Origin of the sequence: Photobacterium sp. CCB-ST2H9, assembly GCF_023151555.2 — a bacterium.
Lineage (GTDB): Bacteria > Pseudomonadota > Gammaproteobacteria > Enterobacterales > Vibrionaceae > Photobacterium.
Window position 1 is genome coordinate 1,440,766 of sequence record NZ_CP100425.1, and the last position, 113,834, is coordinate 1,554,599.

Below are 113,834 nucleotides of genomic sequence, written 5' to 3' on the forward strand. Positions count from 1 at the left end.
CTGGCAGGGATTGTCCCTGCTGGTGTCACCCCGGGTCAGGCTGAAGCGACTTTTGTCGATAATCTGCGCTTTGCCGCAGCGGAATTGAAAAAAGCGGGCATCAATCTGGTCATTGAAGCAATCAACACCCGTGATATTCCGGGCTTTTTCCTGAACACCACCCGTCAGGGGCTGGACATCATTGAGAAAGTCGGCAGTGATAACCTGGATTTGCAATACGACATTTACCACATGCAAATCATGGAAGGGGATCTGGCAACAACGCTGAGCCGTGAGCTGGGACAAATCCGCCACGTCCAGCTGGCCGATAACCCTGGCCGCCATGAACCGGGCACAGGTGAAATTAACTATACCTTCATGTTTAAGCACCTGGACGAAATTGGCTACGAAGGCTGGGTTGGCTGCGAGTACAAACCGCAGACTACCACGGAAGAAGGCCTGGGCTGGCTGAAAGCATTCAATCAAATCTAAGGAGAGGATCATGACGACTATCGCATTCATCGGCACAGGTATCATGGGTAAACCGATGGCCGAAAACCTGCAAAAAGCAGGGCATCAACTGGTGTTTTCTGATCATTACAACGAAGCACCGGCAGATCTGGTCGCGAATGGCGCTCAGGTGGTGCATTCACCCAAAGCAGCGACAGAATTAGCGGATTACATCATCCTGATGGTGCCGAATACGCCGCAGGTCGAAGAAGTGCTGTTCGCAGAAAACGGTGTTGCTGCAGCCCTGGACGCCAGCAAAACTGTGATTGATATGAGTTCAATCTCGCCAATTGAAACAAAAACCTTCGCTGCCAAAGTCAAAGAAACCGGTGCGGAATATCTGGATGCACCTGTCTCGGGTGGTGAAGTGGGCGCAATCAACGCAACGCTGACTATCATGGTAGGCGGAAGTGAAGAAGCCTTTGCTCAGGCAAAACCGCTGTTCGATGTGATGGGTCAGAACATCAATCTGGTGGGGGATAACGGTGCAGGTCAGGTCTGTAAAGTGGCGAACCAGATCATTGTTGCGCTGAACATTGAAGCGGTTGCTGAAGCACTGGTCTTTGCCTCGAAAGCCGGTGCTGATCCGGCCCGTGTCCGTGAAGCGCTGTTGGGTGGTTTTGCAAACTCAAAAGTGCTGGAAGTTCACGGTGAACGTATGGTGAAAGGAACTTTTGAACCAGGTTTCCGTATTCAGCTGCATCAGAAAGACCTGAAACTGGCACTGACTGGTGCTGAAGCACTGGGTGTGTCACTGCCGAATACCCGTTCTGCACAGAACCTGTTTGACGCCTGTGTCCAGCTGGGCGGTGAAGGCTGGGATCACTCGGCAATGATCCGTGCCATTGAAGAACTGGCGAATCACAGTATCCGTCAGTAATTTGCTGAATGACGGCACTTGGGTGACCGTCCCGGGGCGCAGCGACGGCTGTGGCTGCGTTCCGAACTTTTTGTCACATAACAGTTTTTGAGTCTCCTTTGGTTATGTGGTCCCGAAACCGCGGGTTGGATAAAAAGGAGTCGGCTGCTTGTCAGAGGTGGCTCGGCCGGCTCCGACCAGTTCCGAAAAAATGTGGGTGACAGTGACGGTTTCGGGTTTTTTCCCCTGGTGATCATACCGGGAGCAACTATGACGTGGAGCAAAACATGCACATGGAAACGCATGCATTTCTGACTGCACTGTTTAATCGTGCAGTAAAACAGGCCCTCCCCGGTGAGACCTTAAAGCAATTTCTGCCAGAAGATAAAACAGGCAAGGCCGTGGTGATTGGTGCCGGGAAGGCAGCAGCCTCAATGGCCAGAGCACTGGAAAGTGTCTGGGAAGGTGAGCTGGAAGGTTTGGTCGTGACCCGTTACGGGCATACAACTGAATGTCAGCAAATTGAAGTCATCGAAGCGGCGCATCCGGTGCCGGACGATGCCGGGCGTGAAGTTGCAGAGCGGATCTTAAGTCTCGTTGAAGGACTGGATGAGAACGATCTGGTGATTTGTCTGCTGTCTGGTGGTGGCTCAGCCTTATTAAGCTTGCCTGCTCCCGGCATCACGTTCTCGCAGAAGCAGCAGATTAATAAAGCGCTGCTGAAATCAGGGGCTGCCATTGATGAGATGAATTGTGTTCGTAAACACCTGTCGGCTATTAAAGGCGGACGTCTGGCAAAAGCGGTCGCACCCGCCAGGTTGATCACGCTGGCTATCTCAGATGTGCCGGGTGACGAAGCGACTGTGATTGCATCAGGTCCGACGGTAGCTGACCCAACCACAAGTAAAGATGCGCTCGAAATTCTGAGCCGTTATCAGGTCAGTGTGCCCGATAGTGTGACCGACTGGCTGCACAGCCCGGAATCTGAAACGGTTAAACCGGGAGACGTCTGCCTGGCCCGTGCTTCTTTTGCGCTGATTGCCAGCCCGCAGCTGTCGCTGGAAGCGGCAGCCGATGAGGCGGGTCACTGGGGAATACCGGCACATATTCTGAGTGACTGCATTGAGGGTGAATCTCGTGACGTGGCGAAAGTACACGCGGCACTGGCAAAGCAAATTGCCGAGCGTGAACAGCCGTTCAGCGCGCCCTGTGTGCTGCTGTCGGGCGGGGAAACCACGGTGACTGTTCGCGGGGAAGGCCGGGGAGGGCGAAACAGTGAGTTCCTGCTCAGCCTGTATCATGAGTTGCAGGGGCATCCGCAAATTTATGCGCTGGCGGCTGATACCGACGGAATTGATGGTGTGGAAGACAATGCCGGTGCGGTGTTAAATCCTCAAAGTTACCATCAGGGACAAGCATTAGAGCTCAATAGTCAGGATTATCTGGATAACAATGATGGATACACTTTCTTTAAACAATTGGATTCATTGTTAACTACAGGTCCCACATTAACGAATGTGAATGATTTTCGCGCCATCCTGATTCTTCCGAAGGAAGAATAAAGTAAGAAATTGACTCCTTGAGTTCAGTTGTAAGAGGCAACGGTAGGCACAGTTTTCTTTGTCCTTGGAGACTGTGTGCCCTTTGGGAATAGTGTCAGCGGCACTATTCCTTTTTTTATGTCTGAAATTGGCTGTCTACCTTCTGGACTCCTCTGCACTTCAGATCGCAATATCAGTCAGTACGAACTTTTGATATTGGCATGAAAAAACTTAACGATTGCTAAAATCATATTGGGATATGTATACAATATTGGATGTTTTCTCTGTGTGGTTTTATAGCGGACAAACCGTCCGAAGAAAGTCTGATTGCAGGAAAAGAGTATCCAGAACAGGGACAAGCAGGTAGGTGGGAGCGTGCAGCAGCGACTTTATACAATACCGAACTGAACGAGAAGGCTGCATGCCCCACTGAAGAAAGTATAAGGCATGCATTTATTGTATACAATATTGTTTTGTAAATTAATTTGTATTGTTCTCAATTTATCGTCGTTTCAATACGACATCAGAAAACACGGCGTGTAAGTCACTGCTGATCGCTTCATCATCCAGAGCCAGTTTCGCGTTGATATGACCCAGGTGGTTACGCATCAGTGCGACAGCCTTTTCTTTTTCACCAGCCTCAATGGCATCCAGCAGCTGATTATGTTCATCAAATGAACACTGACCACGGTTTCCGACTTCATAAAGCGCGATGATTAATGATGTCTGTGAAACGATGCTGCGCTGGAAAGAAAGCAGAGGCGGGTTGTTCGCCATCGTGGCAAGCTGGATATGGAATTCACCGGACAAACGAATACCACGGCCGACATCACCCTGATCAAAAGCAGCATGCTCTTCTTCGACCAGTTTACGCAGGGTTGCGACTTGTTCACTGGTGGCGTGTTCAACTGCAAGTTCAGTGATGGCCAGTTCCAGCACTTCACGTGCTTTCAGAACTTGTCTGGCTTCTTCTACATTCGGTGCTGCGACCACCGCACCACGGTTCGGGCGAATTTTGACAATTTGCTCGACTGAAAGGCGCAGCAATGCACGGCGAATAATGGTCCGGCTGACACCAAAGATCTCACCCAGAGCTTCTTCATTGAGTTTTGTGTTCGGTGGCAGACGCTGTTCCAGAATGGCGTCAAAAATGTGGCCATAAACAATATCGTCCTGAGTTTGTGCCATATTCTCAGGAAGGGACTTCTTTAGCGTCGACTTCTTTTTCACTGGCGTGGTCACTACTTCTCTCCTAAAGCTTCTCCAGCTGCTTCGTTATTGTATGCAATTGGAGGTAAAAAGCGAAATAACTTTTCAGAGTAAAATAAATATGAAAAGTAAGTATGAGTGCCAGCGGAATGTCAATCAGGGAGTGCCATAAACCAGAGGTATAGCACTCCACGGTTCACTGCTGTGGTGGGCTATCGGGCCGTCAGATTGTCAGTTGCGAAAATGTCGGCAAAATGAGGATAAACCTTTGAGGCGGTTTCCTGAATAAATTCAACGGGCATATCATCAAAACAACCGTGATATTTTACATACTCCATGTGTTTGCTGCCATCATTTGTCGCGGATTGCAAAATGGCATCATGATGGCCGTCAAATGCCAGCGGCTCAACATTGAACTTGTTACATAATTCTTTGTTAAACACGGGTGTTGCTTTCACCCATTTTTCATTCAGCAAGACTTCCGCATAGCCATGCAAGGCAAAATAATCGGTACCGAGCCATTCGACGAGCGCTGGCGTTGATAGGTGGTTGATCACATCAGCCAGTCCCAGGCGGGCCGGGATACCGTGCAAGCGGCAAAGCGCGACCATCAGTGCAGCTTTGGGGATACAATAGGCCTGGTTGTTTTGCAAACAGTAGCTGGCTTTCAAACTGGGTAAGCCATCCTTGAGTGTGTAGGGATTGTAAACAATCTCATCCCGGACCAGATTATAAATGCTGATCGCTTTTTCGACGGGTGTCGAACCTGTGACCTGACGACTGAACGCCTGAATGTCCGGGTGGAAGAAATCAAAGTATTCCGTTGCTGCTAAATGTGCTGCCGTGCTCATTGATCTTGATGTCCTTTCTGTTATTAGACTTTTAGATTAGAGCCTTAACTCTATTGTGGCGAATCCACGCATAGTTTTTTATCTCAATGCTTGAACTGATTCACACTCACCACTGCTTGATCTTCGTGGTACCAGATCTGATGATTAAGGTAATCGCGAGGTAAATACCATGGCATTGAAACAGCGGATGAACCGCACCCTCCAATTATGGCTCAATGATTTGTCGGACCGTGTCTCGACAAATGCAGTGCAATGGCAAGCCGGGCTCGGTGATTTCCTTGAATCCGGGTTGCCGCCTGCCCCAAGCGATTTGGTGATCGCGACCCTGAATGGTCTGATGGGGGACGGGCTGGCAGAGCGGCGAAGCCGTCTGGCTCAAACGATGGCATTCAGCAGTCAGATGATGCGCCTGAACCTGGATCCTGTGGCGCTTGCCGGGCAGTTGAAGGCACCTCAGCCGCGACTGGTGATTTGTGTTCATGGCTGGTGTATGAACGACAGCCAGTGGCAGCGGAAGTCACATGACCACGGAAGAGCGCTGGCTAAGTTTGGTTACACACCTGTTTATCTTCGCTATAACACCGGCAGGCATGTTTCAATAAACGGGGAAGAGTTTGCGCTGATGCTGGAGCAGCTGGTCGATATCTGGCCCTGTGAAGTGAAAGAGATTGTGTTGATTGCTCACAGCATGGGCGGGCTTGTCAGTCGCAGTGCCTGTTTTTATGCAAACCGGCATCAGGTGAAATGGATTCAGAAACTGGCCACTTTGATCACATTGGGCACACCGCACAACGGAGCTCCGCTGGCGCAGATGGCCCATTGGGTTGAAGAGCGTACTGCCGCGGTCCCTTATCTTCAGCCGTTTGCAACACTGGCCAGAATGCGAAGTGCCGGGAGTAAAGATCTTTGTCATGGGGCGATTCATCATGCGGCCTGGGAACGTCGTGTTCCGGATACAGGACAGCTTCGTCCACCGTTGCCAGATGGTGTCGCCTGCTTTGCGATCGCTGGCTGTCTTCGCAAGAATGTGCAGGATGCACGAAGCCGCCGGTTAGGTGACGGGCTGGTGCCGGTTGCCAGCGCACTGGGTGAAGCAACCGAACACCATCTGTCTTTAGAGTTTCCAGTGCAAAATCAATGGGTGTGTGGTGGTATGAATCATATGGGCTTGCTGACCGATCCCGGTGTTGCCCGTCGGGTGCAAGGCTGGGTGCTTGCTAATAGTCATTAATACGCATATCGATGAAATCATTTTGTAGTCATGATTGAATCTGTTTATCCATGAAAAAAAATTGCCGTCATCAGTCATGGAATGATTTGAGTGCCGCAGAGCGAGTGTCTATAAAGCCCTCATCTTAGGTATACAGACGGACACGCCATGGATTTTGAAGCCATGATTGACACACTGCACACGCAAGGCTGGTGTGTATGGGATGACTTTCTTTCGGTCACTGAAGTGGATGCGTTGTATCAGTGCCTGCCATCTGAGTGGTCTCAGGCGGGGATCGGACGTCAGGATGATCATGCACTGCTACATACTGTGCGCAGTGACAAGATCCATTGGTTGTCGGAAGATATGGGTCAGCCGGTCCGGGATTATCTGGAAAAGATGGAAATGATTCGCCAGGCTGCGAACCGATATCTTTATCTGGGGCTGTTCGAATATGAAGCACATTTTGCTAAATATGAGCCGGGCGATTTTTATCTGAAGCACCGGGACAGTTTTCGTGGCCGGGCGAACCGTAAACTGACCACTGTTTTCTACCTCAATCCGGAGGACTGGCAAGAGTCCGATGGGGGGGAACTGGTGATGTATCAGGATGACGACAGTTATTTAACACGACTGACACCCAAAGGGGGGCGGCTGGTGGTGTTCTTATCAGAAGATTTCCCGCACGAAGTATTACCCGCGAATCGTCAGCGATTCAGTATTGCTGGCTGGTTCAGGCTCAATGGCGTCAGTCACGGTACGCTGGATATTGCGCTGTAAACATCAATCAAGCCTGAGTGCAGAGATCGCAGCATAGAGATCGGCGTCAGGCTCCTGTAGTATGCTTTCTTGATTCTGATTCAACGAAGGATATATCCATGCAAGACGACGACATCATGACAGGCGAAATGCTGGTGGAAGCTGTCGAAAACCAGTTGGCCGACGGTAACCCGATCAAGGTGAAAGAGACTTTGATGCGTCTGGTGATGACCGGGACTCCAAGAGAAGAAGCGATTGAGATGATTGCTTGCGCCCTGTCTGTCGAAGTATTCGATGTTGCCAAAAACGATGGCGAGTTCAATCTCAAGCGATACTCAGAGCATCTGGATGCTTTACCTGAGATGCCCTGGGAAGACGACGTTTAAATTTCTGTAAAGCCTCGTCATCGTACGCCACCTTCGGGTGGCGTTGTTGTTTTTTATCCCGCTTTTCTGCCTTCCTTAGTCAAATATTTCAGTTTTAGCTGGCGCACACCCCAAAATATTGGAATTTTATTCCGCCTTTTTCTGAACGGCAGCACGACTGCATTTATTTAGGATGTTAATATTATCAGTAAAGTTAAAAATTCTGATTTTGTGGAGTTATTTGGACTTTAAGGCCAGTTTTTAGTCTTGAATCCAGTGATAGGGCCTGTAATGGGTGCTATTTTTGACCTTTTGTTGTGTGATGTAAGTCATAAACAGGATGAAATGCTGTATTGATAGATTTGATTGGTTTCATTTGTTGGTTTTTGGTTAAAAAACGGTGACACATTTCAATTGGATTCCATTATTGTCTTCACAACCTCTGACAAGCAGCAAGGAAACGAACATGATTATTGGTGTACCTAAGGAAATTAAAGTTCATGAATACCGCGTGGGTATGGTGCCGGCTTCCGTGAGTGAAGCGGTTGCACACGGTCACACGGTCTACGTTGAAACTCAGGCGGGTGTCGGTATCGGTTTCAGCGATCAGGACTACATTGATGCTGGTGCGAAGATTCTGCCAACAGCTGCTGATGTTTTTGCTGAAGCAGAAATGATTGTGAAGGTAAAAGAGCCTCAGGCTGTTGAGCGTGCAATGCTGCGTGAAGGTCAGATTCTGTTTACTTACCTGCACCTGGCACCAGACCCAGAGCAGACACATGATCTGGTGAACAGCAAAGCGGTCTGTATCGCTTACGAAACTGTGACAGATGAAGCTGGCCGTCTGCCACTGCTGGCACCGATGTCTGAAGTTGCTGGTCGTATGTCAATCCAGGCAGGTGCTTTTGCTCTGGAAAAATCTCGTGGCGGTTGCGGCATGCTGCTGGCCGGTGTCCCGGGTGTTGAGCCTGCGAAAGTTGTTGTGATCGGCGGTGGTGTTGTTGGTGCAAACGCAGCACAAATGGCTGTTGGTCTGCGTGCAAATGTTGTTGTGCTGGATCGCAGTATCGATGTTCTGCGTAAACTGGATGCTCAGTTTGAAGGCAAAGTACAGTGTGTTTACTCGACGAAAGACGCGATTGAGAAACACGTACTGGAAGCGGATCTGGTCATCGGTGGTGTTCTGGTTGCAGGTGCTGCTGCTCCGAAACTGGTTACCGCTGAAATGGTGAAAAAGATGAAGCCAGGTTCTGCGATTGTCGACGTTGCGATTGACCAGGGTGGCTGTGTTGAGACTTCTCACGCGACAACTCACAGTGATCCAACCTTTATCGTTGACGATGTGGTTCACTACTGTGTTGCGAACATGCCAGGTGCCGTTGCGCGTACTTCAACTTTCGCACTGAACAACGTGACTCTGCCATATATCCTGAAACTGGCAAACAAAGGTTATAAAGCAGCGCTGAAAGAAGACAAACATCTGCTGAACGGCCTGAATGTTTACCGTGGTCAAATCACTTGCCACGAAGTGTCTACTGCTCTGGATCTGCCATATGTAGATGCCGCAGAAGTACTGGCATAAGCTTGCTTTTGAGCGAATGAAACGAATCCCTGCTTCGGCAGGGATTTTTTTTGCTTTGTGTTGGTGATGAACGCAGCTGAAATTGACCGGGCAGCGAATCTCACAGAATCTCTTCATTTCAACCTCATGTCTCTGCGTTGTTTTATTTGCCTTAAATAAGCTCACTATATTCATCATTGCTGGCTATGCAGAGACGCCTTCATGTGAATCACTTTGGTTATGTCTGTCTTCGTGATGATGTGAATGGTGGATTGAGATTCTGTCGGAATAAATCTGACATCTGATACCGGATAGAAAGTACAGGCAAAGATGGGATAGTGTCGACCTGTCGAAATAATCAGACAAATAAATCCGGCTTTCTATTCAGAATGAATGGCGCTGAAGTGAAAAATGGGATCAATCTATCAGGAATGATCATGAAAGCAGGAATTGATATTTCTCTGACAATGAAAATGGCCTTTATGAGAATATAAAGGCCAAGATAAAAGTTGGTCAGATTGTTTAAATCATGCGCGAGCGTAGATAACGCTGCCACCTTTAATTGTATCGATGATTTCTTTGGATAGATTTTTCGGCAGAGCAGGGCAACCCCAACTGCGTCCTAAATAACCATGACGACGAATGAAGTCTTCCGTTGCATAGGGGGCGCCGTGAACCACAATATAACGGCGGCGTGCATTATCGTTCTTGCCTTTCGTCAGACCATCCAGGCGCAGTGAGTAACCGTTCCCGCCAAAATAAGTGGTATCTGTGAGAAAGGTGCCCAGTGACGTCTGACGTGAATTCACAATGTTTGAGAAGTGTTTGGCAACAACACCACCACTGTTCACACCGTGGGTGACATACGTGTGGAACAGGAGTCGGTTGTTTTTTAAATCAATGACAAAAAAACGTTTTTCTGTAGAAGGTTTGCTGTAGTCAATAATGGTCAGCAGCTGTTTTTTACGTCCTTTTGTATTGTAATATTCGTTATATCCATTTTGAAAGACATCGTAATCCAGCTTTCCTTTCAAACCTGCTTCTTCGTACACATGCTGAATTAAAATGTCAGGATTTTTGTTCTGCTGTATTTGTTGTTTTACGGGTCCCTGAATTGTGCTGGCTGATGCATATTGCGGGAGATAACAAAAAATTAAAATGAATAGGTAGATGGCTTGTTTCATTTCCTTGATTACACTCTTCTAATTCGTTTATGCCAAAGACAAAGCGACTCTACCATAGGATTTGAATTTTTTTAGCCCTCTTATCACTAGTTTTACGTCAAAACTTTTCAAGCTGTTTTGCGGTTAAATTCTCAAAATTGATACATTTATTAATACAAAACAGTAAATTAAAATATGAACAGTGTTTAATGAAAAATTAAATCCATCCCTGGTAGTAATATTTCATTTTTAACAAATTACTACCTCTTCCAGGAATAATGTCCTGTTTTGGAAAGAGAAAAGAAGTCGTGACTAGGAAAAAGCAGAAAAATTATGTGAATGCACTGTTTGTTTGAATTTTGAGCTTAATATCGCATTTTTTTGTTGGCCCAGAACGATTCGGGTTAAAAAATAAACAAATCTTCAGGCGTAAAAAAGCGGGCATGTGTGCCCGCTTTATTGAGCAGAATCTTTCTTCGGTTACTGGACACTACAAACAGTGTCCCAGCTGCCGTCACTGCCCGGTACTGAGTTGGTCCACCATTTTGCCTGATAGACAACACCGTTGTAGATAATCTTGTCTCCGCTTGCCGCATGGCTTGGGTTTCCTTCCCAGTCCGTTTGTGGCCAGTTCGGGTAAGTGTTGATGCCTGTGGTGACACAGTCACCAGGATTTCCGTCACCACCTCCGGTATCACCACCGCCATTGTTCAGATCAGCCAATGGCAGCTCCGGATGTTCAAAGGCCAGCGCATAATCTGTGTTATTCACACGGACGGTGTAATTCGCAGGACCTGAGATTGGCAGGAAGTAGTTGAGCGTCAGATCAAAGCTCTCGTTGTTACCGAGCTGCTTCCAGCTTGGCAGGCTGAAAGAGACACGGTGGAAGCTGCCATCCAGGCCACCCACATTGTCACCACGGCTATGGCCGGAAGCGATGACTGTGAGATTTGCACCGGATTGATCCGACATATTGTCCGGGGTGGAAGTCGGAATATCGAACTGGAATTCCGTGCCACCCGGCAATGCCACACCGGTCTTGTTCGTCACAGTCATGGTTGGGTTCAGCGGATAGTTCTGATCACCGACTTTGAAACCGGAAACGCCAACTTCAACATTCACAGCGGATGTTGGAATCGCGCCTTCAGCGACGGTATTACCGTAAGGTGTCGCACTGGCAAACTTGTCGTAAATGGCTTTGGTCATGGTGTGACCCATGTGGTATTCACCATTGCCTGTCTTACAAGCGTTTTCGCTTTCATCAACTGTGGTGCGGTTACCGTTGGCATCCAGGTTGTAGCAGTTGTAGTCACCTGCCAGTTCCCAGAACATGATCCCACCAATGCCCTGATCGACAACATAGTTTGCTTTGGTGTTAATTGACTCTTTATCTTCGGTTGACAGGAAAACTTTCTTCTCGGCGTTCCACAACCAAGGTGCGACAGACACGCTGTCGTAATGACGGCTATAGGTACCACGCAGAACATCATCCGGATCGTTGACCGGATCAAGGCCATAAGCCGCCGTATAGCTACCATAAATGCCGTTCGCAAGGTTCATGGCATGCCACATTGGGTTGGAGCCTGCACCCATTTCTTTGCCGTTGGCGTCTTTGTCATGCCACATGTTGTCAATGCCGGTTGCACCAAAGCCACACTTGCTGGTACCGGCGCCGGTTCCTGCAGGGCAGTCACTCTGGTTTGGCAGTTCAGCCCGGCCCCACAGGCCATTGGTACCGCCTGTGACCCCTTGCCAGCCACGGGTATAGTAAGGTACACCAATGTTAATCCGGCCAGCAGGCATAGAGCCACGGAAGTAATGGTATGCCCAGTCGGTATTCAGATAACCGGTCTTCTTGTACTGTGCCGTACCATAGACATTCCCCGCCTGGAGTTCAGCATCCAGACCACTGTCGTACAGTGAAGCATTGTGACCGACAAATTCGTTCCACGCACCGTGCAGGTCGTAGCTCATGATGTTGACATAGTCGAGGTATTTGGTAACCGCCATGGTCTCCATGCCGCGCAGCAGATAGCCGGATGAAGGCGCTGCGATCGTCAGCATGTAGTGATGGCCATCCTGAGCACTGGCCTGGTCAAGTTTCTCACGCAGTACTTTCATCAGCTCATGATAGGACTTCATCAGGTGAGGGCGCATTGCATCAGAATAAGCGAAGTCATCCGGGTTACCGGCACCTTGCATGCTGGTAGGATATTCATAGTCAATATCCAGACCATCAAACTTGTACTGACGCATCATCGCAACAGCTGAGTCAGCGAAGGTCTGGATACCCTGATGATTGATGCTGCCGTCAGCGTTTGTGGTCATGGTATAGAAACCACCGTCTGCAACCCGGTTCCCGTTATCATCAAAGTGACCGCCCGTTTCAGCCCATCCGCCGATGGAAATCAGCGTTTTGACACCATGTTTAATTTTGGCTGTTGCCAAGGCACCGAAGTGGCCTTTAAAACCCAGCGCCGGGTCAATTTCGACCTCTGGCCATTCTTTACCGACTGCCGGGTTATTGGGATCGTTGACATTACCGACATTCACTTTGCCGTCAGAACCAATACTGACAAAGGCATAGTTAATGTGCGTCAGGTTTTCCCATGGGATATCGCTGACGAGGTAGCTGTTTTGCGGATCACCGCTGCTGCGCCAGCTGGTGAAGTAACCAATAACGCGTCGCGCATGGTCGGCGCCCATCTTTTCGCGGCCGTCCTGATCATACACAGTACAGTAGGGGACTGTGACACCCGGCGTCTGGTATAAACCATCCGGACGACAATTTGTTGCAGCCTGCGTCTGGAAACTCAGCATACAGGCTGCACTGAGAGCAGCCAGCGCAAAGCCATGCTTCGCATGCTTGCGCTTTTGTTTCATCGTTAACATCTATGGTTCCTTAACAAAAAATTAAAAAATAAAATAAGTGACAGACTTATGTTTAGTCGTGAAATAACTATAGGTTTTTTCTTGTTATTCCGAGTTTAATTGTTCGGATATTGGTCAATGATCACACAAATTTGGCCAGATTCTGTAACATATTCACCATTACTTTGCGTGGGCAAACAAATTGTCTGGTTGGTTTTTAGGCAGAAATAAGCTGTTTGATCAGGGAATTAGGAATGCTTCATGTATACAAAATGTTATGGTGTCGGTTATAACTGCTGACTTCTTCGGGCTGATTAGGAATGAATATGGATATCACATTGTTCCACGCGTCACTGTTACTCTTCACAGGGTTTCTTGCCGGTATCATCAATACCCTGGCTGGTGGCGGGTCGAACCTGACGCTGCCTGCATTGATGGTGATGGGGATGCCTGCTGAAGTGGCAAATGCGACCAACCGGTTAGGTGTCGTTTTACAGGCAATCACGGCCGTTTTCGGATTCCGCCGGCATGGAAAACTGGAGTTCAGCGATGCAGGGCCAATCATACTTCCCACGGTCATTGGCGGGTTGATTGGAGCCGGTGCTGCTGCATATGCTCCTTCTGAGTGGATCAAGCCTTTGCTGTTGGGCACGATGCTGCTGATGGCGCTGATCATTTTGGTGAAGCCGAGTGTGGTTGCACCTGAGCCCGGGACCATTGCCAGGAAAGTGGCAGAAACGCCAAGCTCCTGGTGGGGATTGGGGATTGCGGGTTTTTACGGCGGGTTTGTCCAGGCGGGAGTCGGTTTTGTGCTTCTAGCTGCGCTTGCCGGAACGCTGCGCTACGATCTGGTCAGAGCGAACGCACTGAAGATGCTGTGTACATTGATGTTCACGATTGTCGCTCTGGCTTTGTTTATTTATGAAGGACTGGTTTTGTGGCTTCCCGGGCTTGTACTTGCGGCAGGAACAATTCTCGGAACTCACCTTGCTGTGAAGTTTGCGATTCATGCCAGTGCGAAAACATTGAAGTGGTTTTTATTTTTAATGACGCTCAGCGGCTGTATTGCAGCAATGCTAAATTAAAATTTCTGGTTAATTTATTTAATTTTATTTGTTAATAAAATTAACAATAATATATTGAAATTTACTCTTCTCATTGCAAATGCATTGAACTGAATATTATTCAACGCATTACACATTTACTCTGTTTTTCTGATTTAAAAACCGTGATTAGCCATACTTTAAATATGGTTAATTGCGATTTTTTTGTCTGAATGGTCACACTTTAAGCAAGATTTCAAATGCTAGATCTAATGTTTCATTTTTAGTGAGTGTTAACTCAGAAGTGAAAGTGGCAAAATATTTCAAATGTAACAATCTGTGAGGAGGTGTGTCCGACGCTGGGTGTGGCGTACGAATAAGCCTGATCGTTTGGTTAACCAGTGAGCGTTTATAAAGCGTACCACTGATTAGTCAGGGGGTTACCTTATTAGACTCCGGACGCAGCAACTGCGTATTGATTCAGATCAAAATAATAACTCATGTAGTCGTTCGATCTGTGCTTGTGACTTTTTGAATGACGACTTTTGCCCAAAAAGCTGAGAGAGAACATGAAAACCTCAAGATATAAGAATATCTTGTCGGGTGGCTTTGTATTTTTTATGAGCCTATTCCTGTCAGGATGTCAATTTGCGCTGCTTGATCCAAAAGGTCGGATCGGTGTTGCAGAAAAAGATTTGATAATCACATCTTTGTTACTGATGCTGATTGTCGTTATTCCGGTTATTTTGATGACGTTCTACTTTGCGTTTAAGTATCGTGAATCAAACACCGGCGAAACATATACGCCAGAGTGGTCTCACTCAACCAAGATTGAGCTGGTTGTGTGGACTGTGCCAATTATTATTATTGCCATTTTAGGCACGATTACCTGGCGTTCTACTCACGCACTTGATCCAAGACAGCCGATTGAAAGTACAGTGGAGCCGATGAAAATCGAAGTCGTTTCTCTGGACTGGAAATGGCTGTTTATCTATCCGGATCAAAACATTGCGACCATCAACGAAGTGGCATTCCCGAAAGGTGTCCCAGTTGAGTTCCATGTCACCTCAAACAGCGTCATGAACTCGTTCTTCATTCCACAGCTTGGCAGTCAGATTTACGCCATGACCGGTATGCTGAACAAATTGCATCTGATTGCTGATGAAGCTGGTGTTTTCGATGGTATTTCAGCGGGCTATAGCGGTCACGGCTTCTCTGGCATGAAGTTTAAAGCGCTGGCATTGGAAGATCAGGCAACCTTCGACGAGTGGGTGCAAAAAGTTCAGGCATCTGACAATCAGATGAAGACCCTGAGTGACTTCCAGACCATCGCGAAGCCAAGTGAGAACGTGCCAGTGAGTTATTACTCACATGTGCCTTCTGACATGTTGCTTACCATCCTGAATCAGTTTGAAGGTTCGCTGACGTGTACGATCACGCCGGAATTTTCTGCTGAGCAAACATTCTAGGACATATTATGTTTGGACGATTAACACTGGACGCCATTCCTTTCCATGAGCCAATCCTCATGGTGACGCTGGCGATCGTATTGCTGGGCGGTGCCGCCCTGGTAGGCGGCATTACCTATCTGGGTAAATGGCGCTACCTCTGGACAGAGTGGTTCACTACTGTCGATCACAAAAAAATTGGTGTGATGTACATCATCGTCGCGTTTGTGATGATGCTGCGTGGTTTTGCGGATGCCATCATGATGCGGAGCCAGCAAGTGCTGTCTGCCGCGGGTGAGACCGGCTACCTGCCGCCACATCACTATGATCAGGTCTTCTCTGCACACGGCGTGATCATGATTTTCTTCATGGCGATGCCGTTTATCATCGGCCTGATGAACATCGTGATTCCACTACAGATTGGTGCACGTGACGTTGCTTTCCCATTCCTGAACTCCCTGAGCTTCTGGCTGTTCGTTGTGGGTGTGGTACTGATCAACATGTCTCTGTTTGTGGGTGAGTTTGCTCAAACGGGCTGGCTGGCGTATCCGCCGCTGTCGGGTAAAGAGTACAGTCCTGGGGTCGGGGTCGATTACTGGATCTGGGCATTGCAGATATCCGGGATCGGTACGACTCTGTCAGGTGTGAACTTCTTCACCACCATCATGCGTCTGCGTACACCGTCGATGCCAATGATGAAGATGCCTGTATTCACCTGGGCATCCCTGTGTGCAAACATTCTGATCATTATTTCGTTCCCAATCCTGACCGTGACCATTGCGCTGCTGACGCTGGATCGTTACCTGGGCACGCACTTCTTCACCGTAGATATGGGTGGCGACATGATGATGTACGTCAATCTGATCTGGGCGTGGGGTCACCCGGAAGTATACATTCTGGTGCTGCCGGTCTTCGGTGTGTTCTCTGAAGTGGTTGCGACCTTCTCGCGGAAGAAGCTGTTCGGTTATACCTCTCTGGTGTGGGCAACTGGTGTCATCACCTTCCTGGCCTTCATCGTATGGCTGCACCACTTCTTCACGATGGGTGCAAGTGCGAACGTGAATGCCTTCTTCGGGATTGCCACCATGGTGATTTCGATCCCGACAGGGGTGAAGATCTTTAACTGGCTGTTCACCATGTACCGTGGCCGGATTAAGTTCACGACGCCTATGCTGTGGACCATCGGTTTCATGTTCACCTTTACCATTGGTGGGATGACCGGCGTTCTGCTGGCAGTGCCTGCAGCGAACTTTGTGCTGCACAACAGTCTGTTCCTGATTGCGCACTTCCATAACGTGATTATCGGCGGTGTGGTCTTCGGCTGCTTTGCAGGCTTTGCATACTGGTTCCCGAAAGCGACTGGCTACAAGCTGGACGAGAAATGGGGTGTTCGTGCCTTCTGGTTCTGGATCATCGGTTTCTTCGTTGCATTCATGCCGCTGTACGTCCTGGGCTTCATGGGCATGACCCGTCGTCTGAGCCAGCATATTGAACCACAGTATTTCCCGATGCTGGCCGTTGCTGCCTGCGGTGCGGTGCTGATTCTGTGCGGTATTCTGTGTCAGATCATGCAGCTGTACGTCACTTTCCGTGACCGTGAAGCTCTGCGTGATGTCACCGGTGACCCGTGGGATGCCCGTACGCTGGAGTGGGCGACCTCGTCTCCGCCACCGTTCTACAACTTTGCTAAACTGCCTGAAGGTAACGAACTGGATGCATTCTGGTATCAGAAAGAACGTGGTGAAACGAATCAGCCTGTGAAATATGAACCTATTCATATGCCGAAAAACACAGGGACAGGTGTCATCATCTCTGCATACGCACTGCTGTTTGGTTTTGGTCTGATCTGGTACATCTGGTGGCTGGTTGCAGTCGGTCTGGTGGGTATGATCGGCGCATGGATCAAGCACAGCTTCAACGACGATGTGGACTACTACGTCACAGTTGAAGAAGTGAAAGCGATTGAGGAAGCCCATAAAGCACGTGTTGCTGGTGCGACCACGACACCAACATCGAAAGACGACGAAGACGAGATGGAGGTCGACTATGCACACTAATGCGGTTGATCATCACGAGCACGACGAACACCATCACGACATCGGTGAAACCAAGCAGCTAGGCTTCTGGATTTACCTGATGAGCGACTGCATTCTGTTCGCAACGCTCTTTGCTACCTATGCCGTGTTGTGTGGCAATACGGCTGGTGGTCCGAGTGGCAAGCATATTTTTGAGCTGCCGTTTGTATTTACTGAAACCATGATGCTGCTGTTCAGCAGTATCACTTTCGGCTTCGGTATGATCGCGATGAAACGCAAAGACATTGCGGGTCTGAAGCGCTGGATGTACGTGACCTTCCTGCTGGGCTTTGGTTTCCTGGCCATGGAAGTGTATGAGTTCCATCACCTGATTGAAGAAGGCTTCGGCCCGGATCGCAGCGCGTTCCTGTCTGCATTCTTCACACTGGTCGGAACCCACGGTCTGCACGTGACTGCCGGTATGATCTGGATGGTTGTGTGTCTGATTCAACTGAATACCAAAGGCCTGAACGACGTGATGGAAACCCGTTTCCATTGTCTGAGTATGTTCTGGCACTTCCTGGATATCGTTTGGATCTGCGTATTCACCATCGTGTACCTGCTGGGAGTATTGTAATGGCGAAGCAAGAGCATCAAACCGGTTACGGTGATTACATTAAAGGGTTTATTGCGTCACTGATTCTGACCATTATTCCTTTTTACTTCGCAGCAACCAAAAGCCTGCCAACCACAACAACCGTTGCGATTCTGCTGGTGTGTGCTGTGGTTCAGCTGGTGGTGCATCTGGTGTACTTCCTGCACATGGATCGCTCTGAACAGGGACTGTGGAACTCCATGTCCTTTATCTTCACAGCGATTATCGTGCTGATTCTGATTGCCGGTTCCATCTGGATCATGGTCAATCTGCACGTGAACATGCTGCTGTAAGCCGGATGACGATATGATCAAAGGATATATTTCCATTACCAAACCTGGGATCATCATCGGTAACCTCATCTCTGTGTTGGCCGGATATTTTCTGGCTGCGAAAACGGAGGGGCTCGACGGGCCCCTCCTGATTTACACATTGCTGGGCGTTGCGTTTGTGATTGCTTCCGGTTGCGTGATCAACAATATTTTTGACCGGGATATCGATCAGAAGATGTCTCGCACCCAGAGCCGTTTACTGGCGAAAGGGGAAATCAATGCAGATGCTGCGTTTATATACGCCATCGTGCTGCTTCTGTCTGGTACTGCAGTGCTGTATCAGCAGGCGAATCCGTTGTCTGCCGTAGTGGTTCTACTGGGATTCGTGTTTTACGTGTTCTTTTACACCATGTGGTATAAGCGGAACTCAGTGTACGGTACGTTAGTGGGCAGTGTGTCCGGTGCGGTACCGCCATTAGTGGGTTATCTGGCTGTCACAAATTACATCAGCCTGGAAGCTATTTTGCTGTTTTCGATGTTTTGCCTGTGGCAAATGCCGCACTCGTACGCGATTGCGATGTTCCGCATGCAGGACTATAAAAATGCCGGCATTCCGGTTCTGCCGGTTGTGGAAGGCATTCATAAAGCCCGTCGTCATATGATGGCTTATGTCGTGGCTTTTACAGTTGTTGCTCTGGCCATGTTCGGACTGGGTTACAGCGGTTATGAATATTTACTGGTGACGTCGGGTGTCTGCCTGTGGTGGTGCGTCGTCACATTCCGTTCTCTGAATGAGAACAACTTTGTACAGTGGTCAAAATCAGTATTCAAGACATCACTGTTTGTAGTGACCGGCATCAGCTGTGTGCTGGGACTGGAGTTAATTCCGTTCGTTTGACAGCAAACGAATCACTGCATGTACCGATTCAACACTCTCTTGGCTAACAACTTTAATTAGCTACTTTTATTACGGTTTTGGTTTTTCCTGACTCGATACTATCTCCATCGAGTCAGTGAAAAACCATTTTTTTTGCCTGTAATTTACATTTCTATCAACTGTTATTTCACGTAACAGGCGAAGCCTTTCAGATAGAAACCTTCCGGATAGGCTGAATCCAGCGGGTGATCCGCAGCCTGACTGAATCGTTCAATGAATTGTACTTCACGTTTTGCATCCAGCGCCGCATCCGCAATGATTTTCTGGAACAGATTGCTGTCCATCAGACCAGAGCACGAGTAGGTCAGCAGTGTGCCACCCGGTTTCAGAATCTGCATCGCCAGCATGTTGATGTCTTTATAGCCCCGGCAGGCGCCAACCAGTTGTGCTTTCGACTCCGCAAACTTTGGCGGATCCATGATCACCACGTCAAATTGCTCGCCTCGCTCCCGGTATTCGCGCAGCAGTTTGAATACGTCTGCATTCACGAACTCGGCGTTTTCAACCGGCAGGCCGTTGATTTCTGCGTTTTGACGGGCTGTATCCAGCGCCGGTTGTGAGACATCCACGTTGATGACCTGATCAGCACCCCCTTTCAGGGCGTACAGGCCAAATCCGCCGGTGTAGCAGAAACAGTTCAGGACACGTTTGCCTTTCACGTACTTGATCGCTGCCTGACGGCTGTCACGCTGATCCAGGTAGAAACCTGTCTTGTGGCCGCCAACGATATCAACATTGATTTTGATGCCGTTTTCTTCAATGGTTACAACTGCAGGTGGCTCTTCGCCGTGCAGGACACCGGTACGCTGTTTCAGACCTTCCTTTTTCCGTACGGACACATCAGAGCGCTCATAAATACTGCATTCCGGATAGCAGGTTTTCAGCGCTTCAACCAGATTGTCTTTTTGTGCTTCAGCACCGGCACTCAGGAGCTGACAGACCAGAAAATCCTGATAGCGATCGATGGTGATGCCCGGCAGACCGTCAGATTCTGCTGCAATCAGACGATAGCCGGTTAAGCCGTCACGCTCTGCAAGAATGTCACGCAGGCCCTGAGCCGCCTGAAGGCGTTTCATGAAAAATTGGGTATCAATGGTATCGTTTTGATCAAAAGTCCAGACACGGACACGGATCTGCGACTGGGGAGAATAGGCGCCACGGGCAAGCCATTCGCCCTTGTGATCATAGACGTCAACGGTTTCGCCTAAACCCGGAGTGCCTTCAACACGCTGAATACCACGAGAAAAAACCCAGGGATGGCGACGGCGCAGTGATTTTTCACGCCCTTTCACCAGATAGATAGAAGCTGTCATGTTCGGACCAGAAGCTGTAAAAGAATGGGGGCGTATTATCTTGTTCGCAGGAAGGAAAATCAACCGGAAGCCAGTCTGGCAGGCAGGAATTCCGCCCTCTTTCTGAAGCAGGAGAGGGCGGCACTGTATCTGGTCAGGCTTTCACGCCGTTCATCAGAATTTCAAGTTGCTGGGCTTGCTGGTTCAGACGTTCAATATCACTGGCTGTCTGGGCAATGACATTTTTCACCTGGCGGGATTGTTCACGGACTTGTTCAACACTGCTGGCGATGCCATCGGCAACCGTGCCTTGCTGTTCAGCTGCCGCTGCGATTTCTGTACTGCGGTCTGAAATATGCTGATTCCGGTCGGCAATCTGCGTGATCTGCTGATCAACAGAATCCATCTGCGTTTCGCTTTCGCCCGCATTCGAGACTGTACTCTGCATGACGGTCATCAGCGTCCGGCTGTTTTTCTGCAAGGATTCGATCATCTGCTGAATTTCTACCGTTGCTGTCTGGGTACGGCCAGCCAGTGTACGGACTTCATCTGCAACAACGGCAAAGCCGCGCCCTTGTTCCCCGGCGCGGGCTGCTTCAATCGCAGCGTTCAGGGCCAGCAGGTTGGTTTGCTCGGAAATTGCATTGATGGTTGTGACAACAGCATCAATTTTCGCAGCATTACTGTCCAGCTCATTCACCGCTTCTGCAGCCTGGTGAATTTCACGGGTGAGCTGATTTATCGCCTGTTTGGTATCACTGACCTGAGCACGACCTTGTTCAGTCACCTCCTGCGCTTCCTGGGTCTGTTCTGAGGTGTGGTGCGCGTGTGCGGCCACTTCGCGAATTGAAGAAGCCATCTCTTCTGTCGCGCTGGCCAGAGAGTCTAAATGTTCCTGTTGTTCCACAGAAAGATGCTCGGTTTGAATACTGCGCTGGCGGAGTTCACTGCTGATTTGCTGCATCAGCGCAGTTGCCTCCTGAGTCGCCAGCACCAGCTTCTGCTCGCGGTCGGCAACTTTATCAATTGTGAGCGCAATGGTACTGAACTCGTCCCGGACTTTGAAAAAGTTCAGGCGTTGCGTGAGGTCACCTTCTGCCAGTGTATTCAGCGCTTTGTGCGTGGTGAACATTGCACCGCCAATAAAGGTCATGACGTAGTAGACCACAGCAAGTGTCAGCAGGATCACTGCAATGCCCATCGTCATCTGAAAGCCGGACAGGTAATCAAACAGGCTGGATTGATCCGTGGATATCAGGCTGTAGCTCATTCCCGGGACTGAGACGGCTTGCTCGCCACGGCCTAAGGTAATATGGGTGCCATTCAACAAAGTTGGTGCATCAATTTGAGAGACTTTCATTTCAGCGAGCAGGTTTGCTGTCGAATGAAGTTTCTGTGAAATCAATGCTTCATGCTGCTTTTCTCCGGCATCAGCTAAAATTGCACTGACAGTGATGATTCCAAACAAAGGGAGCAGGAAGAGGAGATAGAACTTTTCCTGGAGTTTGAGGTGGATGAGGTATTTATCTATCCATCTAAATGCAACTTCTTTCATGTTTTCTTCCTGAATAAATGAAGTGTTGTGGCGTCAGTGAATATTAATATTTTTATCTAATAAAACAGACTAATCTTGAGGTGATTTATGTCACAGATTTGTGTCATGGTCAGAGTGACCGGCCAAGTTCAGGGAGTGGGATTTCGTTTTCATACGGCGCATGAGGGTTTGAAAAAGGGAGTGAGCGGTTACGCAAAAAATTTACCTGACGGCAGTGTGGAAGTGCTGGCGTGCGGTAAAGCAGAGCATGTCGAAGGACTGGTCGAATGGCTGAAAATCGGTCCGAGAGCATCCCGAGTCGACAGTCTGAGCAGCGATGAGGTGGAATGGCGGGCGGTTGACGGTTTTGAAATTATTTAGCCGAAGCCCGTGGGACTCCGGCTGATATGCCAGTCCTGCTCACAGGCACTTGGCTGGTTTGGGCAATCCGGCTAACTTTGTGGCTTGCTTGGCAGGGCCTTTCGGGAAGAGTTTGAACAGATATTTTGAATTCCCTTTTTCTTCACCATATTGTTTGGCCATGGCTTTGACCAGCATTCGAATGGCTGGTGATGTATTGAATTCAAGATAGAATTCACGCACAAAATGAACAACTTCCAAATGAGCATCCGTTAATGCGACGCCTTCTTCCTGCGCCAGGACAGGCACTAATGCCGGTGTCCAGTCGCTGACATTTTTCAAATAACCCTGAGCATCGGTATCGATGACTTTACCGTCAAATTCAAGCATGGTACTTCCCGAGATTGTTTACCCGGCAAGGATAGTGATTCGACCCGGCGGGTGCAAGCATTCCGTGTGAGCCATAAAAGAAAAGCGCCCCGAAAGGCGCTTGTTCAATTCATCACTGACCGACCAGATTAGTCGTCATTCATCACGCCCAGAATTTGCAGCAGGCTGACGAACAGGTTGTAAATTGATACATACAGCGTCACAGTCGCTGAGATGTAGTTGGTCTCACCACCACGAACGATTGACTGAGTTGTCAGCAGAATCGCCGCAGAAGAGAACAGAACAAACATTGCACTGATTGCCAGCGACAGCATTGGCAGTTTCAGGAAGATGTTTGCAATCATTGCCACAACAATCGCAATGAAACCAGCCAGCAGCATGCCGCCCAGGAAAGACAGGTCACGCTTCGTCGTCAGCGCATATGCAGAACAGGCCATGAAGGTGACTGCGGTACCGCCGAGCGCCAGAACAATCATGTCACCCAGACCGGCACTGACATACATGTTCAGAATCGGACCCAGGGTATAACCCATGAAGCCGGTCAGCGCGAAGGTAAATACCAGACCCAGACCATTGTTACGGTTTTTCTCAGTCAGGAACAGCAGGCCATAAAAGCCAACCAGTGTAATGATAAAGCCAGGGTGCGGCAGGTTCATTACCATGGCAGCACCAGCAACGACAGCTGACCACAGTAAAGTCAGTGACAGCAGGAAGTACGTGTTACGCAAAACCTTGTTGGTTGACAGTACGCCTTCGTAGCCATTGCTACGGACAATACGATCGTTCATATAATCTTCCCCTCAGGGTTAGTGTTGAAATCTACTCTGCCTTATATGGCGACAATTTCATGGAATTTCAATAGTAACCGATTGAAATTTTAAAGCGAAATTGAAAAAAACATTTTCAGACAATTGGGTTAATCATACTGGAGGTCTTGTGAATCCCTAAGTTAAAGATGTAACAGTATGTTACAAGTTTGACCGTCGTCAGGGCTGACCTGTTTTCATTCAGGTGTCAACGGATTGGCGGGGCGTAATGCAGGCCGCCCTGTGTCCAGAGGTTATTCTGTGCCCGCTGTATATGGAGCGGAGAATGTACGCCAACGGTACGCTCAAAGCACTCGCCATAGTTGCCGACCTGTTTGATAATCTGATATGCCCAGTCAGAATTGAGACCCAGACTTTTTCCCTGCGTGCCATTTAAGCCTAAGAAACGGCGGACTGCCGGGACATCACTGTTTTTCATTTCATCAATATTCTGAGAATTAATCCCCATTTCCTCAGCGTTGAGCATGGCGTTCAGCGTCCACTTCACGATATTGAACCACTGATCATCGCCCTGACGGACAACCGGACCAAGGGGCTCCTTAGAGATGATGTCAGGCAGGATCTCGGCATTTTCAGATTTTTTAAGATTCAGTCTTAAGCCGTACAGCCCGGACTGATCCGCAGTCAGTACGTCACAGCGGCCTGTTTCAAATCCATCAATTGTTTCTTTGGCCGTATCGAACGGCACCAGCGTATATGTCAGATGATTAAGCTTGAAGTAATCTTCAAGATTCAGCTCAGTCGTCGTCCCGGATTGGACACAGATGGTGGCGCCGGATAAATCTTTTGCGGTATTGGCGTTTAATGACTTCCTCACCATGAACCCCTGACCGTCAAAATAAAGAATACCGGCGAAATTCAGGGCGAGTGCAGTGTCGCGCTGGAGTGTCCAGGTTGTATTGCGGGAGAGAATATCAATGTCACCGTTCTGCAGCGCTTTAAAACGCTCGCGTGCGTTGAGCGGAATGAACTTCACTTTGTTTTTATCGCCTAATGTGGCTGCTGCGAGGGCCTGACAAAATTCAACATCTAATCCATGCCATTCGCCTTTTTGATTTGGCATGGAAAACCCTGGTAAACCGGTGCTCACGCCACATTCCAGATATCCCTTTTCCTGAATATTTTTCAGCGTGGGAGAAAAGCTGATTTGTTTGCTGAGCCTTTCTCTGAGCGTATTCACTTCCTTTTCAAGTTCGTCTGCCCGTTCTGCATCCAGACTCATATTTGATCCTGCGGGTTGCGCATCCAATTGTTGTTCGAGCATGTCGATTTTATTTTGGAGTGCTTTGATTAACGCTTTATCCTGAGCGCTCTCCCGGTCACATCCCGTGAAAAGCAGCAGGCACAAGGTCCCCACCAGACAAGTCTGAATCATCTTTGCCATAACGTGTCCTTCTGATAATGCTGTCTGAATCGGCACGCCTGACATTGCAAACAGCGCATTAACAAGTATATCAATCTTCAGTATAGGAACCGTTCACAGATGTGCGAATTGACTCAATAAAGCTCAGAATGCTTTGAATTCTGCCATTTGCAGAAAATTAAGTGATGATAGTTTACAAAGGGATCAGCGGCTGAACCGGCGCCATATTAATGACTTCACGCTTTGCGAACAGATCGGTGAGGATACGGGTTTCCAGATCGGTCGGAGGGCGTCGGGCATCGAGCAATAAAAATGAAGTATTGTCTGCGGCCGGGCGGGTGAGCGCATCCAGATCCACCACCGACAGCAGAGCGTGGAATTTGTGGACATAATCCCGGGTTTCCTGCGGCAGTGTGAGTTGTGTGAACTGGTGACTGCCGGCTCGCTTGATGGCGCGGCCGACGCGGCCTTCACCGGCATTATAAGCTGCCAGAGTGAGAGCCAGATTCTGATCAAATTTCTGATACAGAAAAGCCAGATAAGAGGTGGCAGCCTGTGTGCTTTTTGTGACGTCAAATCGTTCATCGTTGCCGGATTCGACCTGCAGGCCAAATCGCTTTGCTGTCGCTGGAATAAGTTGCCACAGGCCTGCAGCATTGGCGTGGGATATTGCATCGACCCGGAAGGTCGATTCAATCATCGGGAGTAGCGCAAGACTCTTTGGCAGCGCTTTCTGCCTGAGTACCTTTTCGATATCAATCAGGGTGTCACGGTGACGCAGGAGGTGGCTTTCAATGATTCTGCGATGGGGCAGTAAACGGTCGACCTGAACCTGAAGGGCATCAGCGCTGAGAGAAAAAGGGGTATCCGCCGGGCTGGCGAGAGCTTTGCCCGGAATGATAATCAGGGTGAACCATAAACATAAACCGGCCAGAAATCTTTGGCCGGTTTTCGATGTCTTGTACATCTTAATTTTGCATGAGTGCTGTCCCGTAATCCGGTTCACCTTTGAGCTGTCTGAGGACTTCGCCGTACGAAGCCGACAGATTGCCATTCACCTGATTTGTTTTCTGACAGGACTGGATTTGGGTTTCCAGTTGTTGCCAGCTCTGGCGGACCTTCATATTCAGCGGAGATGGCAGCCGTTTCAGCAAAATTGCCATACCGCGTTTGTCGCCCGGCAGGCCGAGCGACAGCAGCATGTCTGAGCGCTGTTTTGCGCTCTGCTGCAACTGGGACAGTAATGGCTCCTGCCGGCTGACCAGTTCAGTCAGGGCTGCGCCATTAAATTGCAGATAACTGGCTTGCTGTCGGATCATCAGTTGTCCGAGCTGCTGATAAGCATGCAAATCTCGGCGGATGCCCTGAATCAGCGATTTCACTACCTGCTGTTTACTCATATCGACCTCATTTGTGTCCGGTATGGAACTCAAGAATCGCGCTGGATAAAGTTTCGATGTCCAGTTTCAGATCGCCTTTCGCCAGTGCTGCTTTCACTGCACTAACTTTTTCCATATCGATCTCTGGCAGTTCAGCCAGCTCTTTCTGTGCCTGGGCAATCACCTGATTACTGGTGCTGATGACCGGCTCAAGACCTTTCGCTTTACCTGCGGTTTCTACTTGTGCCGGGCCGGATGGGCGCTGTGTTGAAGACGCCACTTGAGAATTAAATACTTTGTCAATTTTCATGAACTGATCCTGCTCGCTTTACTACCGCTAAATTTAGAAAAAGTGTTAAAAATGTTTCTTAATAGGGAAGGGCGACCACTTCCGCCGGAAATTAAAAAATAGTTTCAACTTTTCCGCGTTCGACAACGATGGCCTGAATGACCTTGCCAGAACTGATATTGCGGACAGAAATCTGTTCACCTTTAACGCCATTTTGCAGCGCTTCACCGGCCATGCTCGCGGCCATGCCATTTTTACTTGCAATAATCATGACACTTTCGCCTTCTTCAACCATCCACAAGGGCTGTAACTGAAGCGGACTGATGATCTGACCGCTGCGGAATCTGCGTAATGTCCGTTGTCCGAGTACCTCTTCAGGACGGGTCGCAAAGGCCTCTGCACGGCTGAGCGTAAGGGTTTGCGTTTTGAGCATGTCTGCTGTCAGTTTGGTAACCCGGCGAATATGCGTGGTCGCCACAATCACCGGCAGGCGCAGGCTGACCTGCACCGTGATGTTCAGTTTCCACGGCTGATCACCAGACTGACATTCCACCTGACGCCGTAAATAACCGACAGGCAGGTTCTGCTGATCCGCGGCACTGATATAGAGTGGGATCGGACAGGCCGGAAGATGTGTCACGGCTGACGGCACATTGATATCAATATCGGCTTTATAGTCCGGCCAGCGCTGACGGTTTGCATAACCGGCGATTTCCTGCTCGATTTTTGTCTTCACCCATCGGACCAGCTCAGTTTTATCCTGATTGTCTTTGCCGCTGCCCAGCGCTCCCGGGGCCAGCATCAGACTGGCGATGAACACCATCATTTTCCGGGTCAGGATACTGCTTCCCGATTTCCGCTTGCTTGCTGAAAAGCGGAAGTTCCGCTTCCCTTCCTCTTTGTAACTAATTGAAAAATAAGACATAAAAATTTGGCATGTTTCTTGTTTATAGGTACTGCGTGAATTCTGCGTAAGTGTGACCGAATTTAAGGAACAACAATGGCGATCAGTTTTGAAAATGCGCTGGGTGTTCATCCTGATGCGCTTAACTTCAGGGTACAGCGCAGCAAAGTATTGGCAAGCAACTTAGCAAATGTCGATACCCCTGGGTATCTCGCCAGAGACCTGGCGTTTGAAACCGTGATGCAAAACACAAGCTCACGTGTGGATACACCACCACCGGAAATGGCTGTGAGCGCGAAATACCGGGTGCCATACCAGAACAGTAAAACCGGTAACACTGTTGAGCTGGGCGTCGAGCAAGCCAAGTTTGCCCAGAACAACATGGATTTTCAAACCAGCCTGACTTTCATGAATATGAAGTTCAGCGGGCTGGCTAAAGCAATTGAGGGTCGTTAATCACTATGGCTTTTACGGACATCTACTCAATCGCTGGTTCTGCAATGACGGCACAAACCGTCCGTCTGAACACGGTGGCCAGTAACCTGGCGAACGCCGATGCAGTCGCCAGCAATCCGAATGATGCTTACAAGGCACTGAAACCTGTTTTTGCCACGGTTTACAGCCAGACACAGTTGTCTGCGGACAAAGATGTGTATCCGAATGCGGAAGTCCGCATTGTGGATGTTGTGAAAAGTGAAGGCAAAGTCGACAAACGTTTCGAGCCGAATAACCCGCTGGCAAACGATGAAGGTTACGTCTTCTATCCGGGCATTGATGTCGTTGCAGAAATGGCAGACATGATGTCGGCGACGCGCAGCTACGAGACCAATGTCGAAGTGCTGGCGAATGTGAAAAGTATGCAGCAGGGTCTGCTGCGACTGGGGGAAGGTAGCCGATGAGTCTCGCACAATACACCGCGCTGAACGGTGATTCACCAACCACAACAACGGGTTCAAACGGCGGCATTCAGTCCAACCCGGCCAGCGCGAACAGTGCCGATGCACTGCAAAATGAATTTTTGACGCTGATGGTTGCGCAGATCCAGAACCAGGATCCGCTGAACCCGCTGGACGGCACGGAATACGTTGGTCAGCTGGCACAGTTCTCACAGGTACAGAGTACCGAGAACATGTCCAAGATGATGCAAAACAGCATGGTCCTGATGGACAACATGCAAGTGCTGGCAACGGCCGGTCTGGTCGGTCAGACCGTGTATGTCGCAACCAACGAGATGACTTTGTCTGAAGACAGTGTCCAGAGCGGAAAAATCGAACTGGAGCATGCATCGAACCAGGTCAACCTGGTGCTGGAAGATGCTTATGGTCGTAAGACGAAAGTCCCGCTGGGTGCGCATGGTGCCGGTGATGTTGATTTTACCATTGATGCAGAAAAGCTTGGGTTACCGAAAGGCGACTACACCGTTTCTGTTGAAGTGCAAAAAGGGCAGGCTCAGCCAAACATGCTGCTGGCCGGCAAAGTTGAACAGGTCCGCGTGCCAAGTAACGGGGGCTCCGCCCTGGTGAACGTTGCTGGTGTCGGCAGTATTCCTTTCTACCAGATTAGCCAGTTCGGCAGCTGATTTTCATACAGGATAACGAGGATAACATGAGTTTTGATATCGCGCTGAGTGGCCTGGGTGCCACCAACACACAACTGAACACCATCAGTAACAACATTGCGAACGTTTCAACCACGGGTTTTAAGCAGTCCCGTACCGAGTTCGCATCAGTTTATAACGGCCTTCAGGCCGGTGGTGTGGAAGTTGCTGCTATCTCCCAGAACTTTGATAAAAACGGTTCTGTGTCCGGTACCGGCCGCTCTCTGGATCTGGCCATCGGTGGTAACGGTTTCTTTGTGACCACAGATACTTCAGGTCAGGTGGTTTACACCCGCTCTGGTGTGTTCAATACCGACAAAGACAACTACATCACCAGCAACACCGGCATGAAGCTGCAGGGTTACACCGTTGATGCCAACAACAACCTGCAATCCGGTGCGACTGGCGATCTGCAAATCAAGACGGCTTCACTGGCTGCACAGGCAACGGACCGCATCGACTTTGTTGCGAACTTTGACTCTCGCGTCAATGTTCCTGCAGTTGCGCCATTCAACATGGCTGACCACGACACCTACAACTCGTCTTACACCACAAAGGTCTATGACTCGCTGGGTAACCCGCACACCATGACGCAGTACTTCGTCAAGACCGGTGCAAACGCCTGGGATATTCACGTTTCTGTTGATGGTGCCGCACCAGGCGCAGCACAGGCCGTGACATTCAATACTGACGGTACGATGGCGACTCCGGCAGCGCCTTATAACGTTGCATTCAACCCGGCGGGTGCTGACCCGATGAGTGTTGATATCGACCTGCAGGGTACCACGCAGTTCGGTGCCGATTTCGGAACCAGCACCAACAACCCGAATGGTTACTCTTCCGGTGAACTGACGGGTGTTCGTGTTGAAGACAACGGCATGGTTTATGCGACTTACACCAATGGTCAGTCTCTGCTGCAAGGTCAGGTGATGCTGGCTGATTTCGCAAACCCACAGGCACTGGTGAAAGTGAGCAACACCGGCTGGCAGCAAAGCTTCGCTTCTGGTGCGCCAATCACGGGCCAGCCTGGCAGCGGTATTCTGGGCAGCCTGACACCTGGCGCGCTGGAAGGTTCGAACGTGGATCTGACCAGTGAGCTGGTGAACCTGATGACAGCTCAGCGTAACTATCAGGCGAATGCCAAAACGATCTCGACCACTGAGCAGCTGACTCAGGCGCTGTTCAACGCGATTTAAGGGTTAGGTCATGGATAGTTTGTTATACACAGCAACCAGTGGCGCCAGCCGGGTTCTGAGCGCACAGCAAGTGCGCTCGAACAACTTGTCGAATGCTGACACCACAGGTTTCCGTGCTGACATGGAAAGAGCAAGAAGCTATGCCGTGAAAGGGCATGGCTTTGACGGCAGCACCATGGTGGTCACCAACTCGGCTTCCACGCGTTTTGATGCAGGCGACATGGTGAAAACCGGCCGTAAATTGGATATCGCAATCAATGGCGATGGTTTCATGACGGTGCAGCTTCCGGACGGAACAGAAGCGTATACCCGCGCCGGTAACATGAAACTGGATCAGGAAGGCAACCTGACCATCAATGGCTTCCCGGTGATGGCTGAGGGTAACCCGATTGTCGTGCCTGAGTACCAGAGCATTGAAGTCAGCGAAACGGGTATGGTTTCCGTGATCCCGCCAGGTGGCGGTGCGGAACTGGCCGTCGGTCAGATCAAGCTGGTGAAACCGGAAATCAATACCGTTCAGAAAATTAATAACGGCCTCCTTCAGGCGCGTGACGGAAACAACTTCGCAGCAGATGCCACAGTGCGACTGGCACCGGAACATCTGGAAGGCAGTAACGTTTCCGCGATTGATGAGCTGGTCAGTGTGATGTCACTGACACGTAATTTTGAAATGCAGGTGCGGATGATGAAAACCGCAGAAAAACTCGCTCAGGCTGGTAACCGCCTGCTGCGCAACGGCTAAGAATAAGGAGAACTCGCATGCACTCTGCATTATGGGTCAGTAAAACAGGTATGGCGGCACAAGACACCAAGATGACCGCCATTTCGAACAACCTGGCAAACGTAAATACAGTTGGCTTCAAACGCGACCGCGTGGTGTTTGAAGATTTGTTCTACACCATTCAGCGTCAGCCAGGTGCGCCGGTTGATCAGGTCAATGAACTGCCGACCGGTGTTCAGCTGGGTAGTGGTGTCCGCGTTGTCGGTACTCAGAAAGTCTTCACACAGGGGAACACCTCAAATACCAGCCAGGAGCTGGATATGGCCATTCTGGGCGGCGGTTTCTTCCAGATTGAAAACTCTGACGGTGAGGTGATGTACAGCCGGAACGGTCAGTTCCACGTGAACTCTGAAGGTCTGATTGTGAACACTCAGGGTCTGCCTCTGGTTCCGCAAATCGAAATCCCGGACACGGCCACCCGAATCAGCATTGCTGTGGATGGTACGGTTTCAGCGCAGGTTGCCGGTGATGCGACCCCACAGGAACTGGGTCAGATCACGCTGGCGCAGTTTGTGAACCCGGCCGGTCTGGAAGCACTGGGCGGAAACCTGTATCGCCAGACAGAAGCCAGCGGCCAGCCAGATGAACTGGTTCCGGGTCTGGATGGCGCAGGCACCATTAAGCAGGGTGCTCTGGAAGGTTCAAACGTACAGGTTGTGGAAGAAATGGTCGATATGATCACAACGCAACGTGCTTATGAAATGAACGCCAAGGTCGTATCTGCGGCTGATGACATGCTGAAGTTCGTCGCACAGTCCATCTAATGCTTACACCGAAAGGAAATCCTATGAAGTGGCTGACTCCATTTCTCATGGTGTTACTGACAGGGTGCACATTGCGCCCTGAATTCACAACACCGAAACCAGATGATGAAGCTTTCGCGCCACCGGTACTGGATTACTCTCTGCCGCAAGCGACTGACGGCAGCCTGTACCGGAACAACTACATGATGACGTTGTTTCAGGACCGTCGTGCTTACCGGGTTGGTGACATTCTGACGATCATGCTGGATGAAGAGACGCAGTCGAGCAAGAAAGCAGACACCAAATATTCAAAAGATTCGGAAGTGGGCATCACGGCACCTGTGATCGGCAACTTTACCGCGACAAACCTTGGTGCAAGCATTGATGCAAGCCGGGCTTTCGACGGTTCCGCACAAAGCTCACAGGGCAATAAGCTCACGGGTGCGATTACCGTGACGGTGAATGAAGTGCTGCCGAACGGTGTGCTACGGATTCGCGGTGAAAAATGGCTGCGTCTGAATCAGGGTGACGAGTTCATCCGTCTGACCGGGATTGTCCGCGTGGATGATATTAACCGGAATAACCAGGTGTCTTCACTGCGGATTGGTGATGCGCGCATTACTTATTCCGGAAGTGGCGCACTGGCGGACAGCAACGCGTCAGGCTGGCTCACTCAATTCTTCAACAGTCCATGGATGCCGTTCTGATGAAATCTTTCAAAATCATTTTACTGTTCGTGGCCGTGGCTCTGTGGGGCGCACATTCAGTGTCTGCCAAAGCGTCGCCGGCCATGCCGATCATGGATCTGGTCGATGTGCAGGGCATTCGCGGCAACCAGCTGGTCGGTTACGGTCTGGTGGTTGGTCTCGATGGTACGGGTGACCGGAACCAGGTGAAATTCACCAGCCAGTCTGTGACGAACATGCTGCGTCAGTTTGGCGTTCAGATCAGTGAAGGGACAGACCCGAAACTGAAAAACGTTGCCTCCGTCAGTGTGACGGCGTTTGTCGATCCGATGGCAGGTAAAGGTCAGGAACTGAATATTGTTGTGTCGTCGCTGGGTGATGCGAAAAGTCTGCGTGGCGGTACGCTGCTGCTGACGCCACTGCGTGGTGTTGATGGCGAAGTCTACGCGGTGGCGCAGGGTAACGTGATTGTCGGTGGTGCGAGTGCTGAGGGCCTGAGCGGTTCGAAAGTCACCATCAATACCCCGACGACTGGCCGTATCCCGAATGGTGCGACGCTGGAACGTGAAATCCCGACCGACTTCAACAAGAAGCCGAATATCACCCTGAACCTTCGTACGCCAAGTTTTACTACGGCCAAGAACATTGCTCGTGCCGTCAACGGCACATTTGGTCCGGGTGTCGCAACGGCCATCAACAAAGCCAAGGTTGAAGTGCAGGCACCAATGGATACACAGCAGCGCGTTACTTTTATGTCGATGCTGGAAGAGCTGGTGGTTGAAGAAGGCCGCCGTCCGGCGCGTGTGGTATTTAACTCCCGCACCGGTACTGTGGTGGTGGGCAAAAATGTCACCGTCAGTGCGGCTGCTGTGAGCCACGGTAGTCTGACGGTCACCATCCGGGAAATGCAGGCGGTCAGTCAGCCGAATGCGTTCGCCGACGGTGAAACCAAAGTGGTGAATAACTCACTGGTGGATATTAATCAGGACGAAGCGCCGATGTATATCTGGCCGGAAGGCACTGAGCTGAGCACGATTGTCGATGCGGTGAACAGCCTGGGCGCAACACCGGATGATCTGATGTCCATTCTGCAGGCACTGCATGAAGCCGGCGCGCTGAATGCTGAGCTGGTGGTCATTTAACCTGACGGGGAAGGAGACACAATGAAAATTGATGGTCAGGCAAATGCCATGCTTTATCACGATAACAGTGCAGTGAACAGCCTGAAGTATCAGGCTGACAAAAAGCAGGCTTTGCATGAAGTTGCCGGACAGTTTGAAGCGATGTTCCTGCAGATGGTTCTTCGCCAGATGCGGAGCAGCAGCGATGTACTGGCTGCGGAAGACAGCCCTTTCTCCAGTAAGGAGCAGGGCGTATTCCGTGACTTTTATGACGGCCAGATGGCGATGGAAATGGCGAAACGTCAGAGTGCCGGAATTGCAGACATGCTGGTCAAACAGCTTGGACCCAAAGAGGCAATGGATACAAAACTGAACCGGGATCAAATTGCAGCCAATAACGCTTCTTTGATGCCAACGGGCAAGTTTAACGCCAACCAAAGCCAGGTCGCCATAAATCAAGAGCAGTTGAAGGCTGGCAAATCCCCTTCTGCGATCAGCAGCATGGCATTTCAGCAGCCGCTAATTTCTAAGATTGATGCGAAGAAAATGGAGCGCGGATCTTAATGAGTATTATCAATATTGCGTTATCCGGTTTGAATGCAAACCGTGCTGGACTTGACGTTACCGCGCAGAACGTTGCCAATGTAAACACACCGGGATACAGCCGTCAGCAGGCTATGTATGCTGCGGTCGGCCCGGGTTCGCCAATGGCGAACTCGGCTGGCCGTGGGGTGGAAGTCACCGGTATTCGCCGCGTGTCTGACGAATTTGTTGTGAAACAAACCTGGGCAACTCAGAGTCAGGCATCATATAACTCTCGCTATCTCAGCAATATGTCACAGCTGGAAAGCATTATGGGTGCCGACAGCTTCAATATCTCAATGGGTTTAGACAACCTGTATGCAGCGCTGAATGATGCTTCGGTCAAGCCAGAGTCTGCACCTTTGCGTCAGCAGATTATCAGTGAAGCGGATGCGCTGACACGCCGTTTTAACACGCTGTCTGAGTCCTATTATTCACAGCATAAAGACCTGAGCGATCAGCGTACTGCGGCCGTTGAACTGAGCAACAGCCTGCTGGTGAATATCGCAGATGTGAACAAACGTATCGTCGAGATGAGTGCGACCAGTGGTAACCCGTCGCACTTGCTGGATGAGCGCGATGCGCTGATTGGTCAGTTGTCTGAAATGATGTCGATTAAAACCAATATGCAGCCGGATGGCAGCATGCAGGTGACGCTGGCATCCGGTCAGCCGCTGGTGATTGGTGATCAGGCTTCGCAACTGAAAGCCGTTCCAGACGCAACAGACCCGTATCTGGCGGATATGGAAATTGACTTTATCGGTCAGCGTTTCCCGATTAACGGTGATATTGGCGGTGAACTGGGTGCGATCAGCGACTATCAGGTGGATACACTGCTGCCATTCCGCGAATCACTGGATGACATGGCGGTTGCGATTGCAGATGCATTCAACAATACGCTGGCCACGGGTCAGGACCTGAACGGTAACGCGGGTCAGCCACTGTTTGCCTACGATCCGACCAGCCCGTCTTCGAGCCTGAAAATTACAACGCTGCAGCCAGATGAGTTGGCACTGTCTTCCGATGGTACACCGGGTAACAGTGATGTACTGACCTCGCTGATCGGCCTGAGTAACCAGACTTTTGCGGTGACAGGTTACGGCAATACTTCTATCAGCGATGCCTTTACTTCAATGGTTGGCGATACCGCGATTAAAGCCCGTCAGGTGTCTTCAGACGCCAAGGCAGCAGATAGCCTGAATTCACAGGCTATTGCCGTGAAAGAAAACCTGAGTTCAGTGAACAGTGATGAAGAAGCTGCAAACCTGATGGTCTTCGCAAACGCCTATCAGGCGAATATGAAGGTGATCAGTACTGCGAACAATCTGTTCGATACCGTGCTCGCAATGTTTTAAGGAATGACTCATGCGTATCAGTGATACTCAATTCAGCCAGATGATGCTCGCCAGCCTGAACAAAAATAACGTTGGTCTGGGCGAAGTGATGCAGCAAATGTCGACCGGCGACCGTCTGACCAAACTGTCGGATGACCCGATCGATTCCATCAAAATGCTGAACCTGAACCGCGAAGGCAGTGCCCTGATTCAGTATCAGGACAACATCGCCAACGTGAAGACCACGCTGTCAAGCCAGGAAGCGTATTTAAGCACCTCCAGTGAAAGTTTGAGGAGTTTACGTGATCTTGTGCTATGGGGTGCAAACGGCACCATGACAACCGCAGATCGCCAAGGCATTATCTCTGAGATGGAAAGCCTGAAAGATGGCATGATTGCCACCTTTAATGCACAGGATGAAGAAGGGATTTACCTGTTCTCAGGTACCCTGACCAGTACCCAGGCGCTGACCGATACCGGTGCGGGTTATACGCTGAACGGCAACACTGACAAACGTCTGGTGACTGTTGCGAAAGGCGTGACTATGGAATCAAACGTGACCGCTCAGGAGCTGCTGAATTTAGGCGGTGGTGCGACGGTTTTCCAGAAGATTGATGATCTGATCGCTGAGTTCCAGGCACCGACTGCAAACTTCCGCACGGAAGTGGATGCGACTCTGGCTGCGATCGATGACACCTATGGCAATGTGCTGGGCGCAATGACCGACATGGGTGGTCGTCATAACAACCTGGATCTGATGTCCGATGGCCATGCGGATAACAAGTTGTTCGTCGACAAGGTTGAAGGTGATCTGAAAAATCTGGATTACGCGGAAGCCTCTGTGCGACTGAGCAATTATTTGTCTGCGCTGCAGGCGACTCAGGCCAGCTTTACCAAAATTAACGATCTGTCATTATTCGATCGCTTATAAGGAAGAGAGAACACTATGGTGAACTCTACTGCAGAGATCCGGCAACAGTCGGTATCTCTGCTGAAAAATGACAAAGCAACGATTGCACCACCGGCTCCGGCCGGTGGAACTGTTTCCGCGATACAGGAATATCAGCCTGCGGCGCGTCCGGCTGTGGTCCAGAATGGGTACGCGACAGCCAGCGAACTTTTTTCTCAGGGACAGCAGCAGCTAACACGCGGGCAAATTGCTTATCAGGGCCTGGTGAGTGTCGGCCGTGATCTGCAAGGAATGAAAAAAATCCTGACGCAGATGCTGGGCAGCTCAACGGCTGTCACGCAGGGACGTATCGATCAGCTCCAGCGTCATCAGAACAATGTCAATCAGACGCTGAATGGCAGCCGCTTTGACGGTGATCGTGTTCTGAATACGCAGCTTGAATTTCAGTCGAAGGGTGAACCGACGCAAAGCTTTACGGTAAACGGACTGAACCTGGTGCGTCAGCGCCAGCAAAGCGAGCAGCTGCAACTGAGCATTCCGGACCGAGGCACCGCCTTGCTGACGATGGATGCGACGAAGACTGATCGTCAGTTGTCACAGATGATCGACAAAGCAGTGATCCCTCTGGGTTTACGTGCAGCCGCGACCGATAAAGGCGAGGTGATTTTTTCTGCACGTCATTCCGATTTTCAGGCGATTGGCAACCATGTAACCATCAGCGGCCAGGGGCATCGTTACCCGGCCGGGCAACCCAACCGGATTAAACTGCAACCTGAACCGCAGGGCATTGAAAATATGGCGCTGAAGCTGGCTGACGGGGAACAAATCCGTCACACCATGCGTCAGGTCAATCAGGGGTTGCAACAGGTACAAAAAGGGTTGGATCAGCTCAGAAACTTCCAGGCGGATGTCGACAGCAAAGTCGGCAAAGCGATGGCGGTTCAAAGTACAGATCATATTGACGAGAAGCTTCAAACGATCCGGAGCAACCGTTCGTTTGCCGCAACCTATCAGGTGGTAACCGCTCAGGCGAATGTCCATCGTCATACGGTCGTCGCGCTGCTGAAGTAGCGGTGTTGCTGAAACACCCGGAAGCGGAAATAAAACTTCCGGTTCAAAACGGTCTGCAATGCAGGCCGTTTTTTTATCTCTACCTCCCACTTGAATCAGCCTGTTCTTGTGAGGTCTGAATGGCGTCTTTTCTGCCTGCCCAGATTCTAATTCAGAAAAGGTTAATAAAGCTGAAGACGTGTCGCCTATAACACAGTGTGTACGGTGTTTGATTGCACATTCATCGGCTCAGTTCAAAAAACTCACGATTGTAAATTGAATCAATCATAAAGGTTAGTTGGTATGACAAATTATATGAATGTAATTAAAAATTACGTGAATTTTTCCGGCAGAGCACGCCGCGAAGAATATTGGATGTTCTGGCTGACAAATATAGTCGTGAATATTGTGCTGGCCGTGATTGGTGTCCTGACTGAGACGGCTGATGTACTTTTCGTGTTTTATTCACTCATTATATTCCCGCCGTCTTTAGCCGTGACCATTCGTCGCTTACATGACAGCAATCGTAGCGGCTGGTGGATTCTGTTTACACTTGTTCCTGTGATTGGCACCATCGCTGGTCTATATTTCATGGTTGTAGACAGTACACCAGGTAAAAATGATTTCGGACCGAACCCGAAAGGTATCACTGCCTGAGTTGAATCTCTTTGAAATAAAACGGTTGTGATGCTGCTGAGGCGGGCAACTGTTTTATATTGACCGCACCATGAAGGAAATAGAATGAAGTGTACGAGTTGTAAACAAGGGGCTTTAAATCCCAGCTTTATTGAAGGACAGTTCAGAGCCCATACCTGTTCTCACTGTGAAGGTAATTGGATCTTGATTGAAGATTTCGTCGCCTGGAAAGACAGAAATCCCGACTATCAGTTTTCAGATGATATCAGTTTCGAGCAAGAAGCTGCTGACACGAAGAAAGCATTGTTGTGCCCGGTCACCGGCACAATTATGAATAAATTCCGGATTTCTGCTCAGAACGATCACCGGGTTGATTACAGTGCAGCGGTGGGCGGGTTGTGGCTCGACCGTGGCGAATGGGAGCTGCTGAAAAGCGAAGGTTTAGCGGGAACTTTGAATGCGGTCGTGACGAAGCAATGGCAGCACCAGATTCGTGAACAAAGTACCAAACAGAACTTCAGCGATATCTACCGGGATAAATTCGGAGAAGAAAACTACGCCCAAGTGAAAGCTTTCCGTGAATGGCTGCAACAGCAACCACAAAAAGCGGATTTACGCGCTTATCTTCTGGCGGAAGAACCGTATTCAGCCGAGAAGTAAACACAAATTCATTTTTGAGTTCAGCGGGTTATTATTCCCGCTGATTTTTCCGAATTCAATTTCATTGATGACGTTGTCATGAATCATCGTTTGGGTAAGAAATATGAAAAAGATGATCTACATGGCTTTTATTCTGGCCATGGGAAGTGCAAATGGCTCGCTGGAAAAAATCGATGTTTTTCAGGGCCAGTGGCAGGAAGGCTGGGAAGGGATTGATAAAAAAGTCGAAGGTGATTTATCGATTTTTGGTGAACAAGGCATATTTCGTTCAACATCGCCTTATTACGGCTATGCAACAGAACAGAGTTTCAGTTTTGGTTCTGCCGGTCGTCCAAAACCAATTGAAGGCAGCGTGTTTCTGGGGGTAAACGGTGATGGTAACCAGTCTACATTCACATTTAATCAACCCGTTACCCGGTTTGGGGGATATTGGGCGTTCACATCTTGTTGTGCTTCAGCGCCTTATATTACCTTTGAAGCATATACAGCAAGTGGCGAACTGATTGATACGCTAACTTATCGTCATGATGAAAAAAAGTTTGGCGCAATGATGCAATGGGTCGGATTTGAAAGCAGCAAGGCCATGGGGTCTGTTGTATTAAAAAGCGACTTTTTCGTTGCAGATGCGTTGCAAATTGCACCTTAACTATATTTATATTTGAGCAGGAAAAGACGTATGTCAGATGAAGTCAAAAAAGTCACCCGTGAAAAGTTTAAACTCAGCCTGCTGATTCCATTTTTAATGAGTTTTATTCTAGGCAGAGTTTCTTATAACCATATTTTAGAAGCCAATGCGAATGACTTCTCAGATGAACGCATGCTCATCTATGTCCTGGCTGCTTGTAGTGGTGTGATGTCATTGATTATGGCGATCGCTGTGATTCGTGGTGTGCTGATCCTGCAAGGTGTCATTCAAGGTAAAGTAGAGTTTGTCGAGGAATAACAGAAATTTTTCTGTACTGATTGATGGACTGATTTCAAGTCAGAAACTGAGAAAGGGCGCCGTGATGCAACAATCAAGCATCGTGGTGCCCTTTCTTTTTTCTGTTAGGTTACGATAACTTTTAAAATCAATTCGATGGGGGATTTAAAGCATTGCTTACCAGGTTGAATCAGCTCTGGCATTGTCACATTGGTCATTTCAACGGTTCAATTCTCTTTCTTATGATTGTTACTTTGTATTCCAGCACAGATTCATAAATTAAATAAATACGTTTAGTAATACCGTGCTGCTATCCGCCTATATTGTCTGCTAATTGAACATATTTTCTGACACGAGATTTGATTGTCAGGGGCGGTAGCGTGCTTGTGTGACTGTGCCCGGCTTGCATATGGCATTGAACATATTCAACCGAAGGGGGAATGCTATTAGACAACATGTTGGAACAAAGTAGTCTTGCCCGAATATATGAGTCAGTTTGAATAATGGTAAGCTATCTGTTTGCAGTTTAGTTTGAAGAATATGACTTACAGAAGCAAATTATTCATGCTTGCTCAAGGTGATATCGATTATAGAGGTGGAAATATCAATTAATTATTGGGTTTAAAAATTCATTTTTCATTAAAAAACTTATCTTAACTCGATATTTTATCTGCCTGATTGGAAATGATGAAGTCCGGAATAAGAAAAGAGTAAGATGTTTTTTAATGCGACGTTCTCAATTTTTCATTTGAATAAAATATTTGTGGTATATTATGAGTGACAAAAAAATAATGTTTGGACCAATTATTCATTTATTCTCAATAGGTTTGGCATGTGTTGGGGCTGCTTTGAATGCGCAAGCGATGTTGATTTACCTAATCGTCGTAAAGTTGATATATGCTATTGTTGTTTCTATTGCAATTGATGGTTGGAAAAAAGGTGAGACTACATTAGTAGAAACTTCTGAAACTCGTTGGAATATTAATATCCATGGTATTCCCATTACCGAGTCAAGAAGCTCTTTATTTAATTTACATTGTAAGAGTGAGCAAGAACTCAGAAGGAAATATTTATTGATGATTTTACCAAAGGCTATGATTATATTTGGTTTGACAGTATTGTCAGGTATAAATGTTTATGAAAATCATGAATTAATAATGCTTTCGCCAGTTTATTTTATTTTTGTCTTGGTGGCTATATTCATGCTTATAAAGTTATACCAAGTTTCGAAAGTACTAATGGGTCTTTTTTCTGGGGAATGGTATTTACATAGTAAAGATTTTGGAAGTGATACATATTACTCTGCATATTCCATGACACCAGGCGCGTTGGAACCATATTTATCAAAAGTATTTGATTGAGTTTGTTAAAAAATCCATAAATGGTAATGACTGAAATGTTTATGTTTTTCATGATAAAATACGGTGAATAAAATAGATCATGAAGTCAAAACTATTATTCTGATGTATTACATGGTCATTACTTGAGAGGCATAGCCAGTATACGTTGAAAAGCGTTCTCAACAACAGGACTTTGCAGCATGCGGATAACATGAACGCTTACACAATAGTTCTGAATTGTCTGATGTTTTTTATGAGTTATGTCAACACGTGTTGGAGACATATCCAATAAGAGCTGGCAGTTTTTGGTATGTAAATTGGCGTAGGAGAGTGAGTTCCATGATCTACCTTGTGCTCTATGTTGCATTTACAGCTAGGATCAAAAGCTTAATCGAGCTTTGTTGTCAGCTAGAACAGTTGAGCCAATGGTGCTACTTGTCTAGAATGCACCTTTTGATAACTATTATCAGGTCATTATGATGAGCGACAACAACTCGAAACCAGCTTTACCAGATCATCTGGCAGGTAACCCGCGCAGCCCGCATTATGTGGCAGAGTGCTTTGAACACGCGATTGGCATTCGTTTAAATGGTAAAGAACGTACCGATGTTGAAGAATACTGCATCAGTGAAGGCTGGGTGAAAATCGCATCACCGAAAGCGAAAGACCGTTGGGGCCAACCGATGCTGATCAAGCTGAAAGGTGAAGTCGAAGCATTCTACAAGTAATGTTGCACCTTTAACTGCTCAATAAAGTACATAGAGTTTTATCAGGCTCTATGTACTATTCTTTAAATCATTTTCTCGCAATCAGGTTTTACATTTCTCGGAGAATATGTGCGGTGATGAATTAATTTACATTAAATGTTATTTAAAGGTTATATGAATATACAAAAAAGTATCTATTATCGAAAGCCGAACATTACAGGATCCAATTGGGTTCTGGTATCAATTAAATTTGGTCAGACATTAGCAAAAGGTGTCGCTGTTATAAAAATAATTACTGCAGATAACGTTGATTCGAAGTTGAATTTTGATCTCAATCAATATATAGAAGAAGTCATTTTTGGGGTGAAAATTGCCAATGAACAATATGGTGGCGATCTTGAAGTACAAGAGATTGAAGTTATTCCGAGTGATTCTCCAAGTAAAGGACAGGTATTAACTACTGCTTATGATATTGCCAAATATGTATTGATGAATGAAAATCAATGAAAATAAATCAGCCAGTATGGTATCTCTCGACACAGCATGGATATTGTCCTTTATGTGAGGACCAATCTTGATTAGTCTTCATTTCTTGCACGCAATGTAGAACAGTTTATCTACAATGTGATGAATACCATACTTTTTATGCTATGCGCCTATTCACTGTATGTAAGTCAGAATTTACTTGTCCTAATTGTGGTGAGAAAATTGAAGATGCTAATCCAGCGACATCTCAGCAAATATTAGCATCTGGTTTTACTAAAAATGACTATTGTTAATCGATAGTAAATCCTTTCAGAAGAGATGCTTCTGTTAAGTGTTTCAATTTTCTATGACTTTAAAAGAAAATTTCCAAAGATTTATACAGATATTATTCGAGTGAAGAGATTCATGAATAAAGAAATTACAAAGATATCAAAGTACTTGAGTTTCATTCTACGACATAAACCAGAATCAATTGCTTTAGTTCTTGACCGTAATGGTTGGGCTTCGATTGACGATTTAATCAGACTTTCTCAAGATATACAGTTGTCCAAAGAACTATTAGAATTTGTTGTTGCAACAAATGACAAGCGTCGATTCGTGATTGATGAAACGGGTACAAAAATCCGGGCAAATCAGGGACACACGATTCAAGTTGACTTGGATCTCACCGCCACAGAGCCTCCTGGCCAACTTTTTCATGGAACAGCTGAGCAAAATGTGAGCTCAATATTTAACCACGGACTAGTGAAAGGCGAAAGACATCATGTACATCTAACTGAGTCTATTGAAATCTCTGAGACTGTTGGCAAACGATACGGTAAACCAGTTATATTCAAAATTGATTCTGAACGAATGCATACAGATGGATTTTTATTCTATAAAACATATAACAATGTATGGCTGACAGATATTGTTCCAGCAGAATACTTAGAACAGATTTAAATTATAGTCAGAAATGGTTTTTATGTGAATTGATTATTTCTGTGATGCTTTATGTGTACATCCATCTTGCTAAGTCTGTGTGTTTTTGTATGGTTCTACCTGATTCTGTATGCCAATTATCGTCAAGGGTTCTGATGTGATAATTTAAATCTCTCGGTTTGATTTTTCGAGATGTAGCTTATACTAAGACGTTAGATAAAATCAGGGAGAAGATTTCATGTCTGAAGCATTATTCGGTGGATGTCAGTGCGGCAAAATCAGATTTGTTGCACATAGCCTTTTAGACAACCCGCATGTTTGTCATTGCCGGATGTGTCAAAAAGCAGTGGGGAATTTTTTCGCCGCTTTAGTCGGTGTTCCATTATCAGATTTTTCCTGGACTCGGGGGCAGCCTTCCGTGTTCAGAAGTTCTGAATTTGTCGAGCGTGGGTTCTGTTCAAACTGTGGGACGCCACTATTTTTTAAACATGACAAGAATAAGCATATTTCACTCTCAATTGGTTCCTTCGATGAACCGAAGAAAATCCCGTTGAAATTTCAGTTAGGTATGGAGAATCGACTTCCACAGGTTGACCAGCTTCGTGAGCTCAAAGATTACGGGACAACTGAAGACAATGATCCCGATGGATTTCTTGCCATAAAAGTGTCAAACCGTCAGCATCCTGACCATGAGACAACCGACTGGCCAGAAAAGTGAAGGATAAGAAAAACTTAAGGTTCCTGAATGACCATAGTCAGATGTCCGTCTTCATCGGAGTCAGAAATGTACAAGATTGTTTGTATACATGACCACACTGGCGGCCTGGTGGAAGGCATCAACTATATCCACGCGATTTGGGGCGGGCCAGATAATTATGCTTTCTATGCTGATGCAATTTCGAACTCAGAGAAAGATATGAAGCGCATTCCGCAGTTCTTTTTACTGCTCTGTGGGCAAGAGATCGTGGGATGCTTTGGTCTGATCATGAATGACTTTATCAGCCGGCATGATTTATATCCCTGGCTCTCGAGTGTGTATGTTTCCCCTGAGCATCGGGGACAACGCTTATCCGGGAGAATTTTTGAACATGCCAAAGCAATTGTAAAAACAATGGGATATGAAAAGTTATATCTCACAACCGGACATGATGGTTTGTATGAAAAATTTGGCTGGCAACGAATCGAAGACGGCTATGATCTTCATGGAGAGGCGAGCCGGATTTATCAGATGGTGCTTTGAGATGCCTGTACACCATTGAAATTGAGGCGCTTGCATCATCGTTCGTTGTATCGCAAGGAAGATAAATGGATGACGAATGACAGTAATGATCGGGTACAAAAAGAAATTGATGATCTGTACCGCAATCAAGCCCGTAAAGTGTATGCAACCTTAATTCGATTGCTGGGCGATTTCGAACTTGCGGAAGAGGCACTTCATGATGCTTTCAGTGCCGCGCTGACGCAGTGGCGACAGGAAGGAATTCCGGACAACCCCAGTGCCTGGCTGGTTTCTGCAGGCCGCTTCAAAGCGATTGATCATTTGCGCCGTCAGAAACGCCAGGGTGAGATTCTTTCAGAACTGCTCGAATCCCCGATCGATTCACCCGTGATATCCAAAAGCAGCGAAGACTCGCGCGAACCGGATGCCGATGTGATTGAAGACGATCAGCTGCGTCTGATTTTTACCTGCTGTCATCCGGCGATTGATCCTAAAGTGCAGGTTGCGCTGACACTCCGGGAAGTCTGTGGCTTAACCACGGAAGAAATTGCCAGCGCCTTTCTGACAACGCCATCCACAATGGCGCAACGCATTGTGCGAGGGAAAGCCAAAATCCGTGATGCCCGGATCCCCTTTCAAATCCCGTCTAAAAGTGAACTGCCGGACAGAATTGAGTCTGCACTGTCTGTGATTTATCTGGTTTATAACGAAGGGTACTCCGCCTCTGCGGGGGAGCATGTGATACGGTGCGAGCTGACGGCAGAAGCGATTCGCTTGGCGCGTTTAATGCTGTCTTTGTTACCGGATGCTGAAGTCTCTGGTTTACTGGCACTGATGCTGCTCACCGAATCCCGTCGGCCAGCCAGAACGGATTCGGATGGCGACATCGTTCTGCTTGAAGCGCAGGATCGAACCTTATGGGATGTGTCCCTGATTCAGGAGGGGATAGCATTGGTCCAGAGCGCTCTGGGGACCCGAGATTTTGGTTACTACACGATTCAGGCTGCAATCGCTGCCGTCCATGCTCAAGCGACGGATGCTGACAGCACGGACTGGCAGCAAATCGTGTCACTTTATTCTTTGCTGCTTCAGGTCGCACCATCTCCCGTGATTGAACTGAACAAGGCCGTTGCTGTGGCGATGTGTGAGGGGCCTCAGGCTGGTCTGGTTTTAGTTGAGCGTCTGCTGGCGCAAAAAGTCCTGCAACAATATCATCTGACTTATGCGACCTACGGAGAATTGTTGAGTCGGGCTGGTCGAAATCAAGAGGCGATTGCGGTATTTGAACACGCTTTGAGCCTGACCCAGCAAGTTCCTGAGCAACGTATTCTCAAGCGTAAACTGGCGGAACTTTCCTCATCGAAATAAAAAAGTGAAATTTTTTTTCACGCGCTGTCGATTTCACGAATCTCCACTCGACTATTGTGTAGAGAGCAGAAAGGAGTGCTCTGAAATTCATCTGAATCCACACATATTGGAGAAGCACAATGAAAGTCATGGTCATCGTGAAAGCAAGCGAAAGTTCGGAAGCCGGTAAAATGCCAAGTCAGGCGTTATTGCAGGCAATGGGTGATTTTAATGAAACCCTAGTCAAAGCAGGCATTATGGAGGCCGGCGAAGGATTGAAGCCCAGCAGTGAAGGTGTTCGGGTGCGTTTCGATGGACGAGATCGTTCCGTGACGAAGGGGCCTTTTGCGGAAACGAATGAACTCGTGGCCGGTTATTGGGTGTGGAATGTGCGCTCAATGGAAGACGCGATCGCGTGGGTGAAAAAATGCCCGAATCCGATGGAAGAAGCCTCTGACATTGAAATCCGTCCTTATTTTGAAATGGATGATTTTGCCGGGATCGATTCTGATGGTTCGGTTCGGGAGCAGGAAGACAAGTTACGGCAAACACTTTCGATGCAAAAAGCTCAGTCGAACTGCTATCTGTTTTTTTCCGGACGTTGTGACGAAGCACTTGAATATTATCAGAAGCATCTGGGTGCCAGTGTTGGTTTGATGTTCCGGTTCAATGAAAGTCCTGACCCGATACCTGAGGGTATGTTACCTCCGGGCTTTGAAGAGAAGGTCATGCACTGTGAGTTTAGGATCGGGGATATGAAAATTTTCGCTTCAGATGGTTGTGGTGATGAAGGGCCGTTTACCGGGTTTAACCTGACGTTGACGATTGATTCTGAAGACGAAGCGCGCCGGGTGTTTGATGCGCTGGCTGATGGTGGATCTGTGCGGATGCCGCTTGAGAAAACCTTTTGGTCACCTTTATATGGCCAGGTGACGGATAAGTTTGGTATTGGCTGGATGGTGATGCTGCCAAGCAGCGACACCAACCCGCAGTAAACTTTCTCAACTCAAACAAGGAGTGTGGCTGTCATGAAATATGTGGCTTTGGTGTATTACGACGAGTCTCAAATGAAATCACTGACGCAAGCCGAATGGGATTCGCTGAATCGGGAGTGCATGGATTGCGGTGAATCACTGCGTTCCCGGGACTATATGATTGGCGGCGAGGCGCTGCTTTCCACTCAGACAGCAACGACGTTGCGTGTCCGGAATGGCAAGATTGACATCACGGACGGGCCGTTTGCTGAAACCAAAGAGCAGTTGGCTGGCTTTTATTTGCTGGATGTCCGGGATCTGAATGAAGCGATTCAGGTGGCGAGTAAAATTCCGCCGGCACGCTATGGCAGCGTTGAAATCCGGCCGGTACGCGAGCTTCAGGCAGAAAATAATGTGGTTTATCAAGACGCAGATGTTCGGTGAGCATCATTTGCAGAGGAGAATCACCATGAGTTATGTAGATGGCTTCGTTTGTGCTGTGCCGACAGATAAACGAGACGAATATCAGCAGCATGCTGTAGCGGCCGCGCAGTTATTCAAAAAGTACGGTGCTGAGCGTGTAGTGGAAACCTGGGGAAATGATGTACCGGACGGAGAAGTGACTTCATTTCCGTTGGCGGTTCAGTGTAAGCAGAATGAAACTGTGGTGTTTTCATGGATTCAGTGGCCGTCAAAAGCGGCACGGGATGAAGGTATGGCGAAGTTCATGAAAGACCCATTCTGTGACCCGAAAGAAAATCCCATGCCTTTTGACGGGAAGCGCCTGATTTATGGTGGTTTTGAAACCATCGTCGATTGTTAGTTTCAGCTGAACTTTAAATAGGAAAGCAAGCAGATATCCATGAATGAGTTCAGACCTTTTCTGAACTCATTCATCGTCAGACTAGGCAAGTTGACGTTCTCTGGTAGAATTCTGGTCCTGCAGCCAACTCTGAACACGGGGAAGGCATCTGAAACTAGCCTGGAAATGACTCAATGAGCCAACAGCAACCCAATAACCCTTTACATGGATTAACACTTGAGAAGGTGCTAACCCGTTTGGTCGAACATTACGGTTGGGATGGGTTATATGACAAAATCAACATCAACTGTTTTTATAACGATCCTTCCATCAAGTCATCGCTGAAGTTCCTGCGCAAAACCCAATGGGCAAGAGACAAGGTCGAGACCTTGTACATCAATACATTTCATTAAGGAATTGAAATAGCATCATGCTATCGGCGATGAGTATTACGATTTGTCACGGTTGCTGATGTGCTTCTGATGGGAACTGGAATATTGCTCCGGACGTAGTTTCGGAGCAAATCTTGTTTTGACGATGAATGATGCCTTTTGTTGGTCCCATATTTTTGAGTTCCTGTTTTAGAAAGTGTTATTCAGGCATATTTTTCTGAAGTCGTTAAAGGTATGGTGACTAAGCCATGCGATATCAACAACGCGTCTGAAGTCAAAAGGAGTTTCAACGATGTATACCGGAGAATGCCATTGCGGCAATGTACAATTAAAAATTAGTCATTTAACGAAAACAGCGACACGCTGTAATTGCTCTGTTTGTCGTCGATATGCTGCATTATGGGGTTATTTTACAGAGTCAGAAGTTGAAATCACTGTTGGCAAATCTGGTCTTGAAAGTTATGAACACGGGGACCGCTACATTTCGTTCCACCGCTGTCAAAACTGTGGCTGCATGACGCATTACACATCAACACCGAAAGCTCAAAGTGATCGGGTCGCAGTGAATTATCATATGTTTCCAATGGCAGTGATATCGTCTGTGCATGTACGTCATTTTGATGGCGCAGATAGCTGGAAATTCCTGGATGAATAACTGAGAAGGGCTGATGAACCAACGGATGAATGCTTTTCTTGATGGTTGCGTACAGAAAACACTGTCATACTGTGTGTTCTTTTCTTCTGAATCATGTGAAAATAATTTGAAATGACAGTGCTTCCCCCGAGGTATTGATTCATCTCTGGGGGATGCATAAACATTGTAACAAAGTGTAATTATTGCTTGTGAATTTATATTGTTATCATTTTAACTACAGGTAATGTTGTCATTATATATTGTTCTTAAATCCGGGTTCGCTGTTATTAATGATGCTGTCATTTTTCATGATTTTGTGAAATTATTAACTGAAAGTTAGATAATTACATATTGTTTTATTGTGAAAATTGGTTTGATTGAAATGAAATGTTTTAAATTGAGTGGATTCAAACTTGGTTTGTGGACGGTGAGTTCTTCTGTTCTATATTTAAACCTGCGAAAACAGTTGGCTTGAAAATGATTTCGCATCATTCATGGAATTGAATGGTTTTATTATTTTAAATAACAGGATAAAAGAATGAACAGGAAACTGATCGTACTTGCATTAGCAGGAATCTGTATTTCCGGTGCAAATGCAAATGCAAATGCAAATGCAAATGAACTTACTCACTTTGTTGAGATGGATGAAAAAGCAACCTTTATTGAGGGTGAGAATGTCGTCCAGGTACCCGCTGCAGAAGCATACTTCCAGCCGCGTGAATATTCGATCGCAGAGAAAGCTGCTGCCATGAGTGCAGTTGCGGTTTCAGCAGATGGTACCCAATACAAAGCAGAGATATCGGAAGAAACTCTGGCACTTTTAGAAAGCGCAGTCAAAACGATGCAAGCACAAGGATTAGATGCCAGCATCTTTACGACAGAGCCGCATGAGCCGACGAAGCCTGTTCTGCCCGATGATACTTTCTCAACACTGAAAGTAATTGGGGCGGACAATCGGGTTCGGGTGACAAACACGACATCAGCACCCCACTCCTATAATGGCCGGATTGATGTTGGCTGTACGGGAACTTTAATCACCAAAAAACATGTTTTAACCGCAGGCCATTGTGTCTCGAATGGTTCAGGAACATGGTATAAATCGCTGAATTTCACTGCAGGTCAAAATGGCTCCTATAAGCCTTGGGGAACTGCAACCTGGAAAAATGCGGTCACAACGACGGCATGGCACAATAATGGCGATACAAACTATGATTACGCCATCATTGTACTGAACAGTGAGCCTAACGGCGGTAATTCGGGCTGGGGAACCTATTCTGGCGGTACGCACAGCGTAACCGGTTATCCGGGTGATAAGCCTTTTGGCACGATGTGGACAGATTCCGGTTCAACCGATGCTATTTCTTCTCGTCGTGTTTGCTATACGCTTGATACGGCTGGTGGTCAGAGCGGTAGTGGCATTAAAGATAGCAACAATTATGTCAGGGGTGTGCATACGACAGGTTCTTCAACAAGAAACTGTGGTACTCAAATTACAAGCACCGTCTATAACACGCTCAAAGATTGGATCGCGAAGAATCCTTAATCAACCCATAAATCATAAAACGAGGGAGGCTAAACGATGTTGGGCCTCTTTCATGAGGAAACATGATGAGATACGTTGCGATAATATTTCTGATGCTGCTGCAGGCATGTACGGCGACAGACTCGTGGAAGCGAGTCATGATTTTGGGAAGTGCAGAGGCGAATGATCCTGTGTTGGCACAGGTGGAGGTGTTTGAGAAAAATGGCCTGGTGAAGGATGTGACTGTTCTGGAATCGTTCCCGGTGCAGATATGGCTGACGGCATCACAGGAGACGATAGATAGTTTGCAGCAAATTCCCCGTAAGTAAAGAGTCGCCTGTTGACGGACTGGATGAATCTGAATTTTTGGATTGACGCGACCGATGTTGTAAAGCATCAGCCATATTGTTATCCGGTTATTTGCTGAAAAAATTACGATTCTGAGATGCTCAGCCGCATCAAGTGAAATGATATTTTTGCGGGGCTTCAGTGGTCCCATGGCTGGAAATGCGTTTGATATAAATGGTCATGAAAAAAATAATTGCGTTACTGTGCTGTTTTTCTTTTGGTGCTTCTGCTGCAGAAAGTGTGTGTTTTGGAACAACGTCGAACGGTCATTTGGAAAATGGCAAGCAGTTACCGGCGGAAGGGCCAAACTTTGTTGGATATAGTGATATTGCCAGGTTGCTGGGGCGGACTTATGTTCATTCAGACGTTTACAGTATCATTCTGGATGCGTATTCAGGTCTGGAGAAAAAGGCTCCCGGCAAGGTCTTTAAATATGCTGAGACAGGTTTCAAATCTGGCGGGAAATTTTATCCGCACAAAACTCACCGAAATGGTCTGTCTGTTGACTTTATGACGCCGGTTGTCAATCAGAAAGGGCAGTCGGTACATTTGCCAACTCATCCGTTGAATAAATTCGGATATCATATTGAATTCGACCTTCAAGGGCATTATCAAACACTGACCATCGATTATGAGGCGATGGGTGCCCATCTTATTGAGTTACATCAGGAAGCCATCAAAAGAGGATATGATCTTTGGCGGGTGATTTTCGATCCTGATCTGCAACCATACTTGTTTCAGACTAAGTATGGTGATTACTTGAAAAAGCATATTCAGTTTTCAAAACGACGTTCATGGGTCAGGCATGATGATCATTATCATGTTGATTTTGAAATACCATGCGATGAAATACCTGCCAACAAAAATAAGGCATAACCTTTGCGGAAAGCTGCTCATCACTATTCATGAAGCGTTCAACGAAACCTTTCGTATTTCCCTTTCTATGCGTTTTTTTCCGGAAAACGCCAATGTTTTTGCTGAGTATCAACAGCCCTGATGGGATCGATGGCGTCTCAATCAACTGAGCCATCAGAATCGCTCAGGCAGTGATGCCTTTTGTTCAAACGTTTTGCTTGTGCGGGCGTGTAATAATTGGCGATCACTGTGACGATCTCAAACCCACCTTTAGTGTATATTTTTATCAATAAGACAATACCTTAAGAATATTTGCACGAAGTGTGATTACGTGTCGGTTTTATGTTCGTTGTTGCATAATTTTGCGCATTTAGTTTGATATTGATTCCTTTATTTGCCAAGTCATTTGATTTAACATTTTTTTAACCTTGTGTTTAGTCAACAATGTGTGCGTTAAATCGCTTCTTAATTGTTGGCTAAAAACAAGGAGTCACAAATGCAAGTATGCATGACAACAACAAAGACACTGCTCGCGACAGTGATTAGTGCAACGATGCTTACCGGTTGCTACTGGAAAGATCCAACGAGCGCTGCAGCATATGTGAGCAGCGAGATTGAACGTGACGCTGTCGTTGAACATCTGGAAGAACTTGAAGCTCGTGCTTCGAAAACGACAGACGGCAATTCAGTGACACGTGCAGCGGGAACCGATGGTTACCAGTACTCGGTGGATTACATTATCGATGTCATGAAAGAGCATGGCTATCGTGTTTCTACTCAGGAATTTGATTTCCGTGCATGGGAAGAATTAAACGGCACGAAGCTGAATGTTAATGGTGTTGATTTGATCAGCACTCGTGAAGCCGGGGAAGGTGTAGAACCGGATTATGCGGTGATGTCTTACTCCGGTAATTCGAATGGCGAGCTGACTGGACCTATTGTTTTTGTGACGCCAGATTTCAACTTTGGTTCACCTGATTACGATGACACGGATGGCTGTGAAGCGACAGATTTTGCCGGTAAAGATGTGGTCGGAAAAGTGGCGGTGATTCAGCGCGGTGGCTGTTCTTTCAGCGATAAGGTTGTCAACGCCCAGAATGCTGGTGCGAAAGCAGTGATTGTCTTCAACCAGGGGAACAGCGAAGGCCGTAAGGCTGTCGTCAACGGCACTCTGGGTAGTGATACAGCTGCCGCAATTCCTGCATATGGTGCGCGGTATGACCTGGGTAAGCAGTGGTTTGATTTAAGTGTTACGCAAGCGGTACCTGTTGCACTGTCCGTCAATGTGAAGGATGAAATGGTTGTCACGCAAAACGTCATTGCTGAAACCAAGCGCGGAAATCCGAATCAGGTTGTGATGCTGGGAGCGCATTTGGACTCTGTTCCTGAAGGCCCGGGGATTAACGACAATGGTTCAGGTACTGCGGGTCTGCTGGAATATGCGGTGACGCTGGCTGAAACGAAAGCACCTGTGAAGAACAAGGTTCGTTTTGCCTGGTGGGCTGCAGAAGAAGCGGGTCTGGTTGGTTCTGAATACTACACAAACGAACTGTTCGCACCGATTTACGATCAGGCACAGAAAGAAATTCTGGAAGAGCTCGGACTGGAAGATCCGAGTCAGCTGACAGAAGAACAGATTGAGATGGTTGAAGCGCGTTACAGCAAACTGAATAAAGTGAAACTGTATCTGAACTTCGACATGATCGGTTCGCCAAACTATATCTATGGTGTGATGGATGGTGACTTGTCTGATACGAAAGACAGCCCGGATAATGCCTATACCGGTGATTTCAAACCGCCTTATGGTACATCGGATATCGAGTCTATTTTCAATCAGTTCTTCGGCGCCAAGTCTGAATCAACCATTCCGCAAGCACTTTCCAAACGCTCTGACTATGCAGGTTTTGCGGATTGGGGGGTTGCGTTCGGTGGTCTGTTCACTGGCGCTGAGAAAGTGAAGACTGCAGAGGAAGTTGAGAAATTTGGTGGTGAGATCGACGTTGCTTATGACAAGTGCTATCACCAGGCTTGTGATGATCTGAATAACATTAGTCAGGAAGCTCTGTATACCAATACTCAGGCGCTGGCTTATGTCACGACTTATTACGCATTCAGTAAGCCGCTGTTCCCGCCAAAAGAAGAACCGGCTGCGAAATCAATGACGCGTATGCAAGGTGTCTCTGAGCCAGTACAGAAACTGCGTATTGGTGAGAAGCTGAAAGCGGCAGAAAGTCATTCTGACCACGGCCACTTCCACGGTGACTTTGATCAGGACCGTCAATAATCATTTGATGTTTGTTCATGATGTCACAAAAGCCACGCAGATCGATGCGTGGCTTTTTTCTTTTTTCAGTGAGGTGATTCAATTATGATTCATCTTAAAAGCAGGGATGAATTCTGGGTCATATCGGAAGTGAAGCGTGAATATCACAATTGATGAATTAGAAGCCGGTGATGTTATTGCTGTGACTGAATTATGGCGTATGTCGATGCAGCGTGCGACAGGTATTCCGGCAATTCATTCTTTTGAGTCTCAGGCATATTTCCTGAAAGAAATTTTGGCAAAGACTCATGTTCTTTATGTTGCATGTATTGAAGAATCACGAATTCCCGTCGCGTTTATGGCTGCAAATGATCAGGAAATCAGTCAATTATATGTACATCCGGATAGCCAGTCTCTTGGTATCGGGCGTCAACTGCTCAATCTTGCAAAGAAAAATGCCAAGGGTTCCTTAAAATTGCGGACATTCGAGGTGAACGTCAATGCCCGAAACTTTTATGAAAGACATGGTTTCGTTGCAATAGGCGGTGATAGTGAAAATGAAGAGGGCATGCCGGATATTTTGTATGAATGGAAAGTGAGATAGTGAGATTCAGGCCATCTCATGACCGCTATTCCTGTCGTCATATCTGGTGAAATTGTGTCGAAAGTTTGAAAAGGACAGATTGTGTTTTCAACGCTCTTTCAGAAAGAAAAGCCCGCGGTTTACCTGGGTACACTCGCGGTCGCACCGAATGGGAACATCAATAAATTCGAGCGATGGTTGAACGTTACGGATTATCAGATGGAAGACGAGATGCAAGTAAAGCTGGAGGAGATCTTTTGTCTTCAGCGCGCTACATCCGATACACAATTTCAAAAAAACGATCTGATTCTGGATGTTGTCATTGTGAAATTACAGAATGGGAATTTCATCGATATCTGGTCCGGGGAAGGACTTTTTTTCTCTGTGTTTTACAGACCCAAGATCAAACTGGTTTCCCGGTTATGTTATGCCCGGTCGAAACAAACGAAAGAAACATTCGAGGTTTCTCAAACCGTGCCATGGTCTGCTTTTGTTAAAAAGTTTTTCACCTTCCGCGGATTTTTTGGGATTCGGCCGTTATTCAGCGACCGGGAAATGGAAGTCTTGCTCATGCAAGGCTGTTTAGCGTTGCTGGATAAGATGCGGAAAAGGATTTAAAGCGCTCACTGTGAATGCTCATGTACCGTACATCAAAAACAGCCGAAAACCTTGTATTCGCCGTGCATCTCAAAAGGAATGACATTTGAAACAACCGATTGTGGGCTATCATCAGGATGAAGAGGGAGACTGGGTTGCGGAACTTGGCTGCGGCCATTTTCAGCATGTCAGACATCGTCCGCCGTTTATATGTCGGCCCTGGGTCACAACGGCAGCGCGCCGGAAGGAGAAGCTGGGATTCCTTTTGAATTGTAAGAAATGCGATCTGGGCGAACCGGCTGATATCAAACCCGTCTGACTTCAGACGAAGGACTATCGTTTTTTTTCAGAAAAGGAAGCACTGATGAACAAACATCATAAGGGGCAGACTCACCCGAAAGTGGACGGCTATATCCAAAATACCAGCCAGTGGCAGGATGAAATTCTTCTGGTGAGAAAGATCGCCCTGGATTGCGAGTTGACGGAAACCCTGAAGTGGGGGAAGCCCTGTTATACCTGTCAGGGGAATAATATTGTTATCTTGCAGGGATTTAAGGCATCTTTTTGTGTGCTCTTTTTGAAAGGGGCATTACTGGATGATTCTGCTGAAATTCTGGAAGCGCCGGGTGAGAACACACAGTTAGCCCGGAGGGCGCGGTTTACTGGTCTGGATGAGGTCAAACGGCATACGGATACACTCAGCCGCTATATCAGTCAGGCCATTGCTATCGAAAAATCAGGGGTTCAGTTTGACTTTAAGACGACTGAGGCTTTTGAGGTGCCCGAGGAGTTTCAGACAAAACTCGAGGAAATGCCCGAGCTGAAGCAAGCGTTTGAGGCTTTGACGCCGGGTCGGCAGAGAGCTTATCTTTTACATTTTTCCGGCGCCAAACAATCCCGGACCCGTTCCTCCAGAGTTGAACAATGTATTCCTCAGATTTTGGATGGGAAGGGCCTGAATGACAGGTAATCAGTCTTTTGGTGAATCTAGCTTGATGAATAAACAAGAAATAAAGGTCACGCTCAGAGATATTACAATCCGAGAGCGTCCAACACTCGAAAACCTTTTTCAGTATTATCTTTATGAACTGTCAGCTTTTTTGAAGTGGAACCCGAATGACGACGGTGTATATCCGTTTAATGCGCTGAGCCTGCACAAGTATTGGGAAAGGGAAGACCATTCTCCATACTTTATTTTTCAAGGGGATGAACTAGCAGGTTTTGCGCTGGTGCGTTTATACCCCGGTACTCAGTCTGCGTACGATGTTGAACAATTTTTTGTTCTCCGAAAGTTCAAAGGGCAAGGTGTCGGCAGGCAAGCATTGCAATGTATTGTCAACCGCCATCCCGGACAATGGCAAATTCGTGTGTTACTTGAAAACACACCCGCACTGACATTCTGGAAGTCTGCAGTGCACAGTATTGTCGGAGAGCGTTATACACTTTCAACAGAGACAGATGTGGACTTGCTTATGTATTTCATATTATTTCATGTCTAAGCGTAACTTTCTGGTATTTATCGAAAGATGTCATTTTGAACAAAGGGAATATAAAGGTTAAGCATGGAATTAGTTTTGCTCTCTTCTGATTTAGAAGCGGCATTTGCCGACTTCTATCACGACTTTGTGAATCACGATCCTGAAAATGCCGGTTTTTATCAGCAAGGGACAGAAAACTTCTCGGCTTATGTTCAGCAATTACGAGATGAGGAGAAAGGCATCAACCTGCCAAAAGGTTATGTCCCGTGCAGCCATTTCTGGCTGATTGAGAACGCAGTGATTCTGGGAGCAATCCGGGTGCGTCATCACATCGAGAATGATTTTCTGGCTCTGGAGGGCGGACATATTGGTTTCGATGTTGCACCGTCTTATCGTGGCCGGGGTTATGGAAAAGAGATGTTGAAACTGGTGTTGCCCAAAGCCAGCGAATTGGGCATCCGGAACGCACTGATCACTGCGGATGAAGATAATATTGCATCCCGGAAGGTGATCGAAAATAACGGGGGAATATTTGAAAATGTGGTGAAGGGAAAAGTGTTTCCCGAACCGATCGCCCGTTATTGGGTCACCTGTGACTGCTGAGTCGTTGCCTGCCATGAAAGCTTTCTGACGATACCTGGCTGGTTGTTCATTGGGTCTGAGAACAACAGCCGGATATTATTCTTCCGAGATGTGATCAACGTACCTTATTTTCCCTTGTCTGCCGGTTCCTTTCCCTGAAATCAGGGCTAGTTTTATCTGGAAATAGCTGCATCCGAACACTTCAACTGTTAAAGCGATAAGGAGAAATCGTATGTCTTTTACAGTGATTAAAGGTGAATTTGTTCCGCAAGCTGGCAGACCGGACGGGGATTCAATCCGTTTTCGGCCGGATGATCCGACTCCCTTGTTCCAACTCAAACGTCGGGGCAGACCACCCAGAATCAGTACCAGCACCGGGACGATTCAGTTGCGGTTTGAGGGAATTGATACGATGGAATCAAAGGCGGCCACACCTTTTTCATCGAATGCGACAGTCAGCAATCTTGAATTATGTGGTGTGCCTGAAGGTGTCGGGACTGCACGAGGGTATATTTTAACCAATCAGATTGGCCCGAACGGACGCCCCATTGCGTTTGTGTATTTGGGGGATCCAGTTGAACCCGACGGTTCTCAGGTGTATTTAAACGTTGATCGCATGAAAGAGAGTGTGAATTATCAACAGATTACCCGAGGCCATGCATATCCTTTATTTTACGATACGCTGTTTGACGATTTGCGGATCGCGTTAGCACAGGCGGTCGTCGAAACCCGAGCGACTCGCCAGAATATCTGGGCTGATGATATGACCAATAAAGGGGCGGTTTACTCTGGTGAATCGTCGCTTTCAACGATGAAACCCATTTTCCCTAAACTCTGGCGACGGCTTGATAAATACAGCCGCGATCCGGATATTGCACACCCCAATCATTTGGCAGAATTTCGTGAGTATCTGGAGTCTCTGAGAGAAGAGCGCGTTTTTGTGGTATCTGAAGGTAAAATGACCGGTTTAGATAACGTGGTTGAAATCGAAGGGGACACCGTGAAATTAAAATATTTACCTGAAGATTTGATTGTGATGTCAGTTTGATGTGTAAAAGATGCAACCTACAACAATGACATGACGAGCGTAAAGCTCGTCATCTTGTTTGGTTATCGGTTGAATTCCGCCAACAGGTTCCTTAAGACAAGTTGTTCTTCTGTTGTTGTGCCCTGAAGTGGTTTTCTTGGCATGCCGGCATTCATGCCTTGAATGACCAGTCCGGCTTTCACCACTTTCGGAATACCTGCGGTGACCATCAATCTTAAAAGCGGCAACTGCCGGTAGAAAAAGTCCTGTGCGGCTGCGAGCTCACCTGAAGAAACCAGCCGGAACAGAGTTTTGGGTCGTCTGCCCAGCAGATTAGGCGCAGCGGTACACCATCCACTGGCTCCGGCACAGAGGGCTTCAAGCGCTAAAGGATTACTCCCGTTGTAAAAGGGTAACTCTCCAGAAGACAGTTCATAAAGCCGGTGCATTCTCTGAATATCGCCTGAACTTTCTTTCACCATGGAAACATTCGGAATCGTTCGGAACATCCTGACCAGTAGTTCAGGGGACATATCAATGCCACTGGTGGCCGGATTGTTATAGACCATGATTGGGAGAGATGTCGCTGTGGCGATCGCCTGATAATAGTCAAAGATCTCTGTATCCGAGAGCTTCCAGTAGGAGACGGGAATGACCATGATGGCATCTGCCCCCACGGATTCAGCAAACCGTGCTTTCAGGATGGCCTGGCTGGTGGTCAGCTCGCCAATACCAATCATCACCGGAACCCGTTGGTTCACCGTTTTCACTGTGTATTCAGCAACCTGCTTCCATTCATCCAGGCTGAGATAGGCGCTTTCGCCCGTGCTGCCCAGTGGCGCAATCGCATCGCAGTCTTGATCGATCAGGTTTTCCAGTGTTTGACCAAGCACATCAAATTGAATTTTTTCCCCGTCATGACTGAAGGGCGTAATTGGGTAAGCAATAATACCGGAAAGTTGCATCGTATTTTCCTCAAAGACAATCAGGGTGATTTTTCAGTGCTTGTCGGACGTAGTAAGCAAAATTGACTTTATTTCGCTTATCCGTGGAGACCCAGTCATGGGCTTCACGCGCCAGGGACTGTGGCAAGGGCTGAATTTGCCCGGCAGACATCGCGAGCAGCTGCAGCTGTGCAGCGCGCTCAATCAGAATGGCCAGGTTGCAGGCTTCTTCAATGGTTTTACCGACAACCAGTTGTCCGTGGTGTGCCAGTAATACGGCGCGGTTTTTGCCCAGTGATTTGGAGATGATGACGCCTTCTTCATTGCCGACAGGCACGCCCGGCCAGTTGCTGAGAAAAGCACAGTCTTCATACAAACCACAGGTATCCATCTGAGCAATGGTCAGGGGCATCCGCAGCATCGATAGAGCCGCGACGTGTGTCGGATGTGTATGGATAATGCAGTTGACGTCCGGATGCTCTTTGTAAATCCAGGTATGAAATCGATTTGCCGGGTTGGCCATGCCTTCACCATCCAGCGGGATCAGGTCCTGATCAACCTCAAGCAGGTTCTCAGCTGTTATTTCATCAAATCCCAGTCCAAACCGCTGCGTAAGAAAAGTCTCGGAGGGTTCCCGGCGGCAGGTGATCTGTCCGGCCAGACCGGCGTCATGACCTTTATCAAACAGAATGCGGCATGTGAGTGCGAGCTTTTGCCGTTCAGTGAGGGCGGCATCTTCAATCAGGTCGGTCATACGTTCCTGTGCGGTTCGCATGAGTTCCTGCTTGGGAAGCGTAGCAGTTTTCATTATCGGCTCCTTTTGTTGCATCACGTCATTTGTCCCGGGATACTAACGGTCATCTGGACCAGAAATAACATCCAGATTTAAAATATGTAATGGTCCAGATGGAGGGGGGAATACATGCAAAGACCCTGGCAGATGAAATACTGGCTGGAAGAGAGCCAAGGACAGTCGTTCCACCGAAGGCTGACAAATCAGCTGGTGCGGGACATTCAGGCAGGCAGATTACAACCCGATACCATGATGCCGGGATCACGGGCTCTGGCTGCGGAGCTGGGGGTAAACCGGAAAACCGTTCAGCTTGTTTATGAAGAGCTGGAATCGCAAGGTTGGCTGGTGACAAAACCAAGGCGCGGCACATTTGTCGCCTGTGTATTACCAGAGCAGGATTTATCGGCAGAAAATCTGGCATTGGTGAACGGCGTAACGCAACCCCGGTTGCCATCAGCGCTGATGCGCTCGATGTCTGAGGTAGCCATGACAGCTGAATATGGAGTACCGGTTGCGAACGACGGGATACCGGATGACCGGCTAATCCCTTATGAAGTGTTATCGCGGGCTTACCGGCGAGCAATTATTCATGCGAGCCGGCTGGCAAAGCTGGGGTACGGTGATCCTCGCGGAACCACTGAGCTGCGCAGTGCCGTGCGGAACATGCTGACGATGGACAGATACATGAAGGTTTCAATGGCCCAGGTCTGCATTGTCCGTGGCAGCCAGATGGGCATTTATCTCTCCTCAAGGCTCTTGAATCCTGAAAATGGTGTCATGGTTTTTGAGGAGAGGTGCTACCCGCCGGCAATGGCTGCTTTTGAATCGAATGGATTTCAGATCGTCCGTTGCAAACTGGATAAACATGGTCTGGATACAACAGCGCTGAAGCGGATACTTGAGCACCATCAAGTCGCGGGTGTTTTTACCACGCCCCATCATCAGTATCCGACAACAGTGACGATGTCGATGGAGCGGCGGTTGATGCTGTTAAAATTGTCTAAAATTCATCACTTCGCTGTGATTGAAGATGACTATGACCATGAGTTTCATTTTGAATCCGGACCGATTCCTCCGCTTGCCAGCTTACCCGGTTCAGAGAATGTGATTCACATTGGTTCGATGTCAAAAGTGTTCGCCCCCGGCCTTCGGTTGGGCTATCTGGTCGCGGATGAAAGGTGGATTGACAGAGCCGCTCAGGAAGTGATGCTGATAGACCGGCAGGGAAATACACTGACAGAATTGGCGGTCTCCGATCTGATGGAAGCGGGCGAGGTGAAAAAGCATATCCGGAAAGTCCGGAAATGTTATGAAAGCAGGCGGAACTTTGCAGCCCGGATGTTTCAGCAGGTGTTTGGCGATCAAGTCCGTTTTGATTTACCGGCGGGCGGAATGGCTTTATGGATAGATATTTCAAAACTGACTGCTGATCAATCGTTCAATATTTCAGAGCTGAAACAATATCAATTCGAACGATGTGATGCGGGTGAAAAAAGCGAACTGAGTCATATTCGTTTTGGCTTTGGTGCATTAAATGAAGATGAAATCCGGGAATCTGTCAATCAATTGGCTTCAGTGCTAAGGTGAGACTGATTTTTAAAGGTGACGGCTCCGAGTGATCTCAAGTTGTGAATCAAAATTTTCAGGGAAAGAATCATGATTTTTCGCAATCTGAAAGGCGCGGTTATACCGGGCCTGTTTCTGATGATATTGACTGGATGTGCGCATACGGCTGGGGCTGATGCTTTATTATCAAACTATCAGGGTCATTATATGTGGGTTGATGAACCGGGGAATCAAGCAAACCCGCTGGCAGTGAAAGCGGCAAAGCAGGTTTGCGGTTATGAAGCCTATACGAATAAAAAGTACAGCTATCAAAAGTATCAGATGTTTCTTTGTATGGAAAAGTTGGGCGTCTATCAGATGCTAGTCCCCAAACTGCCTGACTATGAATCACTTGCAGGAGATATGTGAATGGAAACCAGTCGAGCGATTGTGACAGAGAGGCTCGTCTGAACACCGGCTTCTGCGGATGATATTGCGAACGATGTACCGGAGTGGCTTCACCAATGGCCGTTATAGATATATTGGTTATTACAATGGTCAGGACAGTGAACACTATTTGCAGGAAAAAGTGAATGAACGCTGGAAGACGGTTTACGGGAATCAAGAGCATGAATATCTGACAATGTGGTGGGCGAAGGAATTTACCTAGCTGAGTAATCAGCAGTTTATTTTCAAAAAGCCTGCAGAATCCGACCCGAAGATGAGTGCTTATTATCTGGCTACTTTTAAATGGGTTGTTGGCGTCTGACGTTTCTCCGGTGATTCGTGTGTACGATTGAATGGAGCCGGATGAACAAGGGCAGACAATGAAATGTGTTTCAACATTAGTTCATGCCGTATAACACAAGGAAAAGGAATGATTCGAATTGAGCAATATACCGACGACCGTCAAGAGGAAACCGGTGCACTCACAGTAAAACCGGACCAGGCTGAATTTAACATTGGCAGAATGCCAGAAATCCTGGCGAATTTACGATCTCATGAGCACGCTTGTTTAATTACAGTGAATCGTCAGGTCGCTGGATTTTTTATTCTGGATACAGACTATGCCGAGACGTATCGTTTTTGTCCCGAAGGCGCATTGGGTGTGAGATCGTTACTGATCGATCAAACATTTCAGGGGCAAGGCATTGCCAGTCAGGGGATAAGCGCATTGCCAGCGTATGTCAGCATTCATTATCCGGACGTGCAGGCACTGTATTTAACCGTGAATTGCCGCAATATGCCTGCTTATCCGTGTTATTTGAAGGCAGGATTTCGTGATACAGGTGAGTTGTATCATGGCGGGCCTGCTGGTCCGCAACATATTTTCTGTCTGCATCTTTCTGGCGAGAATGAGATGGCCTGCTAGCCTTAGTGGGTTCGTACCTATTTTGTTCATTCAAAAGGGAAATCTCACATGACCCGAAAGATTTTTATCAATTTGCCCGTCAGAAATCTGGATGCTTCAACACGTTTCTATCAGGCGCTGGGTTTTTCTGTGAATTCGCAATTCACGGACAGCACGGCGGTTTGTATGGTGTGGAGCGAAGCAATACATGTCATGCTGCTGACACATGACAAGTGGCGCACATTTACCGACAGGCCAATTCCGCCGGCGAATGCCAGTGAAGTGATGCTGGCGTTATCCTGTGAGAATCGCCAGCAAGTAGATGCCATGAATGAGGCTGCCTCAAGACTTGGCGGAACGGCAGATATTCATCCGTTGAGAGAGCTTGGTTTTATGTATAACCGTAATCTGGCTGATCCGGACGGGCATGTCTGGGAAGCGGTGTGGATGGACATGGCGGCCTTACCGTCAAAAGAGTGAAGAATTCATCTCAGCATAATGGAGTTTTGCGATGGAAAATGTATTGATTACCGGCGCATCGCGCGGCATTGGTCTTGAACTGACAAAACAGTTTCTTGCACGGGGAGATAAAGTGATCGCCACATACCGTGGTCAGCCTGGCAAGGGGCTGGATGATCTGGCGATATCATCCAATTTATATTTGCATCCTTTAGAAGTCACCGATGAAAAAGCAGTGAATGCGTTTGCAGCGTCGATTGCTGATCATGTCGATATCTTAATCAACAATGCCGGTGTGATCGGACCGGAAGCACAAAGCCTGGAAACTTTGACGGAGAAAGGCTGGCTGGAGACGTTTGCCGTGAATACCATCGCACCGTTCATTGTCAGCCGGGCATTTCTGCCTAATCTGAGACGTTCGGATCGGCCCAGAATTGTGACTGTCTCCAGTATGATGGGCTCACTCAATGGCGAAGGAACGGGTATGTATGCATACCGAAGTTCCAAAGCTGCCGTGAACAAAGTGATGCAAGTACTGGCAATTGACTTGCGTGATGATGGCATCACGGTTTGTCCGATTCATCCGGGCTGGGTGAAAACCGATATGGGCGGCGAGGGAGCTGAAATCACTGTGCAGGAAAGTGTCTCGGGGATCGTGAAGCTGGTGGACAGACTGTCGCCAGAGATGAGTGGTCAATTTTATACCTGGGAAGGGAAAGTGCATGCCTGGTGAGAGGAATCACTAAGCAAGTAATGAAGAAGGATTTGGGCTTCAACACATGGATGTGGAATGAACAAACAAAAATTAATGATCCTTTTTGCCAGTCAGCAGAGTTTTCACTCGTTGATCGTCGGGATCATGCTCCCCGTTCTGGTACTGCTGTTTCAGTCCCGGGGGCTCAATCTTCAGGATGTCGGTCTCGTGATGGCGGTTTGGGTTGGCAGTACCGCCATGCTGGAAATTCCATTAGGTGGTGTTGCTGACCGGTATGGCCGAAAATCTACATATTTGTGGTCACTGGTCGTGAACCTGGCAGGCGTGGTTGCACTCTATTTTGCTTCCGGACTCGGCCTGATTTTACTTGCGGCCTGTTTACTCGGGAGCGCACGTGCAATTTATTCCGGAACGTTAGACGCATGGTTTTACGATTCCTTTCAGCGGGCTGATGGACATCTGACCTATCATCAGGCGCTCTCAGTGGTGAATATTTGTGTGACGGTCGGGCTTGCGGCGGGTGCTTTTCTTGGCGGATGGTTACCGGATGCGATTCAGTCTGAGCCTTTTGATTTTACCGGTCAGTTCAATATCAACTTGCTGGTTGTGGGTGGCGCGACGCTCTGTCTGTTCCTGTTTACGGTCTTGTTGATTCAGGAAGATGTCTGCAGAAGCTCTATGACAGGGTCAGATGCAAAGAAGCAACCTGGCTATAGGGGACAAATGAAAAAAGCGCTGCGCGCTTCGATGACCCAAGATGTACTGAAGCCACTGATGCAGACAATGCTGATTTTTGGTGTGGTCCTCAGCAGTCTTGAGAACTTCTGGCAGCCTTTTTTAGCCTCAATTATTCAAGGCAGCGACTATGGCACGTCTTTCTTCGGCGTTGTGTCGGCACTTTATTTTCTGATGGCGGCAGCAGCCTCTTTATTTTCCGTGAAGTTCTTGAGGGCTTTTGCCGGGTCGCACCGAATGTTATTGCTTGCCACCAGAATCATTGCCGGTGGGGTGCTGCTCGTACTGGCGATGACGAAAACACTTGAAGCGTTTGCTGTCAGCTATCTGGTCTTTTTCTTCTTTTTCACCATGGGGATTAACTCAGAGCGTGTTCTGCTCAATGAAAACACTGAGGATGAAAACCGCTCCACCATGATTTCAATCAGCTCTTTTACCATGATGCTGGGCGGGATGGCGTCTTCCTTGCTGTTTGGGTATATCTCTGAAGTGTATGGTATCAGTATGAACTGGATGATTTGTGGTGGCCTGTTAATCCTGAGTTCTCTGTTGTATTTGCGTATTCCGTCAGAAGGTCCTGCCGTGGAAGCCTGATTGATGTCTGCTTGCCAGAGTACGCTGTTGACAGGCATCATGAGTCAAAATTTTTTGAAGGATGGGTGTTCATGGTTATCTGGCCAGCTGTACTGAAATATGACGGTGACCCGGAGCTGGTTTATCTGGCTGACCAAGCGGTATGGGAATCGGATGCCGATTTGCACTGCTTTGGATTCCAGGCGGGTGATGTGCTGATTGACTCAGACGGTCAGGTTTTTTGTCTGGAAAGTCAGGCCAGAGAAAGCATCTGGCATTTATCTGCAGAACGTCAAATGCCCCTGGCGGAAATGATTACGATGATTCAGTCTCATCAGTCCTGCCAGGGCGCATGCTGTGCCGCGAAGGTTTCCTTTCCCACTTTTTCTGAGGCCATTGCAGCCTTGGCTGACAGTGCGCAGTAGAAAATCGATTGAATATTTCCGCAGCTTTTTCTCAGCTTATATTCTTTGCTGATTATTCCCAGCCAAAAACGGCATCGTATGTCTGACAATTTCCGACCAGAGACTCAGTGTTCTCGAGGTAAAGCTGCTGATCAGCGGAAACAGGGTAGGTGAGCCATTGGGAGCACTGGGCACTCTGGCCATTCCCGATTACCAGCTTACTGCCCGGTTTCAGTTCGCAACGTGTCATTTTGTCTAATGGCGACCACTGATAGCAAATCTCATAGCCTGCGCGATAATGGGCGACTTTGCCGTCTGGCTGACTGGTTGCCCACCAGGCCCCATACTGACTGTTCGGGTTGGTGCTGTTCCAGGCGCGGTAAATCGTCAGTACTTCTCCGTCTTTGACTTTGTACACCTGCCCCTGACAGAGTTTGCCCTGGTTTGGCTCACCCAGTGAATTCGTCAGAAGCTGCGGGTCGTCGTCAGCTATCAATTTGCTGGCCCATGCCACGGGAGGTTCGGTTGAACCAATACAGTTTTCAGCAGCAAGGATTTCCTGGGTTGCATTGGCAACATTTGTCTGTCCGGATTCGTGCGTGGTCGTTGTACAGGCGGTGAGACTCAGGCTGCCCAATAGTGCCGCAGCCAAGGAGAGTGTTGATTTCATACATGTTCCCTATGTTCGATGATGGATGCACCCATTATCGTATTCAACAGAGGGCTTTGCTTGCAGGCAGCAAAGCAAGCTGAAATTTTTAGAGACAGCTAACAGTTTGAACAGGCAGCGTTGAGCAGTAAGGGAAGATAAAGCGAAAAAAACCGGAACGAGATGTTCCGGTTTTTGGGCATTATTTTCTCGCGTTGGCTTGCTTTTTATTGTCGACTGCCGCTGCGGTAGGGGCGGGAGATGCCCCGGGTTTGCTGGCTGCAACTGACGCAGTGCCTGCAGCAGCGCTTTTATCAGTACTGCCTGCAGCTTCTGCTGGTTTCAGCTGAGTCGGCGGTGTCAGTGGGGCCGCATCTTTCTGGCTTCCCTTGGAATCAGCACTGGCTTTCGCCGCTTCTTCTTTATTCAGTGTCACGACTTTTTCTTCATCAGCCGGGTGGGTCTGACCCAGGAAGCAGCCGCCACGCTCGATGCAAATGTCGTTGGTATAGATGACACCTTTGGCTTTGCCTTTCTCCAGAATCTCAATGCTGGCCGCGTGGCAAGCACCTTCATGCAGACCGTTAATCACGACTTTGTTGGCGAAGATTTCACCGGATACCCGGCCGGTTGCACTGATTGACAGTGTCTGTTCCGTACGAATACGCCCTTCAATATAGCCATCCACCTGGATATTACCGCTTAATTCGATATCCCCTTTGATGGAACAGCCTTGTGCAATGATAGTTGCAGTTGAGTGCTTACTTGTGTTTCCAGCACTTTTACTAAAGAGTCCCATTGGATGCTCCTCTCATGGTTAAACAGATAGTCAAAGTTATCGGGTCCCCAGTTGATGAAAAATTTGGGGTTCAGTGCCCGACCCAGAAAACGTACCTCGTAATGGAGGTGGGGGCCGGTAGAAGTACCGCTATTGCCTGATAGGGCAATCAAATCGCCTTTTCGGACGAAATCCCCGGTTTTGACCTTGAATGTCTTTAAGTGCGCATACAAGGTCATAAAGCCATAGCCATGATCAACTTTCATCAGATTGCCATAGCCTTTTTTGCTCGGTCGGACCAGCTCAACCACACCATCAGCCGGTGCATAAATGGGTGTGCCGGAATTCCCGCTCATATCAATCCCTAAATGACGGCGTTTATTCCCGAAAATCGGGTGGTTACGGGAACCATAGCTGGATGAAATGCGACGATAATCCATCGGACTACCGTTCGGAATCACCTTCAGCATGGCAACTCGAACCGCGGAGTTCAGCGCCGCCGTATCCAGCCGGTCATTCAGTGGTTGTTCATCTTCAGTGTCAATGCCCAGGACGTTCTCCAGGTCATTGACGCGCCCTGTAATCTGCTCCAGCTCATAACGACGATCAGCCAGATTCTGCTCCAGCGACTGTCTGTCGCTTTCCAGGGTTGAAATTTCATCTTTCAGTTCCGTCGCATGACGACTTAACTGCGTTTTTTCCTGTTCTGTCTGATTGACGGTTGTCCATAAATACTGAATGGAAAAAGCCATCACGATGACAGTGACAATAAACAGCAGAAAAGTGGCAACCAGGTTGCGTCGCAGATACTTTCCTAACTGAAAATGGTATGAACCATTAATTGTTGATATCGAGATTGTGAGTTGATCTTTCATTACGCTAAGCTCATTCGCTATCTCTAAGGCTTAGGCGACAAGCGGCTGGCAGAATTAACTTATATCAGGAAATGGTGATGTAAAATTGTGCTCTGTGGCATAAGTTTCCTGCTTCGCATCCTGCGGCGATGTCCCATTAAGCAACCAGAAAGAAGAAATACAAAAAAAGAATAAAAGCCAGCAGTATGGCAGCAAGCGTCGGGTAAATGATGTAGTAGTCACCACCACGCCGGGCTCGCTTGAAACACAGGTAAACCAGCAGCCCGTTGTAGCCAAACAGTAACAGACTGATTGTTGTCCCTGCATTCAGAGTCATCTGATGCATCCTCAGCAGAAAATGGCTGAGCAGGAAGTAATCCAGGACGATCAGCCAGAGAAATAACTTTTGCAGTCCGTCTGGTCGGCGTACCCGGGGGTCAACAACAGAAGAAGATGCAGCTTTTTTCATTGGTTTCTTTCGCTAATGGTGAGCAGACGGCAAAGGGGATGCCTTTGCCGTCTGCAGGTTAAGACGCTTTGACGAAATCCTGTCGAATCACAGGCTGGTTAAATTCGGCTTCCTTGCGTGCTTGCTGAAGCACCGGGCCGTCTTCATGTTTCGCCGGGCCTCTGAACAGGGTTTCTACCATACGCGCAGCCGCAGCTGTCAGTACGAACAACTCAATGCGGCGGTTCTCGCTGGCACTTGGTGTTTCCGGATTCAGAGGCGCCTTATCAGCCATGCCTGCAACCTGCAGTACACGTTTTTCAGGTGCGCCACCTGCAATCAGGGTCTGGCGGGCCACATTGGCACGGGAAGCGGACAGTTCCCAGTTTGTTTTATCACTGATGGAACGGCTGTAGCGGATGGCATCGGTATGACCACTGATAATCAATGGATTCTCAATCTTTTTGAAAATCGGGGCCAGCGCTAACAGTAAATCCTCAAAGAATGGGGTGAGCTGACTGCTGCCGCGGTGGAACATGTTTTCGCGGAAGTCATCTTGCAGGACAATCCGAAGACCCTGCGGGGTGACATCCACATGCACATTTCCTTCTGCAGAAGCCTGTTTTGCCAGTTCTTCAACGACTTTCGCCAGCACTTTGAGCTGCTCCTGGCTGTCATAAGTGCCCTGAACCAGAGATTCTGTATACTGGCCATCGCCGTTACCATCATAGAAAGAGGTGACCGTCACGGCTGCGTTATGAGAACTTAAATCAGAGGCTTCACCACCTAAGTCAATCGGGGACAGGCTGGTGGAGCTGTCAAACGGGTTGCCGACTCCCTGATCGAACAGGCTTGAGCTGTTGAGGTGCGCAACAATAGCTTTCCGTTCCGATTGGTCAACAATCGCCAGAATCCACAACACCAGAAACAGAGCCATCAGGGCGATCATAAAGTCAGCAAAAGCAACTTTCCATGCACCGCCATGTCCGACATCATGGTCGTTCTGGCGTCTGCGTTTGATGATGATCTGATTGTATCGTTGCATCATGCCTCCTGTTCAGACAGCCATTTTTCCATGTCGTTGAAGCTTGGCTTGATGTCTAACTGAATGTTCTTACGGCCGGCATCAATCGCCAGCAGGGTTGGTTTCTTCGCCACATAAGCGACCAGTGTTGCGCGAACACATTCAAACGCAGACATATCACGCTTCACGCGTTGAGACATGGCATTACTCGCTGGGTCTAATACACAGTAACAGCCGAAAATGCCCAGAAAAGTACCGACCAGCGCAGCAGCAATTTTTACACCAATCAGACCGATACCTTTATCAAGGAACTGCATCGTGATGATGATCCCCATAACAGCGGCAAGAATACCAAAGCCAGGCAGCGCTTCGGCCGTCCGGTGAAGTGAGCGGGAAGGCAGCAGCAGATCGTCTTCAATCGCCATGATTTCCTGCTCCAGCATGGCATCCAGTTCATGTGGTGACATCTGACCCATCGCCATCAGACGCAGGTTATCGGTAATGTAAGCCACTAAGTGGCTGTCTTCTTTGATCAGCGGATAACGTTCAAAGAGCTCACTGTTCTGCGGATCTTCAATATGGCTGTCGAGGGATTTGAAACCGCCGTTTCGGATAGTTTCCAGCAGCAGTTGCATCAGGCCCATCAGCTGCATGTAATACTCTTGCTCATTTTTACGCGGCTTGACGATATGGCGAAGCTGGATGCGCATTTCACGGATCACATGGGGCGGGTTGCCGACAATGATGGATCCCAGTGCTGCACCAACAATAATCAGAATTTCAGCAGGCTGCCAGATGGCAGAAATGTCGCCACCAGCCCATTTGAAACCGCCGAAAACACATAACAAAATGACGATTGCGCCGGTAAATTTTTGCATTTCAGTTTGCTCCTATCAGCAAAGATATTGATTCAGTTGTTTCAGGGCCTGCTTATGAAGCTGGCACACGCGTGGCGGTGTCAGGTTGAGCACCAGTGCAATCTCATGCAGGTTCATATCATGTTGATAGAACAGAGTAAGCAGCAGCTGTTCACGAGCTTTCAGCTTACCCAGTGCCACACCCAGGGTGCGGCGGATATGCTCATGACGGACAGATTCACCGCCGTCATTCGTCATTGAGAAATCGTTGCCACTTTCCAGAAGCTGATCCAGGCTTTGCATTTCGCTGGCCATGGAAGCATTCAGGCGTTGCAGATAGTCCGCCTGGTCGGTTCCCAGCGCTTCAATAATTTCAGCTTCCGTCGGCTGTCTGCCGAGCTTTTTCATTAAATCGCGGGTGACGTCATTCAGCTCATGCGCCTGTTGGCGGGTCTGGCGTGAACGCCAGTCAAGACGGCGAAGCTCATCCAGAATCGAGCCGCGGATACGGCAGACTGCGAAAGACGGAAAATTCGGGTCTTCGACATTGCCGTAACGGCGACCGGCTTCCAGCAGTCCCATCAGACCGATTTGCTGCATATCTTCCAGACTGCAATGGGTGCTGACATGACTGCGGAGTTGATTGACAACACGTTTTACTAATACAAGGTGATCACGGATCAGCTTATCTTCGTTGATGACCGGGCTGTTTCGCCCGGTTTCCTGTTCGCTGTCGTAATGTTCAGTCGGGTTGATATCAAGCATAAGCGCCTCACTGAATGACGTATTTGGTCAGCAATACGTTGTCGATAGCGTGGGCATAACGGGTTTTGCCAAATGCATCCAACAGGGTGCTTTTGACTTCTTCCTGCAGCTCATCAATCGTGCGCTGGTTCTGAAGCTCTTCGTAAGTTTTGTTACTGAACAGTTTCAGCAGCGCATTTCGAACAACAGGCATGAAGTTATCAATGCCTTCAATCGCTTCCGGACGACGGGTTTCCAGTGCCAGTTCCATCATGATGAAATGTGTCTGGCGTTCGCCTTTCACAGACAGCACCAGTTTTTCCAGCGGATGGAATACAGGGTCTAAATTATCCGGCTGGCTGAAGGGGAGGCTAATGCTGTTACCGCCTTGGCCCTGATGGCTCTTAACGTACCAGAGGGTACCGCCAACACTGGCTGCTGCGACCAGTACGCTGGTGATCAGCATGATGATAATGATCAGGACGAGATTACGCTGGGTCATGAAAATAGCTCCTATCAGGCTCTGGTTGACAGCCAATGGCCTGAATCTGTTGTTGTATTTTGGTGGTCATCTGTGTGTTGATTGGCAAAGATGACAGGTTGTGAGTCTTCTTCTGAATGTTCCTGTTGTTGTCCCTGACGGCCGTCGCCGACGTTTACATCAACATGAACAAAATTTTGATCCTGCAGTTCGGCACGCAGACGTTCAGAAACCTGAACCAGCGCATCCCGGACAGCAGCCTGATTCGCATGAATCTGAACACTGAGGCGATCCCCGTCCATGCGAACGATTAAATCCAGTTTGCCCAGATCAGGCGGGTCCAGACGGATGCGGGCTTCCTGGAGATTCTGGCTGGCCTGTAACTGCACTCTGTCCTGCAAGACCTGCATCATTTGTTCGCCCCATTTGCTTTGCTGCCCCTGAGGCAGCTTGACACTGGCCCACTCAACCTGAGAGGTTGCGGAAGCAGAGGCTGGTGCGGAAGCCGATTGAGCGTGTGCCGGACCGGTGTTCTCTGCCGATAGGCCATTGATAAGTGTCTGTAAAGAAGAGGCACTGTTCGCCAGACGGTTTTCGCCGAGGCCGGATAGCGTGGTTTCCTGCTGCACACCAGACTGGGTTTGCTGCATCAGTACTGAAAGGCGGGCATTGTCTGCAGACGTTGCAGCAGTAGTCTGACGCTCGCCATTGGCAGCGGCTGCACCGGATTGCATCAGCTGTGCGTCACGGACGGATGCGGCGTTAGCCTGCATGCCCGCTTTTCCGGCTGCGCCAATCGCCATCTGTTCTGCTGTTGAGGTGCCCGGAAGGGCTGCGCCTGTTCCCAGCTGTTTTTCAGCCTGAGCCAGCAGGTTTGCGATGATGTCCGCTGCGACTGCTGGCGTCAGAGTGTTGTCATCCTGTTCAGTCTGTGCACTTGTTGCTGCGATATCATTTGGCTCATCCGCCGATCGGGCGCGCTCAGTTCCCGCATTGCCCCGCGGCGTTTTGCTCTGCAGCGAGTCGGTGAAACTGGAGGCTTTATCATCCTGAGACGGTTTCACAATACCGCTGCCGATGTCCCCGGTTTCACTGTTGCTGTTAGCCAGTTTGGAATTTGAGACGATAGTATTCATTAAAGCTCCATGTTCATGGCCATCTGATATGCCAAAAGTCCTTCTTTTCCTTCACTGACGGCATTCATTTCTTGCTGTAGTTTGTCTTTGTTTTCTCTGACGGCGCTGATTGCAGCAAGATGGCTGCTTTTCAGGTGACTTAAAGCCTGAATCTGCTCATCGCTGAATGTTTCTTTCTGTAAACTCAGCAGTACCTTTTGCAGCGTCTGGTCCAGCTGCTGCAAACGGTTCCAGTCTTGCTCTGCAACTGCCCGGTCAATATTCTGCTTCAGGTTCAGGAGTTGAGTGACTGTGATGTTAGGCATGCTGTCCGAATCCTTCCCAGCCTTCCCGAACGTTTGTCATGACTTTTTCAACTGAATCGAGATGTTCAGCTTTGTTCTGAGAGCTCGCTTTGAAGAGCTCGCCAATGCAAAACTCGTAAAGGTCATGCAGGTTGGCAGCAAGTTCGCCACCTGCTTCGATATCCAGTGCGCTGTCCAGGCCAATCAGGATGTTCATGCACTTACTGATCCCTTTACTTTTGGCTTCCAAACGTTTGGATTCGATGTGACCTTTGACCCGGATGAGTTCATCCAACAGACCATCGATCAGCATCAGTACTAGCTGATGTGGGTTTGCCGATGCGGCCTGGGCATCCAGATCAACGCTCTGATAAGAATCAAAGCCCGAGTTTTGCATTAGCATGAGTCGCTCCTTTAAATCGAGAATAATCCGCTCGTTTGGTTCATTTGTGTCATCAGCTGGTTCATCTGGGTGAATTGCGCAAGATAACGGTCATAAGACATCTGATATTTACGCTCCAGGCCCGACAGTTTGTCGTCGATCCGGCTGATGTTTTGCTGAAGGCTGTCTTTACGGCTCTTGAATACGCCGTCTGAGAAGGACAAGTAAGGTTTCACTGTCGCTTCAAGTGAATCGAACAGTTGATCTGTACCGTTGAACATCTCGCCCAGCGCTGCAGGGTTACTGGCTTGTGCCGCTTCGAACTTCTCGTTATCGACGGTCAGCTTGCCGTGGCGGTCGATGCTGACACCCACGGAGTACAGGCTCTGGCCGTTGTAGTTCTGACGGAAAAGAGAACTGATCTGGCTTTCCAGTGAGCGCAGGGTACCGTCACCAGCCAGAACGCCGCGTTTTTCATCTTCTGAACCGACTTTGGTGTATTTGTCGATTTCAGACATCAGGGCGTTATAGCTTTCAACCAGCTTGTTCAGCTGTTCTTTGGTTGATTCTTTATCAGCACCCACAGACATGCCAACCGGCTGGTCGCCGCTTTGCTGTGCTTTGGTGACAGTCAGGTCGACCCCGTCAATCACGCCTTCAAAAGTGTTTGAAGCGTTTGTCAGTTTCAGGCCCGTGTTCTGAGCACCCAGCCAGATGATCGCATCCTGAGGAGTGCTGATGTCGGTCGCGGTAGCGAATGCATTTTCAAAGTTTGCATCACCGGTACCCGTTGCGCTGACAGAGATAGTGTTGGCTGAGCCAGTTTCTTTACCGGACAGCATAAAGTGCGTTTCGCCATTTGCGCGGACCAGTGTGGCGTTCACACCCGGGTTGTTTTCATCATTATTGATGGCATTAACCAGTTCCTGAACGGTTGCTGTGCCGTCGCTGTCGGTATCAACAGTGGCCAGATCCAGGTTCAGGGTTTTGCCATCCATCGTAATCATCATGGTGCCCGTTGCCGGAACTGGTGATGATGACGTTGTGCCTGCGCCCAGATCAACACTCATCTGATGCGCGGTCGCAACCTGCTCAACGAAGACCTGATATTCACCCGCCAGTGCATTACCGTTCACGCTTGCACTCAGGTTTCCTTCCTGAGAGAAGGTCGCGCTGTTTTTAACAACACTGTCATTCAGGCCATTCATGTCTTCCACAGCAGTACGGAACGCACGCAGGGCTGACTCGATTTTGCCGTAGGCAGTAATCTGGCTCTGATACTTATCAGACTGAGTCTGATAACGATTCTGGAATGGCTGTACCTCATAAGTGGCAAGCTGTTGCGCCATACTGATCGGATCAATGGAACTCATGGAAAAACTCCTTTATTTATTGCTACTAAAGCAAATAGTGTGCCATTAAGTTAATTTGTTGAGTTTAAAGGGATTTATCTGTTCAGGCTCCGATTGGCGGAAACGGTGTTTCCGATCAGGTTTCCGCTTGACCTTCCGGCTCTCCAGCTTCGTTTCCAGTGCGGAAAACCAGACCGTATCAGCTGGAATCGATATATATTCCCTTAGGATTTATTGCACAGCGGTTTGTATCGACTATGTAACATCCCAACGAATTAGGGCGGCATATTGGCAGAGGGCATTAAGGTAATTTGGGGAATGACGGGCTGAAGCGCATGTTTCAAAAGAAAAACCGGAAACCTTTCAGTTCCCGGTTTGTTGCAGAAAAGTAACTGGCCGGCATTGAGCAAGCCAGCCAGTTGCGGCGGATTATTGTGTTGAGGCTTTCAGAGTGACGCCACTGTACTGAGAATAGCCGTCCAGCAGAATGGAGTAGGTACCGGGTGTGGCACCAGAGAAAGTACAGACTTCATTGTTACCGTAACGGTAAGGTCTGCAGTCCCAGTTTTGCTTCGTGGCTTCAGAACCGAAAGAGACATACAGATCGACATCGCCGCTGCCGCCGCTGGTGCTGATTTGCAGTGTTTTCTGAGCTGGAAGTTCAAAACTGTAACGAACCTGGCTGCCCGTTGCACCTGACAAGCCTGTCACAGGGACACCATCTTTGAGTACATTTCCTGTTGGCGGTGGGGTGGTGCCGCCAGTTGCGTTCGCCGTTTCAATGGCATAGGCCAGCCCAAGCTTCGAGAATTTCACCGCATGCGCGCCAGTCGGATCGGAATTTTCCAGGGTGTCTTGCGTGCTGTGGATTCTCGGGTTGTAGTCGTTGAACTTCGATTCAAATGGCATAGCGGCAGGGAAGCCTGCATTATGCCAGGAAGCGTGGTCAGAACAGGCGTAACCACAGCGGTCGAACCCATACGAGATCGACGGAATGTATTCATCCACCAGACGGGCCAGGAAAGTGGTCAGATTGCTGTCGGTATAATCGGTCATAAAGACGATATCTTCTGGAGAACCATTGTAGTTGGTCATGTCCAGCTGCAGGGCTGAAACGACATTTTTTCCTTCTGATTTATACTTGTTGGCCAGATCCTGAGAACCACGCAGACCCACTTCTTCTGCGGCATAGGCCATGAAAGCAATACTGCGTTTGGGTTTGAAGTTATTTTCAGACAGGACCCGGATAATTTCGGTGACACTGGCAATCCCTGATGCATCGTCATCCGCGCCGGGTGCAACACTGTTTTCACCAGTGTTTGATCCGATGGTTGAGTCCAGGTGGCCGCCGATCACCACCCACTCATCCGGTTTTTCGGAGCCTGTGATTGTCAGAACGACTGATTTTTGGTTATAGCCAGCGTGTGAAACTTGCTGGACATCTGCATTGGGCAGAGAATTCGTGAGTGAGCGCCATTCATTTGCCAGCCAGTCGGATGCCTGAGCACCAGAAGTGGTGGTGTAGAAACGGTTGATGAAACTGGATAGCGAACTGATGGTGCCGGTAATCTCCGATGCGCTGACCTGAGGTAACCAGGCATTCACTTTATCCTGCTGTGTGATATCCGGAATCGGAAATGCTGCAAGTGTTTCAGGCATGATGCTGGCTGCCATCGCACTTTCAGCTGAAGAATGCACCATATACCCGCCGCAACGGTGATGATCTTCGTGCATCTGGTGTGTTAACTCGGCTAATTGTTTGTAATTGACTTGACCGACCCATGCTTTGCCGTTGCTCGCCAGTGAATCCGGCAGGATTGATTGTGCCTGTGACTGCATCACCGACTTCAGCGTTTGGGTGGCATCAGAACCAATCGAAATCCAGACCTTATCTTCTTCGGCTGCATAGGCTTGTGTGCATACCGCAGAAATGATCAGTGCCAGAGCCGTTGTTGTGTTTTTCATATGTTCTCCCTGTTATTTTTTTGTTAAATCAACAAAACTTAAGTCAGTTCCGGAGAAAAGCGAAATTCTTCTTTGTATTCAATGCGTAATGAAAAGTTGTCACAAAGTTATCAATAGGGTGGTAATTAATTTGCGGTGTTTGTTTTATCGCCACTTAAAACTGCTGAATCCTGAATTTTCAGAGTTATCTATAGCTAAAATGATTAATTAAGGTGGAAAGAAATAGGGGAGGAAATGATCAACGAACTTCTGTTTTTGCGAGCTATAACGAAAAAAAGCCCCGAAACCGGGGCTTTTTAAATTGGAGTGACTTAGGTCGATGTTTCTGAGTCTAATCCGGGGATTAGCGCAGCAGAGACATTGCCATGCCAGACAGCTGGTTAGTTTGAGACAGTACGTTCGTACCGGCTTGCATCAGCATCTGGTTCTTAGTCATGTTTGAAGTTTCTACAGCGAAGTCGGTATCAGTGATACGGCCTTTCGCAGCAGTGGTGTTCTCAACCATGTTACCCAGGTTAGTGATGGTGTGCTCCAGACGGTTCATGTTCGCACCCAGTGCTGCACGAGCGCCACCGATGGTGTCCAGAGATGCAGTAATCGCGTCCATTGCTGCACGAGCATTGGTTTGGTTCGTTGCTACTGTTGCACCAGTGTCACCGAAAGTCGTCAGAGATGCGATAGTACCACCTGCTTGCAGAGCAGTTACCGCTGCACCAACTTTAGTATCGATAGAAGTTGCGAAGCTCAGCTGCTCAGCAGAAGAACCACCGATTTGCAGAACGATACCGCCGCCTTTCACACCAGCTGCGTCGAATACAGTCTCACCAGCATACTTAGTGTTTGCCATTACGTTGCCCAGCTCGCTGGTCAGTTCAGTGAATTCTGCGTACAGAGCTTCCTGGTCGTTTACTGAGTTTGTACCGTTCGCAGCCTGAGTTGCCAGGTCGTTCATGCGGTACAGGATGTTTGCAGTTTCGTCCAGTGCACCTTCAACAGTTTGCATCATAGAGATGCCGTCTTGTGAGTTGCGCATTGCAACTGACATGCCACGAGTTTGTGCTTGCAGGCGGCTAGAGATTTGCAGACCAGCTGCATCGTCAGCAGCAGAGTTGATGCGGTAGCCAGTCGCCAGACGCTCCATGGCTTTGTTCAGCATGTTACCTGTGCCGTTCAGGGTGTTTTGCGTTACCAGAGATGCGTAGTTGGTGTGCATTGATAGAGCCATGAAAGTTCTCCTTAGTTATACATCTTCATGTTGGTTTTTTCTGACGCCACACAATTTCGTATGTTGTTCCGTATGGCTGTCATTCCTACTCGCTAATATGAGGCGGAAAAGGCTCTGAAAAGATTAATCATCGAAGTGAAAAAAAATGATATTTTCACATTGGTCGGATGTCTTCACTGGCGTTTTTTCTGAGATAAGTCATTTAGAAACAATCACTTGATTGATTTCTAAAGTTCTAAAGTATCAGGTGAAAAAAATAATAAAATGACCTGAATCAGGGAAAATTGTCTCTAGAGTGAATCTGAATTTTTTGGATTGATGAGTTATTGACCGACATTTTTATCCGATCAGACAGGCAGTTTCGTTCTGTAAAACCGCGGATTTATAAAAAATTATGTTTTGGCGAGATAAATAAAAAACGCCAGCTGGTGTGGCTGGCGTTTTTTTATTTAATTTGAATTGATTATTTTACAAGTTTTAGTTTCCGGGGGGCAGAAAAGGAAGTCGGAATATCACTGATATAACCAAAATAATATCCGGCACCTAATCGTCTGAACCGGATCAGGTCATGTTGAGTGGCAACACGACCAGCTACAAAATCGATGTCGTTTTGCCGGAGAAAGCGGATGACGGGTAACAGACCCTGCTTGAAACTGGTGTCTTCATTCATCTGGGCCACTTTAATGGCCGCCGGTGACGTTTTTTCCAGCAAAGGCAAATAGGGGGTAGGTAACCGCAGATCAACCCAGACGGCTGTGCTGGCATCATGCAGCCAGCTGAGTAACTCATTGAGCCGCGTTTGGTTTAAATCGGGCTGAAACAACTGAATACAGGGAACGATATCGCGCATGGCTGAGCCATGGTAATCATACAGCGCGGCAAGAAACTGATGACCCGGCTCCCAGTTCAGCAGTGTTTCCGCCTGCAGTGGCACAACCAACGGGTTAATCAGGCTGGGGAGAATGGTTTCCTGCTGAAATTTGATATGTCTGATCGCCAGAAGCAGGCCAAACAGGTCCAGGGCGTAGCGCATCTCATCAGACAAATCGAAACGGTAGACGCTTTGCTCATTGTTACTGCCGAAACGCAGGGTGAGGTGCTGAAAAGTCACTTCATTGGATTCGGTATGTCGGATGGGCTGGCAGGCATGGCGAATATCATTATGCTGCATCGCCTCTAACAGAATGAAATCATCCGGAGTCCGGGCTGCCTGAATCAGCAGCCCTCTTGTATGTTCGCCTAAGGCGGTGTCGGTAAACAGCTTAGCCAAGGTTTCCTACCACGTTGATTTGCTTATGCTCTGGAATCTCATTATATGACAAGACAGCCAGACCTTGCGCAAATGTACGCGCATAACGTGACAGAAGTGGACGAAGTTGCGGCATAACAAGCAAAACAGGCGGCATATTCTGTTGCTTCAGCTGCTGTTTCACCAGTGGCAGATTCTGCTGGAATTGCTGGAGAATATTTGGCTCCACCGGGAAACTGTCCAGAACGACCTGGCCATTTGCCTGTGCTTGCTGCAGGGATTGCAGCAGGATTTGTTCAAGATCATCAGCCAGTGTATAGACGTTCAGATCTTTCCGGTCACCATTAATCAGGTTCACCAGCGTCCGGCGCAGGCTGCAACGAACATCGGCAGCCAGCAGAATCGGGTCTTTGGTGTTTTCAACGCTGTCCAGCATGGTATTCGCAATGGTGCGGATGTCTTTCACCGGCACCTGATCCTGCAGTAAGTGGCGGAATACTTTTAATTGCTGTGCCGGAGTAATGGCATTGCCCAGAGCTTCAGCCAGTTTCGGCGCTTGCGATGCCAGACGCTGCATCATGTTTTCTACATCATCATGCGTAAACAGATCAGCGAGATTGTTCTTCATGATTTTGCTCAGGTGAGTTGCGATCACGGTTGCATCGTCAATCACCTGATATCCCATGTTCAGGGCTTTAGCCTTGTCGCTTGGTTCAATCCAGACGGCCGGCAGCTGGTAAGCCGGATCGGTACCCAGAATACCGTCAATCTCACCGTAGGTTTCACCAACGGCAATCGCCATCAGACGATCCGGCTCGATTTCACCCTGTTCAATAATTTCACCGTGGACTGCAATGGTGTACTGATTCGGACGAAGGCTGAGATTATCCTGAATACTGACTTCAGGCAGCAGGTAACCCACCTGTTCTGACAGGGTTTTCCGGATCCCACGGATGCGCTGGGTCAGTGGTGCGCCCTGATCTTTATTGACCAGATGGACCAGACGGAAGCCCAACTGCAGTGACAGACTGTGAATGTGCGGGATGTCTTCCCAGCCAAGTGCCTGCTCACTTTCACGGCGCATCGCATGGCTTAACTGCTCGACCTGATCGAGTTGCTCATCATGCTGAGGCGATTTGGCCTGACGCCATCCGGCATAGCCGAGGACAGCGGCGAATGCGTAAAACGCCAGATGCGGCATGCCTGGTACGCTGCCGACAATTGCCATAATGGCTGCAGCGATAAAGAGGGTTGCAGGCGTAGCCAACAGCTGGTTGCGCATGGCATCTGCCATGTCATCATCACTGTCATTGATGCGGGTAACGATGATGGCTGCAGAGGTTGCCAGCAACAGAGATGGGATCTGAGCAACCAGACCGTCACCGATGGTCAGCAGGGCAAAAGTTTTAAACGCTTCGGCTGCGGTCATGTCGTATTCGAACACGCCGATGCTGACACCACCAATAATATTGATGAACAGAATCAGCAGGCCGGCAATCGCATCACCCCGGACGAATTTGGATGCACCGTCCATTGAGCCGTAGAAGTCGGCTTCGTTGGCGACTTCTTTCCGGCGCAGCTTGGCGCGTTCCTGATCGATCAGACCGGCGTTGAGATCGGCATCGATGGCCATCTGCTTACCGGGCAGGGCGTCCAGTGTAAAGCGAGCGGCCACTTCGGAAATTCGTTCGCCACCTTTGGTAATCACGACAAAGTTAATGATCATCAGGATGACGAACACAACCATACCGACGACATAGTTACCGCCGATCACGACTTCACCGAAGGCCTGAATGACCTTACCGGCAGCATCGCCGCCCTGATGACCTTCCAGCAGGACGACGCGGGTCGACGCAACGTTCAGTGTCAGGCGGAGCAGGGTGGCAACCAGGAGAATGGTCGGAAATACGGAGAAATCCAGCGGTCGTTTTGCCGTGGTGCTGACCAGCAGCACCATGATTGCCAGCACAATGTTGAACGTAAACATGGCGTCCAGCAGCATGGGCGGCAAAGGCAACATGACCATCGCCAGTATCATGAGCAGCGCAGCAGGAATGCTGATATAGCTGCGCTTAAAATGGTTCAGTTGAGGTAGCCGGTTTAGCATGGGTTTGATCTCTCTCCTGCCTTAATACTGTAAGTGGCGTGGGATAACAAAAGTCGGTAATGGCTGTGGCTGCCCGCCTTTGCCGGTACGGAAGGCTTTCAGCTGCATGACATAAGTCAGAATATGTGCCACGGCGATATACAACTGGCTCGGCACGGCCTGTTCCAGCTGCGTGGTATGGTAAATGGCCCGTGTTAACGGAGGCGAGTTCAGCACTTCGACATTGTTTTCACGGGCGATGCGCTGAATATGCTGGGCCATTTCATCAACCCCCTTCGCGACAACAAAGGGCGCGTCATACATTGCCGGATCGTATTTGATAGCAACGGCGTAGTGCGTCGGGTTGGTGATGACGACATCGGCCTGCGGCACCGTCTTCTCCACTTTTCGCCGGGCGAACTGCTGCTGAATCTGACGAATCCGTTGTTTTACCTCCGGGCGGCCTTCGCTGTTTTTAAATTCTTCTTTGATCTCCTGCTTGGTCATTTTCAGTTGCTTCATGTGCTCCCAGCGTTGATAGGGAACATCCAGCAGACCGAAGACAAGCAGGGCAACACCCATGATAAGAACGCCGTCGAACAGGATTTGCATAATGGCGACCACGCCCTGACGCAGCGGCTGGTTTTGCATGGCCAGCAGCTCAGCCAGATGAGCATCCAGATACAGATAAAGCAGCATCAGCAGCACAGTGACTTTCAGCGACGATTTCAGCAGCTCAACCAGCGAGCGGGTTGAAAACATACGCTTGATACCTGACAGCGGACTGATTTTTGAAAGCTTAGGCATCACGCCTGCCGGATAAAACAGCCAGCCGCCCAGGAGCAGGCTGCCGCCTATCGCGGCCAGTAGAATCACCATGAACAGCGGCAGCAGCAACTCGATCACAATGGCCAGACTCTGGCCCACGTGTTCAATTCCCTGCCAGGGCGACTGCAGATCATCACGGGTCAGCTGCATATTGAAACGGAAGACGCCGCTCATGGCGTCCCAGATGGTGCTGATCTGAATTGAAAAGAAATAGACCACAACCAGGAAAATCACCGCAGCAGTCAGATCTTTCGCACGGGGAATTTGCCCCTGCTCCCGTGCTTTGCGGATTTTCTGGGGCGTGGCCTTTTCTGTTTTGTCCTGAGTACTCTGATCACTCATATGCCGTTTCCTGCGACGTAGCTGGTCAGTGCCTGCAAAGTGGTATGAACAAATTGGGTGTATCGTGTCGGGACGCCGCTGATTGCAATCAGCATGCTGAACAGACCCAGTAACATCGTCATCGGGAAGCCCAGCGCGTAAACGTTCAGGCTCGGTGCGGCACGGTTCATCACACCAAAGCTGATGTTTGCCAGCAGCATCGAAATAATGGCCGGTAATGCCAGTGCCAGCGCGGAAGCAAACATCCAGCTGGCCATGGAAATGACCTGTTGAAGTGTGGCTTCACTAATCCCGGAGCCGACCGGCCAGACATGGAAACTCTGAACCAGAATATCAATCACCACTAAATGACCGTCCAGGGCCAGAAACAGCAGGGTGCTGAACATCAGGAACATCCGGCCCAGCAGCGCAACAGACATGCCGTTTACCGGATCATTCATGATGGCCATACTCAGGCCCATCTGCATGGAAACAATCTGGCCCAGCATGGTCATGGTGGTGAAGAGCAGATGCAGGATAAAGCCGAAAAAGACCCCCCAGATCGCTTGTTCAAACGCCAGTACCAGTGCTTTGAGTGACAGGGGATCGACTGCAGGCATCGCCGGCATGAGAGGCGCAATCAGGATACTGATGGACAGGGCAAACAGCAGACGCACCCAAAGCGGAATGGCGCCATCGCCGAAGAAAGGCATGGCAACAAATGCGGCCCCCAGACGGAAAAATGGCCACCAGACTTGCCCGAGCCAGGCTGTGATTTGCGCGAAAGTGACATCCATCAGCCAATCATTCCCGGAATGTTGTGAAACAACTGCGTAAACAGGTCAATCAGTTTTCTGAGCATCCAGTGACCGGCAAAAATGACCATCAGCAGAGTGACCAGCAAGCGGGGCAGAAAGCTGAGGGTCTGTTCATTGATTTGGGTCGCGGCCTGAAAGACCGCAATGACCAGACCAACCAGCAGGCCGGGCACGACCAGCACCATCACAATGGTGATGATCATCCAGACAGCATTTGAAAACAGGGTGACGACGAGTTCCGGTGTCATGGTTTTTCTCCTAGCCGAAACTTGCCGACAGTGTGCCGACTGTCATGGTCCAGCCATCGGCCAGAACAAATACGACCAGTTTAAAAGGCAGCGAAATAATCAGTGGTGAAAGCATCATCATCCCCATGGCCATCAGCACACTGGCCACAACCAGGTCGATGATGAGAAACGGAATGAACAGCATAAAACCAATCTGAAAGGCTGTTTTCAGCTCGCTGATCACAAAGGCCGGCAGCACCACGGCAAAGGACAGATCTTCTGCTTTCTGATCCAGAGGCTCGTTTGCAATATGCAGCATCTGCTCAAGAGACGTTTGCTGGGTTTGTCTGAGCATGAAATCCTTGACGGGTTTTTCTGCCACAGAGAAAGCTTCCATCAGCGTGATCTGACCTGCGTCATAGGGCTTGAAGGCGTGTTCATACACATCAGTCCATACCGGACGCATAATGAGTAGCGTCAGCGCCAGCGCAATCCCCACCAGTACCCGGTTTGGCGGACTCTGCTGCAGGCCGAGGGCCTGACGCAGAATGGCCAGTACAATAATGATGCGAGTAAAGCTGGTTGCCATCAGCAGAAATGCAGGCAGTAAACTCAGTGCCGTCATCAGGAGCAGCACTTGAAGCTTGACACTGTATTCCTGATTAGAGGTGCCGTCTGAAACTGTCATCAGCGTCAGGCCACCCGTATCAGAAGCGAATGCCGGGTGTGAAGAAAGCGTCAATATCAGAAAACCGGCTAAGGATAGCCCGCCGGCGCGGGCTAAAACACGACAGAGACTGCGGAGCATTATCAGGATTCCACGGAGTTAAGCGGTGAGTCCACGATATCAATCAGACGCAGGCCGTATTTGTCATTGACCACAACGACTTCAGCGTGGCCCATCAGAGAACCGTTCACTTTGACGTCCAGTGGTTCACCATTGAGCTTGTCCAGTTCAATCACGCTGCCTTCACCGGCTTTCATCAGTTCGCCGAGAGAGACTTCGGTGCTGGAAACTTCCAGTGTGACCGTGACAGGAATTTTCTTGAAGAAATTAATATCTCTGGACGGTACTTCATCGTAAGGGATGAAAGGGGAGGCAGTACCGGATTCCTGACTGGCTTCAACGTCATCATCCAGCTGATCCAGATCCAGATCATCAAAGTTCAGATCGTCTTCGCTGAATGCGTTTACGTCAGTCATCTCATTCAAATCGGTCATTTTGGGGTCCTGTGTAGTTTATTTATCATTTAGAATCAGAACGAGTTGGCCATCTTTGTCGGCCACGCATCCGTTAAATAAATGCTCCTGGCCAATACGAACCGGAACATTAGTGAGCAGATCGATATTCAATACGTCATCAGGACGCAGTTTGAGTACATCGTCTAAAGGCATTTTTTTCTGGCAAAGGGTGGCGTGAAGAGTCACCGGCGTGCTTTCCAGTACTTTGCGGAAACCTTCGTCTAACTGGTCATTGGTATGAATGGCCATGTCATCCATCAGAGACTGCAACATGGTTTCATCCAGGTAGAGGGTAAAGTCAGCGGATTTTTTACGGTAACTGACTGTGAAGGTGGCCAGCAGCCCAATGCCATGACGCATCGCATCATCTGTCATTGTCCATTGCCCGCTCTCTGCAATCAGTGCACACAGACGTTCCAGCAGTCGCTGCTGTAAACGCAGGTCACTGGCAGTCAGTTTGTTTGAAGCATCGCTGATATGACTGCGGTCGATATCGGCGTTATAGAACTTGTCCGACAGCGCCAGAAGCATACTGATATCCAACTGAGCCTGAACCATGCCGCCAGTCTGATGGCGGATGACAGAAGCGTGCTCATCAAGATCGGCTGGTTGTCTGCTGGCCAGCTGAATATCCGATAGTCTGAAGCTCAGGTTTTTGTCTTTCACCCAGCGTTGTAGATCCTGAGTGATTGACGAATCTGCCTGCGAGAAAGTTTTTTGTAATTCTTCCCGAATGACATGAATAGGGCGCCCTAAATGTTCAACATTCAGTTTGGGGAAATGTTGAGCACTGTTTAACTCAATTTTTTTCATATGGCATATCCGTCAGAACTCATATGCAACAAATTAAGGTTGCGATTGTTATTTACTTCGAATTGGCTTTAACCACTATTAGTTCCGCTAAGTCTAGCCTGAGCTAATTCTTGTGTTTTAGTTATTGATTTTAAATTTGTGATGTTAGTCCACATGTTGATTATAACTTCATATACAGGGTTTTCTTATATATGAATTGATGAGACTTTTATGCCCGCTTTAAAAAGACGCACTATTTTATTCATTTGATATTGCTCTCAAGTTGCTGTTTTTGAAGCTATATCAAGTTAAATCAAACAGTGGGAGCAATGTCATGTCTGTGTCAATTTAGTGTCATTGGTGCGTCAAATATAAATTGAATCGAGATCACCTTAATCGAATTAAAGTGATTTTGAGCAAGGAAAAGATATATAGAAATAAAAAAGCAATTTGGTTGTTTAATAATTTTGGCTAAGTTGGTTCCTCGGACATAATTGAATTTTGGTATCACCAAAAATCTGAGAAGGGTAAAATGTTAATTTCATTCAACAAGAAATACACATTCTTATTAATTGCTCTTGCGGCGGGTTCTGTTGAAGCAAAAGTTGTTTCTACGCCAATGGATCTTGTCGAATGGAAATACCGGGGCGGTACGTTTCACTGCTCATTAAATCAGCAGGTGCAAAACTTCGGTGAAGTCAGTTTCGTGGCAGACGCGGGCGAAAATCTGATTCTTAAAGTGAAACCGATGCGTCCTCTCGCTCAGTTCGACCGCGCAGGTTTATACCTTCAGGATGGCCCTTGGGTTGAAACACCTAAGCAGACTTCCCTGAGCCCGGGTAAGCAGGTGGATCCGACGGAAGTGAGATTTACCGGTACCGGTGCCGTTGACACATTGCTGGATGGCATGACCGCGGGGCAGTGGGCAAGAATCGCTTTAACTTACCAGAACACCAATTCGCCGGTCGATCTGATGCTGTCCAGCGTCAATATGTCAGATGCATTAGCTGAATTCAGTGCCTGCCGTTCCCGCTTACCTGCAATGTCGTACCGTCAGGCAAGAGATATGGTGTTCCAGTACGAGATGGGACAACGCACCGTATCCCCGGAACAAAAGGAAACCCTGACTAAGCTGGCCGAATACATTCGCCTGGATAAATCTGTCAGTAAAGTGCTGATTGACGGGCACAGCGACATTGTGGGTTCAAACCTTGGCAATATTCAGGTTTCGAAAGTACGTGCGGATGATATCGCGAGTTTTCTTCGTGAAGCCGGTGTCAAAAATAATCTGATTCAGATCAGGGCACATGGCGCGCGTTATCCGATTGCGAACAACAAGACAGCACAGGGCCAGGCGTTGAACCGCAGGGTAACGGTGAGGGTTTTGCGTGCTGATAACAATGATAAAAGCAGGGTTCAGTAATGTTAACGAAAACGATTCAGCTCATTGAACCGGACAGGCAGCAGGCTCAGCAAGTTATACAGGTGCTGGAGCAGGCTGGTTATCAGGTAGATTATCTGACTTCCGGCAAAGCCGGTTTGCAATCTCACCGTGCTGCTATCACTCTGGTCAGCTCCGCTTTACCAGATATGGCATTGACCGAGTGGGTTCGCTTCAGCCAGACCGTTGCTGATCCTCAGCAGCGCCGGATTGCCATCGCAATTGTTGATCAGCATGAAGGCTTGCTGGCTGCTGAAGCCATGAAAGCCGGTGCGACAGATTATCTTCTGAAACCTTTTGAACCTGCACAATTGCTGAGTCTGATCGCCCGCGTTGAAGCTTTACAGAAACCCATGTCAGACATTGTGGCGGAGTCCTGGCGCAGTAAACAGATTCTGCAACTGGCTCACCGCGCAGCCTGCACCCATGCCAGTGTTCTGATTACCGGAGAATCCGGTACAGGGAAAGAAGTGCTGGCTCGTTACGTTCATCAGCAGTCACCGCGCAGCAAAATGCCTTTTGTTGCGGTGAACTGTGCAGCCATTCCTGAATCTATGCTTGAAGCGGTGTTGTTCGGTCATGTGAAAGGCGCATTTACCGGTGCGACCGGCAGTCAGAGCGGTAAGTTTGAAGAAGCAAACGGCGGCACCATTCTGCTGGATGAAATTGCAGAAATGTCTCCTGCGCTTCAGGCCAAACTCCTGCGGGTACTGCAGGAACGTGAAGTTGAACGGGTCGGCAGCCATAAGACAATCAAGCTGGATATCCGGGTGATTGCTGCAACCAATAAAGACCTGCGTCTGGCCGTTCAGGATGGCACTTTCCGTGAAGACCTTTACTACCGTCTGGATGTATTGCCGCTCCACTGGCCGCCGCTGCGTGAACGTCCTGAAGATATTCTTCCTTTAGCAAATTTCTTTATCAGTAAATATCAGCAGGGCAGTGCCTGTCAGATGTCATCAGATGCGCAGCAAATGATGTTGCAGTACCACTGGCCCGGCAATATTCGTGAACTGGAAAACATTATTCAGCGTGCACTGGTAATGCGGCACGGTGATTTCATCACAGCTCAGGATCTGATGCTGCCTGTCGACACCAGCAAGGTTCAGGCTATTAAACCTGAATACATGCCGGTTGCGCCAGTCGCGATGGGGACTGAGCAAGGGCATATTGGTGCAAAAAAACAGGCTGAATTTCAGTATGTGCTCGATGTACTGAAACAGCATGAAGGCAACAGAACCATGACAGCAAAAGCACTGGGTGTAACGACCCGGGCACTGCGATACAAATTAGCGGCAATGCGTGAGCAAGGCATTGATATTTCACAAATTGGCTCAGCAGCATAACGATTAGGAGACACACATGCTTGCGACGAATATGACGCAGACAACAACAGCCCAGCAACTCATGCTGGAAAAAATGCAGCTCATGCAAGCTCAGGCCGGGCAGGATGTGACTGTGAAAGCCAACCCTTTAGACCAGCAAGTCAAGCCGCTTTCTTTTTCTTCAGCGATGACTGAAGTGCTTGACCTGGTGAATGGTCATCAGGCGGTTGCCAGCGCAAAAATGACTGCGGTTGAAACCGGCAAAAGTGATGATCTGGTTGGTGCGATGATTGCCAGTCAGAAGGCCAGTCTGTCTTTCTCTGCGCTGATGCAGGTGAGAAACAAGGTGGTCGGTGCGTTTGAAGATGTAATGAAGATGCCGGTGTAAGTTATGACCATGATTACTCAAGCAACGGCAGCTGAACTGACCGCATCTGACCGTTCTGAAAACTCTTTGCTGAACCGGGCGAAACAAGCCTGGTACAGCAGTCAGCGAAATCTGGTGCTGTCTGCGGCTCTGGCCGCAGTTGTTGCAGCCATTATTGTGGTTGCTTTGTGGACCTCAACACAAAGCTATCGTCCGCTCTACAGTCAGCAAGAGCGTTTTGATACCAGCGAAATTATTTCAGTGCTTGAAGCTGAAGGCATTCCATACCGTTTACAGGAAACAAACGGTCAGGTGCTGGTTGAAGACGGAAAAGTTGCTGAAGTGCGGATGCTGCTGGCAGCGAAAGGTGTCAAAGCCAAACTGCCAACCGGACTGGAGTCACTGCAGACAGATTCTTCTCTGGGAACCAGCCAGTTTATGGAAACGGCACGTTACCGTCACGGACTGGAAGGTGAGCTGGCTCGTACCATCATTTCTATGAATGCCGTGAACAACGCCCGCGTTCATCTGGCGATTCCGCGTCAGACTCTGTTCGTTCGTCAGAACGGTGAAAAGCCAACGGCTTCCGTCATGGTTGAACTGAAATCCGGTGAGGATCTCAAGCCGGAGCAGGTGGAAGCCATCGTGAATCTGGTGTCTGGCAGTGTGACGGGGATGGCCGCCGATCAGGTTTCAGTGGTTGATCAGTTCGGTCGTCTGCTGAGTGCAGACATTGGTTCTGAGACCAATGGTCGCATGAACACCAAGTATCTGGAATATCAGAAAAACCTGGAGAAACAAATTATCCAGCGTGCTTCTGACATGCTGACCCCATTGCTGGGTCCGAGCAACTTCCGGATTCAGGTCGCTGCGGATCTGGATTTCAACCGTATTGAAGAAACCCGTGAAATGGTTGATAACAATCCGGTTGTACGCTCTGAACACAGTATCGAAAATAACTCGGTCGATAAAATTGCGCTGGGTGTACCAGGCTCTCTGAGCAATCAGCCGCCAACGGTTGAAGACGATAAAAAAACAGACTCGCCGAAAAATACCAGTGAGCGCTCTGAAGTGAATCGTCAGTATGCCCTTGGCAGCAGCGTGCGTCATACCCAGTTCCAGCAGGGACAAATCAAAAAACTGAATGTTTCTGTGCTGCTGAACGATAAAGTGGCTCCAGATCAAAAGGCCTGGAATGATGCCCAGAAGGCTGAAATCAGCCAGATGATTTCTGAAGCCGTGGGTCTGAATAATGTCCGTGGTGACAGCCTGAGCCTGATGAGCTTTAACTTTAAGCCGCTGAGTATCGACCCGGTTGCGCCAATGCCTTGGTGGCAGGATACCGCGCTGCAACAACCGCTGCGTTACATCATCGGCGGTCTGCTGGGACTGGCAATGATCTTCTTTGTCCTGCGTCCGTTAATCCGTCATCTGACGGGTGTGGATAAAGCACGCCGTGAAATGGAAATTGCCAGCCTGCCGGATGACATCCTGAGTAAAGAACTGGATGAGAAGGCACAGGAAAATGAGCTGAACCGTCGTCTGTCTGACCGAGGGTTGAGCCACACCACCAATGGTCTGGACGCTGATGCTGAAATGATGTTGCCGCCTTCTGGTTCGCCTCTGCACATCCAGCTGAAGCACCTGACACTGATTGCCAGCGAAGAGCCACAGCGTGTTGCTGAAGTCCTCAAACAATGGGTGAATGGAAATGAGCAAAACCGAGACAACTAATCCGGCAGACATGCAAACCCTGAGCAGTGTGGATAAAACAGCACTGGTTCTGCTGGGTATGGGAGAGGACGCAGCCGCGCAGGTGCTGCGTTACTTCTCCCGCGAAGAAGTACAACGCGTCACCCGTTCAATGGCCAAACTGACCGGGATTAAAAGTGAAAATGCCAAAGTTGTAATTCAGCGCTTTTTTGATGATTTTCGTGCCCACAGTGGTATCCGGGGTGCTTCGAAAGATTATCTGTCGAATACCCTGTCGAAAGCGTTGGGGAATGATCTGGCAAAAGGTGTACTGAACAGTATTTATGGCGATGAACTGCGGAACAATATGCAGCGTCTGCAGTGGGTCGACACTGACGTCATTGCGAAGTTCATCAGTCAGGAACACCCGCAGATGCAGGCCATTTTCCTGGCTTATCTGCCGCCGGAAACATCGTCTGAAGTACTGGCGAAACTGCCGTCGGAGCAGCATGATGAGCTGATTTACCGGGTGGCACGCCTGAATGAGATTGATCATGAAATCGCGCAGGATCTGCATCAGCTGATCGACCGTTGTATCCAGCAGGTGTCTGGCGGACATGGTGCGTCGGTGATGGGTGCCAAGCAGGCTGCCGACATTATCAACCGCTTTGAAGGTGATCGTGCTCAGTTGATGGAAATGCTGAAGCTGCACGACGAGAAAGTGGTCAGCGAGATCGAAGAGAACATGTTCGACTTCGTGATTCTTGCCCGTCAGCGCGAAGCAACCATGGACCGTCTGGTTCAGGAAATTTCTATCGATATGTGGGCAACCGCACTCAAAGGTGCAGATCTCAAACTGCAGATGGCGATCAAACAGTCGATGCCACAACGGATGGCAAACTCGCTGGACGACGAAATGGCCATGCGTGGTGCCATGCCGCTCTCCCGTGTTGAGAAGGCTCGTCAGGAGATCATGCAGATCGTCCGTGAACTGGCTGATGCCGGTGAAATCGAACTGAGTCTGTACCAGGAACAAACAGTGGAGTAAGCGATGCGTTCAGTTAAAGTGATGCGCCTGAATCCGGGTGAATACCGCTCTCATCGTTTTCCTCCGATGGTCAAGCCAATGATTCAGGGCACCGATGATGAATCTCAGGACCTGAATCATCTGGCTGAAGAGCCTCAGTTTAATGCCCAGGAGCATCAGGCTGCGTTGCAGAAACGTCTGGAAGATGGTTTCCAGCAGGGGTTGCAGCAGGGTCATGAAGAAGGTCTTCGTCAGGGCGTGGAGCAGGGCCGCCAGCAGGGTTTCAATCTGGGGCAGCAGGATGGCTTTCAGCAAGGTTATGCCAAAGGTGAAAGCCAGGGCCGTGAAAAGTATGAATCTGTGATGGCCCCGCTGCATGCGCTGCAGGCGCATATTCAGCAATGGCAGGACGAGCGTGAGCACGCACAACGTGAGCAGATTTGTTCTCTGGTTCAGAAAGTCGCTCAGCAGGTCATTCGTGCCGAGCTGACACTGATGCCGCAGCAGATCCTGGCGCTGGTCGATGAGACGCTCGACAGCATGCCCGGAAACGCGGACAAGGTGATTGTGCACCTGAACCCGCAGGATCTGGAGCGGATCAACAACCTGAATCCGAAGCTGCATCCGAGCTGGAAACTGGTAGCGGATAAAGAAATGCCGATCGGCGGTGTGCAACTGGTGACTGACCAGGCTGAAGCAGACGCCAGCAGCGATGCACGGCTGGAAGCCTGTATGGAAACCCTCCGTGAACATCTTCTGGAATCCACAAATGGTTCGCAATTAGTGACCGATGTGAAGTCAGAAGAGGTATCTGCCACAGAGCGTGTGGAGGAAGTCAGTGAGTGACAGCGCATTTCATGAACGTATGAATGATGCGATTGCGTCGATGTCATCCATACCGATTGCCCGGGTGACCGGGCGGTTGGTGAAAGTCAACGGTCTGATGCTTCAGGCCGTTGGCTGCAAATTCAGACTGGAACAACGCTGCCTGGTCGAAACCGATGACGGAGAAGCAATCGAAGCTCAGGTCGTTGGTTTTGACCGGGATGTCGCATATCTGATGCCGGTACGCCAGCTGGGCGGTTTATATGCCGGCGCCAAAGTCATTCCGCTTGATGGCGACAGTACAGTTGCATTGGGCGAGCATTGGCTCGGCAGGGTCGTGAATGGCCTTGGCGAGCCTTTTGACGATCTGGGCCCACTGAAAGGGGGCGAGAAAGTTTCTCTCAATCCTCAGCCGATTAACCCGATGAAGCGCCGGATGGTCGATACCCCCTTAGATGTGGGTATTCGCGCCATGAACGGCCTGCTGACGCTGGGTAAAGGTCAGCGCATCGGTCTGATGGCCGGCAGTGGTGTGGGTAAGAGTGTGTTGATGGGCATGATCACCAAAAACACCAAAGCTGACATTGTCGTGGTCGGGCTGATTGGTGAACGGGGTCGTGAGGTTCGCGAGTTTATTGAGCGGAACCTGGGTGAAGAAGGGATGAGGCGTGCGGTGGTGATTGCTGCACCTGCGGATGAATCTCCTCTGATGCGCCTGCGCGCGACCAAGCTTTGCCATCGTGTTGCCGAATATTTCCGGGATAAAGGGAAAGACGTCCTGTTGTTGATGGATTCACTGACCCGTTATGCCATGGCGCAGCGTGAAATTGCTTTGTCTCTGGGCGAACCACCGGCTTCCCGGGGTTATCCGCCTTCAGTGTTTGGTCAGTTACCGCAATTACTGGAACGTGCCGGTAACGGTGAACACCCGGACGGCAGTCTGACGGCTATTTATACCGTTCTGGCGGACGGGGATGATCAGCAGGATCCTGTGGTCGACTCTGCCCGGGCTATTCTGGATGGCCATGTGGTGTTGTCGCGTTCACTGGCAGAGCAGGGGCACTATCCGGCGATTGATATTAATGCATCGATCAGCCGTTGTATGAGCAGTTGTACCGAAACTTCGCATGTTACGGTGGCAAACCGTTTTCGACAGCTGAATGCGAATTATCTTCAGGTGAAAGAGCTGCTGCCGCTGGGGGGTTATCAGCCAGGGCAGGATCCAGAGCTGGATCTGTCGGTGCGGATGTTCCCGTTACTGAAAGACTTTTTGGTTCAACAGGTGGACGAAGTGACGGATTACCAGCAGTCGTTGGTTCGTCTGGCCGAATTATTTACCCAGACACAGCAAGGCTGACAAGGAGCGGGCAATGAAAGGAAAACTGAAAGCTGTCAGCCAGCTTCAGCAAATTGCTGAGCAGCAGCGAGACCGTCAGGGCCAGGATTTAGCCCGTCAGCAAGAGCAGGTTGGTTTCTTTGCTCAACAGCTGGAAGCACTGGCTGACTTAAAATCCGGCAGTCTTCCGGAAGGAGTCGGCGGGGTCAACCCGATTGCATTGCAAAACACCACGCAGGTCAATGCAATGCTCAATCGCCTGATCGCTCATCAGCAGCACGAAATGGCGCTGATGCATGCAGAAAGTCAGCGGACCAAAAAAGCGCTGGAGCAAAGCCAGATCAAAGTGAAAGGTCTGGAAACCGTCATGGAACGCTGGAAAGCTAAACAACGGTATGAGCAGGCCAGAAAAGAGCAAAAGTTTATTGAAGATTTGATCAACGCCAGATACAAACGTCCATCCATTTAAAAAGCGCCCTCGGGCGCTTTTATTTTTTTGAAGTGAAAAAACCTCAGGCCGCTTCTTTATAGAATGCTAACCCCGACGCCATCGCGACCAACACGGAAGCACAGGTTTTGTTGAGCGATTTCAGGCGGCTGACCGATAAATACTTTGCCGCCTGGAAACCTGCAGTTGCGTAAACCAGCATCACAGCGACATCAATCACGATGGTAGCAATTGCGAAAAGAACGTATTGCATCAAAACCGGCGCGGTTAAATCCAGAAACTGAGGCAGAAAAGCGCCGAAGAACAGGAGCCCCTTCGGATTAGACAGGGCCGCGAACAGGCTGCGCCGGAACGCTGCTGCAGGGCTGTGTACTTGTGCGCTTTTGAGTTTGTCAGCCGTCAACGCGCTGGCTGAAGGTGTACTGCGCCACAACTGGTATGCCAGCCACAGCAGGTAAGCAACGCCGCAATATTTGACGGTCAGAAAGAGGGTTTCAGAAGCCGCCATTAATGCCCCCAGTCCCAGTCCGGCAGCACTGATCAGAATCGCGTCAGACAGAGCAGCCCCTAGAATGCCATAAAGTACAATTTTCTTGTTTTTACTCACACCGTTCGACAGAGACAACAGCATGGTCGGTCCCGGAATGACGGTCACGGTAAATGAAGCGATGCAATATAGAAGTAATGTACTGACCATGGTGGAAGAATACTCCAAGTGAATTTGAATCATTTGATGCAATGCCAGGCATCATATTGAGTCAAGAGTTAACAAACCTAACGCACAGCGCATAGTTGCATAAAATTCTTGACACGGCAACGATGATATCCCTACTATGAGCGCAAATCAAACTAGTGAACTAGTTCGCTAGTTTTAATTCGATGAGTCTCACAACATTGATTCTGTTTTCACATCTGCTGGCAGACGTCAGCGTATTCCGCGGAACGTGAAACACGAGTTGTGTTCGTCATCACATTGACTCTGTATTGAATGGAATTTGAGAGGAGAAAAGATGAAGACCTATGACGAGGTTGTATTTCAAGCGGCAAATCAAGATTGGGAAAAATGGTCAAAGCCGGGCGCTGATGGCCGGGTGAAAATTTTCAATTCAAACGGAAAGCGCTTAAGAATGCTTGAATTGCCAGCTGGGTTTGATGAGCACCATCTTTGTGAGATCGGTCATCAGGGATATGTTCTGACCGGAAGCTTTACTATTTTTGTTGAGGGTACCGAAAATAAATGTCACCCAGGTGATTTTTTCTCAATCCCGGATGGTGTGCCTCACCGTTCGAAAGGGGATGAGAATGAAGTGACGACAGTTTTCGTTGTTGATGATATTCAATAGGAGCGACAGATGAAAAACCCTGCTTTTGCCAATTTAATCCCAGATCAAAATGGAATGTTTGGCGTCTACGGCGGTGAAGCCGAAAATTCAGAATTAAAGTCAGCGATGAATGAGGTCAGAGAAGCATTCTATCACATCATTCAAGATGACTTATTCAATGAAGAAATGACACGGTTACGTAAAACCTATATCGGACGACCAAGTCCCATTTACTTTGCAAAGAACCTTTCTGAGAGAATTGGCGGAGCAAAGATATACCTGAAACGTGAAGATTTAAATCACACGGGTGCCCATAAAATTAACCACTGTATTGGTGAAGTTCTGCTTGCAAAGAAAATGGGCAAGAAAAAAATATTAGCTGAAACGGGTGCAGGACAGCATGGTGTTGCTCTTGCGACTGTTTGTGCTTTGATGGGCATGGCATGTGAAATCCATATGGGGCAGGTCGATATTGAAAAAGAACGCCCTAATGTGAATAAAATGAAATTGCTGGGATGCAAAATTGTTCCTGTAACTTCGGGTAAGGCGACTTTAAAAGAAGCAGTCGATAGTGCATTTTCGGCATATCTGGATGATATGCAGAATAACTTTTTTGCAATCGGCTCCGTTGTTGGTCCTGCGCCTTACCCGGAGATGGTGCAATATTTTCAATCTGTCATTGGAAGAGAGGCATCTGCCCAGTTTCTGGAGATGACAAATGAACAACCGACAATCGTTGCGGCTTGTGTCGGTGGCGGCTCAAATGCATTAGGCTTATTCAGCGGTTTTCTGTCAGATGAAAACGTGAAGTTAGTGGGAGTTGAAGCTGCGGGTAAAGGATTAGATTCAGGAGAACATGCCGCGACCCTAACAGCAGGTAAATTCGGAACAATGCACGGATTTAAATGTTTATACCTGCAAGAAGAGGATGGTACTCCGATGGATGCCCATTCCATCGCTTCAGGATTAGATTATCCCGGTGTCGGTCCACAACATTGTTATTTAAGAGATGCTCAGCGGGTTGAGTATCATTCAATTACAGATGATGAATGTATTGAAGCCTTTTTAACTTTGTCCAAATATGAAGGAATCATCCCCGCATTAGAAAGTTCTCATGCGATTGCATGGGCTGCAAAAGAAGCTAAAAATTTATCATCTAAAGAATCCATCCTGGTTAATCTTTCAGGAAGAGGTGATAAAGATATCGATTTTGTGCTTCATAAAGTTGGGTTGTGAAATGAGTTTCGATCTGCGGGCTGTGCTGAATCAATTGGAAGGTTCAGGTGTCAGCATCAAGACGGTTGGTGATTTCATGTCACCAACTTATGAGATACCTGGCCATTATATGAATAACGCAGCAACCGTACCTGGTTCAGGAAAAACAGGTCATGAGCAAGCTTACATATACGCCAATAACGGCACTCAATTTCCGGTGTTAATGGGGTTATTTGGGAATAGAGAAATCAATCGAAAGATTCTGTCCGAAAGTTGTTTCAGAGATGACAGTTTACACTGTAAGGATTTAAGTCCGGTATGGGTTGATAAGCCTGTCTGTCAGGAAAGTCATTTTCAATTAGATTTGCTCTCATTACCTGCTCTTAAAGTAACACCACAGGATGCAGGCGCATTTTTTACATCAGGTGTCGTTTGTGCAAGGCACCATAAAACCGGTGCCTATACCAGTTCTATTCATCGATTGAAAGTTGTAGATAAAAGTCATGTGACTTTAGCCCTACGGCCTGGAAGTGGGCTTTTCAGCTGTTACCAAGAAGCTTTGAAACAAAATAAAACTCTGCCAATCTCGATTTGTATTGGTATACCCCCTGTATACTATTTGCTCACTTCATTATCGACAGCCAGATTCTCATCAGGTATCTGCAAACTGAAAGAGATGAGTAAAGTAGTTGGCCAGGCCGTTCGAATTGCGAAAAACGTTACAAATTCAGCTTATTGTTACGCAGACAGTGAGATTGTCATTGAAGGGGAAATGACAACGACAACTTGTAATGAAAGCAATAGAAAAGCAGAGGCATACTCAATGCCGGAGTTTCTTGGCTACATGGGGGAGGCAAAAGAAAATCTTCCGCTCGTTAAAATCACAGGCATCTTCCACAGAGAAAATCCGATCTATCAAACATTTTTAGGTCCGGGAAAAGAACAGTCAGAGCTGCTTGCGATTCCGACTGAGATCTCTTTGAAAGAAGTTGTCAGGAAAGAATTCGATCAATTTTTTGATTTAATGGATGTGTATTGTCCCAGTTATGGTGGCGGGCAGCTGTCAGTCATCTTAAGTATCCGGAGAAAGTCACATTTCATTCCATTTTCAGAATTAAGAGATTTTATTTACGAGCACCATCCGCTTTGTAAGCATGTATATGTTGTTGATGACGACATCGATCACTTGTCAAGTGAGGATTTTTTATGGGCAATGACAACCAGGTTTCAGGTGTCGCAAGATACTTACTTGAGAAAAGTGCCGGGCTTTATCATGGACCCGTCTCAATACACCGGTTATATGAATTCAAAAGATCCAGAAAGTGATTTGACATTATATGACTTAACCAAGCCATTGAAAATATCAAACAGGTTTGTTCGGTATCAGCAAATATTATAAAGGTGAATCATGGAAATTAATCAGTTAGAAATTCTTCGTGAAGAAATCAATCAGATAGATGTTCAGCTTGTAGAACTACTGGTAAAAAGAGCGAATGTTGCATTACAGATAGCAGATCAAAAGCGGAATAGTGTTGATGTCGTAGAAGCAAAAGGACGAGTAGAGATCGTTTTAAGTAAAGTGAGAGAATTAGCGTTGAATTTTCACGGGGATGATAAGTTTATTGAATCTGTTTATAAGGTAATCATTCATGAGTTAACACAAATGCAGCTGATCAAAAAGGGACTTATCAATCATGACATCAATGGTTAATTACTCAAAAGATATCGTTGACCTTTTACCTGAACTGCATGTTTGCTGTCTTCGAATTGAGAATCTTCATGATCGTGTTGATGTGACAGATTCTGTGAATGAAAATATTGTCTTTGCAAAGCAAACAATCGATAAGTTGCAGACAGAAAGCGCAATTGACTCTATCAGTCACTGGCGTCGAGCTTACAGAAAAGCAGGGATAGAGCCGACAAAATTTCGAATGGCAGCTGAATCATTACTGAGACGGCTCAGAAAGCAAGGTAATTTACCAGAAACATTACACCCGTTAGTTTTAATTTGTAATGCATTGTCAGTTAAGCATTGTTTACCTATTGCTGTGCTGGATACAGATGAAATCAACGGAAATTTATGGGTTTCCTATACAAAGGGAGGTGAGCGTTATTTAGATTTTAATGGGAACGAAATTTTAATGCCCTCGAATGAAGTTTCATTTATCGATGAGAAAAATAATGCGCATGCCAGAAAGTGGTCTCATAAGCAAAGTGGTTTATCTGTCGTTAGAAACAGCACCCAAAATGCAATTATTATTATAGAGGCTTTATCTCCACTCCAAAATAATGAGAGTTTGCCAGTCATTGAAGAGTTGAAAAGTTTGATTGACAAGTATTGGCCTGGTTCAATCGCTGAGTGTAGTATCAGACATTCAAATATGCTTATCTCGAATTATTAAAATTTATCTTAACCAATTCTTTATTGGCTGATGTCTATTTAGGTATTCAAAAAGTTTTACTTATTGGCCCACATAATTTCTCAAATTGTTGAGTTTTTTCATGTTGAGGTCAAAATGAAAGCTGTAATCATATCAGGTTCAGAAAGAAGAAATGGTGTTACCGCTTATGTTTCTGAACTTATTCAGGATAAGTTGTATGAGAAAAATGTCCATGTAAATGTTATATATCTGTGCGATAAGAAAATATCTGCTTGTGATGGCTGTGGTGGTGACAATGGTTGCAACTATAGACAGTCTCCCTGTGAAAAATATGATGACATGCCACATATTATTAAAATGATGTGCGAGTCAGATATTATTATTTACACATGTCCAGTTCATGCTTTCGGGATTAGTCACTTAATGCAGATTTTTCTTGAAAGAGCTGGTGTCGGATATCTGAGGTTTGATCGGCCTCTCGTGAATAAAATTGGTGGCTGCGTCATTGTTGGGAGGAAATATAGTTTAGGCAGTGCACATGATCAAATCATAAATAACATGCTATTAAATCGAATGATTATTCCTGGTGCTGGATTTCCAGTGCTTATCCATGGCTGTGAAAAAACGAAGGGAATTACAGACATTGAGGAGAGTGTTGCTTTGGAGCAAATGGTTGACAGATTAGTTGAAATCCGAAGTTCTGTGAATGTGAATGCATTAAATTTTAATCATCCAAATGAAAGAAAGCTCAAAGAAATCATGGAGAAAGATAGTGAAAGGGTTAATTGAAGTTATCAGCCATACTGAAAAAGTCATCTCAGACAATGACTCGATCTGTATTTATAACCAGTTGCGAAAGAAATATCATGAAGATGAGTTGTTTCTGCTCGAGTCAATGACTGGTCCAGAAAAAGATTGCAAAAATACAATCATTGCGTTTGAACCTATTTTTAACTTGAAACTCAATGATAATGTCCTGTCTTTATCTGGGAATGAAGATATTCTTGGTTTGATGAGAGTGAGTGATAAATTATCATCTTTTGAGTTCCTAGATGAGTACTCCATTCAGATTCAGACGTTTAACGATCTGATTTCACTCTTAAGAAGTATTGAGTCATTATTTCATGTCGTTGATGAAGGGGTGAGTACAAGTACAAACTTCGGATTCTGGGGTTACTTTGGATACGATACTATTTTTCTCATAGAGGATATCGAGAGAAAAATATCAAGAGATAAAAATTTATCTACGATTAATCTGACTATATTTTCAGGCGTCATCAATCTTGATATAAAGAGTCACACCATACATTTAACCCGAAATCAGAGCAATTATTTTCAAAGTTTCGATCTTTCATTAGTGAAAAATCTCATTAAAACGCCATTTCATTATGAGTTTAACCACAATTTTTCCAGTCATAGTATTTCATCTCCCACTGTCGATAAAGAGATGTATACGACCTGGTTTGATAAAGCCAAAAGTCATATCGATATTGGTGATATATATCAAATCCAATTGGGGCATGAAATAAATATAACGTCAGAAATAATACCATTTGATGTTTACTTACGATTGCGTCAATTTAACCCATCACCCTATATGTATTATTTTAAAACATCTGATGGATTTCATGTGATTGGAGCAAGTCCGGAAATGTTTGTGACTTTAACCAATGACCGTGAAATTGTGATGAGACCAATTGCGGGTACAATCAGAAACTCGTCTGATCCAGATGAGAAAAAGTCAAATATTCATAAGCTGCTCTCGGATGAAAAAGAAAATGCAGAGCATTTGATGCTGGTTGATCTCTGTCGAAATGATATCTCCAGAATTTGTGAACCTGTTTCACTATTTGTTGATGAATTGATGATTACAGAAGAATACTCACACGTGATTCATATTGTTTCTAATGTTATTGGGAAGATTTCAGCACAATTTGATAAATACGATGCTTTAGCCGCTACGTTTCCTGCAGGCACGATGACGGGAACACCAAAAATAAAGGCAACGGAAATTATTGAAGACACGGAGAGGACCTCAAGAGGCATTTATGCAGGGTGTGTGGGGTATTTAGGGTTTAATGACACAATTTTGTCTGCACTTTGTATTCGGACGGCAGTTTACAGAAATGGTGTCTATACGATTCGTGCTTCCGGAGGGATCGTTGAAGATTCCCTGAGCCATGGCGAGTGGTCTGAAACAATCAGCAAACTCAGTTCGACTTATTTTGCAATCACCAACAAGGATTTAATCAGTGAAGATTTTATTAATTGATGCGTATGACAGCTTTGTTTATATCGTCAAAAATTATATTGAAGTGATTGGCTTTCAAACTGATGTCGTTCGGTGTGATAAAGTCAATCTTGAATCGTTGAATGACTATCATGCTATTATTCTGGGGCCTGGGCCCGGACACCCATGTGAGAGTGGTTACCTGGATATCATCAGGCGGGTTGAAGGAAAAATTCCGATTTTTGGTATTTGCCTTGGAATGCAATCGATTGCGGAGTTTTATGGTGTTTCAGTGAAACCGGCTGTAAACCGTGTGCATGGAAAGGTGAGTTTGATTGAACATGATCAAATGGGCTGCTTCCAGCAATTGAAGTCACCCTTAAAAGTCACCCGATATCATTCACTGATTGCATCAAGAGACGATATTAAATCGGATTCGGAATTAGTCATTACCTCTGAATCTATTGATGACAACTACATCATGGGTATTCGACATAAAGCGTTTGTGATCGAAGGGGTTCAGTTTCATCCTGAAAGCATATCGACTGAACGGGGTGCAGACATATTAATCAACTTCTTTAAGCATGCAGGACTATACAATTAATATGTGTATGATTTGTACCTTTTCATGTATTTGCTGAATGCATTTATCAGACTTGTTTCCTATTAAATTCTAATATGCAATTGGTATGTTTACGGGGCAGACAATACTGAATATTTTTATACATAGATTTAATATCAGTAAAAATACGGACGCTTTAATTTATTGCTACCTGAGTACCGTGAAGGTTGTTGTTAAGCCAATCACACAGTCTTCCCAAGCGGTACGCAATAGCGCATATCCTGTTCCCATTAGGAACATTTTCACCACTATTTGTTTACCCGGTATCTTTTTGGTATCGGGTTTTTTTTATGTACTGAACATGAAAAAGCACAGCGGAAAGCTGTGCTTTTATTCTTGACTGACGTGCTGAAATCAGGCGTTTGCCAGCTTGTTCTGAAGTGCCTGAATATTGACGGGCTTGGTCATGAAGGCAAGCAAAACGGCGACTCCCAGCATTACGGAACACAGCGTATACGCCAATGTGTATGTACCGGTCATATCAACTGCGACAGCAGCAACGACAGGGCCGATGAAGCCACTGATTCCCCAGGCTGTATACAGGACACCGTAGTTGGCACCATAATTTTTCAGGCCGTAGAAGTCAGCAGTAATCGACGGGAAAACGGCCAGCAGTGTGCCATAGCCGACACCTGCAACTGCGGCACCGACCATCAGGCTGAATTCATTGTCGAAAGTTGCAAACATCACCATGTTGATGGCTTGCATGACGAAGGCTATCAGCAGGGTTTTCACGCCGCCGATCTTATCGGAGAGCATTCCTGCGACGACCCGGCCACCCGAGTTAAAGACAGCCAGAATCACCACAAGGAAAGCGGCGTCAGATAAATCAGCCTGTGTGGCTGCGATTGAAGTAATGTTCCCTATGATCATCAGACCGGCAGCTGAAGCGAACGCGTACATGATCCACAGCGAATAAAACTGCGGGGTCTGGATCATCATACGCCAGCTGACATCAACACTCGGTGTTTGCGCAGCTTTTGCGGTCGTTGCAGTGGGCGCGGCTGGCACATAGTCTTCCGGCGGGTTTGTGATAGTGCATGCCAGCGGAACAGCGACCACCAGAACTGCGATGCCAAGAATCAGAAAACTTTGATTGATCCCGAAGTCAGCAATCAGAGATGCAGTCAGAGGGGCAAGATAAACCGCCGCCAGACCGAAACCAGCGGCAATCAAACCATTCACCATTCCTTTTTTAGACGGGTGAAACCATTTCATCGCCGATGGGCTCAGACAGGCATATCCAAAGCCAATGCCGCTGCCTGTCAGTACGCCGAAAGTAAGGACCAAAAGCAGCGGGCTGGTTGCAAAGCTGGAAATGATCATCCCCAGCCCAACCATCGTCGTTCCTAACAGCAGGACTTTACGCGGACCGATTTTATCCTGAAGAATACCGGCCAGTAACAGAGACAGTGAAAAGGTAATGATAGCGACCGTGTAGGGCAGGGATGCATCAGCATTAGACCACCCCAGATCAACAACCAGCGCTTTCTTGAAGACGCTCCAGGCATACAGAATGCCCATGCACAAGTTTATACAAAAGCCAGCCAGCAAGATTTGCTTAGCACGATCGAATGTTTTCATACGCCTCTCTAACACCGTAGCGGTCTTGATTTGTTTTTTAAACTTTTCTTAATCTGAATCAAAAAAAGATGCACTTCTTATGGAGGGCGCGGATTCTATCAATAAATTTTTAAGAAATATCGTGAGGAAAAACTTTGTTACAAATGGATGGTGAAGAGGGAGTCGAGAGCTTGCGGGCAGTGATTGGCTCCATCCTCAGAACTGTGGGAGGGGGAGCCAATCATCATGGCTTTTTACCATCAGTTCATCAGGATACTGTGTATTTTGTCTTTGAGCTGCAATCGTTCCATTTTCAGTTGGGTGAAGTGTAGGTCTTCGGTTGGAATGTTGTTACATTCTAATCCCCGTATTTTGTGATCTAATTCATGGTACCTGTCTGTCATCGCCTTGAAGTTTTCGTCTTGTGACTTCAACTCTTTGATTTTGTCGTGCATTTCGGGGAACTCAATGAAGAGTGCGTGATTTTCACCTAACATATCTGTCACTCCATAGGTTTACGTGAATGAAAGCCCTGCTTTTTTCTCCTGTTGTTCTATCACGCTGTACGGATTTTATTGTATGGAGAGTGGTACTGCATTCTGCACTTCCGGCAGTTTAAAGCGTGGCATCAGATGTCTTCCGGTGAAAAGTGCATTTCCGAATTGCGGGCAATGCATTCTGAGCCCGAATTGGCGTGTCCTGCAGCCAGGTAAAAATGCTTTCATTCCGGACAAATATGAACCACAAAGGTCAACTGACCCTTGTTTAAGCATAGTCGAATGTTGTGATTTTCAAGCAGGGGGACAGCGAAAATGCTACGAGCAGCATAAAATTATGTGTGACGTTGTCACGGTGCGGGTGGTGCAAAGTACTCAGATGGACTGTTTTACGATGCCCGATACTTTTTGCTGCGTAATGATTTTTTGAGGCTCTGAATGTAAGCGATTCGATCAGGATTTGCCGGGGCAGCCGCAGTTTGTAACTGGACTTTTGCCTGGGCTTCTTCTTCTGTCATGTAGCGGCCATTCATTCTGATGTGCTGCGCTTTGGTTTCATGTTCAGCACGTAAAGCTGCGTCTTCCTGTGCTTTTGCCATGGCATCACGCGCAAGACTCTGGCTGGTTTTGTCTTCCTGGCGTTGTTGCAGCCAGTGGGGCTGTTGTTTTTGTTTTGCGGGTTGGCTTGCCTGCTGCTGACGCTGCTTGAGGACGTTATCCAGGTAATCACTAAAGTCCATCTTGGTTTCCTCACATAGATTGACGGGACATTGTTACAGTGTCATCGCATTGACTGGCGTTTGATATCAATCTCTGAATGTAAAAAAGCAGATTCGAAATCAGAGATAGACAGGGGCTTACAATACAGGAATCCCTGAAATTCCTCTACACCAATGCTGCTCAGAAAATCAGCCTGGGCCTGGTTTTCGACGCCCTCGGCCACCACCCGAATATTCAGATTATGGGCCAGTTCAACGATGGCATTGGTGATGGTGACCGATTCTTTGTTGACCGGCAGGTCACGGACAAATTCCTGATCGACTTTCAGAATCTGAATCGGGAAACGGCTCAGATAGGCCAGAGAAGAGTAGCCGGTGCCGAAGTCGTCAATGGCAATCCTGACCCCCAGTGCATTGAGCTGGCGTAACCGGTTCAGTGCCAGCTTCACATCAGACATGACAACGCTTTCCGTAATTTCAAGCTCGAGGAAGCTTGGGTCGCAATGGCTGCTTTGGATGGCTTGCTGAACCGTATTGACGATATCAGAGTTAAGCAGCTGCCGGGCCGAGATATTGATGGCAAAGTGAAGTTTGTGTCCCTGAAGCTGCCATTGGCGCAGCTGCTGGCAGGCTTTTCGAATCATCCGCTCACCGATATCAATGATGAGGCCGGTTGTCTCAAGAATTGGGACAAATTCTGAAGGCGACTGGAGGACACCGTCATCGTCATACCATCGTAACAGTGCTTCCACGCCACAGAGTTTTCGCGTACGGGCTTCAAAACGACCCTGATAGAAAAATTGATAGCGGTCTGACCCAAAACTCTGTCTGAGCTGAGCTTCCATTTCCAGGCGTTTAACGCTGTTGACCCCCATTTGCCGGTTGTAGACCCGGTATTGTTGCTGCTGACCATTGTCTTTCGCTTTGTATAAGGCGATATCGGCCTGGCGGAGCAGTGCTTCGCTGGTGGATTCTTCTTCTCCGCAGTAAGTAATCCCGATACTGGCACTGACCACAACTTCTTTGTTATCCAGAGCGATTGGATGACTCAGATGACGAAGAATGCGTTCAGCCAGATCTTCGAGGACGGGCAGCCGGTTGTCCGAAACCACTAAAATTGCGAACTCATCATTGCCGAGCCGGGCCAGAATGTCATTTTCACGCAGGATTTGCTGTAATCGCTTGCTGACCGCAATGAGCACCTGATCGCCGGTATCATGTCCGAGAGAATCATTGATTTGTTTGAATCTGTCTAAATTCAGCGTCATTAAACCCAGCTCAGGACGCGGGGATTGCTTCAGAAAAAGCTCGATCTGCTGTTGCAGCATCAGCCGGTTTGGCAATTGGGTCAGCATATCAAAATGAGCGAGGCGCTTGAGTTTGCTTTCAAAAAGCACTCTCTCCGTGATGTCTTTGCCGGTCGTAATATAGTGGCTGATTTTTCCCCGGCTGTTTCGAATCGGAGAAATCCGTTTCTCCATATACATCAGACTGTTATCTTTTTTACGGTGCGAAATGATGCGATTGACGGTGTGACCGCGTCTCAGCTGGTGTTGCAGTTTTTCCAGTTCGGCAGGATTTTGCAGCGTCGCCAGAATCAGATGTGCGGCATCACTGCCAATCAGATCATTGGCATTCATGTCGTTAAATTCTTCAAAGCTGTGATTAACGTACTCGATAATACCCCGGTCATTGGTAATGATGATGGAGTCATCACTCTGTTCTAAAGCACGGGACAAACTTTTGAGTTTCTCTTCTCTTTCGACCCAGTTGGTGACATCCCGGATGTTGAGTAAAACTTCATTGCCATCATTGTAAGCGGTTTCCGTCGCAATGATTTCCAGATGCTGAGGCGGTTCAACTTTGTTGGTGATGAGTATGCTCATCGGCTGACTTTCCCCCTGGCTCATCGAGGTATGCACCTGTTCAAGCAATTCCGACAGTTCATCTCTGGCTTGGTCATAAACGACTAAATCAGCAATAAGACGTGTCTGGGCTTCTTCCGCCGTGGTATTGAGAATCTGACAAGCGGACTGATTCAGTCCGATAATGGTGTTGTCCTGCCTGAGAACGACCATACCGTCCGGGGCATGTTTCAGCACGTGACTATATTTTTTCACCATATCGTGCAATTCAGACTTTAATCGCTGCTCATGTCTGAGCAATTTATGCAGATGCCAGGCCAGAACCAGACACCCGATCAGTAAGCCAAATGTCACCAGTGAAAACAGCGTGAACTTTTCCAGCTTATCGAGGGTGTACAGGTTGTTAAAGATAAAGTGATTAATACTGAGGTGGCTGAGTAGCGAGTGTAAATAATTTGCGCTTTCCCAGCGTTCGGCAATGTGCTGAAACTCGGTTGTTGAGAGGCCTGGTGCATTTGCCGGGAGGGGAGCGTCGGTGTTGGTTTGCTGAGATGCTGGTGGTGTCGCTGTGGTGTTCTCTGTATCACCCCAAAAGGAAAGGTCAGAAGTCATCAGGAGGCTGACAATCAGGAATACGGGCAGCAATACAGTCAGCAATTTCCACGAACGGATCAGGTTTCTCTTCATAAATCATCCATGACTGAGCGACTCCCCAGATATTCAGTATAGTGACGAGTTTCTGGGCATGCATAGCCAACTGTTCATTCATATTAGGAATTTCTTGATATTACGGATGACAATAGACGATTTTTCGCAATAGGAAAAAAATACAGGCAATTCTCAGGAATTGCCTGTATTTCAGCGGCGCAATCTGAGTCTGATGAGTTCAGACCAGATGACAAAGTCAGTTTGCTGATGAAGCGGCGACGGCAGGCTCTGAATGTTTGCTTTTCACAACCAGTGCGAAACCAGCCAGGACAAAGAGACAGGTTCCGGCAATACCGTAAGCTACGATCTCTAATCCTTGGTCTGCAAAAGCGGCAACCAGCGAGCTGGCTGCAAAACAGCCCAGTGTTTGCAGGAAGTTGAGTAAACCGGCAGCCGTTGCGCTGCAATGTTTGAAATCTTCCAGCGCTTTGCTGATCACAATCGGGTAAATCGCACCGTTTGCAACGGCAATAAAACAGAACGGGATGAGGATCGGCCAGATATTATCCGGCTGCGTCTGGATAGTGACGACCAGAATGACCAGCGCACTGCAAATGAAAAGCTTGAGCAGCCATGGCAGAAGTTTTCTGCCCTCTGTCCGTTCCAATAATGCACGGCAGCCATAACCACCCACCAGAAATGCGATGGTTTGAGGGATATAGCTCAGGCCAATGTCTTCACTTGAATAACCCATCGCTGACATGACAAAAGGTGAGCCGGTCAGATAGGCAAAAAATGCGGCGGAACACGCGGCAAAGATCATCATATTACCGATGAATTTTTTTGACTTGAGCAACTGCCGGTAATTCACGGCCATTTCAGTCAGCATATTTTGGGAGTCGTCTTCCTGATTTTTTTGCTGAGCAGCACTTTCCGGCTGACAGGCTGTCATCACAGCCAGCACAGCCCCAAGGGCAATCAGGCTCAGGAAAATTGTCCGCCAGCCGAAATGGGACTGAATCGCTGCGCCAACCAATGGTGCCAGGGCTGGTGAGAGCGCGACCAGCGGCATAATGGTGGCGAAAACTTTCTCAGCGACTTTTCCCTGATAACGGTCAATTACAATGGCCTGCCACAAAACGGTTGCACTACAGGCACCTAAAGCCTGAAGAAAACGGAAGGTGAGCAGAACTTCTACACTCGGTGCCATGGCACAGCCAAGCGTTGCCAGACTGAACAACAGCATGGCGCCCAGCAGGACTTTTTTTCTGCCCAGCCGATCGGACAGGGGTCCGTAAATCAGCTGTCCGATCGCCATACCCAGCAGGAAGATACTCAAAGTCATGCCGATCAGGCCTGAAGATGTGTTCAAGTCATTTTGCATTGCGGTAAAAGCAGGCAGGTACATATCTGTTGCCAGAAAGCCCAGCATGCTGAGAAATGCAAACCACACAAGCGTCATTGTTGTTGGTTTTGTCGTCATTGTTGGATAACCAGTAAATAATTCAAGTTTCATATTGTAATCGTGGTGATTTATGCTGTGAAACGCTAAAATTTCAATGCTGGTTTCAAAAAATTTGATGTGAGTTATTTTTCATCAAAATTGGGGTTTTTATGTTCTCTTTTAATGATTTACAGGTGATTGACGTCGTCGCTCGTCGGGGAAGTTTTTCTTCAGCTGCCGAAGAATTACACAAGGTGCCCAGTGCAATCAGCTATACCGTTCGGTCGATCGAAGAAAAACTCGCGGTGGAGCTTTTTGAACGACAGCACCGTCAGGTGACGCTGACGCGGGCAGGGGAGTATTTTGTTGAAGAAGCGCGTCAGCTGCTGAAGCAAATGGATCAGATCAAGCTTCAGACCCAGCGCGTGGCCAATGGCTGGGCGAAAAATGTATCTGTCGCCCTGGATACAGTGGTCAGGCAAAGCCGTGTGAGTACCATGGTTCGGGATTTTTATCAGGCATTTCCGGATGTAGAGCTGCATCTGACTATGGAAGTTTATAACGGTGTTTGGGATGCGCTGGCTGATGGTCGGGCTGATCTGGTGATTGGTGCAACCGCAGCAATACCGGTCAGTGGGGATTTTGATTACCGGGATATGGGCAGTCTGAACTGGTTGTTTGTGATGTCGCCGGGTCATCCGCTTTCAAATCACGACCTTACTCTGGAAGAAACGTCGTTGGCCAGGTACCCCGCGATCTGCCTGGAAGATACTTCCCGGGCATTGCCAAAGCGAACCACCTGGCTGATGAACAATCAGCGGCGGATTATGGTGCCGGACTGGTCCAGCGCTTTTCAGTGCCTGGAAGCTGGCTTAGGCATCGGGGTGGTGCCAGAACATATGGCCACGCCAAAACTAAACAGCGGCAGATTAATCACCCGCGCGCTGGCAACGCCGACACCGGTCAGTCCCTGTTGCCTGGCCTGGAATAAAGCGAGTTTAAATCCGGCGCTGAGCTGGTTATTAGATTATTTGGGAGATAGTGAGCAACTTCACAGAGAATGGATGCGGTAATACTTAATGCTGACAGCGTATTGTTCGCTTACAAGGGGGAGAAACGAGCGGGCAGTCTCAAAGTCGTTTGAAATGCGTGCAGTGGTATGAAAATCAACATAAACACTGTGCGAAGTCATAATTCTTTCATTCAGAATCTTTAGGATGCCTGTCGTCAAATTCAATACAACGTAATCCAATGATGATGAATCAGAATAATCAGTTGTCTCAGACTCAACAGACTAAGCAAGGCAATCATGGCATGTTGGCTAGTGCTATCGACTATATCTATAACGCGTTCCCTAATCTGAGCTATCGCCCCAGACCGGATGATGTCAAATTGCTGGCTGCGTTTTTACAAAGTCAGCATCCGGATACCCCTGCTTTTTTAGGGGAATTGATGAGCAGCAGTTACAACGCAATTGAAATTGAAATTAATAAGTTCCACAGCCGGCTGGATAAACAGAATCAACAGTTGCCGGTATTCAGTTAACTGAACCCTCAGCTGCTCAATTGAGCAGCTGTTTTTTTAAGGTCAATTTGACGTGTTGTGTCAGTAATCTGTTGTTTTCAGGGTTTGGTAACCGGCCCATATTCTGGTCGCAGTCGTGATCCAGCATAAGGATCCGAATATCCAGGCGATGAGGGCAAAGTGCTCCGGGAACAGACAGAAAAGTACAAAACAGGCAATCGTTTCAGTCCCTTCCGTCAGTCCTCCCAGATAAAACAGTGACTTGTGCTGATATACCGGGTTATCGATCTGCCGTTTCCCTGCCATGATGGCAAAAGCAAGAAAGCTGGAGCCTGTTCCGACAAAGGCAAATATCAGAAATGCACCGGCAACGGCGTTTTGATCCGGCTGAGCCAGCACAAATCCGAAAGGCACCAGCGAATAAAATAGAAAATCCAGCGTGATATCGAGAAATCCCCCGCAGTCTGTGATGCCTCTTCGGCGGGCGAGTGCACCATCCAGGCCGTCAAATATCCGGTTGAATACAATAAATAACAATGCCAGCAGATAGTGGTTATAGATCAGTGCGGGCAAAGTCAGCAGGCCAATGATGAAACCGGTGACGGTCATTTGGTTGGCACTGAAAGGGGATTTTTCCAGAAGCCGTCCAAGGCCATTGACAGGGGCCTTGAGCAACTGAATGGCATAACGGTCAAGCATCGCTGGTCTCCCCCGGTGGTTCAGGCCACAACAGGAGTTGTCCGCCAGGCGGGACATCGTCCTGATCATGGGTGACCATTAAGGCCGGAATATTCTGCTGTCGGATCTGGCTGAAAACAAAGTCCCGGAACTGTATCCGAAGGTCTTTGTCGAGCTTGCTGAACGGTTCATCCAGCAAAATTGCATCCGGTTCTGCCAGCAGGCTGCGCATGAGACTGATCCGAGCACGCTGTCCGCCGGAGATCTGACCGGGACTCTGGCAGGCCAGATCCGTCAGGCCTAATGCTGCCAGTGTTTCGTAAGCGCGTTTTTTGCGTTCACTTTTCTTCACTGACGATGGTAAACCAAAGGCCAGATTTTGCCAGACGTTCAGATGAGGAAAGAGCAGGTCGTCCTGAAACAGCAGGCCAATCCGCCTTTTGTCCGGTTCGAGAGTATCAATCGGGTGATCATTCAGACTGATCTGGCCCTGATAGTGACAGTCAGGTGCAGTGTGACCGGCAATCACACCCAGCAGCGTCGATTTACCGCAGCCGCTGGGGCCCATGATGGTGAGTATTTCCCCGCGTGCTGCCGAGAAGCTCAGCGATGTCAGTAATCTCTGGTCCCCGTTATTTATAGTGAGGTTTTTCACGGATAAGCACATGTGGCTCGGAATTCCTTGTTGTTTTTTCAGCGGTCATTTTCGTTTGATAATAGCGGCTTGCCAGCATTGCGATGATAAAGAGCAGGAAAGGTACCAGTCCCTGCAGCAGGCCATATATGGCGCTGACCCGTCTGTCCTGACCACTGGCCAGGGCAACGGCTTCTGTGGTCAGCGAACTCACCCGTCCAGCACCCAGGCTGAGGGTTGGCAGGTACTGTGCCAGACTCACGCTGCAGCCGACGGCGATTGCCAGACACATTGCGGGCATTAACATGGGGCGCTTCACTCGCCACCAGGCTTCCAGTGCAGACAGGCCCAGACTGCTGGCTGTCTGGGTATAGCGGCGGTCAAAACTGCGCCAGGGACCATCCAACGCCAGATAAAGATACGGAAACACAAATAGCACATGGCTCCAGACCACCCAGAGCAGATGATGCTGGCCCGGCATCAGATAGGTGGTGACCTGAATTCCGAAAAGTAATGAGACCTGTGGCAATACCATTGGCATTGCAATGAGCCAGCCGGGGAGGCCGATCCCCGTTTTTTCCCGGTACTCGAGACATCCAATCGTCAGAATCAGCGCGATCAGCGTACTGATGGCTGCGATCAGCAGGCTGGTGGCAATCAGCTCTGCCACGAAAGCTGTTTCCTGTTGCCAGAATTGCAGGCTGAAACGGCTGGGAAGTAAGTCCGGAAAGCGCCACCGCAGGGCAACAGACCAGGTGATTAACACCGGAATGACCATCATCGGCACCAGTATCAGCGGCCAGTGAAGATGGCGGCCCGGCAGGTGATGCTGACGATGTCCGGCGTACTGCCATTGCTGCCAGCCCCGGCAGATGAGCCATTCAAATACGCGAAACAGTGCCAGCAGTGCCAGGCCCAGCAATAACAGCAGCAGAGCGCCAACCGCAGCTCTCGGCATCAGGTTGATGTCCGGATCATTGAACCACTGCCAGACCAGTACGGCGAATGTCGGCGGGCGGGTGGGGCCAAGAATCATGGCCATATCGACGACAGAGATGCCGTATGCCAGCACTGCGAAAATGGGCAGCCGCATCCTGGGCAGCCACTGCGGCAGGATCACGCTGATCCAGGTTGCCGCGTGGTTATAGCCCAGTCCGCTGCCGACAGCCATTAAGCGACTGACATTGAGTTGCTGCAGGACGGAAAGACTCATTAACAGCAGAAAGGGGGTCTCTTTAATGGCTAAAGCCAGTGTCAGGCCCAGACCATAAGGATCTTGCAGCAGTGAAAACTGGCCCGGATCGCCACCCAGTGATGTGATGAGACGGGCGATCATTCCGGTTGAAGAGAAGGTGAAGGCGAACCCAATCGCGAACGCCACATGCGGGATAGCCAGAATGGGTGATAACCAGGACTCAACGGTATGCCATCGGCGGGAGCCCCAGCTTTTTTGCAGGATCAGGAACGTGAAAATTAAAGCCAACAACGTACTGAGGACGCCGGTAAACAACGTCAGCCAGACCGATGACTGAATACCCGGCCAGGAAAACGCCTGCCCAAAAGCCTGAAAACCGGGTTCATTCAGCCCTGCCATCGGCAGCCAGGACAGGGCAGGTAATAAAATTCCCACCAATCCCGGCACCAGGGGCAAACAGCAGATGATCAGCGAAGCAATAAACAACAAATACAACATATTGCGACGTCACTTATTCAAAAACACGATGATGTACAGTCAGGTTCTGGCCACAATTAGTGTCCATAGCGCTGCTGCCATGCAGCCTCCAGCGCGGTTTGCCAGCTTGGATGAGGCTCGGCAATGGCCTGATAAAGCTGGAAGCCCTGAGTTTCTTCTTCAGAACCCAAGGCTTCCGGGGTCAGAATGGCCGGGTCACCCCAAATTTGAATATTGGACTTGCGGGCCTGTGCTTCCGGGCTCATCAGAAAATTAATCACGACACGGGCGGCTTCTTTGGCACTCGCATTCCATGGAATCGCCAGAAAGTGAATGTTCGACAATGCGCCCTGTTCAAAAGCAAAAGCTTTGGCAGTGGCCGGTAAATCCCCCCGTTCGATAGCCGCTTTTGCTTCGTTCGGATTGAAAGTGATCGCGACCAGAAGCTGCCGGTCATCCAGCAGCTGCATCATTTCAGTAGCACTGCCCGGGAAACGTTTCCCCTGTTGCCAGGCAACCGGATGCAGCTGGTCCAGATATCGCCACAGCGGCGCCGTGATTTGATCAAATTTTGCCTTCTCTTTTTCCGGATCGATCGGTTCATAAAGGGCAGGGGCAGCATTGGTCAGCTCAATGAGTGCCGCTTTCAGGAAACTGGTGCCATGAAATGCTGGTGGCTGCGGGTAAGTGACTTTCCCCGGGAATGCTTTTGCGAGACTTAGTAGTTCTGCAAAGCTTGCGGGCGGATTGCTCAGGGTCTGACTGTCATGAATGAACACCAGCTGACCGACTCCCCAGGGCGCTTCCAGGCCATCAGTGCTTTCCGTAAAATCTTCATAAACAGGCAAGCGTTTATCGACCAGCTTCCAGTTCGGAAGCTGAGCCACAAACGGACCATCCAGAAGTTCGTTGGTTTTCATCGTGCGGAAGTTTTCGCCATTGATCCAAACCATATCGACACTACCGCCTGTATTTTTTCCGGCAGTTTTTTCCGCAAGTAAGCGTTGGGATGTCTCGGCAATGTCGGCGACTTTGACGTGATTCAGCGTAATGTCGTAGCGGCTTTTAACCTCACGGGCAACCCAGCGCAGGTAACTGTTGATAGGCTGGCTCCCGCCCCAGGCATTGAAAAATACGGTTTGTCCGCGTGCACGCTGCTGAATGTCTTTCCAGCTCATGTCACTCATTGCAGGTTGATTCTGAGCTTCGCTTGCCAT

Annotated in this window: 126 protein-coding genes (2 of these 126 only partly in view); 79 read left to right on the top strand and 47 right to left on the bottom strand. The window is 48.3% G+C overall.

Features of this window, described 5'->3' with window-relative positions; all coding sequences use genetic code 11:
- The 3 genes from hyi to L4174_RS06825 all read left to right on the top strand — a co-directional run.
- On the top strand, positions 1–471 hold the 3' portion of the coding sequence (gene hyi, locus L4174_RS06815; protein ID WP_248139788.1) for a hydroxypyruvate isomerase. It extends 312 nt beyond the left edge of the window; the window shows 471 of its 783 coding nt (coding positions 313–783); its start codon lies beyond the left edge, outside the window; it ends in the stop codon at positions 469–471.
- A gap of 10 nt (positions 472–481) precedes the next feature.
- Positions 482–1,369 carry a 2-hydroxy-3-oxopropionate reductase gene (locus L4174_RS06820; protein WP_248139789.1) on the top strand — a complete coding sequence of 296 codons (888 nt, stop codon included), beginning with the start codon at positions 482–484 and terminating at the stop codon, positions 1,367–1,369.
- Positions 1,370–1,635: 266 nt separating this feature from the next.
- Entirely contained in the window at positions 1,636–2,910 is a 1,275-nt protein-coding gene (locus tag L4174_RS06825; RefSeq protein WP_248139790.1) for a glycerate kinase, read from the top strand.
- A 480-nt stretch (positions 2,911–3,390) separates the two neighbouring features.
- Here the strand turns inward: L4174_RS06825 and L4174_RS06830 are convergent, their stop codons facing one another.
- On the bottom strand, positions 3,391–4,077 hold the full coding sequence (locus L4174_RS06830) for a GntR family transcriptional regulator (protein WP_248141621.1): 687 nt from the start codon (positions 4,075–4,077) through the stop codon (positions 3,391–3,393).
- A 233-nt stretch (positions 4,078–4,310) separates the two neighbouring features.
- The gene (locus L4174_RS06835) at positions 4,311–4,949 is read right to left on the bottom strand and encodes a transglutaminase family protein (RefSeq protein ID WP_248139791.1); all 639 of its coding nucleotides are present in this window, start codon (positions 4,947–4,949) and stop codon (positions 4,311–4,313) included.
- 169 nt (positions 4,950–5,118) lie between these two features.
- Here L4174_RS06835 and L4174_RS06840 point away from each other — a divergent pair, with 169 nt between their 5' ends.
- From L4174_RS06840 to ald, 4 genes are all read left to right on the top strand, one after another.
- Positions 5,119–6,180 (top strand): triacylglycerol lipase, encoded by a 1,062-nt coding sequence (locus L4174_RS06840; RefSeq protein WP_248139792.1) that lies wholly within the window; start codon positions 5,119–5,121, stop codon positions 6,178–6,180.
- A gap of 147 nt (positions 6,181–6,327) precedes the next feature.
- Complete coding sequence (locus tag L4174_RS06845) at positions 6,328–6,939, top strand: 2OG-Fe(II) oxygenase (protein ID WP_248139793.1); 612 nt, start codon at positions 6,328–6,330, stop codon at positions 6,937–6,939.
- A 98-nt stretch (positions 6,940–7,037) separates the two neighbouring features.
- Positions 7,038–7,304, top strand: a complete 267-nt coding sequence (locus tag L4174_RS06850) for a hypothetical protein (RefSeq protein ID WP_248139794.1) — start codon at positions 7,038–7,040, stop codon at positions 7,302–7,304.
- A gap of 445 nt (positions 7,305–7,749) precedes the next feature.
- Positions 7,750–8,865: an alanine dehydrogenase gene (gene ald, locus L4174_RS06855; RefSeq protein ID WP_248139795.1), complete on the top strand. Its 1,116-nt coding sequence runs from the start codon at positions 7,750–7,752 to the stop codon at positions 8,863–8,865.
- Positions 8,866–9,371: 506 nt separating this feature from the next.
- On the opposite strand, the gene L4174_RS06860 is transcribed toward ald, so the two are convergent.
- On the bottom strand, positions 9,372–10,028 hold the full coding sequence (locus L4174_RS06860; protein ID WP_248139796.1) for a murein L,D-transpeptidase catalytic domain family protein: 657 nt from the start codon (positions 10,026–10,028) through the stop codon (positions 9,372–9,374).
- Between the two features lie 459 nt (positions 10,029–10,487).
- Positions 10,488–12,899, bottom strand: coding sequence for a chitinase C-terminal domain-containing protein (locus tag L4174_RS06865; RefSeq protein WP_371929383.1), 2,412 nt, complete (start codon positions 12,897–12,899; stop codon positions 10,488–10,490).
- Between the two features lie 305 nt (positions 12,900–13,204).
- Here L4174_RS06865 and L4174_RS06870 point away from each other — a divergent pair, with 305 nt between their 5' ends.
- The 6 genes from L4174_RS06870 to cyoE all read left to right on the top strand — a co-directional run bounded on the left by L4174_RS06870 (position 13,205) and on the right by cyoE (position 19,209).
- Positions 13,205–13,963, top strand: coding sequence for a sulfite exporter TauE/SafE family protein (locus tag L4174_RS06870; protein ID WP_248139797.1), 759 nt, complete (start codon positions 13,205–13,207; stop codon positions 13,961–13,963).
- A 527-nt stretch (positions 13,964–14,490) separates the two neighbouring features.
- Positions 14,491–15,390, top strand: coding sequence for a ubiquinol oxidase subunit II (cyoA, locus tag L4174_RS06875; protein WP_248139798.1), 900 nt, complete (start codon positions 14,491–14,493; stop codon positions 15,388–15,390).
- A gap of 8 nt (positions 15,391–15,398) precedes the next feature.
- Positions 15,399–17,426: a cytochrome o ubiquinol oxidase subunit I gene (gene cyoB / locus L4174_RS06880; RefSeq protein WP_248139799.1), complete on the top strand. Its 2,028-nt coding sequence runs from the start codon at positions 15,399–15,401 to the stop codon at positions 17,424–17,426.
- On the top strand, positions 17,416–18,021 hold the full coding sequence (gene cyoC, locus L4174_RS06885; RefSeq protein WP_248139800.1) for a cytochrome o ubiquinol oxidase subunit III: 606 nt from the start codon (positions 17,416–17,418) through the stop codon (positions 18,019–18,021). The genes cyoB and cyoC overlap by 11 nt, the downstream gene beginning before the upstream one ends.
- Complete coding sequence (gene cyoD / locus L4174_RS06890) at positions 18,021–18,332, top strand: cytochrome o ubiquinol oxidase subunit IV (RefSeq protein WP_248139801.1); 312 nt, start codon at positions 18,021–18,023, stop codon at positions 18,330–18,332. The genes cyoC and cyoD overlap by 1 nt, the downstream gene beginning before the upstream one ends.
- 13 nt (positions 18,333–18,345) lie before the next feature.
- The gene (gene cyoE / locus L4174_RS06895; RefSeq protein WP_248139802.1) at positions 18,346–19,209 is read left to right on the top strand and encodes a heme o synthase; all 864 of its coding nucleotides are present in this window, start codon (positions 18,346–18,348) and stop codon (positions 19,207–19,209) included.
- Positions 19,210–19,370: 161 nt separating this feature from the next.
- Here the strand turns inward: cyoE and L4174_RS06900 are convergent, their stop codons facing one another.
- Positions 19,371–20,561, bottom strand: coding sequence for a class I SAM-dependent methyltransferase (locus tag L4174_RS06900; protein WP_248139803.1), 1,191 nt, complete (start codon positions 20,559–20,561; stop codon positions 19,371–19,373).
- A 133-nt stretch (positions 20,562–20,694) separates the two neighbouring features.
- Positions 20,695–22,095, bottom strand: coding sequence for a methyl-accepting chemotaxis protein (locus L4174_RS06905; protein WP_248139804.1), 1,401 nt, complete (start codon positions 22,093–22,095; stop codon positions 20,695–20,697).
- An 87-nt stretch (positions 22,096–22,182) separates the two neighbouring features.
- Here L4174_RS06905 and yccX point away from each other — a divergent pair, with 87 nt between their 5' ends.
- A complete protein-coding gene (yccX, locus tag L4174_RS06910; protein WP_248139805.1) occupies positions 22,183–22,455 on the top strand; it encodes an acylphosphatase in 273 nt (90 codons plus the stop codon).
- 39 nt (positions 22,456–22,494) lie between these two features.
- On the opposite strand, the gene L4174_RS06915 is transcribed toward yccX, so the two are convergent.
- The 7 genes from L4174_RS06915 to flgA all read right to left on the bottom strand — a co-directional run bounded on the left by L4174_RS06915 (position 22,495) and on the right by flgA (position 27,607).
- Positions 22,495–22,824 (bottom strand): TusE/DsrC/DsvC family sulfur relay protein, encoded by a 330-nt coding sequence (locus L4174_RS06915; protein WP_248139806.1) that lies wholly within the window; start codon positions 22,822–22,824, stop codon positions 22,495–22,497.
- Positions 22,825–22,952: 128 nt separating this feature from the next.
- On the bottom strand, positions 22,953–23,612 hold the full coding sequence (locus L4174_RS06920) for a Bax inhibitor-1/YccA family protein (protein ID WP_248139807.1): 660 nt from the start codon (positions 23,610–23,612) through the stop codon (positions 22,953–22,955).
- Between the two features lie 226 nt (positions 23,613–23,838).
- Positions 23,839–25,035, bottom strand: coding sequence for an amino acid ABC transporter substrate-binding protein (locus L4174_RS06925; RefSeq protein WP_248139808.1), 1,197 nt, complete (start codon positions 25,033–25,035; stop codon positions 23,839–23,841).
- A gap of 172 nt (positions 25,036–25,207) precedes the next feature.
- Positions 25,208–25,981, bottom strand: coding sequence for a lytic transglycosylase domain-containing protein (locus tag L4174_RS06930; protein ID WP_248139809.1), 774 nt, complete (start codon positions 25,979–25,981; stop codon positions 25,208–25,210).
- Position 25,982: 1 nt separating this feature from the next.
- The gene (flgN, locus tag L4174_RS06935; protein WP_248139810.1) at positions 25,983–26,414 is read right to left on the bottom strand and encodes a flagellar protein FlgN; all 432 of its coding nucleotides are present in this window, start codon (positions 26,412–26,414) and stop codon (positions 25,983–25,985) included.
- Positions 26,415–26,421: 7 nt separating this feature from the next.
- On the bottom strand, positions 26,422–26,703 hold the full coding sequence (flgM, locus tag L4174_RS06940) for a flagellar biosynthesis anti-sigma factor FlgM (protein ID WP_248139811.1): 282 nt from the start codon (positions 26,701–26,703) through the stop codon (positions 26,422–26,424).
- Between the two features lie 91 nt (positions 26,704–26,794).
- Positions 26,795–27,607 carry a flagellar basal body P-ring formation chaperone FlgA gene (flgA, locus tag L4174_RS06945; protein WP_248139812.1) on the bottom strand — a complete coding sequence of 271 codons (813 nt, stop codon included), beginning with the start codon at positions 27,605–27,607 and terminating at the stop codon, positions 26,795–26,797.
- Positions 27,608–27,682: 75 nt separating this feature from the next.
- Between flgA and flgB the strand changes: the two genes are divergently transcribed.
- From flgB to L4174_RS07140, 39 genes are all read left to right on the top strand, one after another.
- Positions 27,683–28,042, top strand: coding sequence for a flagellar basal body rod protein FlgB (gene flgB, locus L4174_RS06950; protein ID WP_248139813.1), 360 nt, complete (start codon positions 27,683–27,685; stop codon positions 28,040–28,042).
- Between the two features lie 5 nt (positions 28,043–28,047).
- A complete protein-coding gene (flgC, locus tag L4174_RS06955) occupies positions 28,048–28,485 on the top strand; it encodes a flagellar basal body rod protein FlgC (RefSeq protein ID WP_248139814.1) in 438 nt (145 codons plus the stop codon).
- On the top strand, positions 28,482–29,165 hold the full coding sequence (gene flgD / locus L4174_RS06960) for a flagellar hook assembly protein FlgD (RefSeq protein ID WP_248139815.1): 684 nt from the start codon (positions 28,482–28,484) through the stop codon (positions 29,163–29,165). Before flgC ends, flgD begins: the two co-directional genes overlap by 4 nt.
- Positions 29,166–29,191: 26 nt before the next feature.
- Entirely contained in the window at positions 29,192–30,379 is a 1,188-nt protein-coding gene (gene flgE, locus L4174_RS06965; RefSeq protein WP_248139816.1) for a flagellar hook protein FlgE, read from the top strand.
- Between the two features lie 10 nt (positions 30,380–30,389).
- Positions 30,390–31,121, top strand: a complete 732-nt coding sequence (gene flgF / locus L4174_RS06970) for a flagellar basal-body rod protein FlgF (RefSeq protein ID WP_248139817.1) — start codon at positions 30,390–30,392, stop codon at positions 31,119–31,121.
- 17 nt (positions 31,122–31,138) lie between these two features.
- On the top strand, positions 31,139–31,924 hold the full coding sequence (flgG, locus tag L4174_RS06975) for a flagellar basal-body rod protein FlgG (RefSeq protein ID WP_248139818.1): 786 nt from the start codon (positions 31,139–31,141) through the stop codon (positions 31,922–31,924).
- 23 nt (positions 31,925–31,947) lie between these two features.
- On the top strand, positions 31,948–32,610 hold the full coding sequence (gene flgH, locus L4174_RS06980) for a flagellar basal body L-ring protein FlgH (RefSeq protein WP_248139819.1): 663 nt from the start codon (positions 31,948–31,950) through the stop codon (positions 32,608–32,610).
- Positions 32,610–33,731 (top strand): flagellar basal body P-ring protein FlgI, encoded by a 1,122-nt coding sequence (locus L4174_RS06985; RefSeq protein ID WP_248139820.1) that lies wholly within the window; start codon positions 32,610–32,612, stop codon positions 33,729–33,731. Before flgH ends, L4174_RS06985 begins: the two co-directional genes overlap by 1 nt.
- A gap of 21 nt (positions 33,732–33,752) precedes the next feature.
- On the top strand, positions 33,753–34,274 hold the full coding sequence (locus L4174_RS06990; protein WP_248139821.1) for a rod-binding protein: 522 nt from the start codon (positions 33,753–33,755) through the stop codon (positions 34,272–34,274).
- Positions 34,274–35,647: a flagellar hook-associated protein FlgK gene (flgK, locus tag L4174_RS06995; protein WP_248139822.1), complete on the top strand. Its 1,374-nt coding sequence runs from the start codon at positions 34,274–34,276 to the stop codon at positions 35,645–35,647. Before L4174_RS06990 ends, flgK begins: the two co-directional genes overlap by 1 nt.
- A 10-nt stretch (positions 35,648–35,657) precedes the next feature.
- Complete coding sequence (flgL, locus tag L4174_RS07000) at positions 35,658–36,557, top strand: flagellar hook-associated protein FlgL (RefSeq protein WP_248139823.1); 900 nt, start codon at positions 35,658–35,660, stop codon at positions 36,555–36,557.
- Between the two features lie 15 nt (positions 36,558–36,572).
- Entirely contained in the window at positions 36,573–37,607 is a 1,035-nt protein-coding gene (locus L4174_RS07005; RefSeq protein ID WP_248139824.1) for a flagellin, read from the top strand.
- A 282-nt stretch (positions 37,608–37,889) separates the two neighbouring features.
- Complete coding sequence (locus tag L4174_RS07010; RefSeq protein ID WP_248139825.1) at positions 37,890–38,243, top strand: DUF805 domain-containing protein; 354 nt, start codon at positions 37,890–37,892, stop codon at positions 38,241–38,243.
- 84 nt (positions 38,244–38,327) lie between these two features.
- Positions 38,328–38,882, top strand: a complete 555-nt coding sequence (locus L4174_RS07015; protein ID WP_248139826.1) for a zf-TFIIB domain-containing protein — start codon at positions 38,328–38,330, stop codon at positions 38,880–38,882.
- A gap of 103 nt (positions 38,883–38,985) precedes the next feature.
- Positions 38,986–39,528 carry a hypothetical protein gene (locus L4174_RS07020; RefSeq protein ID WP_248139827.1) on the top strand — a complete coding sequence of 181 codons (543 nt, stop codon included), beginning with the start codon at positions 38,986–38,988 and terminating at the stop codon, positions 39,526–39,528.
- Between the two features lie 30 nt (positions 39,529–39,558).
- Positions 39,559–39,825, top strand: coding sequence for a hypothetical protein (locus L4174_RS07025; protein ID WP_248139829.1), 267 nt, complete (start codon positions 39,559–39,561; stop codon positions 39,823–39,825).
- Positions 39,826–40,577: 752 nt separating this feature from the next.
- Complete coding sequence (locus tag L4174_RS07030; RefSeq protein WP_248139831.1) at positions 40,578–41,165, top strand: hypothetical protein; 588 nt, start codon at positions 40,578–40,580, stop codon at positions 41,163–41,165.
- Between the two features lie 458 nt (positions 41,166–41,623).
- Positions 41,624–41,872 (top strand): DUF3297 family protein, encoded by a 249-nt coding sequence (locus L4174_RS07035; protein ID WP_248139833.1) that lies wholly within the window; start codon positions 41,624–41,626, stop codon positions 41,870–41,872.
- 153 nt (positions 41,873–42,025) lie between these two features.
- Positions 42,026–42,358 carry a hypothetical protein gene (locus tag L4174_RS07040; RefSeq protein ID WP_248139835.1) on the top strand — a complete coding sequence of 111 codons (333 nt, stop codon included), beginning with the start codon at positions 42,026–42,028 and terminating at the stop codon, positions 42,356–42,358.
- A gap of 384 nt (positions 42,359–42,742) precedes the next feature.
- The gene (locus tag L4174_RS07045) at positions 42,743–43,279 is read left to right on the top strand and encodes an RNA 2'-phosphotransferase (protein WP_248139837.1); all 537 of its coding nucleotides are present in this window, start codon (positions 42,743–42,745) and stop codon (positions 43,277–43,279) included.
- A gap of 217 nt (positions 43,280–43,496) precedes the next feature.
- On the top strand, positions 43,497–43,976 hold the full coding sequence (locus L4174_RS07050) for a GFA family protein (RefSeq protein WP_248139839.1): 480 nt from the start codon (positions 43,497–43,499) through the stop codon (positions 43,974–43,976).
- Positions 43,977–44,042: 66 nt separating this feature from the next.
- Complete coding sequence (locus L4174_RS07055; protein WP_248139841.1) at positions 44,043–44,498, top strand: GNAT family N-acetyltransferase; 456 nt, start codon at positions 44,043–44,045, stop codon at positions 44,496–44,498.
- Positions 44,499–44,567: 69 nt separating this feature from the next.
- Entirely contained in the window at positions 44,568–45,845 is a 1,278-nt protein-coding gene (locus tag L4174_RS07060) for an RNA polymerase sigma factor (RefSeq protein ID WP_248139843.1), read from the top strand.
- 119 nt (positions 45,846–45,964) lie between these two features.
- Positions 45,965–46,819 (top strand): YciI family protein, encoded by an 855-nt coding sequence (locus L4174_RS07065; protein WP_248139845.1) that lies wholly within the window; start codon positions 45,965–45,967, stop codon positions 46,817–46,819.
- A gap of 33 nt (positions 46,820–46,852) precedes the next feature.
- Positions 46,853–47,242, top strand: a complete 390-nt coding sequence (locus tag L4174_RS07070) for a YciI family protein (protein ID WP_248139846.1) — start codon at positions 46,853–46,855, stop codon at positions 47,240–47,242.
- 25 nt (positions 47,243–47,267) lie between these two features.
- Entirely contained in the window at positions 47,268–47,621 is a 354-nt protein-coding gene (locus L4174_RS07075) for a DUF1428 domain-containing protein (RefSeq protein ID WP_248139848.1), read from the top strand.
- Between the two features lie 173 nt (positions 47,622–47,794).
- Positions 47,795–48,013, top strand: coding sequence for a VF530 family DNA-binding protein (locus L4174_RS07080; RefSeq protein ID WP_248139849.1), 219 nt, complete (start codon positions 47,795–47,797; stop codon positions 48,011–48,013).
- 271 nt (positions 48,014–48,284) lie between these two features.
- Entirely contained in the window at positions 48,285–48,647 is a 363-nt protein-coding gene (locus L4174_RS07085) for a GFA family protein (RefSeq protein WP_248139851.1), read from the top strand.
- Between the two features lie 517 nt (positions 48,648–49,164).
- On the top strand, positions 49,165–50,169 hold the full coding sequence (locus L4174_RS07090) for a serine protease (RefSeq protein ID WP_248139853.1): 1,005 nt from the start codon (positions 49,165–49,167) through the stop codon (positions 50,167–50,169).
- 62 nt (positions 50,170–50,231) lie between these two features.
- Complete coding sequence (locus L4174_RS07095; RefSeq protein WP_248139855.1) at positions 50,232–50,477, top strand: hypothetical protein; 246 nt, start codon at positions 50,232–50,234, stop codon at positions 50,475–50,477.
- 199 nt (positions 50,478–50,676) lie between these two features.
- Positions 50,677–51,372 (top strand): penicillin-insensitive murein endopeptidase, encoded by a 696-nt coding sequence (locus L4174_RS07100; protein WP_248139856.1) that lies wholly within the window; start codon positions 50,677–50,679, stop codon positions 51,370–51,372.
- A 475-nt stretch (positions 51,373–51,847) separates the two neighbouring features.
- A complete protein-coding gene (locus L4174_RS07105; RefSeq protein WP_248139858.1) occupies positions 51,848–53,635 on the top strand; it encodes a M28 family metallopeptidase in 1,788 nt (595 codons plus the stop codon).
- Between the two features lie 136 nt (positions 53,636–53,771).
- Positions 53,772–54,218 carry a GNAT family N-acetyltransferase gene (locus L4174_RS07110; RefSeq protein ID WP_248139860.1) on the top strand — a complete coding sequence of 149 codons (447 nt, stop codon included), beginning with the start codon at positions 53,772–53,774 and terminating at the stop codon, positions 54,216–54,218.
- An 81-nt stretch (positions 54,219–54,299) separates the two neighbouring features.
- Positions 54,300–54,815, top strand: coding sequence for a hypothetical protein (locus L4174_RS07115; RefSeq protein ID WP_248139862.1), 516 nt, complete (start codon positions 54,300–54,302; stop codon positions 54,813–54,815).
- An 85-nt stretch (positions 54,816–54,900) separates the two neighbouring features.
- Positions 54,901–55,113, top strand: a complete 213-nt coding sequence (locus L4174_RS07120) for a DUF3565 domain-containing protein (RefSeq protein WP_248139864.1) — start codon at positions 54,901–54,903, stop codon at positions 55,111–55,113.
- A 45-nt stretch (positions 55,114–55,158) separates the two neighbouring features.
- Positions 55,159–55,764, top strand: a complete 606-nt coding sequence (locus tag L4174_RS07125; RefSeq protein WP_248139866.1) for a YdeI family protein — start codon at positions 55,159–55,161, stop codon at positions 55,762–55,764.
- On the top strand, positions 55,754–56,293 hold the full coding sequence (locus L4174_RS07130) for a GNAT family N-acetyltransferase (protein ID WP_371929384.1): 540 nt from the start codon (positions 55,754–55,756) through the stop codon (positions 56,291–56,293). The genes L4174_RS07125 and L4174_RS07130 overlap by 11 nt, the downstream gene beginning before the upstream one ends.
- 63 nt (positions 56,294–56,356) lie before the next feature.
- Positions 56,357–56,875, top strand: a complete 519-nt coding sequence (locus tag L4174_RS07135) for a GNAT family N-acetyltransferase (protein ID WP_248139868.1) — start codon at positions 56,357–56,359, stop codon at positions 56,873–56,875.
- 211 nt (positions 56,876–57,086) lie between these two features.
- Positions 57,087–57,902, top strand: coding sequence for a hypothetical protein (locus L4174_RS07140; RefSeq protein ID WP_248139870.1), 816 nt, complete (start codon positions 57,087–57,089; stop codon positions 57,900–57,902).
- Positions 57,903–57,964: 62 nt separating this feature from the next.
- Here the strand turns inward: L4174_RS07140 and L4174_RS07145 are convergent, their stop codons facing one another.
- Positions 57,965–58,846, bottom strand: a complete 882-nt coding sequence (locus L4174_RS07145) for a dihydrodipicolinate synthase family protein (protein ID WP_248139871.1) — start codon at positions 58,844–58,846, stop codon at positions 57,965–57,967.
- 10 nt (positions 58,847–58,856) lie between these two features.
- The gene (locus L4174_RS07150) at positions 58,857–59,633 is read right to left on the bottom strand and encodes an aldolase (protein ID WP_248139873.1); all 777 of its coding nucleotides are present in this window, start codon (positions 59,631–59,633) and stop codon (positions 58,857–58,859) included.
- A gap of 114 nt (positions 59,634–59,747) precedes the next feature.
- On the opposite strand from L4174_RS07150, the gene L4174_RS07155 reads away from it, so the two are divergent.
- The 8 genes from L4174_RS07155 to L4174_RS07190 all read left to right on the top strand — a co-directional run bounded on the left by L4174_RS07155 (position 59,748) and on the right by L4174_RS07190 (position 65,421).
- Positions 59,748–61,205, top strand: coding sequence for a PLP-dependent aminotransferase family protein (locus tag L4174_RS07155; RefSeq protein WP_248139875.1), 1,458 nt, complete (start codon positions 59,748–59,750; stop codon positions 61,203–61,205).
- A 69-nt stretch (positions 61,206–61,274) separates the two neighbouring features.
- The gene (locus L4174_RS07160; RefSeq protein ID WP_248139877.1) at positions 61,275–61,592 is read left to right on the top strand and encodes a hypothetical protein; all 318 of its coding nucleotides are present in this window, start codon (positions 61,275–61,277) and stop codon (positions 61,590–61,592) included.
- Positions 61,593–61,650: 58 nt separating this feature from the next.
- Entirely contained in the window at positions 61,651–61,833 is a 183-nt protein-coding gene (locus L4174_RS07165; protein WP_248139879.1) for a hypothetical protein, read from the top strand.
- 207 nt (positions 61,834–62,040) lie between these two features.
- Complete coding sequence (locus L4174_RS07170; RefSeq protein ID WP_248139881.1) at positions 62,041–62,535, top strand: GNAT family N-acetyltransferase; 495 nt, start codon at positions 62,041–62,043, stop codon at positions 62,533–62,535.
- 48 nt (positions 62,536–62,583) lie between these two features.
- Positions 62,584–62,994 (top strand): VOC family protein, encoded by a 411-nt coding sequence (locus tag L4174_RS07175; RefSeq protein ID WP_248139883.1) that lies wholly within the window; start codon positions 62,584–62,586, stop codon positions 62,992–62,994.
- A gap of 31 nt (positions 62,995–63,025) precedes the next feature.
- Entirely contained in the window at positions 63,026–63,706 is a 681-nt protein-coding gene (locus L4174_RS07180; protein WP_248139885.1) for an SDR family oxidoreductase, read from the top strand.
- 57 nt (positions 63,707–63,763) lie between these two features.
- Positions 63,764–65,017, top strand: a complete 1,254-nt coding sequence (locus L4174_RS07185; protein ID WP_248139887.1) for an MFS transporter — start codon at positions 63,764–63,766, stop codon at positions 65,015–65,017.
- 71 nt (positions 65,018–65,088) lie between these two features.
- On the top strand, positions 65,089–65,421 hold the full coding sequence (locus tag L4174_RS07190; protein ID WP_248139889.1) for a DUF4144 domain-containing protein: 333 nt from the start codon (positions 65,089–65,091) through the stop codon (positions 65,419–65,421).
- Between the two features lie 52 nt (positions 65,422–65,473).
- Here L4174_RS07190 and L4174_RS07195 read toward each other — a convergent pair whose 3' ends face one another.
- From L4174_RS07195 to L4174_RS07300, 22 genes are all read right to left on the bottom strand, one after another.
- Positions 65,474–66,070, bottom strand: coding sequence for a hypothetical protein (locus L4174_RS07195; protein ID WP_248139891.1), 597 nt, complete (start codon positions 66,068–66,070; stop codon positions 65,474–65,476).
- A gap of 181 nt (positions 66,071–66,251) precedes the next feature.
- A complete protein-coding gene (locus tag L4174_RS07200) occupies positions 66,252–66,848 on the bottom strand; it encodes a polymer-forming cytoskeletal protein (RefSeq protein ID WP_248139892.1) in 597 nt (198 codons plus the stop codon).
- The gene (locus L4174_RS07205; RefSeq protein ID WP_248139894.1) at positions 66,752–67,702 is read right to left on the bottom strand and encodes a M23 family metallopeptidase; all 951 of its coding nucleotides are present in this window, start codon (positions 67,700–67,702) and stop codon (positions 66,752–66,754) included. The genes L4174_RS07200 and L4174_RS07205 overlap by 97 nt, the downstream gene beginning before the upstream one ends.
- A 136-nt stretch (positions 67,703–67,838) precedes the next feature.
- Positions 67,839–68,150 (bottom strand): hypothetical protein, encoded by a 312-nt coding sequence (locus L4174_RS07210; protein ID WP_051642023.1) that lies wholly within the window; start codon positions 68,148–68,150, stop codon positions 67,839–67,841.
- Between the two features lie 58 nt (positions 68,151–68,208).
- Entirely contained in the window at positions 68,209–69,174 is a 966-nt protein-coding gene (locus L4174_RS07215) for a flagellar motor protein MotB (RefSeq protein ID WP_248139896.1), read from the bottom strand.
- Entirely contained in the window at positions 69,174–70,031 is an 858-nt protein-coding gene (gene motA, locus L4174_RS07220) for a flagellar motor stator protein MotA (RefSeq protein WP_248139898.1), read from the bottom strand. The genes L4174_RS07215 and motA overlap by 1 nt, the downstream gene beginning before the upstream one ends.
- Positions 70,032–70,046: 15 nt before the next feature.
- On the bottom strand, positions 70,047–70,775 hold the full coding sequence (locus tag L4174_RS07225; protein ID WP_248139900.1) for a FliA/WhiG family RNA polymerase sigma factor: 729 nt from the start codon (positions 70,773–70,775) through the stop codon (positions 70,047–70,049).
- Positions 70,776–70,782: 7 nt separating this feature from the next.
- A complete protein-coding gene (gene fliL, locus L4174_RS07230; RefSeq protein ID WP_248139902.1) occupies positions 70,783–71,256 on the bottom strand; it encodes a flagellar basal body-associated protein FliL in 474 nt (157 codons plus the stop codon).
- 14 nt (positions 71,257–71,270) lie between these two features.
- Positions 71,271–72,371, bottom strand: coding sequence for a flagellar hook-length control protein FliK (locus L4174_RS07235; RefSeq protein ID WP_248139904.1), 1,101 nt, complete (start codon positions 72,369–72,371; stop codon positions 71,271–71,273).
- Positions 72,371–72,676: a hypothetical protein gene (locus L4174_RS07240; protein WP_248139906.1), complete on the bottom strand. Its 306-nt coding sequence runs from the start codon at positions 72,674–72,676 to the stop codon at positions 72,371–72,373. The genes L4174_RS07235 and L4174_RS07240 overlap by 1 nt, the downstream gene beginning before the upstream one ends.
- Positions 72,669–73,058 (bottom strand): flagellar export chaperone FliS, encoded by a 390-nt coding sequence (gene fliS, locus L4174_RS07245; protein WP_248139908.1) that lies wholly within the window; start codon positions 73,056–73,058, stop codon positions 72,669–72,671. The genes L4174_RS07240 and fliS overlap by 8 nt, the downstream gene beginning before the upstream one ends.
- A gap of 11 nt (positions 73,059–73,069) precedes the next feature.
- A complete protein-coding gene (gene fliD / locus L4174_RS07250) occupies positions 73,070–74,410 on the bottom strand; it encodes a flagellar filament capping protein FliD (protein WP_248139910.1) in 1,341 nt (446 codons plus the stop codon).
- 408 nt (positions 74,411–74,818) lie between these two features.
- On the bottom strand, positions 74,819–76,354 hold the full coding sequence (locus L4174_RS07255) for a M28 family metallopeptidase (protein ID WP_248139912.1): 1,536 nt from the start codon (positions 76,352–76,354) through the stop codon (positions 74,819–74,821).
- A 343-nt stretch (positions 76,355–76,697) separates the two neighbouring features.
- Positions 76,698–77,579: a lateral flagellin LafA gene (gene lafA, locus L4174_RS07260; protein ID WP_248139914.1), complete on the bottom strand. Its 882-nt coding sequence runs from the start codon at positions 77,577–77,579 to the stop codon at positions 76,698–76,700.
- 463 nt (positions 77,580–78,042) lie between these two features.
- Positions 78,043–78,849 carry a hypothetical protein gene (locus L4174_RS07265; RefSeq protein WP_248139916.1) on the bottom strand — a complete coding sequence of 269 codons (807 nt, stop codon included), beginning with the start codon at positions 78,847–78,849 and terminating at the stop codon, positions 78,043–78,045.
- Complete coding sequence (gene flhA, locus L4174_RS07270) at positions 78,842–80,935, bottom strand: flagellar biosynthesis protein FlhA (RefSeq protein WP_256549376.1); 2,094 nt, start codon at positions 80,933–80,935, stop codon at positions 78,842–78,844. The genes L4174_RS07265 and flhA overlap by 8 nt, the downstream gene beginning before the upstream one ends.
- Before the next feature lie 21 nt (positions 80,936–80,956).
- Positions 80,957–82,084 carry a flagellar biosynthesis protein FlhB gene (gene flhB / locus L4174_RS07275; protein ID WP_248139918.1) on the bottom strand — a complete coding sequence of 376 codons (1,128 nt, stop codon included), beginning with the start codon at positions 82,082–82,084 and terminating at the stop codon, positions 80,957–80,959.
- Positions 82,081–82,860 (bottom strand): flagellar biosynthetic protein FliR, encoded by a 780-nt coding sequence (fliR, locus tag L4174_RS07280; RefSeq protein WP_248139920.1) that lies wholly within the window; start codon positions 82,858–82,860, stop codon positions 82,081–82,083. The genes flhB and fliR overlap by 4 nt, the downstream gene beginning before the upstream one ends.
- Positions 82,860–83,129, bottom strand: a complete 270-nt coding sequence (gene fliQ, locus L4174_RS07285; protein ID WP_248139922.1) for a flagellar biosynthesis protein FliQ — start codon at positions 83,127–83,129, stop codon at positions 82,860–82,862. Before fliQ ends, fliR begins: the two co-directional genes overlap by 1 nt.
- 10 nt (positions 83,130–83,139) lie before the next feature.
- A complete protein-coding gene (fliP, locus tag L4174_RS07290; protein WP_371929399.1) occupies positions 83,140–83,796 on the bottom strand; it encodes a flagellar type III secretion system pore protein FliP in 657 nt (218 codons plus the stop codon).
- Positions 83,797–83,918: 122 nt separating this feature from the next.
- Complete coding sequence (gene fliN / locus L4174_RS07295; RefSeq protein ID WP_371929400.1) at positions 83,919–84,320, bottom strand: flagellar motor switch protein FliN; 402 nt, start codon at positions 84,318–84,320, stop codon at positions 83,919–83,921.
- A 27-nt stretch (positions 84,321–84,347) separates the two neighbouring features.
- Positions 84,348–85,163: a FliM/FliN family flagellar motor switch protein gene (locus tag L4174_RS07300; protein WP_248139929.1), complete on the bottom strand. Its 816-nt coding sequence runs from the start codon at positions 85,161–85,163 to the stop codon at positions 84,348–84,350.
- 511 nt (positions 85,164–85,674) lie between these two features.
- Between L4174_RS07300 and L4174_RS07305 the strand changes: the two genes are divergently transcribed.
- From L4174_RS07305 to fliJ, 8 genes are read left to right on the top strand one after another with little or no spacing between them, the layout of a single operon-like run.
- Entirely contained in the window at positions 85,675–86,565 is an 891-nt protein-coding gene (locus tag L4174_RS07305) for an OmpA family protein (protein ID WP_248139931.1), read from the top strand.
- Positions 86,565–87,929 carry a sigma-54 dependent transcriptional regulator gene (locus L4174_RS07310; protein WP_248139933.1) on the top strand — a complete coding sequence of 455 codons (1,365 nt, stop codon included), beginning with the start codon at positions 86,565–86,567 and terminating at the stop codon, positions 87,927–87,929. The genes L4174_RS07305 and L4174_RS07310 overlap by 1 nt, the downstream gene beginning before the upstream one ends.
- Before the next feature lie 16 nt (positions 87,930–87,945).
- Positions 87,946–88,296 carry a flagellar hook-basal body complex protein FliE gene (fliE, locus tag L4174_RS07315; RefSeq protein WP_248139935.1) on the top strand — a complete coding sequence of 117 codons (351 nt, stop codon included), beginning with the start codon at positions 87,946–87,948 and terminating at the stop codon, positions 88,294–88,296.
- Positions 88,297–88,299: 3 nt separating this feature from the next.
- Positions 88,300–90,009: a flagellar basal-body MS-ring/collar protein FliF gene (gene fliF / locus L4174_RS07320; RefSeq protein WP_248139937.1), complete on the top strand. Its 1,710-nt coding sequence runs from the start codon at positions 88,300–88,302 to the stop codon at positions 90,007–90,009.
- A complete protein-coding gene (locus tag L4174_RS07325) occupies positions 89,987–91,015 on the top strand; it encodes a flagellar motor switch protein FliG (protein ID WP_248139939.1) in 1,029 nt (342 codons plus the stop codon). Before fliF ends, L4174_RS07325 begins: the two co-directional genes overlap by 23 nt.
- A gap of 3 nt (positions 91,016–91,018) precedes the next feature.
- The gene (gene fliH, locus L4174_RS07330) at positions 91,019–91,840 is read left to right on the top strand and encodes a flagellar assembly protein FliH (protein ID WP_248139941.1); all 822 of its coding nucleotides are present in this window, start codon (positions 91,019–91,021) and stop codon (positions 91,838–91,840) included.
- Between the two features lie 19 nt (positions 91,841–91,859).
- The gene (gene fliI / locus L4174_RS07335) at positions 91,860–93,176 is read left to right on the top strand and encodes a flagellar protein export ATPase FliI (RefSeq protein WP_248141627.1); all 1,317 of its coding nucleotides are present in this window, start codon (positions 91,860–91,862) and stop codon (positions 93,174–93,176) included.
- 13 nt (positions 93,177–93,189) lie between these two features.
- Entirely contained in the window at positions 93,190–93,624 is a 435-nt protein-coding gene (fliJ, locus tag L4174_RS07340) for a flagellar export protein FliJ (protein ID WP_248139943.1), read from the top strand.
- Positions 93,625–93,667: 43 nt separating this feature from the next.
- Here fliJ and L4174_RS07345 read toward each other — a convergent pair whose 3' ends face one another.
- Positions 93,668–94,333 carry a LysE family translocator gene (locus L4174_RS07345; RefSeq protein ID WP_248139946.1) on the bottom strand — a complete coding sequence of 222 codons (666 nt, stop codon included), beginning with the start codon at positions 94,331–94,333 and terminating at the stop codon, positions 93,668–93,670.
- Between the two features lie 280 nt (positions 94,334–94,613).
- On the opposite strand from L4174_RS07345, the gene L4174_RS07350 reads away from it, so the two are divergent.
- The 8 genes from L4174_RS07350 (at position 94,614) to L4174_RS07385 (ending at position 101,355) form a co-directional block, all read left to right on the top strand.
- Positions 94,614–94,946 (top strand): cupin domain-containing protein, encoded by a 333-nt coding sequence (locus L4174_RS07350; RefSeq protein ID WP_248139948.1) that lies wholly within the window; start codon positions 94,614–94,616, stop codon positions 94,944–94,946.
- Positions 94,947–94,955: 9 nt separating this feature from the next.
- Positions 94,956–96,161, top strand: coding sequence for a tryptophan synthase subunit beta (gene trpB, locus L4174_RS07355; RefSeq protein WP_248139950.1), 1,206 nt, complete (start codon positions 94,956–94,958; stop codon positions 96,159–96,161).
- A 1-nt stretch (position 96,162) separates the two neighbouring features.
- Positions 96,163–97,539 carry a UbiD family decarboxylase gene (locus tag L4174_RS07360; RefSeq protein ID WP_248139952.1) on the top strand — a complete coding sequence of 459 codons (1,377 nt, stop codon included), beginning with the start codon at positions 96,163–96,165 and terminating at the stop codon, positions 97,537–97,539.
- Positions 97,540–97,548: 9 nt separating this feature from the next.
- Positions 97,549–97,851, top strand: a complete 303-nt coding sequence (locus L4174_RS07365) for a chorismate mutase (RefSeq protein WP_248139954.1) — start codon at positions 97,549–97,551, stop codon at positions 97,849–97,851.
- Positions 97,835–98,542, top strand: coding sequence for a B3/4 domain-containing protein (locus L4174_RS07370; RefSeq protein WP_248139956.1), 708 nt, complete (start codon positions 97,835–97,837; stop codon positions 98,540–98,542). The genes L4174_RS07365 and L4174_RS07370 overlap by 17 nt, the downstream gene beginning before the upstream one ends.
- 114 nt (positions 98,543–98,656) lie before the next feature.
- The gene (locus L4174_RS07375; protein ID WP_248139958.1) at positions 98,657–99,310 is read left to right on the top strand and encodes a flavodoxin family protein; all 654 of its coding nucleotides are present in this window, start codon (positions 98,657–98,659) and stop codon (positions 99,308–99,310) included.
- Positions 99,294–100,793 (top strand): anthranilate synthase component I family protein, encoded by a 1,500-nt coding sequence (locus L4174_RS07380; protein WP_248139960.1) that lies wholly within the window; start codon positions 99,294–99,296, stop codon positions 100,791–100,793. The genes L4174_RS07375 and L4174_RS07380 overlap by 17 nt, the downstream gene beginning before the upstream one ends.
- Entirely contained in the window at positions 100,774–101,355 is a 582-nt protein-coding gene (locus L4174_RS07385; protein ID WP_248139962.1) for an aminodeoxychorismate/anthranilate synthase component II, read from the top strand. The genes L4174_RS07380 and L4174_RS07385 overlap by 20 nt, the downstream gene beginning before the upstream one ends.
- Before the next feature lie 372 nt (positions 101,356–101,727).
- Here L4174_RS07385 and L4174_RS07390 read toward each other — a convergent pair whose 3' ends face one another.
- The 5 genes from L4174_RS07390 to punC all read right to left on the bottom strand — a co-directional run bounded on the left by L4174_RS07390 (position 101,728) and on the right by punC (position 108,148).
- On the bottom strand, positions 101,728–102,957 hold the full coding sequence (locus L4174_RS07390; protein ID WP_248139963.1) for an OFA family MFS transporter: 1,230 nt from the start codon (positions 102,955–102,957) through the stop codon (positions 101,728–101,730).
- A gap of 239 nt (positions 102,958–103,196) precedes the next feature.
- On the bottom strand, positions 103,197–103,433 hold the full coding sequence (locus L4174_RS07395; protein WP_036752522.1) for a YdcH family protein: 237 nt from the start codon (positions 103,431–103,433) through the stop codon (positions 103,197–103,199).
- A 389-nt stretch (positions 103,434–103,822) separates the two neighbouring features.
- Positions 103,823–104,173: a hypothetical protein gene (locus L4174_RS07400; protein WP_248139966.1), complete on the bottom strand. Its 351-nt coding sequence runs from the start codon at positions 104,171–104,173 to the stop codon at positions 103,823–103,825.
- Between the two features lie 41 nt (positions 104,174–104,214).
- The gene (locus tag L4174_RS07405; protein ID WP_248139968.1) at positions 104,215–106,704 is read right to left on the bottom strand and encodes a bifunctional diguanylate cyclase/phosphodiesterase; all 2,490 of its coding nucleotides are present in this window, start codon (positions 106,702–106,704) and stop codon (positions 104,215–104,217) included.
- Positions 106,705–106,921: 217 nt separating this feature from the next.
- Positions 106,922–108,148, bottom strand: coding sequence for a purine nucleoside transporter PunC (punC, locus tag L4174_RS07410; protein WP_248139970.1), 1,227 nt, complete (start codon positions 108,146–108,148; stop codon positions 106,922–106,924).
- 131 nt (positions 108,149–108,279) lie between these two features.
- Here punC and punR point away from each other — a divergent pair, with 131 nt between their 5' ends.
- Positions 108,280–109,182 (top strand): DNA-binding transcriptional activator PunR, encoded by a 903-nt coding sequence (punR, locus tag L4174_RS07415; RefSeq protein ID WP_248139972.1) that lies wholly within the window; start codon positions 108,280–108,282, stop codon positions 109,180–109,182.
- Between the two features lie 241 nt (positions 109,183–109,423).
- Complete coding sequence (locus tag L4174_RS07420; protein ID WP_248139974.1) at positions 109,424–109,654, top strand: hypothetical protein; 231 nt, start codon at positions 109,424–109,426, stop codon at positions 109,652–109,654.
- Between the two features lie 60 nt (positions 109,655–109,714).
- Here the strand turns inward: L4174_RS07420 and L4174_RS07425 are convergent, their stop codons facing one another.
- The 4 genes in view from L4174_RS07425 to L4174_RS07440 are tightly spaced (at most 56 nt apart) and all read right to left on the bottom strand, a layout consistent with a single transcriptional unit that may run on beyond the window.
- Complete coding sequence (locus L4174_RS07425) at positions 109,715–110,332, bottom strand: CDP-alcohol phosphatidyltransferase family protein (RefSeq protein ID WP_248139976.1); 618 nt, start codon at positions 110,330–110,332, stop codon at positions 109,715–109,717.
- On the bottom strand, positions 110,325–110,978 hold the full coding sequence (locus L4174_RS07430; protein WP_248139978.1) for an ATP-binding cassette domain-containing protein: 654 nt from the start codon (positions 110,976–110,978) through the stop codon (positions 110,325–110,327). Before L4174_RS07430 ends, L4174_RS07425 begins: the two co-directional genes overlap by 8 nt.
- The gene (locus L4174_RS07435) at positions 110,944–112,638 is read right to left on the bottom strand and encodes an ABC transporter permease (protein WP_248139980.1); all 1,695 of its coding nucleotides are present in this window, start codon (positions 112,636–112,638) and stop codon (positions 110,944–110,946) included. The genes L4174_RS07430 and L4174_RS07435 overlap by 35 nt, the downstream gene beginning before the upstream one ends.
- A 56-nt stretch (positions 112,639–112,694) precedes the next feature.
- Positions 112,695–113,834: the 3' portion of an ABC transporter substrate-binding protein gene (locus L4174_RS07440; RefSeq protein ID WP_256549377.1), read on the bottom strand. 51 nt of this gene lie beyond the right edge of the window; only the last 1,140 of its 1,191 coding nucleotides appear in the window; its start codon lies beyond the right edge, outside the window; its stop codon occupies positions 112,695–112,697.

Coding starts and splice junctions, on each gene's coding strand:
- flgC (WP_248139814.1), top strand. CDS start 28,048: ATGGCTTTTACGGACATCTACTCAATCGCTGGTTCTGCAATGACGGCA.
- L4174_RS07180 (WP_248139885.1), top strand. CDS start 63,026: ATGGAAAATGTATTGATTACCGGCGCATCGCGCGGCATTGGTCTTGAA.
- L4174_RS07070 (WP_248139846.1), top strand. CDS start 46,853: ATGAAATATGTGGCTTTGGTGTATTACGACGAGTCTCAAATGAAATCA.
- punC (WP_248139970.1), bottom strand. CDS start 108,148: ATGACGACAAAACCAACAACAATGACGCTTGTGTGGTTTGCATTTCTC.
- L4174_RS07215 (WP_248139896.1), bottom strand. CDS start 69,174: ATGCAACGATACAATCAGATCATCATCAAACGCAGACGCCAGAACGAC.
- cyoA (WP_248139798.1), top strand. CDS start 14,491: ATGAAAACCTCAAGATATAAGAATATCTTGTCGGGTGGCTTTGTATTT.
- L4174_RS07210 (WP_051642023.1), bottom strand. CDS start 68,150: ATGAAAAAAGCTGCATCTTCTTCTGTTGTTGACCCCCGGGTACGCCGA.
- L4174_RS07300 (WP_248139929.1), bottom strand. CDS start 85,163: ATGAAAAAAATTGAGTTAAACAGTGCTCAACATTTCCCCAAACTGAAT.
- L4174_RS07405 (WP_248139968.1), bottom strand. CDS start 106,704: ATGAAGAGAAACCTGATCCGTTCGTGGAAATTGCTGACTGTATTGCTG.
- fliH (WP_248139941.1), top strand. CDS start 91,019: ATGCGTTCAGTTAAAGTGATGCGCCTGAATCCGGGTGAATACCGCTCT.
- L4174_RS06860 (WP_248139796.1), bottom strand. CDS start 10,028: ATGAAACAAGCCATCTACCTATTCATTTTAATTTTTTGTTATCTCCCG.
- L4174_RS07125 (WP_248139866.1), top strand. CDS start 55,159: ATGAACAAACATCATAAGGGGCAGACTCACCCGAAAGTGGACGGCTAT.
- L4174_RS07365 (WP_248139954.1), top strand. CDS start 97,549: ATGGAAATTAATCAGTTAGAAATTCTTCGTGAAGAAATCAATCAGATA.
- cyoC (WP_248139800.1), top strand. CDS start 17,416: ATGCACACTAATGCGGTTGATCATCACGAGCACGACGAACACCATCAC.
- L4174_RS07030 (WP_248139831.1), top strand. CDS start 40,578: ATGAGTGACAAAAAAATAATGTTTGGACCAATTATTCATTTATTCTCA.
- L4174_RS07015 (WP_248139826.1), top strand. CDS start 38,328: ATGAAGTGTACGAGTTGTAAACAAGGGGCTTTAAATCCCAGCTTTATT.
- L4174_RS07370 (WP_248139956.1), top strand. CDS start 97,835: ATGACATCAATGGTTAATTACTCAAAAGATATCGTTGACCTTTTACCT.
- motA (WP_248139898.1), bottom strand. CDS start 70,031: ATGCAAAAATTTACCGGCGCAATCGTCATTTTGTTATGTGTTTTCGGC.
- L4174_RS07145 (WP_248139871.1), bottom strand. CDS start 58,846: ATGCAACTTTCCGGTATTATTGCTTACCCAATTACGCCCTTCAGTCAT.
- fliF (WP_248139937.1), top strand. CDS start 88,300: ATGACCATGATTACTCAAGCAACGGCAGCTGAACTGACCGCATCTGAC.
- L4174_RS07165 (WP_248139879.1), top strand. CDS start 61,651: ATGATATTGCGAACGATGTACCGGAGTGGCTTCACCAATGGCCGTTAT.
- L4174_RS07155 (WP_248139875.1), top strand. CDS start 59,748: ATGCAAAGACCCTGGCAGATGAAATACTGGCTGGAAGAGAGCCAAGGA.
- trpB (WP_248139950.1), top strand. CDS start 94,956: ATGAAAAACCCTGCTTTTGCCAATTTAATCCCAGATCAAAATGGAATG.
- L4174_RS06985 (WP_248139820.1), top strand. CDS start 32,610: ATGAAATCTTTCAAAATCATTTTACTGTTCGTGGCCGTGGCTCTGTGG.
- L4174_RS07105 (WP_248139858.1), top strand. CDS start 51,848: ATGCAAGTATGCATGACAACAACAAAGACACTGCTCGCGACAGTGATT.
- L4174_RS06990 (WP_248139821.1), top strand. CDS start 33,753: ATGAAAATTGATGGTCAGGCAAATGCCATGCTTTATCACGATAACAGT.
- L4174_RS07310 (WP_248139933.1), top strand. CDS start 86,565: ATGTTAACGAAAACGATTCAGCTCATTGAACCGGACAGGCAGCAGGCT.
- cyoB (WP_248139799.1), top strand. CDS start 15,399: ATGTTTGGACGATTAACACTGGACGCCATTCCTTTCCATGAGCCAATC.
- L4174_RS06900 (WP_248139803.1), bottom strand. CDS start 20,561: ATGACAGCTTCTATCTATCTGGTGAAAGGGCGTGAAAAATCACTGCGC.
- L4174_RS06840 (WP_248139792.1), top strand. CDS start 5,119: ATGGCATTGAAACAGCGGATGAACCGCACCCTCCAATTATGGCTCAAT.
- flgN (WP_248139810.1), bottom strand. CDS start 26,414: ATGAGTAAACAGCAGGTAGTGAAATCGCTGATTCAGGGCATCCGCCGA.
- flgF (WP_248139817.1), top strand. CDS start 30,390: ATGGATAGTTTGTTATACACAGCAACCAGTGGCGCCAGCCGGGTTCTG.
- L4174_RS07420 (WP_248139974.1), top strand. CDS start 109,424: ATGTTGGCTAGTGCTATCGACTATATCTATAACGCGTTCCCTAATCTG.
- L4174_RS07060 (WP_248139843.1), top strand. CDS start 44,568: ATGACGAATGACAGTAATGATCGGGTACAAAAAGAAATTGATGATCTG.
- flgD (WP_248139815.1), top strand. CDS start 28,482: ATGAGTCTCGCACAATACACCGCGCTGAACGGTGATTCACCAACCACA.
- L4174_RS06920 (WP_248139807.1), bottom strand. CDS start 23,612: ATGAACGATCGTATTGTCCGTAGCAATGGCTACGAAGGCGTACTGTCA.
- L4174_RS07090 (WP_248139853.1), top strand. CDS start 49,165: ATGAACAGGAAACTGATCGTACTTGCATTAGCAGGAATCTGTATTTCC.
- L4174_RS07430 (WP_248139978.1), bottom strand. CDS start 110,978: ATGTGCTTATCCGTGAAAAACCTCACTATAAATAACGGGGACCAGAGA.
- L4174_RS07095 (WP_248139855.1), top strand. CDS start 50,232: ATGATGAGATACGTTGCGATAATATTTCTGATGCTGCTGCAGGCATGT.
- L4174_RS07325 (WP_248139939.1), top strand. CDS start 89,987: ATGAGCAAAACCGAGACAACTAATCCGGCAGACATGCAAACCCTGAGC.
- L4174_RS07025 (WP_248139829.1), top strand. CDS start 39,559: ATGTCAGATGAAGTCAAAAAAGTCACCCGTGAAAAGTTTAAACTCAGC.
- fliQ (WP_248139922.1), bottom strand. CDS start 83,129: ATGACACCGGAACTCGTCGTCACCCTGTTTTCAAATGCTGTCTGGATG.
- L4174_RS07075 (WP_248139848.1), top strand. CDS start 47,268: ATGAGTTATGTAGATGGCTTCGTTTGTGCTGTGCCGACAGATAAACGA.
- L4174_RS07195 (WP_248139891.1), bottom strand. CDS start 66,070: ATGAAATCAACACTCTCCTTGGCTGCGGCACTATTGGGCAGCCTGAGT.
- L4174_RS07395 (WP_036752522.1), bottom strand. CDS start 103,433: ATGTTAGGTGAAAATCACGCACTCTTCATTGAGTTCCCCGAAATGCAC.
- L4174_RS06835 (WP_248139791.1), bottom strand. CDS start 4,949: ATGAGCACGGCAGCACATTTAGCAGCAACGGAATACTTTGATTTCTTC.
- L4174_RS07055 (WP_248139841.1), top strand. CDS start 44,043: ATGTACAAGATTGTTTGTATACATGACCACACTGGCGGCCTGGTGGAA.
- fliJ (WP_248139943.1), top strand. CDS start 93,190: ATGAAAGGAAAACTGAAAGCTGTCAGCCAGCTTCAGCAAATTGCTGAG.
- L4174_RS07045 (WP_248139837.1), top strand. CDS start 42,743: ATGAATAAAGAAATTACAAAGATATCAAAGTACTTGAGTTTCATTCTA.
- L4174_RS07345 (WP_248139946.1), bottom strand. CDS start 94,333: ATGATTCAAATTCACTTGGAGTATTCTTCCACCATGGTCAGTACATTA.
- L4174_RS07350 (WP_248139948.1), top strand. CDS start 94,614: ATGAAGACCTATGACGAGGTTGTATTTCAAGCGGCAAATCAAGATTGG.
- ald (WP_248139795.1), top strand. CDS start 7,750: ATGATTATTGGTGTACCTAAGGAAATTAAAGTTCATGAATACCGCGTG.
- L4174_RS07375 (WP_248139958.1), top strand. CDS start 98,657: ATGAAAGCTGTAATCATATCAGGTTCAGAAAGAAGAAATGGTGTTACC.
- L4174_RS06825 (WP_248139790.1), top strand. CDS start 1,636: ATGCACATGGAAACGCATGCATTTCTGACTGCACTGTTTAATCGTGCA.
- L4174_RS07005 (WP_248139824.1), top strand. CDS start 36,573: ATGGTGAACTCTACTGCAGAGATCCGGCAACAGTCGGTATCTCTGCTG.
- L4174_RS07150 (WP_248139873.1), bottom strand. CDS start 59,633: ATGAAAACTGCTACGCTTCCCAAGCAGGAACTCATGCGAACCGCACAG.
- fliL (WP_248139902.1), bottom strand. CDS start 71,256: ATGACCCAGCGTAATCTCGTCCTGATCATTATCATCATGCTGATCACC.
- cyoE (WP_248139802.1), top strand. CDS start 18,346: ATGATCAAAGGATATATTTCCATTACCAAACCTGGGATCATCATCGGT.
- lafA (WP_248139914.1), bottom strand. CDS start 77,579: ATGGCTCTATCAATGCACACCAACTACGCATCTCTGGTAACGCAAAAC.
- L4174_RS07035 (WP_248139833.1), top strand. CDS start 41,624: ATGAGCGACAACAACTCGAAACCAGCTTTACCAGATCATCTGGCAGGT.
- L4174_RS07135 (WP_248139868.1), top strand. CDS start 56,357: ATGGAATTAGTTTTGCTCTCTTCTGATTTAGAAGCGGCATTTGCCGAC.
- L4174_RS06870 (WP_248139797.1), top strand. CDS start 13,205: ATGGATATCACATTGTTCCACGCGTCACTGTTACTCTTCACAGGGTTT.
- L4174_RS07065 (WP_248139845.1), top strand. CDS start 45,965: ATGAAAGTCATGGTCATCGTGAAAGCAAGCGAAAGTTCGGAAGCCGGT.
- L4174_RS07020 (WP_248139827.1), top strand. CDS start 38,986: ATGAAAAAGATGATCTACATGGCTTTTATTCTGGCCATGGGAAGTGCA.
- L4174_RS07170 (WP_248139881.1), top strand. CDS start 62,041: ATGATTCGAATTGAGCAATATACCGACGACCGTCAAGAGGAAACCGGT.
- L4174_RS07255 (WP_248139912.1), bottom strand. CDS start 76,354: ATGAAAAACACAACAACGGCTCTGGCACTGATCATTTCTGCGGTATGC.
- flgG (WP_248139818.1), top strand. CDS start 31,139: ATGCACTCTGCATTATGGGTCAGTAAAACAGGTATGGCGGCACAAGAC.
- flgB (WP_248139813.1), top strand. CDS start 27,683: ATGGCGATCAGTTTTGAAAATGCGCTGGGTGTTCATCCTGATGCGCTT.
- fliS (WP_248139908.1), bottom strand. CDS start 73,058: ATGCTAATGCAAAACTCGGGCTTTGATTCTTATCAGAGCGTTGATCTG.
- L4174_RS07085 (WP_248139851.1), top strand. CDS start 48,285: ATGTATACCGGAGAATGCCATTGCGGCAATGTACAATTAAAAATTAGT.
- L4174_RS07050 (WP_248139839.1), top strand. CDS start 43,497: ATGTCTGAAGCATTATTCGGTGGATGTCAGTGCGGCAAAATCAGATTT.
- L4174_RS07425 (WP_248139976.1), bottom strand. CDS start 110,332: ATGCTTGACCGTTATGCCATTCAGTTGCTCAAGGCCCCTGTCAATGGC.
- fliD (WP_248139910.1), bottom strand. CDS start 74,410: ATGAGTTCCATTGATCCGATCAGTATGGCGCAACAGCTTGCCACTTAT.
- flgK (WP_248139822.1), top strand. CDS start 34,274: ATGAGTATTATCAATATTGCGTTATCCGGTTTGAATGCAAACCGTGCT.
- L4174_RS06925 (WP_248139808.1), bottom strand. CDS start 25,035: ATGGCAAAGATGATTCAGACTTGTCTGGTGGGGACCTTGTGCCTGCTG.
- L4174_RS06930 (WP_248139809.1), bottom strand. CDS start 25,981: ATGTACAAGACATCGAAAACCGGCCAAAGATTTCTGGCCGGTTTATGT.
- flgA (WP_248139812.1), bottom strand. CDS start 27,607: ATGTCTTATTTTTCAATTAGTTACAAAGAGGAAGGGAAGCGGAACTTC.
- fliR (WP_248139920.1), bottom strand. CDS start 82,860: ATGGATGTCACTTTCGCGCAAATCACAGCCTGGCTCGGGCAAGTCTGG.
- L4174_RS06820 (WP_248139789.1), top strand. CDS start 482: ATGACGACTATCGCATTCATCGGCACAGGTATCATGGGTAAACCGATG.
- L4174_RS07435 (WP_248139980.1), bottom strand. CDS start 112,638: ATGTTGTATTTGTTGTTTATTGCTTCGCTGATCATCTGCTGTTTGCCC.
- punR (WP_248139972.1), top strand. CDS start 108,280: ATGTTCTCTTTTAATGATTTACAGGTGATTGACGTCGTCGCTCGTCGG.
- L4174_RS07175 (WP_248139883.1), top strand. CDS start 62,584: ATGACCCGAAAGATTTTTATCAATTTGCCCGTCAGAAATCTGGATGCT.
- L4174_RS07225 (WP_248139900.1), bottom strand. CDS start 70,775: ATGCTTGATATCAACCCGACTGAACATTACGACAGCGAACAGGAAACC.
- L4174_RS07190 (WP_248139889.1), top strand. CDS start 65,089: ATGGTTATCTGGCCAGCTGTACTGAAATATGACGGTGACCCGGAGCTG.
- L4174_RS06905 (WP_248139804.1), bottom strand. CDS start 22,095: ATGAAAGAAGTTGCATTTAGATGGATAGATAAATACCTCATCCACCTC.
- L4174_RS07160 (WP_248139877.1), top strand. CDS start 61,275: ATGATTTTTCGCAATCTGAAAGGCGCGGTTATACCGGGCCTGTTTCTG.
- L4174_RS07010 (WP_248139825.1), top strand. CDS start 37,890: ATGACAAATTATATGAATGTAATTAAAAATTACGTGAATTTTTCCGGC.
- L4174_RS07040 (WP_248139835.1), top strand. CDS start 42,026: ATGAATATACAAAAAAGTATCTATTATCGAAAGCCGAACATTACAGGA.
- fliI (WP_248141627.1), top strand. CDS start 91,860: ATGAATGATGCGATTGCGTCGATGTCATCCATACCGATTGCCCGGGTG.
- L4174_RS07305 (WP_248139931.1), top strand. CDS start 85,675: ATGTTAATTTCATTCAACAAGAAATACACATTCTTATTAATTGCTCTT.
- L4174_RS06865 (WP_371929383.1), bottom strand. CDS start 12,899: ATGTTAACGATGAAACAAAAGCGCAAGCATGCGAAGCATGGCTTTGCG.
- L4174_RS07390 (WP_248139963.1), bottom strand. CDS start 102,957: ATGAAAACATTCGATCGTGCTAAGCAAATCTTGCTGGCTGGCTTTTGT.
- L4174_RS07140 (WP_248139870.1), top strand. CDS start 57,087: ATGTCTTTTACAGTGATTAAAGGTGAATTTGTTCCGCAAGCTGGCAGA.
- fliE (WP_248139935.1), top strand. CDS start 87,946: ATGCTTGCGACGAATATGACGCAGACAACAACAGCCCAGCAACTCATG.
- L4174_RS06830 (WP_248141621.1), bottom strand. CDS start 4,077: ATGGCACAAACTCAGGACGATATTGTTTATGGCCACATTTTTGACGCC.
- flgH (WP_248139819.1), top strand. CDS start 31,948: ATGAAGTGGCTGACTCCATTTCTCATGGTGTTACTGACAGGGTGCACA.
- L4174_RS07235 (WP_248139904.1), bottom strand. CDS start 72,371: ATGAATACTATCGTCTCAAATTCCAAACTGGCTAACAGCAACAGTGAA.
- flgM (WP_248139811.1), bottom strand. CDS start 26,703: ATGAAAATTGACAAAGTATTTAATTCTCAAGTGGCGTCTTCAACACAG.
- L4174_RS07400 (WP_248139966.1), bottom strand. CDS start 104,173: ATGGACTTTAGTGATTACCTGGATAACGTCCTCAAGCAGCGTCAGCAG.
- L4174_RS07200 (WP_248139892.1), bottom strand. CDS start 66,848: ATGGGACTCTTTAGTAAAAGTGCTGGAAACACAAGTAAGCACTCAACT.
- L4174_RS07130 (WP_371929384.1), top strand. CDS start 55,754: ATGACAGGTAATCAGTCTTTTGGTGAATCTAGCTTGATGAATAAACAA.
- yccX (WP_248139805.1), top strand. CDS start 22,183: ATGTCACAGATTTGTGTCATGGTCAGAGTGACCGGCCAAGTTCAGGGA.
- L4174_RS06915 (WP_248139806.1), bottom strand. CDS start 22,824: ATGCTTGAATTTGACGGTAAAGTCATCGATACCGATGCTCAGGGTTAT.
- L4174_RS07080 (WP_248139849.1), top strand. CDS start 47,795: ATGAGCCAACAGCAACCCAATAACCCTTTACATGGATTAACACTTGAG.
- cyoD (WP_248139801.1), top strand. CDS start 18,021: ATGGCGAAGCAAGAGCATCAAACCGGTTACGGTGATTACATTAAAGGG.
- L4174_RS07360 (WP_248139952.1), top strand. CDS start 96,163: ATGAGTTTCGATCTGCGGGCTGTGCTGAATCAATTGGAAGGTTCAGGT.
- L4174_RS07240 (WP_248139906.1), bottom strand. CDS start 72,676: ATGCCTAACATCACAGTCACTCAACTCCTGAACCTGAAGCAGAATATT.
- L4174_RS07185 (WP_248139887.1), top strand. CDS start 63,764: ATGAACAAACAAAAATTAATGATCCTTTTTGCCAGTCAGCAGAGTTTT.
- L4174_RS07100 (WP_248139856.1), top strand. CDS start 50,677: ATGAAAAAAATAATTGCGTTACTGTGCTGTTTTTCTTTTGGTGCTTCT.
- fliP (WP_371929399.1), bottom strand. CDS start 83,796: ATGACAGTTTCAGACGGCACCTCTAATCAGGAATACAGTGTCAAGCTT.
- flgL (WP_248139823.1), top strand. CDS start 35,658: ATGCGTATCAGTGATACTCAATTCAGCCAGATGATGCTCGCCAGCCTG.
- L4174_RS06850 (WP_248139794.1), top strand. CDS start 7,038: ATGCAAGACGACGACATCATGACAGGCGAAATGCTGGTGGAAGCTGTC.
- L4174_RS07205 (WP_248139894.1), bottom strand. CDS start 67,702: ATGAAAGATCAACTCACAATCTCGATATCAACAATTAATGGTTCATAC.
- flgE (WP_248139816.1), top strand. CDS start 29,192: ATGAGTTTTGATATCGCGCTGAGTGGCCTGGGTGCCACCAACACACAA.
- flhB (WP_248139918.1), bottom strand. CDS start 82,084: ATGAGTGATCAGAGTACTCAGGACAAAACAGAAAAGGCCACGCCCCAG.
- flhA (WP_256549376.1), bottom strand. CDS start 80,935: ATGCTAAACCGGCTACCTCAACTGAACCATTTTAAGCGCAGCTATATC.
- L4174_RS06845 (WP_248139793.1), top strand. CDS start 6,328: ATGGATTTTGAAGCCATGATTGACACACTGCACACGCAAGGCTGGTGT.